Origin of the sequence: Streptomyces sp. G5(2025) (genome assembly GCF_049542075.1) — a bacterium.
GTDB lineage: Bacteria > Actinomycetota > Actinomycetes > Streptomycetales > Streptomycetaceae > Streptomyces.
In genome coordinates, this window is the sequence record NZ_JBMUZT010000002.1 from 1487242 (window position 1) to 1602584 (window position 115343).

General features: G+C 71.3%; 96 protein-coding genes and 4 pseudogenes (2 of these 100 only partly in view). 44 read left to right on the plus strand and 56 right to left on the minus strand.

What is annotated here, in order from left to right; translation table 11 throughout:
* Nucleotides 1-195 carry the end of an ATP-binding protein gene (locus ACOBQB_RS07025; RefSeq protein WP_423589638.1) on the plus strand. Its footprint begins 2004 nt before the window's first position, so only the last 195 of its 2199 coding nucleotides appear in the window; the start codon falls outside the window, past its left edge; it ends in the stop codon at nt 193-195.
* A gap of 345 nt (nt 196-540) precedes the next feature.
* Here the strand turns inward: ACOBQB_RS07025 and msrB are convergent, their stop codons facing one another.
* The 4 genes from msrB to ACOBQB_RS07045 all read right to left on the minus strand — a co-directional run bounded on the left by msrB (nt 541) and on the right by ACOBQB_RS07045 (nt 3996).
* Nucleotides 541-948 carry a peptide-methionine (R)-S-oxide reductase MsrB gene (gene msrB, locus ACOBQB_RS07030; RefSeq protein WP_423589640.1) on the minus strand — a complete coding sequence of 136 codons (408 nt, stop codon included), beginning with the start codon at nt 946-948 and terminating at the stop codon, nt 541-543.
* 13 nt (nt 949-961) lie between these two features.
* Nucleotides 962-2365, minus strand: coding sequence for a UDP-N-acetylmuramate--L-alanine ligase (gene murC, locus ACOBQB_RS07035; protein ID WP_423589642.1), 1404 nt, complete (start codon nt 2363-2365; stop codon nt 962-964).
* Nucleotides 2366-2549: 184 nt separating this feature from the next.
* On the minus strand, nt 2550-3023 hold the full coding sequence (locus ACOBQB_RS07040; RefSeq protein WP_423589643.1) for an indole-3-glycerol phosphate synthase: 474 nt from the start codon (nt 3021-3023) through the stop codon (nt 2550-2552).
* Between the two features lie 133 nt (nt 3024-3156).
* On the minus strand, nt 3157-3996 hold the full coding sequence (locus ACOBQB_RS07045) for a pyrimidine reductase family protein (protein ID WP_423589644.1): 840 nt from the start codon (nt 3994-3996) through the stop codon (nt 3157-3159).
* 36 nt (nt 3997-4032) lie between these two features.
* Between ACOBQB_RS07045 and zapE the strand changes: the two genes are divergently transcribed.
* Nucleotides 4033-5124: a cell division protein ZapE gene (gene zapE, locus ACOBQB_RS07050; protein WP_423589646.1), complete on the plus strand. Its 1092-nt coding sequence runs from the start codon at nt 4033-4035 to the stop codon at nt 5122-5124.
* A 124-nt stretch (nt 5125-5248) separates the two neighbouring features.
* Nucleotides 5249-6610 carry a PhoX family protein gene (locus ACOBQB_RS07055; RefSeq protein ID WP_423589648.1) on the plus strand — a complete coding sequence of 454 codons (1362 nt, stop codon included), beginning with the start codon at nt 5249-5251 and terminating at the stop codon, nt 6608-6610.
* A 53-nt stretch (nt 6611-6663) separates the two neighbouring features.
* Here ACOBQB_RS07055 and sph read toward each other — a convergent pair whose 3' ends face one another.
* Nucleotides 6664-7650: a sphingomyelin phosphodiesterase gene (gene sph, locus ACOBQB_RS07060; protein WP_423589650.1), complete on the minus strand. Its 987-nt coding sequence runs from the start codon at nt 7648-7650 to the stop codon at nt 6664-6666.
* Between the two features lie 262 nt (nt 7651-7912).
* On the opposite strand from sph, the gene ACOBQB_RS07065 reads away from it, so the two are divergent.
* Nucleotides 7913-8179: a hypothetical protein gene (locus ACOBQB_RS07065; protein WP_423589652.1), complete on the plus strand. Its 267-nt coding sequence runs from the start codon at nt 7913-7915 to the stop codon at nt 8177-8179.
* A 7-nt stretch (nt 8180-8186) separates the two neighbouring features.
* On the opposite strand, the gene ACOBQB_RS07070 is transcribed toward ACOBQB_RS07065, so the two are convergent.
* The 3 genes from ACOBQB_RS07070 to ACOBQB_RS07080 all read right to left on the minus strand — a co-directional run bounded on the left by ACOBQB_RS07070 (nt 8187) and on the right by ACOBQB_RS07080 (nt 10632).
* Nucleotides 8187-9320 (minus strand): IS630 family transposase, encoded by a 1134-nt coding sequence (locus tag ACOBQB_RS07070; protein WP_423589653.1) that lies wholly within the window; start codon nt 9318-9320, stop codon nt 8187-8189.
* A gap of 73 nt (nt 9321-9393) precedes the next feature.
* Nucleotides 9394-10122 (minus strand): dienelactone hydrolase family protein, encoded by a 729-nt coding sequence (locus tag ACOBQB_RS07075; protein ID WP_423589654.1) that lies wholly within the window; start codon nt 10120-10122, stop codon nt 9394-9396.
* Nucleotides 10123-10320: 198 nt separating this feature from the next.
* Nucleotides 10321-10632 carry a hypothetical protein gene (locus tag ACOBQB_RS07080; protein ID WP_423589656.1) on the minus strand — a complete coding sequence of 104 codons (312 nt, stop codon included), beginning with the start codon at nt 10630-10632 and terminating at the stop codon, nt 10321-10323.
* A gap of 123 nt (nt 10633-10755) precedes the next feature.
* Here ACOBQB_RS07080 and ACOBQB_RS07085 point away from each other — a divergent pair, with 123 nt between their 5' ends.
* Nucleotides 10756-11733 carry a GlxA family transcriptional regulator gene (locus ACOBQB_RS07085; RefSeq protein ID WP_423589657.1) on the plus strand — a complete coding sequence of 326 codons (978 nt, stop codon included), beginning with the start codon at nt 10756-10758 and terminating at the stop codon, nt 11731-11733.
* On the opposite strand, the gene ACOBQB_RS07090 is transcribed toward ACOBQB_RS07085, so the two are convergent.
* The 5 genes from ACOBQB_RS07090 to ACOBQB_RS07110 form a co-directional block, all read right to left on the minus strand.
* Nucleotides 11730-12797 carry a cytochrome P450 gene (locus ACOBQB_RS07090; RefSeq protein WP_423590460.1) on the minus strand — a complete coding sequence of 356 codons (1068 nt, stop codon included), beginning with the start codon at nt 12795-12797 and terminating at the stop codon, nt 11730-11732. The two genes, ACOBQB_RS07085 and ACOBQB_RS07090, sit on opposite strands and share 4 nt — an antisense overlap.
* Before the next feature lie 172 nt (nt 12798-12969).
* A complete protein-coding gene (locus ACOBQB_RS07095) occupies nt 12970-13056 on the minus strand; it encodes a tryptorubin family RiPP precursor (protein ID WP_423590462.1) in 87 nt (28 codons plus the stop codon).
* Nucleotides 13057-13224: 168 nt separating this feature from the next.
* Complete coding sequence (locus tag ACOBQB_RS07100; protein ID WP_423589658.1) at nt 13225-13803, minus strand: TetR/AcrR family transcriptional regulator; 579 nt, start codon at nt 13801-13803, stop codon at nt 13225-13227.
* Nucleotides 13804-13886: 83 nt separating this feature from the next.
* A complete protein-coding gene (locus ACOBQB_RS07105; protein WP_423589659.1) occupies nt 13887-14369 on the minus strand; it encodes a RidA family protein in 483 nt (160 codons plus the stop codon).
* 507 nt (nt 14370-14876) lie between these two features.
* Nucleotides 14877-16091: a Cmx/CmrA family chloramphenicol efflux MFS transporter gene (locus tag ACOBQB_RS07110; RefSeq protein WP_423589660.1), complete on the minus strand. Its 1215-nt coding sequence runs from the start codon at nt 16089-16091 to the stop codon at nt 14877-14879.
* A gap of 499 nt (nt 16092-16590) precedes the next feature.
* On the opposite strand from ACOBQB_RS07110, the gene ACOBQB_RS07115 reads away from it, so the two are divergent.
* Complete coding sequence (locus tag ACOBQB_RS07115; RefSeq protein WP_423589661.1) at nt 16591-16764, plus strand: hypothetical protein; 174 nt, start codon at nt 16591-16593, stop codon at nt 16762-16764.
* Between the two features lie 11 nt (nt 16765-16775).
* Here ACOBQB_RS07115 and ACOBQB_RS07120 read toward each other — a convergent pair whose 3' ends face one another.
* Nucleotides 16776-17939: a LacI family DNA-binding transcriptional regulator gene (locus tag ACOBQB_RS07120; protein WP_423589662.1), complete on the minus strand. Its 1164-nt coding sequence runs from the start codon at nt 17937-17939 to the stop codon at nt 16776-16778.
* Between the two features lie 409 nt (nt 17940-18348).
* On the opposite strand from ACOBQB_RS07120, the gene ACOBQB_RS07125 reads away from it, so the two are divergent.
* The 6 genes and pseudogenes from ACOBQB_RS07125 to ACOBQB_RS07150 all read left to right on the plus strand — a co-directional run bounded on the left by ACOBQB_RS07125 (nt 18349) and on the right by ACOBQB_RS07150 (nt 25438).
* Entirely contained in the window at nt 18349-19704 is a 1356-nt protein-coding gene (locus ACOBQB_RS07125) for an FG-GAP and VCBS repeat-containing protein (RefSeq protein WP_423589664.1), read from the plus strand.
* Between the two features lie 737 nt (nt 19705-20441).
* On the plus strand, nt 20442-21854 hold the full coding sequence (locus tag ACOBQB_RS07130; RefSeq protein ID WP_423589666.1) for an MFS transporter: 1413 nt from the start codon (nt 20442-20444) through the stop codon (nt 21852-21854).
* An 87-nt stretch (nt 21855-21941) separates the two neighbouring features.
* Nucleotides 21942-22641: pseudogene (locus ACOBQB_RS07135) on the plus strand (alpha/beta fold hydrolase).
* Nucleotides 22638-24230 carry a carboxylesterase/lipase family protein gene (locus ACOBQB_RS07140; RefSeq protein ID WP_423589668.1) on the plus strand — a complete coding sequence of 531 codons (1593 nt, stop codon included), beginning with the start codon at nt 22638-22640 and terminating at the stop codon, nt 24228-24230. The pseudogene ACOBQB_RS07135 and the gene ACOBQB_RS07140 overlap by 4 nt, the downstream one beginning before the upstream one ends.
* An 85-nt stretch (nt 24231-24315) precedes the next feature.
* Nucleotides 24316-25182, plus strand: a complete 867-nt coding sequence (locus tag ACOBQB_RS07145) for a polysaccharide deacetylase family protein (RefSeq protein WP_423589670.1) — start codon at nt 24316-24318, stop codon at nt 25180-25182.
* 10 nt (nt 25183-25192) lie between these two features.
* Nucleotides 25193-25438, plus strand: a complete 246-nt coding sequence (locus ACOBQB_RS07150) for a hypothetical protein (protein WP_423590511.1) — start codon at nt 25193-25195, stop codon at nt 25436-25438.
* A 46-nt stretch (nt 25439-25484) separates the two neighbouring features.
* Here ACOBQB_RS07150 and ACOBQB_RS07155 read toward each other — a convergent pair whose 3' ends face one another.
* On the minus strand, nt 25485-26153 hold the full coding sequence (locus tag ACOBQB_RS07155; protein WP_423589671.1) for an ABC transporter: 669 nt from the start codon (nt 26151-26153) through the stop codon (nt 25485-25487).
* Between the two features lie 395 nt (nt 26154-26548).
* Nucleotides 26549-27301: pseudogene (locus ACOBQB_RS07160) on the minus strand (ABC transporter ATP-binding protein); the annotation flags it as partial.
* Between the two features lie 84 nt (nt 27302-27385).
* Between ACOBQB_RS07160 and ACOBQB_RS07165 the strand changes: the two are divergent.
* The 9 genes from ACOBQB_RS07165 to ACOBQB_RS07205 all read left to right on the plus strand — a co-directional run bounded on the left by ACOBQB_RS07165 (nt 27386) and on the right by ACOBQB_RS07205 (nt 36368).
* The gene (locus tag ACOBQB_RS07165; RefSeq protein ID WP_423589672.1) at nt 27386-28120 is read left to right on the plus strand and encodes an aminoacyl-tRNA hydrolase; all 735 of its coding nucleotides are present in this window, start codon (nt 27386-27388) and stop codon (nt 28118-28120) included.
* Nucleotides 28117-28788: a TetR/AcrR family transcriptional regulator gene (locus ACOBQB_RS07170; protein ID WP_423589674.1), complete on the plus strand. Its 672-nt coding sequence runs from the start codon at nt 28117-28119 to the stop codon at nt 28786-28788. Before ACOBQB_RS07165 ends, ACOBQB_RS07170 begins: the two co-directional genes overlap by 4 nt.
* A 101-nt stretch (nt 28789-28889) precedes the next feature.
* Complete coding sequence (locus ACOBQB_RS07175; RefSeq protein WP_423589675.1) at nt 28890-29552, plus strand: TIGR03086 family metal-binding protein; 663 nt, start codon at nt 28890-28892, stop codon at nt 29550-29552.
* A 67-nt stretch (nt 29553-29619) separates the two neighbouring features.
* Entirely contained in the window at nt 29620-30387 is a 768-nt protein-coding gene (locus ACOBQB_RS07180) for a DUF4142 domain-containing protein (RefSeq protein ID WP_423589677.1), read from the plus strand.
* A 105-nt stretch (nt 30388-30492) separates the two neighbouring features.
* Nucleotides 30493-31785, plus strand: a complete 1293-nt coding sequence (locus tag ACOBQB_RS07185; RefSeq protein ID WP_423589679.1) for a DUF692 domain-containing protein — start codon at nt 30493-30495, stop codon at nt 31783-31785.
* Nucleotides 31786-31789: 4 nt separating this feature from the next.
* On the plus strand, nt 31790-32872 hold the full coding sequence (locus ACOBQB_RS07190; RefSeq protein WP_423589681.1) for a TIGR04222 domain-containing membrane protein: 1083 nt from the start codon (nt 31790-31792) through the stop codon (nt 32870-32872).
* A gap of 120 nt (nt 32873-32992) precedes the next feature.
* A complete protein-coding gene (locus ACOBQB_RS07195) occupies nt 32993-33832 on the plus strand; it encodes a DUF4142 domain-containing protein (protein ID WP_423589682.1) in 840 nt (279 codons plus the stop codon).
* A 9-nt stretch (nt 33833-33841) separates the two neighbouring features.
* Nucleotides 33842-34615 (plus strand): TIGR04222 domain-containing membrane protein, encoded by a 774-nt coding sequence (locus tag ACOBQB_RS07200; RefSeq protein ID WP_423589683.1) that lies wholly within the window; start codon nt 33842-33844, stop codon nt 34613-34615.
* Nucleotides 34616-34754: 139 nt separating this feature from the next.
* Nucleotides 34755-36368 carry an alpha/beta hydrolase gene (locus ACOBQB_RS07205; protein WP_423589685.1) on the plus strand — a complete coding sequence of 538 codons (1614 nt, stop codon included), beginning with the start codon at nt 34755-34757 and terminating at the stop codon, nt 36366-36368.
* 18 nt (nt 36369-36386) lie between these two features.
* On the opposite strand, the gene hemQ is transcribed toward ACOBQB_RS07205, so the two are convergent.
* Nucleotides 36387-37115, minus strand: coding sequence for a hydrogen peroxide-dependent heme synthase (gene hemQ / locus ACOBQB_RS07210; protein WP_423589687.1), 729 nt, complete (start codon nt 37113-37115; stop codon nt 36387-36389).
* Between the two features lie 4 nt (nt 37116-37119).
* Nucleotides 37120-38583 carry a protoporphyrinogen oxidase gene (gene hemG, locus ACOBQB_RS07215; protein WP_423589689.1) on the minus strand — a complete coding sequence of 488 codons (1464 nt, stop codon included), beginning with the start codon at nt 38581-38583 and terminating at the stop codon, nt 37120-37122.
* 154 nt (nt 38584-38737) lie between these two features.
* Between hemG and ACOBQB_RS07220 the strand changes: the two genes are divergently transcribed.
* Complete coding sequence (locus ACOBQB_RS07220; RefSeq protein ID WP_423589691.1) at nt 38738-39631, plus strand: DUF4349 domain-containing protein; 894 nt, start codon at nt 38738-38740, stop codon at nt 39629-39631.
* A gap of 196 nt (nt 39632-39827) precedes the next feature.
* Complete coding sequence (locus ACOBQB_RS07225) at nt 39828-41207, plus strand: FAD-dependent oxidoreductase (protein WP_423589693.1); 1380 nt, start codon at nt 39828-39830, stop codon at nt 41205-41207.
* Nucleotides 41208-41286: 79 nt separating this feature from the next.
* Here the strand turns inward: ACOBQB_RS07225 and hemE are convergent, their stop codons facing one another.
* A complete protein-coding gene (gene hemE / locus ACOBQB_RS07230) occupies nt 41287-42294 on the minus strand; it encodes a uroporphyrinogen decarboxylase (protein ID WP_423590464.1) in 1008 nt (335 codons plus the stop codon).
* A 151-nt stretch (nt 42295-42445) separates the two neighbouring features.
* Here hemE and ACOBQB_RS07235 point away from each other — a divergent pair, with 151 nt between their 5' ends.
* The 5 genes from ACOBQB_RS07235 to ACOBQB_RS07255 all read left to right on the plus strand — a co-directional run bounded on the left by ACOBQB_RS07235 (nt 42446) and on the right by ACOBQB_RS07255 (nt 49652).
* Nucleotides 42446-43117, plus strand: coding sequence for a DUF3000 domain-containing protein (locus ACOBQB_RS07235; RefSeq protein ID WP_423589694.1), 672 nt, complete (start codon nt 42446-42448; stop codon nt 43115-43117).
* Between the two features lie 377 nt (nt 43118-43494).
* Complete coding sequence (locus ACOBQB_RS07240; RefSeq protein WP_423589696.1) at nt 43495-44157, plus strand: LuxR C-terminal-related transcriptional regulator; 663 nt, start codon at nt 43495-43497, stop codon at nt 44155-44157.
* 78 nt (nt 44158-44235) lie between these two features.
* Complete coding sequence (locus ACOBQB_RS07245) at nt 44236-45510, plus strand: HRDC domain-containing protein (RefSeq protein WP_423589698.1); 1275 nt, start codon at nt 44236-44238, stop codon at nt 45508-45510.
* Between the two features lie 786 nt (nt 45511-46296).
* Nucleotides 46297-47523 carry a thiolase family protein gene (locus tag ACOBQB_RS07250; RefSeq protein ID WP_320589637.1) on the plus strand — a complete coding sequence of 409 codons (1227 nt, stop codon included), beginning with the start codon at nt 46297-46299 and terminating at the stop codon, nt 47521-47523.
* Complete coding sequence (locus ACOBQB_RS07255; protein WP_423589701.1) at nt 47520-49652, plus strand: 3-hydroxyacyl-CoA dehydrogenase NAD-binding domain-containing protein; 2133 nt, start codon at nt 47520-47522, stop codon at nt 49650-49652. The genes ACOBQB_RS07250 and ACOBQB_RS07255 overlap by 4 nt, the downstream gene beginning before the upstream one ends.
* Before the next feature lie 66 nt (nt 49653-49718).
* Here the strand turns inward: ACOBQB_RS07255 and ACOBQB_RS07260 are convergent, their stop codons facing one another.
* Nucleotides 49719-50795 carry a hypothetical protein gene (locus ACOBQB_RS07260; protein WP_423589703.1) on the minus strand — a complete coding sequence of 359 codons (1077 nt, stop codon included), beginning with the start codon at nt 50793-50795 and terminating at the stop codon, nt 49719-49721.
* A gap of 66 nt (nt 50796-50861) precedes the next feature.
* On the opposite strand from ACOBQB_RS07260, the gene ACOBQB_RS07265 reads away from it, so the two are divergent.
* On the plus strand, nt 50862-51230 hold the full coding sequence (locus ACOBQB_RS07265) for an NTP pyrophosphohydrolase (RefSeq protein ID WP_423589705.1): 369 nt from the start codon (nt 50862-50864) through the stop codon (nt 51228-51230).
* 306 nt (nt 51231-51536) lie between these two features.
* On the opposite strand, the gene ACOBQB_RS07270 is transcribed toward ACOBQB_RS07265, so the two are convergent.
* The 13 genes from ACOBQB_RS07270 to ngcE all read right to left on the minus strand — a co-directional run bounded on the left by ACOBQB_RS07270 (nt 51537) and on the right by ngcE (nt 68538).
* The gene (locus ACOBQB_RS07270; protein WP_423589707.1) at nt 51537-53033 is read right to left on the minus strand and encodes an ArnT family glycosyltransferase; all 1497 of its coding nucleotides are present in this window, start codon (nt 53031-53033) and stop codon (nt 51537-51539) included.
* Between the two features lie 94 nt (nt 53034-53127).
* Nucleotides 53128-54630 (minus strand): amino acid permease, encoded by a 1503-nt coding sequence (locus ACOBQB_RS07275; protein ID WP_423589709.1) that lies wholly within the window; start codon nt 54628-54630, stop codon nt 53128-53130.
* Between the two features lie 159 nt (nt 54631-54789).
* Nucleotides 54790-56721, minus strand: a complete 1932-nt coding sequence (gene dxs, locus ACOBQB_RS07280) for a 1-deoxy-D-xylulose-5-phosphate synthase (protein ID WP_423589711.1) — start codon at nt 56719-56721, stop codon at nt 54790-54792.
* Between the two features lie 249 nt (nt 56722-56970).
* A complete protein-coding gene (locus ACOBQB_RS07285; RefSeq protein WP_423589712.1) occupies nt 56971-58263 on the minus strand; it encodes a sugar ABC transporter permease in 1293 nt (430 codons plus the stop codon).
* The gene (locus ACOBQB_RS07290; protein WP_423589714.1) at nt 58260-59060 is read right to left on the minus strand and encodes an ATP-binding cassette domain-containing protein; all 801 of its coding nucleotides are present in this window, start codon (nt 59058-59060) and stop codon (nt 58260-58262) included. The genes ACOBQB_RS07285 and ACOBQB_RS07290 overlap by 4 nt, the downstream gene beginning before the upstream one ends.
* A gap of 124 nt (nt 59061-59184) precedes the next feature.
* The gene (locus tag ACOBQB_RS07295; protein WP_423589716.1) at nt 59185-60282 is read right to left on the minus strand and encodes a substrate-binding domain-containing protein; all 1098 of its coding nucleotides are present in this window, start codon (nt 60280-60282) and stop codon (nt 59185-59187) included.
* 122 nt (nt 60283-60404) lie between these two features.
* The gene (locus tag ACOBQB_RS07300; protein ID WP_423589718.1) at nt 60405-61604 is read right to left on the minus strand and encodes an ROK family transcriptional regulator; all 1200 of its coding nucleotides are present in this window, start codon (nt 61602-61604) and stop codon (nt 60405-60407) included.
* Nucleotides 61605-61800: 196 nt separating this feature from the next.
* Nucleotides 61801-62673, minus strand: a complete 873-nt coding sequence (locus ACOBQB_RS07305; protein ID WP_423589719.1) for a carbohydrate ABC transporter permease — start codon at nt 62671-62673, stop codon at nt 61801-61803.
* The gene (locus tag ACOBQB_RS07310; RefSeq protein WP_423589721.1) at nt 62673-63620 is read right to left on the minus strand and encodes a carbohydrate ABC transporter permease; all 948 of its coding nucleotides are present in this window, start codon (nt 63618-63620) and stop codon (nt 62673-62675) included. Before ACOBQB_RS07310 ends, ACOBQB_RS07305 begins: the two co-directional genes overlap by 1 nt.
* A gap of 44 nt (nt 63621-63664) precedes the next feature.
* Nucleotides 63665-64927, minus strand: a complete 1263-nt coding sequence (locus tag ACOBQB_RS07315) for an extracellular solute-binding protein (protein ID WP_423589722.1) — start codon at nt 64925-64927, stop codon at nt 63665-63667.
* Between the two features lie 147 nt (nt 64928-65074).
* Complete coding sequence (locus tag ACOBQB_RS07320; RefSeq protein WP_423589724.1) at nt 65075-65968, minus strand: carbohydrate ABC transporter permease; 894 nt, start codon at nt 65966-65968, stop codon at nt 65075-65077.
* A 22-nt stretch (nt 65969-65990) separates the two neighbouring features.
* Nucleotides 65991-66932, minus strand: coding sequence for a carbohydrate ABC transporter permease (locus ACOBQB_RS07325; RefSeq protein WP_423590466.1), 942 nt, complete (start codon nt 66930-66932; stop codon nt 65991-65993).
* Nucleotides 66933-67104: 172 nt separating this feature from the next.
* Nucleotides 67105-68538 (minus strand): N-acetylglucosamine/diacetylchitobiose ABC transporter substrate-binding protein, encoded by a 1434-nt coding sequence (gene ngcE, locus ACOBQB_RS07330; protein ID WP_423589726.1) that lies wholly within the window; start codon nt 68536-68538, stop codon nt 67105-67107.
* An 885-nt stretch (nt 68539-69423) separates the two neighbouring features.
* On the opposite strand from ngcE, the gene ACOBQB_RS07335 reads away from it, so the two are divergent.
* Nucleotides 69424-73242 carry a GH92 family glycosyl hydrolase gene (locus ACOBQB_RS07335; RefSeq protein ID WP_423590468.1) on the plus strand — a complete coding sequence of 1273 codons (3819 nt, stop codon included), beginning with the start codon at nt 69424-69426 and terminating at the stop codon, nt 73240-73242.
* A 174-nt stretch (nt 73243-73416) separates the two neighbouring features.
* Here the strand turns inward: ACOBQB_RS07335 and ACOBQB_RS07340 are convergent, their stop codons facing one another.
* Nucleotides 73417-73845 carry an ATP-binding protein gene (locus tag ACOBQB_RS07340; protein WP_423589728.1) on the minus strand — a complete coding sequence of 143 codons (429 nt, stop codon included), beginning with the start codon at nt 73843-73845 and terminating at the stop codon, nt 73417-73419.
* Between the two features lie 28 nt (nt 73846-73873).
* On the opposite strand from ACOBQB_RS07340, the gene ACOBQB_RS07345 reads away from it, so the two are divergent.
* Together ACOBQB_RS07345 and ACOBQB_RS07350 are read left to right on the plus strand one after the other, a co-directional pair.
* On the plus strand, nt 73874-74785 hold the full coding sequence (locus tag ACOBQB_RS07345; protein WP_423590470.1) for a helix-turn-helix domain-containing protein: 912 nt from the start codon (nt 73874-73876) through the stop codon (nt 74783-74785).
* Nucleotides 74782-75036 carry a DUF397 domain-containing protein gene (locus tag ACOBQB_RS07350; protein WP_423589730.1) on the plus strand — a complete coding sequence of 85 codons (255 nt, stop codon included), beginning with the start codon at nt 74782-74784 and terminating at the stop codon, nt 75034-75036. Before ACOBQB_RS07345 ends, ACOBQB_RS07350 begins: the two co-directional genes overlap by 4 nt.
* Nucleotides 75037-75060: 24 nt before the next feature.
* On the opposite strand, the gene ACOBQB_RS07355 is transcribed toward ACOBQB_RS07350, so the two are convergent.
* Nucleotides 75061-76218: a S1 family peptidase gene (locus ACOBQB_RS07355; protein ID WP_423589732.1), complete on the minus strand. Its 1158-nt coding sequence runs from the start codon at nt 76216-76218 to the stop codon at nt 75061-75063.
* A 307-nt stretch (nt 76219-76525) separates the two neighbouring features.
* On the opposite strand from ACOBQB_RS07355, the pseudogene ACOBQB_RS07360 reads away from it, so the two are divergent.
* Nucleotides 76526-77152, plus strand: a pseudogene (locus ACOBQB_RS07360) (NmrA family NAD(P)-binding protein); the annotation flags it as partial.
* Between the two features lie 244 nt (nt 77153-77396).
* On the opposite strand, the gene ACOBQB_RS07365 reads toward ACOBQB_RS07360, so the two are convergent.
* Nucleotides 77397-78821, minus strand: coding sequence for an MFS transporter (locus ACOBQB_RS07365; RefSeq protein ID WP_423589733.1), 1425 nt, complete (start codon nt 78819-78821; stop codon nt 77397-77399).
* A gap of 167 nt (nt 78822-78988) precedes the next feature.
* Between ACOBQB_RS07365 and ACOBQB_RS07370 the strand changes: the two genes are divergently transcribed.
* From ACOBQB_RS07370 to ACOBQB_RS07380, 3 genes are all read left to right on the plus strand, one after another.
* Complete coding sequence (locus ACOBQB_RS07370; RefSeq protein ID WP_423589734.1) at nt 78989-79297, plus strand: ArsR/SmtB family transcription factor; 309 nt, start codon at nt 78989-78991, stop codon at nt 79295-79297.
* A gap of 163 nt (nt 79298-79460) precedes the next feature.
* Nucleotides 79461-80834: an MFS transporter gene (locus ACOBQB_RS07375; RefSeq protein ID WP_423589735.1), complete on the plus strand. Its 1374-nt coding sequence runs from the start codon at nt 79461-79463 to the stop codon at nt 80832-80834.
* Between the two features lie 109 nt (nt 80835-80943).
* The gene (locus ACOBQB_RS07380; protein ID WP_423589737.1) at nt 80944-81336 is read left to right on the plus strand and encodes a VOC family protein; all 393 of its coding nucleotides are present in this window, start codon (nt 80944-80946) and stop codon (nt 81334-81336) included.
* A 94-nt stretch (nt 81337-81430) separates the two neighbouring features.
* On the opposite strand, the pseudogene acnA reads toward ACOBQB_RS07380, so the two are convergent.
* A pseudogene (gene acnA, locus ACOBQB_RS07385) lies at nt 81431-84144 on the minus strand (aconitate hydratase AcnA).
* A gap of 155 nt (nt 84145-84299) precedes the next feature.
* Here acnA and ACOBQB_RS07390 point away from each other — a divergent pair.
* Nucleotides 84300-85205 carry a hypothetical protein gene (locus tag ACOBQB_RS07390; protein ID WP_423589739.1) on the plus strand — a complete coding sequence of 302 codons (906 nt, stop codon included), beginning with the start codon at nt 84300-84302 and terminating at the stop codon, nt 85203-85205.
* A gap of 544 nt (nt 85206-85749) precedes the next feature.
* Nucleotides 85750-87279, plus strand: coding sequence for a helix-turn-helix domain-containing protein (locus ACOBQB_RS07395; RefSeq protein WP_423589741.1), 1530 nt, complete (start codon nt 85750-85752; stop codon nt 87277-87279).
* An 83-nt stretch (nt 87280-87362) separates the two neighbouring features.
* On the opposite strand, the gene ACOBQB_RS07400 is transcribed toward ACOBQB_RS07395, so the two are convergent.
* The 9 genes from ACOBQB_RS07400 to ACOBQB_RS07440 form a co-directional block, all read right to left on the minus strand.
* On the minus strand, nt 87363-88469 hold the full coding sequence (locus tag ACOBQB_RS07400) for a hypothetical protein (RefSeq protein ID WP_423589743.1): 1107 nt from the start codon (nt 88467-88469) through the stop codon (nt 87363-87365).
* Between the two features lie 24 nt (nt 88470-88493).
* The gene (locus tag ACOBQB_RS07405) at nt 88494-88766 is read right to left on the minus strand and encodes a DNA-binding protein (protein ID WP_423589744.1); all 273 of its coding nucleotides are present in this window, start codon (nt 88764-88766) and stop codon (nt 88494-88496) included.
* Nucleotides 88763-89491, minus strand: coding sequence for a hypothetical protein (locus tag ACOBQB_RS07410; RefSeq protein ID WP_423589745.1), 729 nt, complete (start codon nt 89489-89491; stop codon nt 88763-88765). The genes ACOBQB_RS07405 and ACOBQB_RS07410 overlap by 4 nt, the downstream gene beginning before the upstream one ends.
* A 12-nt stretch (nt 89492-89503) precedes the next feature.
* A complete protein-coding gene (locus ACOBQB_RS07415) occupies nt 89504-91543 on the minus strand; it encodes a hypothetical protein (protein ID WP_423589747.1) in 2040 nt (679 codons plus the stop codon).
* Nucleotides 91530-91772: an S-type pyocin domain-containing protein gene (locus ACOBQB_RS07420; protein WP_423589748.1), complete on the minus strand. Its 243-nt coding sequence runs from the start codon at nt 91770-91772 to the stop codon at nt 91530-91532. Before ACOBQB_RS07420 ends, ACOBQB_RS07415 begins: the two co-directional genes overlap by 14 nt.
* Nucleotides 91773-91990: 218 nt before the next feature.
* Nucleotides 91991-92875 carry a hypothetical protein gene (locus ACOBQB_RS07425; protein ID WP_423589750.1) on the minus strand — a complete coding sequence of 295 codons (885 nt, stop codon included), beginning with the start codon at nt 92873-92875 and terminating at the stop codon, nt 91991-91993.
* The gene (locus tag ACOBQB_RS07430; RefSeq protein ID WP_423589751.1) at nt 92872-95073 is read right to left on the minus strand and encodes a hypothetical protein; all 2202 of its coding nucleotides are present in this window, start codon (nt 95071-95073) and stop codon (nt 92872-92874) included. The genes ACOBQB_RS07425 and ACOBQB_RS07430 overlap by 4 nt, the downstream gene beginning before the upstream one ends.
* Nucleotides 95070-95996: a hypothetical protein gene (locus ACOBQB_RS07435; protein WP_423589752.1), complete on the minus strand. Its 927-nt coding sequence runs from the start codon at nt 95994-95996 to the stop codon at nt 95070-95072. The genes ACOBQB_RS07430 and ACOBQB_RS07435 overlap by 4 nt, the downstream gene beginning before the upstream one ends.
* A gap of 146 nt (nt 95997-96142) precedes the next feature.
* On the minus strand, nt 96143-96799 hold the full coding sequence (locus ACOBQB_RS07440) for a Crp/Fnr family transcriptional regulator (protein ID WP_423589754.1): 657 nt from the start codon (nt 96797-96799) through the stop codon (nt 96143-96145).
* Nucleotides 96800-97046: 247 nt separating this feature from the next.
* On the opposite strand from ACOBQB_RS07440, the gene ACOBQB_RS07445 reads away from it, so the two are divergent.
* Both ACOBQB_RS07445 and ACOBQB_RS07450 read left to right on the plus strand, forming a co-directional pair.
* Nucleotides 97047-97445 (plus strand): sporulation protein, encoded by a 399-nt coding sequence (locus ACOBQB_RS07445; protein WP_423589756.1) that lies wholly within the window; start codon nt 97047-97049, stop codon nt 97443-97445.
* 155 nt (nt 97446-97600) lie between these two features.
* On the plus strand, nt 97601-98146 hold the full coding sequence (locus ACOBQB_RS07450; protein ID WP_423589758.1) for a DUF1707 SHOCT-like domain-containing protein: 546 nt from the start codon (nt 97601-97603) through the stop codon (nt 98144-98146).
* A gap of 42 nt (nt 98147-98188) precedes the next feature.
* Here the strand turns inward: ACOBQB_RS07450 and ACOBQB_RS07455 are convergent, their stop codons facing one another.
* From ACOBQB_RS07455 to ACOBQB_RS07470, 4 genes are all read right to left on the minus strand, one after another.
* Entirely contained in the window at nt 98189-98410 is a 222-nt protein-coding gene (locus ACOBQB_RS07455; protein WP_423589760.1) for an alpha/beta fold hydrolase, read from the minus strand.
* 114 nt (nt 98411-98524) lie between these two features.
* Entirely contained in the window at nt 98525-98818 is a 294-nt protein-coding gene (locus ACOBQB_RS07460; RefSeq protein ID WP_423589762.1) for a hypothetical protein, read from the minus strand.
* Nucleotides 98819-98958: 140 nt separating this feature from the next.
* Nucleotides 98959-99357 (minus strand): RidA family protein, encoded by a 399-nt coding sequence (locus ACOBQB_RS07465; RefSeq protein ID WP_423589764.1) that lies wholly within the window; start codon nt 99355-99357, stop codon nt 98959-98961.
* A 685-nt stretch (nt 99358-100042) separates the two neighbouring features.
* Entirely contained in the window at nt 100043-101221 is a 1179-nt protein-coding gene (locus ACOBQB_RS07470; RefSeq protein WP_423589766.1) for an acyl-CoA dehydrogenase family protein, read from the minus strand.
* Between the two features lie 109 nt (nt 101222-101330).
* On the opposite strand from ACOBQB_RS07470, the gene ACOBQB_RS07475 reads away from it, so the two are divergent.
* Nucleotides 101331-102983 carry an AMP-binding protein gene (locus ACOBQB_RS07475; protein WP_423589767.1) on the plus strand — a complete coding sequence of 551 codons (1653 nt, stop codon included), beginning with the start codon at nt 101331-101333 and terminating at the stop codon, nt 102981-102983.
* A gap of 9 nt (nt 102984-102992) precedes the next feature.
* Nucleotides 102993-103820, plus strand: a complete 828-nt coding sequence (locus ACOBQB_RS07480) for a PaaX family transcriptional regulator C-terminal domain-containing protein (RefSeq protein WP_423589769.1) — start codon at nt 102993-102995, stop codon at nt 103818-103820.
* A gap of 7 nt (nt 103821-103827) precedes the next feature.
* Here ACOBQB_RS07480 and ACOBQB_RS07485 read toward each other — a convergent pair whose 3' ends face one another.
* Together ACOBQB_RS07485 and ACOBQB_RS07490 are read right to left on the minus strand one after the other, a co-directional pair.
* Nucleotides 103828-106179 (minus strand): bifunctional salicylyl-CoA 5-hydroxylase/oxidoreductase, encoded by a 2352-nt coding sequence (locus ACOBQB_RS07485; RefSeq protein ID WP_423590471.1) that lies wholly within the window; start codon nt 106177-106179, stop codon nt 103828-103830.
* Nucleotides 106179-107006: an enoyl-CoA hydratase family protein gene (locus ACOBQB_RS07490; RefSeq protein WP_423589771.1), complete on the minus strand. Its 828-nt coding sequence runs from the start codon at nt 107004-107006 to the stop codon at nt 106179-106181. Before ACOBQB_RS07490 ends, ACOBQB_RS07485 begins: the two co-directional genes overlap by 1 nt.
* Nucleotides 107007-107295: 289 nt before the next feature.
* Here ACOBQB_RS07490 and ACOBQB_RS07495 point away from each other — a divergent pair, with 289 nt between their 5' ends.
* Nucleotides 107296-107715 carry an ATP-binding protein gene (locus tag ACOBQB_RS07495; protein WP_423589773.1) on the plus strand — a complete coding sequence of 140 codons (420 nt, stop codon included), beginning with the start codon at nt 107296-107298 and terminating at the stop codon, nt 107713-107715.
* Here ACOBQB_RS07495 and ACOBQB_RS07500 read toward each other — a convergent pair.
* The 4 genes from ACOBQB_RS07500 to ACOBQB_RS07515 form a co-directional block, all read right to left on the minus strand.
* On the minus strand, nt 107712-109142 hold the full coding sequence (locus ACOBQB_RS07500; RefSeq protein WP_423589775.1) for an amino acid permease: 1431 nt from the start codon (nt 109140-109142) through the stop codon (nt 107712-107714). The two genes, ACOBQB_RS07495 and ACOBQB_RS07500, sit on opposite strands and share 4 nt — an antisense overlap.
* Nucleotides 109143-109148: 6 nt before the next feature.
* Complete coding sequence (locus tag ACOBQB_RS07505) at nt 109149-110381, minus strand: arginine deiminase (protein ID WP_423589777.1); 1233 nt, start codon at nt 110379-110381, stop codon at nt 109149-109151.
* Nucleotides 110382-110490: 109 nt separating this feature from the next.
* Nucleotides 110491-113115 (minus strand): polynucleotide kinase-phosphatase, encoded by a 2625-nt coding sequence (locus ACOBQB_RS07510; RefSeq protein ID WP_423589778.1) that lies wholly within the window; start codon nt 113113-113115, stop codon nt 110491-110493.
* Complete coding sequence (locus tag ACOBQB_RS07515) at nt 113112-114623, minus strand: 3' terminal RNA ribose 2'-O-methyltransferase Hen1 (protein WP_423589780.1); 1512 nt, start codon at nt 114621-114623, stop codon at nt 113112-113114. The genes ACOBQB_RS07510 and ACOBQB_RS07515 overlap by 4 nt, the downstream gene beginning before the upstream one ends.
* Before the next feature lie 365 nt (nt 114624-114988).
* On the opposite strand from ACOBQB_RS07515, the gene ACOBQB_RS07520 reads away from it, so the two are divergent.
* On the plus strand, nt 114989-115343 hold the 5' portion of the coding sequence (locus tag ACOBQB_RS07520; protein WP_423589781.1) for a flavodoxin family protein. 251 nt of this gene lie beyond the right edge of the window; only the first 355 of its 606 coding nucleotides appear in the window; its start codon is at nt 114989-114991; the stop codon falls past the right edge of the window.

Below are 115343 nucleotides of genomic sequence, written 5' to 3' on the forward strand. Positions count from 1 at the left end.
GAGCACCGCCTGGGCCGCACGGCGTCGGCGGCGGATCACCTCGCGGTGGCGGTGGCCGTGGCCGAGCGCACGGGGGCGGCGGACGAGGCGGCTCGGGCGCGGGCGGCGTTGGCGGAGGCAAGTGCGGCAAGTGCGGCAAGTGCGGCGAGGGCGGAATCAATCATTCCGGACCGATATCCCGAGCAGCGGGGATAAATTCTCGGTGATTTCCACTTTCCTGCACGAGCACCGCCCGGGGACGGTACCTTCAACCCCGTCAAGTGCTCGCAGTACCGAGAGTGGAGTTCATCCGCACATGCCACCGAAGAAATACACGGGAATCCCGAAGTACGTCCGACTGGCCCCCGCCATCATCGGGATTGCAGCAACCGTCGTGGGGGTACTGATTTGCATGCCTTCAGGGAACTCCACCACTGAAACGAACGCGGCGAAGAACCCCGCTCACACCGCCCCTCCCCACCCGGGAGGGCCCCGCGCCTGACCGCGCACGCCCGCACGGCGGCGGTGACCCCGCCGCCGTGCTCACGAGCCGCGCCTCGCTCAGCCCTCGTCCGGCGTGAGCCGCAGCGAGATCGAGTTGATGCAGTACCGCTGATCAGTCGGCGTGGGATACCCCTCGCCCTCGAAGACATGGCCGAGGTGCGACCCGCAGCGCGCGCACCGCACCTCCGTGCGCACCATGCCGTGCGAGGTGTCCTGGAGCAGTTCGACCGCGTCCGTGTCCTTCGGGTCGAAGAAGCTCGGCCAGCCGCAGTGCGACTCGAACTTCTCCCCGGAGGTGAACAGCTCCGCGCCGCACGCGCGACAGGAGTAGACACCCTTCGTCTTGGTGTCCGTGTACTCCCCCACGAAGGCGGGTTCCGTCCCGGCCTGGCGCAGCACCGCGTACTCCGAGGGGGTCAGCTCCGCGCGCCACTGCTCGTCCGGCTTCTCGACGTCGTACGACATGGTGGGGTCCCCTTTACTTCGACAGCTCGGCCAGGATCCGCGGGCCGAGGTCCGTGACGTCGCCCGCTCCCATGGTCAGAACGAGATCGCCGGGCTTCGCCATTCCCGCGACGGCCGCGACCGCCGCGTCCTTGTCCGGCGAGGCCGCCACCTCGGCGCCGGCCTCGCGGGCCGCGTCGATGATCAGGGCGCTGGTGATGCCGGGGATCGGGTCCTCGCGGGCCGGGTAGATGTCGAGGACGACGGAGGAGTCCGCGAGGGCCAGGGCCTGGCCCATCTCGGTGCCCAGTTCCTGGGTGCGCGAGAAGAGGTGGGGCTGGAAGAGGACGAGGATGCGGGAGTCGCCGGCGGCGGAGCGCATCGCCTCCAGGTCGGCCGTCATCTCCGTCGGGTGGTGCGCGTACGAGTCGATGACCTGCACGCCCGCCGCCTCGCCCTTGAGCTGGAGGCGGCGCTTGACGCCCGTGTAGGAGCCGAGCGCGGAGGCGAGGTCGCGCGCCGGGATGCCGAGGGCGATGCCCGCGGCGAGGGCGGCAACGGCGTTGTTCGCGTAGTGGCGGCCGGGCACCGAGACCGTGAAGGTCAGCGGCTTGCCGTCCAGGACGACTGTGACCTCGCTGGTCAGGCCGCGTGCGGTGATCTTGAGGATGCGCAGGTCGGCGGTGTCGGACTCGCCGTAGGTGACGATCTTCAGTTGCCCCAGGCCCCGGACGCGCTCGGTCAGCTCGACGGCGCCCGCCTGGTCCGCCGAGATCACCAGCGTGCCGCCGGGGACGATCTTGCCCGCGAACGTCTCGAAGGACTCGTAGATCTCGTCCATCGACGCGTAGTTGGCGTGGTGGTCGAGCTCCACGTTGAGGACGATGGCGACCTCGGGCGCGTACTTGTGGAAGCTGCGGTCGCTCTCGTCGGCCTCGGCGACGAAGATGTCGCCCTCGCCGTGCAGGGCGTTCGAACCCGGCACGTCCAGGTCGCCGCCGATCGCGTACGACGGGCCGAGGCCGAGGGTGGCGAGCGTGACGGCGAGCATCGACGTCGTCGTGGTCTTGCCGTGCGTGCCGGCCACGGCGATCGGGCGCAGACCGTTCATCAGGGACGCCAGGGCGTCCGAGCGGTGCACGACGGGGATACCGAGCTCGGCGGCGCGGGCCAGTTCGGGGTTGTCGGCGCGGATCGCGGAGGAGACGACGACGCAGGTCGCGTCGGACGCCAGGTGCGCGGCGTCGTGCCCGATGTGGACCGTGGCGCCGAGCGCGCGCAGCGCCTCGGCCGTGGCCGACTCCCGGGCGTCGCTGCCCGCGACCTCGGCGCCGCGCTGGGCCAGGATCTTCGCGATGCCCGACATGCCGGCGCCGCCGATGCCGATGAAGTGCGGTCGGCCCATGTCGGCCATGGACTGGGGCAGGCCGGGTGCCATGCGTGTGTCTCCCCTGGTGGTGCGACGAGAGTCGCATTCGTACGACGGTGAACGGCCCCAGCCTATTGCCTCCGAGGAGAGCGGCATCGCGCCCCGCCAGGGGGCGCCCCTGGGGGGCGCGAGGAACTGCGCGACCAGCCACGACGGACCCGCGGAACAGGAACCGCCCCCGCACAGCGAAGCGTCACGCCTCGCTGTGCGAGAACAGCTTCAGCACCGGTACGCCCACCTTGTGCCGCGCCCGCGAGGCCCAGTCCCGGTGGAAGAACTCCTCCACGTAGTGCGGGTCGGTCAGCACGATCACCTCGTCGGCGCCCACGTCGTCGACCAGCGCCTGTAGCGCGTCCAGCGGGTGGTCCTCGATGAGCCGCCCCTGCGCCTCGCAGCCCGCCGCGCGCAGCGCCGTCAGCGAGACCCGCAGCGCCTGCTCGCCGAGGGCCGCCGCGTCCTTCCCCTCGGGGGTCTCGCCCTCGCGTGCCGCTTCGTCGAGCTCGCCCAGGGCGACGTCGTCGATGGCCCGCAGCAGCCGGTCCGCCTGGTCGCCCCGGGGCTGGAGCAGCACGTGGAAGGTGACCGGCTCGTCACCGTGCAAAGTGGTGACGAATTCCACGTCGGCGGACGTCAGGGCCTTCTCGATCATCAATACGCTTGTGAACACGACAGGCGCCCTTCTCATCCGTGGGCCGTCCTGAGGCCCTTGCGGAAACCATCCTGCCCCGTGGCCGCACGGGGGTCTGCGAGATCTAGTGTGCCCGCCCGAAGCGAAACGGAACGGCCAATTCCGCTTATTGTCAGCTTCGACGGTATCGGGTGAAAAGGAACCCGTCCTCTTCCAGTACGGACGCCAGTACGAATTGGTCGGGCGTCGCCAGCGCGTGGCCGCCCGCGATCCGCTGCGCGTCCCCCGCGGTGAGCATCGGCGAGACCGTCAGACAGAGCTCGTCCAGCGCCCGCGCGGCCACGAACTGCCCGAGCAGACGCGGCCCGCCCTCGGTGAGCAGCCGGGTCAGCCCGCGCTCGGCCAGGGCGGGCGCCACGCGCGCCGGGTCCACGGTCGCGCCCTCGCCGGCGAGCACCACGACGGCACCCGCCTGCTCGGCGGCGGCGATCCTGTCGGCGGACGCGGCGGCGCCGGTCACCACGAGCGTGGGCGTCAGCGGCTCGGTGAAAAGCGGAAGGGAGAAATCCAGGTCGAGGCTCGCACTGACGACCGCGATGGCGGGCGCCGGGGTCTGCCCGGCCACCGCCCTGCGCTCCGCGAAGGCCTCACGCGCGCGTGCCGGGCGGTAGCCCTCAAGCCGTACCGTCTCGGCGCCCACGATCACGGCGTCGGCGAGCCCGCGCAGGGTGCCGAAAATGCGCATGTCGGTGTCGTTGGAGATGGGCTGGGAGCGGCCGTCGTGCTGCGCGGCGCCGTCGAGCGTGGACACCATGTTGGCGCGCAGCCAGGTGGCCTCCCCGTCGGCAACCCCCGGGGGGTAGGCGTACGCGTCGGCCAGCTCGTCGAGGCTCCAGTCCCGTGCGCCAGCGGTGCTCGTGTCGGCTGTATCGGCTGTATCGACTGTCTCCGCTTTATCGACTGTCTCGGCTGTATCGGCTGTCTGGTCGGTCACAGGGAACAGGCGTCGCATATCCGCAGTCTCGCACGCCCTTTAAGCTGGGGAACCGTGTCGTCCTCCCCCTCCGCCTCCGGGCCCAGCTCCCTCGCCGACGTGGCTCCGCTGTCCCTGTGCGCCCGCGAGCCCCACGTCCCCGCCGACCGTCTGGTCGCCGAGATGGTGCCGCCGCCGCGCTTCGACGCGGTCCGATTCGACACGTACATCCCGGACCCGAACCAGCCCAGCCAGACCGAGGCGGTCCGTGTCCTGAGCGGCTTCGCGGCCGGGCTCGGCGGGGCCCACGCCTCCGGGGCGGGCAAGAAGCGGTGGTTCCGGAAGAAGGCGCCGGCGCCCACCGGGCCCCGCGGTGTCTACCTCGACGGTGGCTACGGCGTCGGCAAGACCCACCTCCTCGCCTCCCTCTGGCACGCGACGCCCGCGGCGCCCGAGCAGAAGGCGTTCGGCACCTTCGTCGAGCTGACGAACCTGGTCGGGGCGCTCGGCTTCCAGCAGACGGTGCGCACGCTCAGCGATCACAGGCTGCTCTGCATCGACGAGTTCGAGCTCGACGACCCGGGCGACACGGTGCTCGTCTCCTCGCTGCTCTCCAAGCTGGTCGAACAGGGCGTGGCGCTGGCCGCGACCTCGAACACGCTGCCGGGCAAGCTCGGTGAGGGCCGGTTCGCCGCGACCGACTTCATGCGCGAGATCCAGGGCCTGTCCGCCCACTTCAAGGCGTTGCGCATCGACGGCGAGGACTACCGCCACCGCGGTCTGCCCGAGGCCCCCGCCCCGTACTCGCGGGAGCAGGTCACCAAGGCGGCGTACGCGACCGCGGGCGCCTCCCTCGACGACTTCCCGCACCTCCTCGCACACCTGGCCAAGGTCCACCCGAGCCGCTACGGCGCGCTGACCGACCAGCTCACGGCCGTCTGCCTCACGGAGGTGACGCCGGTCCCCGATCAGTCGACCGCGCTGCGCCTGGTGGTGCTCGCCGACCGGCTGTACGACCGGGAGGTGCCCGTGCTGGCCTCCGGTGTGCCCTTCGACCGGCTGTTCAGCGAGGAGATGCTGAACGGCGGCTACCGCAAGAAGTACTTCCGCGCCATATCGCGGCTCACGGCGCTCGCCCGGGACGCGAAGGGACTCGTACCCGCGTAAGGGCTCACGCGCTGGTGAGGGCGCCACACGCGAAGCAATGGCTACGCGTGTGGTTCCCGCACCCCAAGCCACGTGGTACACACATCCGGTCACATTCCTGTCCGCCAGCAGGAGGTTGCCCATCATGTCCGCCACTCGACGTCAGGTTCTCGCCCGCACCGGTGCCGTGGGCGCGGGAATCGCCTTCACCGGCGCCCTCTCCGAACTCTTCGCGGGCACCGCGGCCGCGCACGGGAAGGCCGGATACGGCCCCCTCGTCCCCGACCCCAAGGGCCTGCTCGACCTGCCCAGGGGGTTCCGCTACAAGGTCCTCTCCCGGGAGGGCGACGCCCTCCGGTCGGGCGAGGGCAAGGTGCCGAGCAACCACGACGGCATGGCCGCCTTCCCGGGCCGCAAGGGCGGCGTCCATCTCGTGCGCAACCACGAGAACCGCGTCACCGGCAAGATCGGCGTGCCGACGGTCAAGGGCCTCACGTATGACCCGGCGGCCAAGGGCGGCTGTACGGCGCTGGCCCTCGACCGGAGAAACGACGTCCTGGACGAACGCGTCGCGATCGCCGGGACGGCCGTGAACTGCGCGGGCGGGCCGACCCCTTGGGGCACCTGGCTCACCTGCGAGGAGACCGAGGACATGGCCGGTACGAACGGCTACACCAAGGACCACGGTTTCATCTTCGAGGTCGACCCGGTGGACCCGCGCCGCACCGGCGCCGTGCCGCTCACCGCGATGGGCCGCTTCCAGCACGAGGCGATCGCCGTCGACCCCCGGCGCGGCGTCGTCTACGAGACCGAGGACGCCTTCCTGAAGCCGTTCGGCCTCTTCTACCGCTTCCTGCCCAAGAAGCCCGAGGGCGGGCGCGGTTCGCTGCGCGCGGGCGGCAGGCTCCAGGCGATGCGGGTGCCGGGCGTGCCGGACCTGTCCTCCGTCCAGGAGACGGGCGCGAGCTTCGACGGCATCGAGTGGGTCGACGTCCCGGACCCGCTGGCCGCGCGGACACCCATCCGCCATCAGGACTTCGGCCCGAAGGGCATCACGCACGCGCAGAAACTGGAGGGCTGCTACTGGGGCGGCTCGTCCGTCTACTTCGTCTCGTCCTTCGCGCGCAGCTCTGAGGGCTCCGCGGGCGACCACTACGGTCAGGTCTGGCGGTACGACCCGGCCGGGCGCCGCCTCACCCTCGTCATCGTCTTCGGCCCGAGCACGGACATCCAGCTGCCGGGCGACTCCCCCGACAACATCTGCCTGGCGACCGGCGGCGGCCTGATGGTGTGCGAGGACGGCGACGGCGCGCAGCACGTCTACGGCCTCACGCGGCGCGGCGAGGTCTACGCGATGGCCCGCAACCGCCAGACCATCGGCACCCCCGACAAGCCCGAGTGGGGCGAGTTCGCGGGCGTCACGTTCTCCCCCGACCACGACACGATGTACGTCAACTGCTACTCCCCCGGCACGACGTTCGCCGTGACGGGGCCCTGGCACAGGTAGCGGCGCACTCGGCGGGGGCACGCGGTCACGTGCCCCCGCCGGGCGCCCGGTGATCAGTACGCCGTCACCGGGTAGTGGTCCGAGAGGTTCGTGTACGTGTACTGCTTGCCCCAGCTGGAGACGGTCCAGGGCGCGCTCTGTTCCTTGAGCACGTTGTTGTGCCAGGTGGCGGGGCGGGCGTGGCCCTTGCGGTGCAGGATGTGGTCCAGGTCCTCGCGGGGGTCGTCCGGGTAGCGCTCGGCGGCGATCGAGTTGTCCCGGGTGTCGAAGGAGTACGGGTGACCGGTGCGGGCGTCGGCCGGGACGAAACCGCCGTCCGCGAGCATCGAGGCGTACTCCGGGCTGTGCGTGTCGACGTTGAAGTCGCCCGCCACGATGACCTGTTCGTCCGCCGGGATGTTCTTGGCGTCCAGGAAGGCGTCCATCTCCTTGAACTGCTTGGCGCGCGTCGACGCCGCCTCGCCGCTGCCGCAGCCGGGGTCGGTGGACTGGGCGTGCGTGCCCACCACGTGCGCCTTGGTGCCGTTCACGTCCAATACCGCGTAGACGAAGCCCTTGTTGGAGTACGCGTCGGAGCCGCAGGCGTCCTTGTAGACGTACTGCTCCTTGCGCTGGATCGGCCACTTGCTGAGGACCGTCACGCCGCCGTCCTCGGGCGTCACCGAGGAGTAGGCGCCGCCGGTGGCGTCCCAGCCGGCCTTGCCGCGGCCCATGACCGGGGTCTGGTGCGGGTAGCGCTCCTTGGCGGCCGCCTGCAACGCGTCGGACGAGGAGTTGTCGAACGCCTCCTGAAGCACGACGACGTCCTGCCCCTTGAAGAAGCCGGCCGCCGGTATGGCCTTGGCCCGGTGGTCCTGGCCCCAGTTGGGGTACAGCGTCTTGCTGAACAGGAACGTGTTGTACGTGAGCACCTTGAGCGAGGGGGTCGCGGCGACCCCGTCGGCGGCACTCGCGGACGGGGTGACGGCGACGAGCGTGGCGGCGGCGAGCGCGGCGGCGACCGCCGAGGCGTGGGACCTGCGCAGCGCTGAGTGCGGCACGGAGAACTCCTGAGGGTGGGGGGTTGCTGTTGCTGTTCCGGGTGGTTGCCGGGGTTGCTGTTTCGGGTGACGCGGAAGGCGCGCGCCTTCGTTCGGGCGCTCGAACATCCAATCAGCCGCGGTTACTTCTGGGGATACTTCACGTGAACATGCCGTTCGTTTCCCTCGCCCCTTCGAAAGGCCGCTCCGGCGACGCCGGGAAGGGCGCTGTGCGGCCCTCCGGCGGGCGTGCGGGCGCCGGTCGAAGCCCACGATCGACGACGTGATGAAACTCGACGCCCTCACCCGCTTCGCGGCGGGCGAGGGCGGCATGGGTTCCCCCCTGCCCGACGCGGACTTCTACCGCGACGCGCGGCCGCACGGCGGCGGCGCCTACGAGGACAAGTCGCTGCGGCGGATCTTCCGCGACCTGACGGAGGTGGAATCGCGCCGCATGCGCGACGAGCCCGCGCGGTCCGCGCTCTTCGGCGAACCCTTCCTCTGGACGGGCCTGTTCCGCCGCGGCGCACCGGCTGCCGCGGGCCGCTAGTGCCCCATCAGGCAACGTTCGCCCTGTTTACGACGGCGCGGAGGCGTTCGTCGGCGGCGTGCTTGTTCCGCCAGATGATGTAGCGGCGGATCATGCTTCCCTGCTCCTTGTGGCTGGCATGGTCGGTGCCGTCGAGAGCGAAGTAGCGCAGGGCGGTGAACTGGGCCTCGATGCGGTTGAGCCACGAGCTGTTGGTCGGCGTGTAGGTGATCTCGACGTTGTTGGCCGTGGCCCAGTCGCCGACTCGGGTGTCCTTCTTCGTGGTCAGGTGTGGGGAGAAGTTGTCGAGCACGATCGCGATGCGGATCTTGGGCGGGTAGAGGCTGCGCAGGTAGCGGCAGAACTCCAGGAACCTCGTGCGGTTCTTCCTCGGCTTGATGTGGCCGTAAAGCTTGTCCTTGGCCAGGTCGTAGGCGGTGAACAGGTGGCGGACCCCGTGCGGGCGGGTGTAGGTCGCCCGCCTGCGGGGCCTGGGCTCCCGGTCGGGGCCCTTGTGCCGTCCGCCGCACTCGGCCCACTGCCGCCCGGGGCGGGGTTGGAGGTTGAGCGGCCCGAACTCGTCGAGGCATAAGACGACTTCGGGCTCGCCGCCCTCGGCTATGACCTCGCCGTCGGCGATCGCGTAGAGGTGCTCGACGCGGGCCTTCTTCACCGCGTAGTCGGGGTCGCGGGAGGTCTTCCAGGTCTTCACGCGTTGAAACGACACGCCCTCCTCGCGGAGCAGGGCCCGCAAGCCCTCGTGGCTGATGTCGTCGACCACCCCCTCGGCGACCAGGAAGTCAGCCAGCTTGGTCAGGCTCCAGGTCGAGAACGGCAGGCCGTGCTCGGCCGGCCGGGACTTGGCGAACTTCTTGATCTCACGGCGTTCCGGGAGGGTGAAGGTCTTGGGTCGGCCGCCCTTGTACTTCGGGTAGAGCGAGTCGAAGCCGTCGGCATTGAAGTTGTGGATCACGTCCCGGACCCGGTCCGCACTGGTGAACGTCACCTCGGCGATCTTCGCCACGGGCATGCCCTGCGCGGACAGCAGCACCATCTGAGCTCGCCGCCAGGTCACTACCGAACCGGTGCCGCGCCGCACGATCCGCAACAGCCGGACACCCTCGTCGTCATCGATCTCGCGCACCTGCACCCGCTCGGCCATGCCGGACAGCCTGGACCGAACGCGCTGGCCGGGAACGAGTTCCGGCCAGCGCAACGAGCACTGCGGTCTTGTGTCAGCTCAGATGCCGGGCGAAGAACCGCAGCGAGCTGTCCACTTCGAACGACGGCACATCCCCGTGCTTGCCGGGGTTGGCGTGCAGCGTCTTCTCAGCCGAGGCCAGGGCGTCGAACAAGGCCAGGCTCTGGTCCCGCGGAACCATCTGGTCGTCCCACTGGACGAGGAACTGCACCGGCACGGTGATCCGCGCGGCGTTCTCGGCCAGCCCGTGCACACCGAGCAGGCCCAGCACCGCGGCGCGTATCCGGGGCTCTGAGGCGATGAGCGGGATGCCGAGCCCGCAGCCCATCGACATCCCGCAATAACCCACTGGGCCGACGCCGACCTGGTCGAGACGCTGGACCGCAGTCAGGACCGCCTGCCAGTCCGCGACGGCCTGAGGGGCCAGATAGCTCTGCATGCTGGCGACCAGCGCGCCCGGATTCTCACCGGCGGCCATGCCGGCCCGCATCTCGGCCGCGATCCGGCCGAACTCCTCGTCCTTGGGCCGGTCACCGTGGTTGGGCGCGTCGATCGCGACAACCGCGAAACCCTCGGCGGCGTAGCGGCGCGCGCGGGACACGGTGCCTGGGGCCATCTTGTGCTGCCCGCCGCCATGGCCCAGCAGAATCAGGGGACGAGTACCGCAGGCGTCTTCCGGCGTCCACAGCATGCCGGGGATCTCGTCAAGGGTGAAGAACTGTTCGGTGACGCCGTCCGACGACGTCTGGGAGGTGAAGCGCATTAGCGTTTCAAGCCTTTCGGGATGCCTTGTGCGGGCGCTCCCTAGGCCATGCAAAGGAGGGAGCCCCGACCTGTGACAGTGTTGATCGGTCTCACCTCCTCGAATGTGCAGCGGTGCACGGCGGCGCCGAAGGTATCACAAAGATCATCACTCGCGCTTCGCTGGGGCGAACGTTGCCTGATGCGGCACTAGGGCCCGTCAGACGCTTCCGCGTCTTTCGACGACGAGGATGCGCGCCTGCGGCGCCGGGTGGGCGACATGGGCATCTCCTGGTTCGACGCAGCACACCCGGCCCGGCGTCAGGCGCTCGACCTGCTCGATGCCGTCCACGCGGTAGTGCATGTCCACCGCTCCGTCCAGGACGACGAACACTTCCGGGCCGTCGTTGACGTGCCACTCGTATGGCTGGTCGGTCCAGTGCAGCCGTACCGTCGCGTCGTCCACGGCGGCGAGATCGAGGGCACCCCAGGGGCGTTCGGCGGTGAATGAGGCGGCATCGAGGAAACGCATCAGAGTTCTCTCTGGTCAAAGGTGTAAGTGGGCCTCAGTGGCATCCGGCGGCCCGTCCCATCGTGCAAGAGGGGCGTGGGCACCGCGATAGGCAGGAATGACGCGGGCCGTAAGGTTCCTGCCATGCACCAGCCGCACCATGTCGTCGCCCTCGCGCTTCCCGGGGTCGTCGCTTTCGACCTCGCCATTCCCGCGCAGGTCTTCGGGGCCACAGAGTCCCCCGGTCGCTACCGGTTCAGCCTGTGCGCCGCCGAAGCCGGACCGGTGCCCACGTCCACCGGCTTCGATCTCGTCGCTCCCCGCGGGATCGATGCCCTGGCCGAGGCCGACACGATCATCGTGCCCGGCTATGAGCCGCACGATCCGCCCAAACCGCCTGTGGCCGAAGCCCTGCGAGCCGCCGGCGCCCGCGGCGCCCGCGTGGTCTCGGTGTGCACGGGCGCCTTCGCGCTGGCGGCGGCCGGCCTCCTCGACGGACGCCGCGCCACCACCCACTGGTTGGACGCCTCCGACCTCAGCCACCGCTATCCCGCGGTCGAGGTCGACCCCGCGCCCCTGTACATCGACGCCGACCCGGTCCTGACCAGCGCCGGTTTCACCGCGGGCATCGACCTGTGCCTGCACCTGGTCCGCGAGGACCTGGGCGCGGACACGGCAGCCGAACTCGCCCGCCTCCTCGTGGTGCCCGCCCACCGCGAGGGCAACCAGGCCCAGTACATCTCCCGGCCCCTGACCGCCGACGGCACCGGCATGGCCGACGTGTGCGCCTGGGCCCTCCAGCACCTCGACCATCCGCTGACGGTGGCCGACCTGGCCCGCCGCGCCTCGCTCTCTCCCCGCGGCTTCGCCCGCCGCTTCACCGCGGAAACCGGCACCACACCCTTGCGCTGGATCAACACGCAACGCCTCCAGCAGGCACGACGCCTCCTGGAAACCACCGATCTCAGCGTCGAGGAGATCGCCCACCGGGCCGGCCTGGGAACCGCGACGAACCTACGCCTCCACCTGGCCCGCGAAGCCCAGACCACCCCCACCGCCTACCGGCGCGCCTTCCGGCGCACCAAGAACGCCCATGAGACCCGGGCAGGCCATAGGCCCTAGGCCTGCCGTACCCGCCGTGCCCGCCGTACCAACCGCACCTTGTCGACGCCGAGCAGCCCCGCCAGCGGCACCTTCGCGGTGGTCTGCCGGGCGTCGACTGTCACTCCGTCGGCGCGCAGGACGTCGAGCAGCATCTCGGCCAGCGGCATCACCATGTGCCGCCCCCAGCAGCGTTCGGAGGCGTGCCCGAAGGGGAGGTAGCCGGCGTGGCCGTCGGGGTCGAGGGTGGCCCAGCGCTCGGGGCGGAACGTGTCGGGGTCGTCCCAGAGCGCCGGGTCCCGGTGGCTGAGCAGCGGCAGCAGCAGGACGTCGTCGCCCGCACCGATGCGGGCGTCGAGGGCGGGGTACTCAGGGGACGCGTTGCGCAGGATGTTCCAGGAGGGCGGCAGCAGCCGCATCGCCTCGTACAGGATGTGCTCGTTCGGGGTGTCGTCGTCGAAGGGCGCCCCGAGCCAGTACGCGCTCGCGACGAGCGTGGAGACGGTGAAGCACACGGGGGCCGCCGCCCGCCGGTACAGGCCCATCGCGTACCGCCGGTCGCTGTAGTTCGCGGCGTCGGCGGTCAGCCCGGCGATCGCGGTCACGGGCGCTCCGGGGCGCGGCCGCCCGGGCAGCGCCGCACCGGCCGCGATGACCGTCCAGGTCAGCTTGGGCGTCAGCTCCAGGGTGCGGTCCATGAGGATGCGCAGCCGGTAGGGGTCGGCGCCGAGGATCAGGTCGCGCAGGTAGACGTGGCCGACGTGCGGCCAGACGCCGGTGAGGTCGACACCGCCCGGCACGGGCGCCCGCAGCGCGGCACGTACGTCGCGGCCGATCGCCCGCATGACGCCCGACGCCTCGGTACGGGAGATGGAACGGCCGTGCAGGGGCTTGAAGGTCGGGCGTTCGTGTTCGGTGGCCGGCCTGGCGGCGAGGATACGGTCCGTCAGTTCCGGCCCGGCGACGCCCATGGTGTCGGCGTCCAGGCGGAACACGTCCTCACCGCGGTGGTCGCGCAGCAGGGCGTGGAGTCGTGGCGTGAAGACGGTGGTCCGGGTGAACCGGTCGGTACCGGAGAGGGGCATCGGGGTCTCCAGGGGCGGGAGGCCCGCGTCCGGCGGCCGGTCGGGCATGCCGGACGCGGGCCTCGACGGCTCATTGCGTCCCTATGGGACGCGCGCCCCGCCCGGTGCGCGATGCGCGATGCGCGATGCGCGCGGGGTGGACGGGACGCGCGGGATAAACGGTTCGCCAGGTTTAGTACCAGTGGTACCAGGCGTACGCCTTCAGGCTCTTCTCTCCGGTGATCTTCTTCTTGAGCGAGCGAACCATCTTCATGCTCATACCTCCGGTCGTTGCCGTTCGTTCCTGACGGACTGGACCAGCGGAGCATCCAAGGAGCTGATCAACAATCAGTGAACGCGCAGGTGATGAGGGTTACCGGGCCCGTTCGGAACCCCGGAAGCGGACCCGCGTGCGGGGCACGTGAGTGGGACGTCAGCGCGGCGCGCGTCAGAGGTCGGCGAGCGCCCCGTCCACCGTGGCGAGCAGGACCTCGCGATCGTCGTGCACGCGGCTGAGGACACGCAGCCCGTAGTAGGTGCTCTGCACCCGGCGGGCCACGGTCCGCGCGTCGCCGGTGGAGCGGAACTCGCCCGCGCGCCGCCCCTCCTCCACGACCGCGCACAGCTCCTCCTCGACCCGGTCGAAGCTGCGCCGCACCGCCCTTTTGACCTCCGGGTCGAGCCCGACGGCCTCGACGGCGGCGTTGATCGCGAAGCAGCCGCGCGGGTCCGCGTCGTCGAGGTCGGCGTCGACGGCGTGGAGCATCATGGCGCGCAGCCGCTCCTTCGCCGGGCCGGGGCCGCGCAGGATCTCGACCTGTTCGGCGGTGGCGGTGTCGTGGTAGCGCTCAAGGGCGCGGAGGTAGAGCTGCCGCTTGCCGCCGAAGGTGTTGTAGAGGCTCGAAGGCCCGAGGCCCGTGCTGTCGCACAGGTCACGCGTCGAGGTGCCCTCGTATCCGTGGCGCCAGAACGTCTCCATGGCCGCGGTGACGACGCGGTCCTCGTTGAACTCTCGTGGCCTGGCCATGAACCCCACAGTAGACGTTTTGGAACACACCGACAAAACTCACTCCTGCCCGGCCACCCCTGTCCGGCGCCGGGCGCCCGGCCTCATTCGACGGCGCCGACCGCCTCGATCTCGATCAGCCACTCGGGGTCGGCGAGCGCGGCGACCTGGACGAAGGACTCGGCGGGGAAGGGAGCGGTGTAGTGCTCCGCGCGGAGTTCGGCGAAGACGTCCTGGTGGGACATGTCGGTGACGAAGACCGTGAGCTTGACCAGCCGGTCGAGGCCGGAGCCCCCGTGGCCGAGGACGGTGCCGAGATTGGCGAGCGCCCGCCGGGCCTGCGCCTCGAAGTCCCCGGCGCCGACGGTGTCACCGTACTCGTCGATCGGCGCCTGCCCCGAGGTGAAGACGAGGTCACCGACGCGGATACCGAGTGAGATACCCGCCGACTCGTACCAGTCGGGGTCAGCGGTCACCCGGACGCGGGTGGCGGGGGTCTCCTGGAGGGGGGTGGCGGGGGCTTCTGAGGCGCGGGGCGCGTGGGCTTCCTGGAGGGTGGTCACGTGGGCTTCCTGGGCACGGGGCATGTGGGCTCCCTGGGTGTGGGGCATGTGAGCTTCCTGGGTGAGGGGCATGTGGGCCTCCTGGAGGGGGGTCACGTGGGCTCCCTGAGTGCGGGGCATGTGGGCCTCCTAGAGGGAGTCACATGGACTTCCTGGGCACGGGGTATGCGGGCTCCCTGGGTGTGGAGCATGTGAGCTTCCTAGGCGGGGGGCATGTGGGCCTCCTGGAGGGGGGTCACGTGGGCTCCCTGAGTGCGGGGCATGTGGGCCTCCTAGAGGGAGTCACATGGACTTCCTGGGCACGGGGCATGCGGGCTCCCTGGGTGTGGAGCATGTGAGCTTCCTGGGCGGGGGGCATGCGGGCCTCCTGAGTGCGGGGCACGCCGGCCTCTTGGGCGGGGGTCGCACCGGCTTCCCGGCCACGGTTCACGCTGACTTCCCGGACGGGAGTCACGCCGGCTTCCCCGCCACGGGCCGCACTGACTTCCCGGACGTGCACCGCGCGGGCCTCCCCGCGCGCCGCGCCCCCGCTCACGCCTCCGCCTTGGCGGTCTCGCGGGAGAGCACCGTCGTACGCGGCAGCGGCGCCTCCCGTTTCGGTCCCGAGCGCTGGAGGTACGCCGCCCACAGCACGCCGGCCACTCCCGCCACGGCCAGGCCCGAGCCGACCCAGGCCACCGACGCGTAGCCGTACCCGGCGTCGATGGCCAGGCCGCCGAGCAGCGGGGCCACGGTGTTGCCGACGTTGAACGCGGCCGTGTTGGTCGCGCCGACGAGCGTCGGGGCGTCCGGGGCGAGCGTGAACACCCGTGACTGGAGGGCCGGGTTGGTCACGTATCCGACGAGGCCGAGGAGGAAGACCAGCACGAGCACCACGGCCGTGACGTGCGCGGTGAGGGCGAGCAGCGCGGAGAACACGGCGAGCCCGCCGAGCCCGACGCCCAGCGTGCCGAGGGGCCGCGTCTCGCCGGTGCGTCCGCCGATCACGATGCCCGCGAGGCCGCCGACACCGAACAGGGCCAGGATCCCCGGCACCCACCCCTCCGGGACCCCGCTGACCTCGGTCAGGAGCGCCGCCAGGTAGCTGAAGGTGACGATGACCGCCCCGAAGGCGAAGGCCGTGACGGCGTACGAGAGCCACAGCTGCGGCCGGGCCATGCCGCGCAGCTCGGCCCTGACCGAGGGCCGCTCGCCCTCGCCGCGGCCGCCGGGGACCACGAGCAGGGTGCAGACGAGACTGACCACGGTGGCCGCGGCCACCGCCCAGAACGCGGCGCGCCAACTGGCGTACTGGCTCAGCACCGTGCCCGCGGGGACACCGACGATAGTGGCGAGCGTCAGCCCGCCCGCCACCACGGCGACCGCCCGCGCCTTCGCCGCGACCGGGACGAGCGCGACCGCCGTGGCCACGGCGACGCCCCAGTAACCGGCGTACGCGAGGGCGCTGACGACACGCGAGACGAACAGCACCGCGTAGCCGGGCGCGAGGGCACCGACCACGTGCGCCACGACGAACGCGGCCTGGAGCGACACGAGCGCCGTGCGGCGCGGCCAGCTGAGCGTGGCGACGGCGAGCAGCGGCGCGCCGACGACCATGCCGATCGCGAAGGCCGAGATGAGCAGGCCGGCATCCGGGATCGACACCCCCAAGTCGTCGGCCATGCCCGGCAGCAGGCCGGACAGCATGAACTCCGAGGTTCCTTGGGTGAAGATGCCGAGCCCCACTATGTACACCGCAGGTGGCATGGGAGGGGTCCTCCGATCGGACAAAAAGAAATGAGACGGATGAGACTGATGGGACGGGGAGAACGGGACGGAAGCCGCATCAGGCCGCGCGCGTCGCACCGCCTTTTGAAGCGACCGCTTCAGAACTCGACGAGTCAGGACGCTAACACATTTTGAAGCGAACGCTTCAGAACAGGGTTCCCCTGCTCACCCCTGAACCGGCGAGAACACCCCGGAGTGCGGATGGATCCGGCCGCCCAGCGCGGGCACCCGCATGCCTCACCCGCTACGCATACGTCAGAGGCAGCAGGAAACCCAGGAAGGAGGACCGGACGGTAAGGAGGATCCGGGCGGTTACGTCTCCCGTGTCGCAGCGCGCGAGGAGACGTCGCCGAGGACCATGCCCATCATCGTGATCGGAAACCGGCCGCACCCGCCGCCCTGACGGCAAGCACACGTCGGCAAGCACACGTCGGCAGCGCGCATCACCAAGCGGTGCAGAGCTGGAAGGAGAGAAGACGTGACTCCGGAACCATCGCCCGAATGGGCCGACACGTCCGTCGAGTTGGCCAAGCTGTGGACGTCCAGCGGAGGGGCGAAGACGTTCGTCGTCGTGTTCGTCATCTTCGCCCTGGTCCTCGTCGCTCTGCTGCTGCGGAGCAAGAACCGACCCCAGAACCGACGCCAGAACTGACGCTGCCCCCCTCAGTGCCGCGCCCCGCCGCTGGATTCCCTCGCCTCGATGTGCGCCGACGAACGCCGGTGCACCGCGGGCGGCGTCCACGGTTCCCGGACGAGCCGGTCCACGAGCGCGGCCACTTCGCCGGGCGTGGGCAGTTCGATCCGTACGCTCGTCAGGCGCGGCCGTAGCAGCCTGGCGATGAGGAGGTCGTCGGCGCCCACCACGGCGGTCTCGCCGGGTACGTCGACTCCGGCGTCCTGGAGCGCGCGCATCATCAGCATCGCGTACTCGTCGTTGTAGGCGAACACGCCATCGAGGTCCAACTCCCGCCAGGTCGCGGCGAGTCGGTCCGCCGATTCCTCGGTGCGGGCGAGCGGCAGGGGCAGGATCCGCGCCCCGGGGAACGCGGCGGCGGCCGTCCGCGCGCCCGTGAGGCGTGGTGCGCCGAACATCTCCAGACCGTGCTCGGCGGGGACCACGACACCGATGCGGCGGCGCCCGGCCGTGAGCAGGTGCCCGGCGGCCACGGCGCCGACCTCCTCCTGGTCCACGATGATGCCGTGCGCGCCGGGCGCCGGCGGTGGACCGTAGGAGACGACGGCGGAGGTGCCGGAGCGTTTCAGGAGCTCGACGGAGGGTCCGGTGAGGGAGCCGGCGTGAGTGGTCAGGACGGTGGCGGGCCGCAACTCGGCCCAGGCGCGGGCCGCCTCCAGCGGGGCGCCGCCCGTGCTCGCGCCGTGCAGGACCCCGGTATAGCCGTACTCCTGGAGCGCGGACTGGAAGCCCGCGACGAAGCCCGCGAAGAGGGGGCCGAAGGCGGGCGCGGTGTCGGCGGGCACGGCGATCAGGACGAGTCCGCTGGAGCCGGAGCGCAGGGAGCGGGCCGCCGCGTGCGGGACGTAGCCGAGTTCTTCGGCGGCCTCGCGGACCTTCTTCTGGGTGGCCTCGTTGACGCGGCCGGCCGCGAGGCCGTTGAGCACGTAGCTGACGGTCGCCCGCGAGACACCGGCGTGCCGGGCGACGGAAGTGCTGGTGGGCGGGGCATCGGGGGGCGTGGTCCCGGCTCGCCCCCGGGGCGCCGCGGCCGGGATCCCGGAAGGCGTGGCTTGGGCCGGCCCCGGGGACGTCGCGGCGCGGTCGGGCGGCGTGGCGGACCCGTCCTGCCCGGGGCGTGAGCTGTCGTTCATCCTGCCGCGCATCCTTTCACGGCGACCTCATACGTCCCCTTACCGCCTCGCACCACCCCTTACGTCCTCGTACGGCTCCTGACGACCTCTTACGGGCTCTTACAGCCTCTTACGGCCTTCTGTGCCCTTCTTCGACTCTTCGACGCGTTTGGTCCGGTGAACTCGGCAGCAGGACGGCCGGAACGCCCTCCGCGCGCGGAGCATCGCCCAGTACCGAGAACAAGGCGCCCCGTACAACCCTTTGGCCCCACCACCAGTCTCAGCTTCGCTGACATCCCCGCGCCACCCGGCCACGCACCCCGCTCCCGCATCCGCTTCCGGTTCCGGTTCGGCGCCCGCGTCGCCGACTGACCCCACCGCCTGCCCTCCCACTCGCTCCGCCTCTCGACTCACAAGGAACCCAACACCCATGCGCATCCGCACCACAGCCACGCTCACCACTCTCCTGGTGGCGGGCCTCACCCCCCTCACCCTGCCCGCCGCGGCAGCGAGCGCCGCGCCCGCCAAGCACGGCGACGACTTCAACGGCGACGGCTACCGCGACTACGCGTACTCAAGCTTCAGCGCCAGAGGGGGCGGCGGCGTCACCGTGGTCTTCGGCACCGCCACCGGGCCCGGCTCCGCAAAGCAGCGCCTCACCCAGGCGAGCCCCGGCGTGCCCGGCGCCGATGAGGCCGACGACATGTTCGGCGAGGTACGGGCCGCCGCGGACTTCGACGGCGACGGATACGGCGACCTCGCTGTGGCGGCCACCGGCGAGAACGGCTTCCAGGGTGCCGTGACGATCCTGTGGGGCTCCGCCTCCGGCCTGTCCAAGGGCACGACTCTCCCGAACAAGAACCCGGGCCGCTACAACTACATGGGCAAGGACCTGGCGACCGGCGACTTCAACGGGGACGGCAAGCAGGACCTGGCCGTCATCAACGAATCCATGACCTACGTCTACCGCGGCCCGCTCAAGCGCTCCGGCGCCACCGGCACCGTGACCAAGCTCGACAAGACGACGTCCTTCTACGCCTCGGCCCTGATCTCCGGCAAGGTGAACGGCGACAAGAAAACCGACCTCGCGATCATCGGAGACGTGGTCAACCCCGAAACCATCGCGTCCGACGCCTGGTTCATCAAGGGCGGCGCGAACTCGCTCACCCCGGGCGGGACCCTGCGCCTGGAATCCCAGGCCGGCAACGGCGGCAGCACCGAGCGCGGCGGCGACGGCGTCATCGCCGACTTCGACAAGGACGGCTACGGCGACATCGCCATCGGCACCTCCCTCTACTCGAAGCACAAGGGCCGCGTCAGCGTCTGGTACGGCTCGTCCGGCGGCCCGTCCCGAAGCGCCCGCCTCACCCAGTCGACGAGCGGTGTCGCCGGATCCCCGGAGAACTACGACGAGTTCGGCTCATCCGTCTCGGCGGGCGACGTCAACGGCGACGGCTACCCGGACCTCGCGGTCGGCGTGCGGGACGAGGAGATCGACGGCAAGGACCACGCGGGTGGCGTGCATGTCTTCAAGGGGCGGGCGAGTGGCCTGTCCGGTGCCGGCTCACAGTGGTTCGCCCGCAACACCCCCGGTGTCCCGGGCCCGTTGACGGCCGACGACCAGTTCGGTGGCCTGGTACGGCTGCGCGACACGGACGGTGACGGAACGGCCGACCTGTATGTGAGCGCCGTCGACGCTCTGCGGCTGCCCGGCTCACCCAGCGGCATCACCACGGCGGGCGCGACGGAATACGACGCGGCGCCCATCGACAGCTTCTTGCAGTAGCCCCTGGAGGAGGTCGAGCCAGCGCTGCCCCCGGAGATTTTCCTCCATCAACTGCCCGTCAACACCTGGCCCGTCCGGGGTACGCGGGGAATCGACACGACACCATCAGCCTGTCGATTCCAAGGAGGCACCGGCCGCGCACGGCTTAAAGCGCTGGCTCGACCGCAGCCTGTTCGCGCAGGCACTGCTGATCTTCCCGCTGGGTATGGGGATCGCCGCCCTTCTCCGGCAGGACGCACACCCGGTCCGATGGCTGATCCGAGGTGCGATCTGCACGGGGGCCGCCCTCGCCTGCCTCATCCTCGGAACAGCCACCGGCTCGCCGGCCCTTCCCGCCCTCTTCGCTGTGGGTGTGGGTGCCTTCTGCTACTGGGTCCTCTGGACGCGACGCCGCAACAAGGAGCGCTGCCGGTTCATGCGCTCGGCGCTGGAAGAGCGTGACGCTCACAGGCCACCGCCCGGCCCACCGCTGGCTCCGAGGCCTGTGCGGATCGGGCAGACAGGACGCTCAGTCACAGCCGTAGCGGCTTCTTCGGTCACAAAGCCGGTGCCAGTCACAGCCGTAGCGGCTTCTTCGGTCAGAAAGCTGGTGCCAGTCGCAGCCGTAGCGGCTTCTTCGGTCAGAAAGCTGGTGCAGCGGATCGTCCACTGCTAAACAATCCGTTACACGTGTCAGGTGACACGTGTCACGCATCGTTTTCGGTCACCGCGACCGACCGTCCGAGGAGGAGGGCACCGTGGCCCTTTCCGCTCGTCAGGACCAGAATCCTCAGCAGGGCCCCTCTTCCTCCTCGGCGCCGCCGGGGCAGGGTGGCGCCGAGGGGCCCGGGTCCGCCGGGCCCGACCGCGCACCGCGTGGCCTGATGCCGCTCCTCATGCTCGGCAACACCGCGATGTTCACGCTCTACGTCGGCGTCGGCGGCGTACTGCTCCCCCTCCAGATCGAGCAGATCGACAAGGCCGACAAGGTCGCGATGCTCGGCCTGGTCAGCGGCGTCAGCGCGGTCTTCGCCACCCTCTTCAACCCGGTCGCGGGCGCCCTCTCCGACCGCTCGGGGCGCCGCAACCCGTGGATCCTCGGCGGCGGTCTCGCCGCGGTCGGCGCGATGGGGCTGCTCGGCGGGGTGGGGACGGTGCTGCTCGTGACCATCGCGTGGTGCCTCGGGCAGGCCGTGATGAACGTCTACCAGGCCGCGATCACCTCGGTGGTCCCGGACCGGGTGCCGCTCTCCGCGCGCGGCAGGGCCTCGGCGGCCGTCGGCCTCGGCATGCCGGTCGGCTCGATCCTCGGCGCGCTGCTCGGCTCCGCCTTCGCCGACCGGATCGCCACCGGCTACCTCGTGCTGGGCGCCTTCGTGGCGCTCTCGGCCGTGCTGTTCACGTCGTTGGCCCGCGAGAAGCCGCTGCCCGAGGCGGCCGGGGCGGGGCCGGTGCCGCTGTACGCGCAGGCCGCAGCGGCCGACACCGAGCCCGCACCGCCACCCAACGAACAGGCCACAGCAGCCGACACCAAGCCCGCGCCGCCGCTCAACAAGCAATTCGCGGCGTTCCTCGGTGCCCTGCGTCACCACGATTTCCGGTGGGCCTTCATCGGGCGCGCGCTGCTCGTCCTCGGCTACTTCTGCGTCTTCGGCTACCAGCTGTACATCCTCCAGGACCACGTCGACCTGCCGTCCGGCATCGAGCCGCAGGACGCCGTCGCGATCCTGACGCCCGTCAACGCGGTCGCCATGGCCGCCTCCACCATCGTCGGCGGAGTGCTCTCCGACCGCCTGGACCGCCGCAAGCTCTTCGTCGCGCTCTCCGCGGTGATCTCCGCGGTCGCGCTGCTCGTCCCCGCGATCTCGCCGACCTGGCCCGCGATGCTCGTCTTCGCCGTCCTCAACGGCCTCGGCTTCGGCTGCTTCATGGCCGTCGACAACGCGCTCGTCTCGATGATCCTGCCGAGCGCCGAGGACGCGGCGCGCGACCTCGGCGTCCTGAACATGGCGCAGGCGGGGCCGCAGATCCTGGCGCCGTTCGCCGCCTCCGTGATCGTCTTGCTCTGCGGCGGCGGGCAAGGCGGCGGCTACACCGCCCTGTTCGTGGCCGGGGCCGTCCTCTCCGTGCTGGGCGCGCTCGCCGTGCGGCCGATCCGGGGGGTGCGCTGAACCGACGCGCGCCGACCGGCGGACGTGTAGAAGAACAAGCAGGACCAGCAGGTCAAGCAGGTCAAGCAGGTCAAGAAAGGTACCGTCATGAAGCTGCACACCCACGAATGGGGAACCGGTGACCGCGTCGCCCTCCTGGTCCACGGGATCATGTCGGACCACCGCACGTGGCGGCGCGTGGGGCCCGCGCTCGCCGAGCGGGGCTACCGCGTGATCGGTGTCGATCTGCGGGGTCACGGCGCGAGCGGGCGCGGCGCGTACGGCGCGGAGGTCTTCGCGGACGACCTCGTCGAGACGCTGCCAGGCCGGCGCGGAGCTCGCGATAGGGCACTCGCTCGGCGCGATAGCGCTGGCCCTCGCGGCCGAGCGTCTGGTGCCCGCGCGGGCCGTCTACTCCGACCCGGCGTGGGCGCTCGACGGCGCCGGCTTCGGCTCGCTCGATCCGGCGGCGTTCGCGGAGTTCCGTGGGGCCACGCGCGAGACGATCGCGCGCTTCAACCCGCGCTGGGACGAGGCCGACGTCGACATCGAACTCGCCACGCTGGCCGCCTGGGACGCGGACACCGCGCTCTCGCTCGGCGGCCCGCACGCCGTCGACCGCACGCCCGGCAAGCCGGTCGTCCCGTCGCTCGTGCAGGTCGCGGACCCCAGTCCGCTGGTCGACGAGGCGATGAAGGACGAGCTGAGGCGGCGCGGGTTCGAGGTGCGGACGGTCGCGGGCGCGGGACACACCATCCATCGCGACGACTTCGACGCGTTCATGGCATCGCTGGAGGGCTGGCTGTGAGCGCGACGGTTCCTCCGGCGGGCACGGATGCCGGGAGAGGGAGCGAGTTCCCCGGCCGTGCGCCGACCGTCGTCACCACGAGCGGCGCGGTGCGCGGTGAACACCTCGGCGACCGTGGCGTGCGGCGTTTCCTCGGCATTCCCTACGCCGCCGACCCGGTGGGCGAGCTGCGCTTCCGGCCGCCTGTCGGGCCCGCGCGCTGGAACGGCGTACGTGACTGTGTGACCGTCTCGCCCGCACCGCCGCAGGGCGGTGATCCGCTCCTGGAGAACGTCGTCGGCTACGAGCGGATCGCCACGGGTGAGGCGGGCTGTCTGACCGTCAACGTCTGGACGCCGTCGACGATGGGCCGCCGCCCCGTCATGGTGTGGGTGCACGGCGGCGGGTACGTCCAGGGCCGCGGATTGCAGGTGTGGACGGACGGCGCCCGCCTCGCCGAACGTCACGACCTGGTGGTCGTGTCGCTCAACTACCGCCTGGGCGCGCTGGGTTGGCTGTACGTCCCGCGCCTTCTCGGCCCGGAGTACGCGCAGTCGGCCAACCTCGGCCTCCAGGATCAGATCGCCGCGCTCGGCTGGGTGCGGGACAACATCGGGCGCTTCGGAGGTGATCCGGGGTCGGTGACGGTGTTCGGGGAGTCGGCGGGCGGCGGCAGTGTCGCGATGCTGCTCGGCGCCCCCGCCGCGCGGCCCCTGTTCCACCGGGCGATCCTCCAGAGCGCGCCCGCGCGGATGACGAGGACGGCCGAGGAGGCGGCGCGGGTCGCCGAGGCGTTCATGGTGGCGCTGCGCGGCAAGGCGGGCCGGGACGCGGACGTACGTACGGCTACGGCGGGCCAACTCCTGGCCGCGCAGAACGAGTTGCTGAGCCGCCACCCCTTCGACCGGCTGCCCTTCGTGCCCGTCGTGGACGGTGCGGTGCTGCCGGTGCCGCCGGTGCGGGCGCTGCGCAACGGCGCGTGCGCGCACATTCCCGTCCTCGCGGGGACCAACGAACACGAGGGCCGCCTCTTCGCGGGCCTCGGCCCCGCCGTGCGGCCCGAGGTCTTCGAGGCGGCGCTGAGCGCGGCGTTCCCCGCGCCGGAGCGGGCGGCGCGGGCCCGCGCGGTGTACGAGGCGCACGAGGGCCCGGCGGGCACGGCGCCCACCGAATCGATGGCGGCGCTCATCACCGATGTGCTGTTCCGCGCGCAGACGGACGCACTCCTCGACGCCCACGCGGCGGGCGGCGGTACTGCGTGGTCGTACCTCTTCCGGGAGACGACGCCCGCGCTCGGCGGCGGACTCGGCGCGGCGCACACGCTGGAGATCCCGTACGTGTTCGACGTCCTGGACGGCCCCGGCCTGCGCTCATGGGTCGGCGACGAGGCACCGCAGCCGCTGGCGGACGCGATGAGCGAGGCCTGGGCCCACTTCGCCCGCCACGGCACGCCCGCCTCGGCCCTCCTGCCGCCCTGGCCGCGCTTCGACCCCGCCCGGCGCCCGACGATGATCCTCGGCGGGCCGGAGGGGACTCACGTGGCCGACGACCCACTGCCGGACCGCCGGCGGCTGTGGCGGCAGGAGGGGGAGGCCACGCCGGGCGCCTGACCGGCCCGGCCCAGACGGGTGGTCGCGCGGCACCACCACAGACCGATAACCCCATTTGTCACATTTTCCCATATATCGTCACCGCGTGATCACTTTCGTACGGAGACGCGCCGCGCTCTGCGCCCTCAGCGCCCTCAGCGCCTTGACCACCGTTCTCGTCGGCTGCTCGGCAGGCGACCCCGCGACGCCCGGCCGATCGGGTAAGGCCGCGTCGTCCTCGCCGTCCGCCCCGCCCACGCTCGCCCCCGGCCCCTCCGGCCTCACCCCCGTCTTCGCCCACGGCCCCCGCACCGAGGGCCGTACGGTCGCGCTCACCTTCGACGCCGACATGACCGCCAACCAGGGGGCCCGCGCGGCGGCCGGTGAGCGGTTCGACCACCCCGAGCTGGTGGCGACGCTGCGCCGGCTGAAGGTGCCCGCGACCTTCTTCATGACGGGCCGCTGGGCCGAGGAGTATCCCGACCAGGCCAAGGGCATCGGCCGGGACCCGCTCTTCGAGGTGGCCAACCACTCGTACAGCCACCATGCCTTCACCGGAAACTGCTACGGCCTGCCGACCGTCCCGCCGACGCGGATGCGCGCCGACATCGACCGCGCCTTCGACGCCTTCCGCAAGGCGGGCGTCGAGCGTGCGATGCCGTACTTCCGCTTCCCCGGCGGCTGTTACGACGAGCAGTCCCTGCGCACGCTCGCATCCGCCGGCGTCACCGCCGTGCAGTGGGACGTGGTGAGCGGCGACGCCTTCGCGACGGACGCGGACGCGGTGGCCCGGCAGGTGCTCGACGGAGTGCGGCCGGGGTCGGTCGTCGTCATGCACTGCACGCGCAGCGCCGCCCCCACGACGGAGCGCGCACTGCGGACGATCATCCCGAAGCTGCGCGAGCGCGGCTTCCGGTTCGTGAAGGTGTCGGAGCAGATCGGGGCGAAGCGGACGTCCGGGCCGCGGAGCTAGGCTGGACCGTATGGCGGACGACGGTTACTGCGCGAGCACGAATACGAGTGCTGGTACGAGTACGGGTACGGGTACGGGTATGGAGCGCGGGGCGGCCGGGCCGGGGCCCGCGGCGCACGCGGCCCCGGCGGACGGCCCCTTCGCCGAGTGCGTGCTGTGCCAGGCCCCCACCGAGTACCCCGAGTCGCACAAGGGCATCACGCTCTGCCCGGTCTGTGAGTGGCAGGAGGCCCAGCGCACGACGTGCTCGGGCTGAGCGGCCGGCGGGCCCGACCGCACCGGCTCGGCGCCGCCTCCCCCCTTCAGACGCGCCGCGAGCTGAGCAGACAGGCCGCCCACACCGCCGCCACCGCCGTGGCCACCGCCGCCGCCAGCGCGCCCAGCGGCCATGGCACGACACCCTCTCGCGACCCCGTGGTCAGATCGGTCAGCACCGACTGCGCCGGGGAGCCGGTGGTGACCAGCAGGAACAGCGCGCCGAGCAGCATCGCCGGTACCGCCTTGCCCGCCGAGCGCAGCAGCGGCCATGTGGTGAGCGCCCCGAGGGCGGTGCCGAGCAGCGCGCTGACCAGCATCGCGATCAGCCCGGCGGCACCCGCGGGGACGCGGGCCACCGGCAGCCGCCCGTTGGTGCTCCCCGCGTCGCTGATGACCGTCACGACGAGCACGGCCAGGCCCCCGAGCGCGGCCGCGGCGAGAAAGGCGGCCAGCAGCGGGGCGAGGTGGGCCCGCGCGGGTCCGGCCGCGGCGGCGGAGCAGGTGCGCGCCGCGGGCGGTTCGTTGCTCGCGCAGACCCGCACCAGCCAGGCGGCCGCCGGCAGCAGCGCGGCGGCGGCGTAGGCGAGCGAGTCCAGGATGGGCTGCCCGCTCTGTACGCCGACGGCGAGGAAGACGGCGTAGAGGATCACCGGAGCCAGCCACCGCTGCGACCGTGCGAGGAGGGCGAGCTGGTAGTGGAGGAGGGCGCTCATCGGAGGGCCTGCCCTTCGGCCGCCGGGGCGGCAGCCGGGCCGGGAACCACCGGCGGCCGCTCCACCGTCACCACGTGCCAGGGCGGCCGGGCCGTGAGCAGTTCACGCAGAACGAGATCGGAGTGGCTCTCCGGGACCATGAGGGCGCGCGCAGCCGGAGCGCGCGAAACCGGAGCGCGCGACGTCACGCCGCCCATCTCCACGGCCACCGCGCCGCCCATCTCCACGGCCACCGCGCCGTCCGTCTCGTCCGTCTCGTCCGTCTCGGCCGTCTCGGCCGTCTCCGCCGTCTCCGCCGTCTCCGCCGTCTCCGCCGTCTCGGCCGTCTCGGCCGTCTCCAGAGTCTCTACCGCCGCAGTCTCCAACGTCTCTACCGCCACCGCATCGCCCGTCTCCACAGCCACCGCGGCGACCGGCCCCGGCAGTTCCGCGCCGTGCGGCCCGTGCGTGACGATGACGACCGTGGGCCCGCGCCGCATCGCGGACGCCCGGTCCTCGGCCGCCGGTGGCATCCCGCCGGGCGTACGTCGTTTCAGTGTCGTCCCGTCCACCGCGTACGCCTCGTCGGCCGCTCCCGCGAGGCGGCGCGGGTCGTGGTCGACGAAGACGACGCAGCCGCCCGCGGCCGTGCGCTCGGCCACCGCGCGGTCCAGTTCCGCGCGGGCGGCGGCGTCCAGTCCCGTCCACGCCTCGTCGAGGACCAGCAGGTCGGGCTCGGCCACCAGGGCCTGGGCGACGGCGACCTTCTGGCTGCTGCCCTTGGACAGGTGCGAGAGGGGCGTACGCGCGAGGCCACCGGCACCGAAGCGCTCCAGCCACCGCTCCGCACTCCGCTCCGCCGCGCCCCGCGCCAGGCCGTGCACGCGGGCCATGTGCGTGAGGTAGCCGAGCGCGGTGAACGGCATCGCGGCGGGGAAGCGTTCCGGGACGAACGCCGTGCGGGGACGCCCGGTCACCCGGCCCTCCGAGGGTGTGTCGATACCGGCGAGGAGCCTCAACAGGGTTGATTTGCCGCTGCCGTTGGCGCCCTCCACGCGTATCAGGGTGCCCGCGCCGACGCCGAGGTCGACGCCGCGCAGCACCCATGGGCCCCGCAGGCCATAGCGGCGGCCCACCCCGCCCAGCCGCACCACGAGATCACGTTCCATGCGGGCCATCCTCACGCACGGCGTCGCCGGTGCGTGCCCGGCGTCCCGGCCGGGCGGCGCTTTCCGGCCTGGCAGACTGGACGCGTGAGCACCTCCGACGCCTCCGACAGCCCCTTCCGTCAAGCGAGCACCGCGCGCGACGAGGCCCCGCAGTTCGTGCTGCCCCTCGTCGCCCGCATCGAGCGCGCCGCTCCCCCGGCCCGCACGGACGCCCTGGAGACCGCGGCCCGCGCGGTCCTGGTGCTGCTCGGCGACGAGCGCTCCACCGGCGACGGCGCGTGGGCGCAGGCGATGCGCGACTGGCAGGACGCCCGCATCCGCAAGGTCGTGCGCCGGGCGCGCGGCGCCGAGTGGCGCAGGGCCGAGGCCCTGCCCGGCATCACGGTCACCGGCAAGTCGGCGGAGGTCCGCGTCTTCCCGCCGGTCCCGCTGGACGGCTGGCCCAAGGACCTGGCCCGCCTCCAGGTCTCCGGCACCGACCTGGACGACCCGGAGCCCCCGGCCGGCGCCGACCCGACGCACCCGGTCCTGTGGATGAGCCCCGACGTCGCGATGTCGGCGGGCAAGGCCATGGCCCAGGCGGGGCACGGCGCCCAACTGGCCTGGTGGGAGCTGTCGGACGAGGACCGCACGGCCTGGCGCGAGGCCGGTTTCCCGCTCTCCGTGCGCACGCCCGACCCCGCCCACTGGCGCGAACTCACCGCCAGTGGCCTCCCGGTGGTCCGCGACGCGGGGTTCACGGAGATCGCGCCGGGTTCCTGCACGGTGGTCGCCGACCATCCGGCCCTGCGCCCGGCCCTGCGCCCGGCCCGGCCGTGACCGGCGGCGGCCCCCGGCTCGACGGACGGGTGGAGCGGGGCAACCAGACCCGGCGGCTCGTGCTGCGGCGCACCGTTGACATCGCCTCCGTCGAGGGGCTGGAGGCGCTGTCCCTGGGCCGTATCGCCACGGAGCTGAAGCTCAGCAAAAGTGGGGTGTTCGCCCTCTTCGGGTCCAAGGAGGAGTTGCAGCTCGCGACCGTCAGGGCCGCGGGGCGCATCTTCCTGGACGCGGTGGTGGTGCCGGTGGAGCAGGTCCCGCCCGGCCTCGGGCGCGTGGCACGGCTGTGCGCGCACTGGCTGGCGTACTCGGAGCGCCGCGTCTTCCCCGGCGGCTGCTTCTTCTACGGGGTGATCGCCGAGTTCGACGCCCGCGAGGGCGCGGTGCGCGACGCGCTGGTCCGCGCCGACCGCGACTGGACCGCGCGGGTGGAGCGCTGCCTCCGCGAGGCCGTCGACACCGGCGAACTGCGGCAGGACACGGACGTCGCCCAGCTGGCCTTCGAACTCCTCGCCGTCATGGAGATGGCCAACGCGCAGTCGTTGCTGCACGGCGCGGGGCAGGTGTACGGGCGGGCCGGCACGGCGATCACGACGCGGCTGCGCGCGGCGGCCACGGATGCCTCGCGGATCCCGGACCTCACCGCGCCCGTCACTCCGCCTGAGTGACACGGCCTCCTCTCCTCTCCTCTCCTCTCCTCTCCTCTCCTCTCCTCTCCTCTCCTCGCAAACTAACAGCACGATCGTTCGTTTAGTTTTATGCTCGTCTCATGACCGACCTCAGCGACCTCGTCGCCCTCGACCGCACCGCCGTCCGTACGTCGCTCGACGTCCTGTCCGCCGCCCGTGACACCTCGGACTGGGAACGCCCCACCCCGTGCGCGGGCTGGACGCTGCGCCGGCTCGTGACACACATGACCGCGCAGCACCACGGCTTCGCGGCGGCCGCGCGCGGGGCGGGCGAGGACCGGACGTACTGGATCGAACAGGACCTCGGCCGCGACCCGTTGCGGCGCCACGAGGAAGCCGTCCGCCATGTCCTGGCCGCTTTCGCCGAGTACGTGGACGAGTACGAACAACGCGGCGTGGAGCGGCACTTCGCCCTGCCCGAGATCGGCGGAAGCTTTCCCGGACGCGTCGCCGTCGGGTTCCACCTCCTCGACCACGTGGTGCACGCGTGGGACGTCGCGACCGCCCTCGGCGTCCGTGTCACGTTCCCCGACGACGTCGTCGCCGCCGCGCTCGCCGTCGCCCGGCGGGTGCCCGCGGACCCCGCGCGCCGGGGCCCGGGCGCCGCGTTCGCCCCACCCGTCCCTACGCCGAAGAACGCCTCGCCCCTGGACGAAATTCTGGCCCACCTGGGACGCACACCCACAACCGGCACGGCAGGCACCTCCGGCGCATCCGACGCGTACGACCTCTCGCGCTGTTGAACACCCCGCCCGTATCTTCCGTACTCCCCGGTATCACCGGCGACACGGGAGCACCACGGGAGGCACCTTGCGGCGCGTCAACGGCACGGCTCTGATCATCGCGGCACTCGTCGCCACGCTGGGCGCGATCGCGTTCCCTGTGTGGTCGTACGCGGACCGCTCCGGCACCGGACCCGCCAATCTGGCCGCCGGGACCGTGGCCACCCAGTGGGGTCCGCTCTCCGCCGCCGACCGGGACCTGCTGGTGAAGGTGCGGCTCGCCGGGCTCTGGGAGATACCCGCGGGGCAGCAGGCCATGGAGCGTGCGCCCACCGAGGCCATCAAGGAGGCGGGCGACCATCTCATCGTCGGCCACACCGACCTCGACCAGCGGGTGAGGGGCGTCGCCGCGCGGCTCGGCGTGGAGCTGCCCAACCAGCCGACGGAGCAACAACAGGGCTGGCTCAAGGAGTTGACGGAGGCGAGCGGCGAGACGTACCAGCGGAAGTTCGCGAACCTGCTGCGCGTCGCGCACGGCAAGGTCTTCAGCGTGATCGCCCAGGTGCGCGACACCACCCGCAACACCCTGATCCGGCAGCTCGCCACCGACGCCAACCAGACCGTCCTCGACCACATCACGATGCTGGAGGCCACCGGGCTCGTCGACTTCGACGGGATCGCGAACGGCGCCGCGTCGAACGCGACCGCCGTGCCCACCGGGCCTCCCCCGCCCTCGGGCACCACGCCCCGCGAGCCCGTCCCCGCCGGGCCCAGCGGCGAGGTGGCCACCACGTCCCGGCCCTCGCCCGCCCCGCCCGGCCAGGTGAACACCGGCAGGCCGGAACCTCAAATGTAGCTCTGAACGTCTCCCCTGGAGGGTTCGGCCGGTTCCGCCCGGGCGAAAGTGCTGGGGACGGGGGACCGGGGGACGGGCTCCAGGGGGACGACCGGGGGGAGCGACATGCAACGGCTGGGAACCGGAATCGGGTGGCGTCCGGAGATCGCGGACGCCGTGGAGGCCATGCCCGGCATCGACTGGGTGGAGACCGTCGCGGAGAACATCTGTCCGGGGCATCTGCCCGACTCGCTGGTGCGGCTGCGCGAGCGCGGCGTGAGCGTCGTGCCGCACGGCGTCTCGCTGGGGCTCGGCGGCGCGGACCGCCCCGACGAGCGGCGCCTGACCGCGCTCGCCGAGCGGGCGGTGGCGCTCGGTTCGCCGCTGGTCACCGAGCACATCGCGTTCGTACGCGCCGGGGGCGACCTGACCGCCACACAGCCCCTGGAGGCCGGGCACCTGCTGCCGGTGCCGCGCACCCGCGACGCGCTCGACGTGCTCTGCGAGAACGTCCGGATCGCGCAGGACGCGCTGCCCGTGCCGCTCGCCGTGGAGAACATCGCGGCGCTGATCTCCTGGCCGGGCGAGGAGATGACGGAGGGGCAGTTCCTGTACGAGCTGGTCGAGCGGACCGGCGTACGCCTCCTCATCGACGTCGCCAACCTCCACACCAACCACGTCAACCGCGGCGAGGACCCGGCCGAGGCGCTCGACGGGCTGCCGGTCGAGGCCATCGCGTATGTCCATGTGGCGGGCGGCTTCGAGCGGGACGGCGTCTGGCACGACAGTCACGCGCACCCGGTGCCGGAGCCGGTCCTCGCGATCCTGGCCGACCTCGCCTCGCGGATGACGCCGCCGGGCGTGCTCCTGGAGCGGGACGAGAACTTCCCAGGGCCGGCCGAGCTGGAGCGGGAGTTGGACGCGATACGGGCCACGGTGAAGGCCTCGGGCGAGCTGCCCGCGGAGCTGCCGGGCACGCAGGCACAGGTCCCGCCGGCGCCCGCCGCCGCCCGGCAGCGCACCGCCGTCGCCCAGGCGGCCCTGCTCTCCGCGCTCGTGGCGGGTACCCCGGCACCCCAGGGCTTCGACCACGTGCGGCTGAAGGTGCAGAGCCACGCGCTGGCCGCCAAGCGGGCCGACGTGGTCGCGAAGGTCGCGCCCGAGCTGCCGGACATCCTCGGCGCGGCGTACCGGGCCGCCTTCCTCGACTACGCCCGGACCCGGCCCATGACGGGCGGCTACCGCCACGACGCGCTGGCCTTCGCCGAGCATCTGCTGCTCGCGGACCGCCCCGAGGAGGCCGAGGCGCGGCGGCGGCTGAGCGACTGGTGGCTGGAGCGTTCGGGCCCGGCGCCGCGCTCCCGACGGCCCGCCGCGCGGCTGCTGCACGCCACCCGCCGCGTCCTGCTGGGGCGGTGACGTCATGAGCACCGCAGGCATCATCTACACGGTTCTCGTCGCACTCTCCTCCGTCGGGCTGATCCGGGCCGTGGTCACCGCCGGCCGCGCCCAGGACCCGGCCCGCGATGACCACGACGACGAGGGCGCCTTTGTCCGCGGCACGGCGGAGGCCGCGTTCCTCTCGGGCGGCCCCGCCCGGCTCACCGACGCGGTGCTCGCGGGGCTGCACGAGGACGGCCGCCTGGTGGTGGCCGGACCCGGCGTCGTCGGCATCCCGCGGCCCGCGGCCAGGAACGCCGTCGAGCAGGCGGTCCTCGACGCCCACGCGGCGGCTCCGAGCGGCGCGCTGCACTGGCTGCGGACGGCCGTGATGCGCAGCCGTCCGGTGCAGGAGACGGGCGACGCGCTCGCGGCGCGCGGCCTCGTCATGCGGCCGGAGCCGCGCCGCACCTGCCGCCGCTGGGCCGCGGCGCAGCTCTTCGGGACCCTTTTCGGGTTCCTGGCCGCCGCGATGCTGACGGTGGTGGAGTACGCCAACGCCCCCTTCGATGAAGCGGGTTACGACCGGCTCCCGGACAGCCTCCTGGCCCTCGTGCCCGCCGGGGTCGCCGGTTTCGCCGTCGCGCTGGCCTGTGCGTCGGCCGGTGCGAAGCAGCTCACCGGTGCCGGGCGCAGCGCCCTGGACGCGTACGTCGCGTCGGCGGGCCATCTCACGGGCGCGGCGCACCTCGTGGCGACCCGCGGCCTGGCCGCCGCCCACCCCGACCTGCGGGCCCAGCTGATCGCCGCCGCGCGCGTCGGGCGCCGCAGCAGGACGCCCGCCATGAGCCCGCCCTCCCTCCCGTATCAGAACCCGAACCTGTGGGGCGCGGCAGCGGTGGTCTGGTGCTCCTCGGGGGTCGGCGGCGGGGGCGGCGGCTTCGCGTGCTCGGGCTCCGGGGCCGGCGGCGACGCGGGCGGCTCGGCCTGTTCGAGCGGCGGAGGCGGGTCCTCCTGCTCCGCGGGTGGCGGGGGCGGGTCCTCCTGCTCCGGAGGCGGCGGGGGCGGGTCCTCCTGCTCCGGAGGCGGCGGGTCCAGTTGCGGCAGCTCGTCCTCCTCCGGCTGACGGGCGCACACCCCGGAGCCCAACTCAACGCCGTCGTACAGCAGTTGACGTAAAGAGAGGCGTAACACGCCCTCCCGTGCCCGAGGCGCACTAACGTGCGGTGCCGCAACAGGAGGCACCATGCGATCCCGCACCATCAACGGAACAGGCCTCATCGTCACGGGACTCGTCGCGACCCTGGCCGCACTGCTCTTCCCTCTCTGGTCCTACGCGGACCGCTCCGGCACCGGCCTCGACCGGCTGAACGCCGAGACGGTGGCGACCGACTACGGGCCGCTGTCCGCCCTGGACCGTGACTTCATCGCCAAGGTGCGTCTCGCGGGCCTGTGGGAGCTGCCCGCCGGGCAGCAGGCCGAGCAGCGCGGCACCACGGAGGCCGTGCGGACCGCGGGCGAGCACCTCGTCGAGGGCCACACCTTCCTGGACGCGCGCGTACGGGAAGTCGCGCCCCGGCTGGGCCTTGAGCTGCCCGGCCGGCCGAGCCCGCAGCAACGCCGATGGCTCGTGGAGCTGAGCCGCGCGCGCGGTGAGACGTACGACGAGAAGTTCGCGAACATCCTGCGCCGCGCGCACGGCACGGTCTTCTCCCTGGTGGCCGAGGTGCGCGCGAACACCCGTAACGCGCTGGTGCGGAGCCTCGCCGGCGACGCGAACACGACCGTCCTGGACCACATCACGGTCCTGGAGGAGACCGGCCTCGTCGACTTCGATGGCCTCGCGCGGGACGCGGCGACCACGGACCCCCCGCCCCTCACCCGCTCCTCCGCGCCGCCCGGCCCGACCACGTCACCGGCCCCGGCGGCACCGGTCACCCCGTCCCCGGCGTTCTCGCTGCCGCCCGCCGCGTCGCGCCCCAAGCCCGACGCGCCGGACCCCAGGGCCCAAGCGGATCGTTACCCTCCCGTCGCCCCGCGTCCGCATGGTGAAAAAGCCATGGCGCGCGGGGGCGGCTTCGCATAGAAAACCGCCATGTTCTGGGTCCCCCTGTTTCTCCTCGCCTGGGCCGTGGCCGGTCTCGCCTGCGGCCGGCTCTGCCTGACCGCGAGCCGCGCCGCCGGCCAGGAGGCGAACGCCGCATCCGGGCATGAACTCACGGTGTACGAAGCCGCGTTCCTCTCCGGCGGCCCCGCCCGGGTCACCGACGTGGCGCTCGTGGCGATGGCGCGGGCGCGACGGCTGCTGATCTCGCACACCGGCTGGGCGACCGTGGTCGATCCGGTGGGCCGCGACGCCATGGAGCGTTCGGTGCTCGGCGCGATCGGCCCGGCGGGCCAGTCCCTGATCGCCCCGATACGCCGGGGCGCGGCCACCGCCGACGCCGTGCGGGCGCTCGCGGACCGGCTGGTCGGCACGGGGCTCGCCGTGCCGGAGGGCGCCGCCTCCGGGGTCGCGGCGGCCGTGCGGCAGGTGCGGGCCGCGACGGCGGCGGTGCTCGCGCTCGGCGCCGCGGCGGTGCTGATGCCGGGTCAGGAGCGGGGCGGCGCGGGGCAGGTGCCGGTCGCCGTCTGGTTCGGGCTGCCGCTGCTCCTGTGCGTGGGCTGCCTGGCGATCGCCCGCGTCGAGATCCATCCGTACACGCGGTGGGCGTCCCCCGCGGGCCAGCGGCTGCTGGGCGCGCTGTCCACCCGTGACGACCACCTCACCGCGGTGGCCGTACGCGGGGTCCGCGCCGTCTCCGATCCAGACCTGCGGGCGGCCCTCTCCGCCCGACGACGCCCGGGGGCCGCGCACGGGGGGCATTGAGCCGACACCGGCGGCCGGTGCTTTACTTCTCCGATCATCGCACGAATCATCCCTTTTGTTCGAACGTCCTCTGGTTCGGACGTCATCCGGAGCGCATCGACTGGAGCGCCCGGCCGGACGAAAGAGGTGGAGAAGCGCGATGAGAGCAGCAGCCGCCCGCTACGGAACCGCCGGGTCCCTGGTCCTGACCGCACTCGTCGCCGCCCCCGCGGGAAGCGCGGGCGCCACCGCCCCGCCCGCCCCCGAGACCCGCGGCACCGCCGTCGCCGCGCAGCGCGCCGCGGCCACCGGTATCCGCTGGGGCGCCTGCGCCAAGGCCGAGGGCCTGCCCCCGTCCCTGAAGTGCGGCACGGTCTCCGTACCGCTGGACTACGCGCGCCCGTACGGCAAGCAGATCCGGCTGACCGTCAGCCGCGCCAAGGCGACGGGAGGCAAGGGCAAGTCCGCGAAGCGGGCCGTCGCCCGGCAGGGCGCCCTCGTCTTCAACCCCGGCGGCCCCGGCGGCTCCGGCATGTACTTCCCGCTGATGGGCCTCATGCCCGAGTGGAAGCGCCTCGGGGCGGCGTACGACCTCGTCGGGTACGCGCCGCGCGGTGTCGGGCGCTCGGCGCCGCTGTCCTGCCAGGACCCGAAGGAGTTCGCCAAGGCGCCCACGCAGTCGCAGAGCCACCCCGACCCCTCGTACAAGCGTCAGCGCATCGCCCAGGCGAAGGCGTACGCGCGCGGGTGCGCCGAACGCAACCCGGGACTGCGGCACTACACGTCACTGAACAACGCGCGCGACCTCGACGTGCTGCGGGCCGCGCTCGGCGAGAAGAAGCTGACGTTCATGGGCGCCTCGTACGGCACCTACTTCGGGGCGGTGTACGCGACGCTCTTCCCGACGCACGTGCGCCGCATGGTCTTCGACTCGGCGGTCAACCCGACCCCCTCGCAGATCTGGTACCGCAACAACCTCGACCAGTCGGCGGCCTTCGAGCGGCGCTGGGCGGACTTCCGCGCCTGGGTCGCCAAGCACGACAGGACGTACCACCTGGGCACGACGCCCGAGGAGGTCCTGCGCCACTACGAGAAGGTGCGCGCCGAGCTGGCCCACAAGCCCGCCGGCGGCACGGTCGGCCCGGGGCAGCTCCAGGCCGCCTACCTCACGGCCGGGTACTACGACGACTTCTGGCCGGCGCGCGCCGAGGCGCTCTCCGCGTATGTGAAGGGCGACGCGCGGCCGCTGATCCAGCAGGCCGCGCCCGAGCCGCGGGCGGCGGCCGAGGAGGAGAACGGCAACGCCGTCTACACGGCCGTCGAGTGCAACGACGCGCCCTGGCCGACGGACTTCGCCACCTGGGACCGCGACAACTCGGAGCTGGCCCGCGTGGCGCCCTTCGAGACGTGGGACAACGCCTGGATGAACCTGCCGTGCGCCTACTGGTCCGCGCCGCGGCAGCAGCCGGTCGACGTGCGGGCGGCGGCGGGCGAACTGGCCCCCACGCTGATCCTGGCCGCCGAGCGCGACGCGGCGACCCCGTACGACGGCGCGCTGGAGCTGCACCGCAGGCTGGCCGGTTCGGTCCTGGTCACCGAGCGGGACGCGGGCACGCACGGCATCGGCGGCGGCCCCAACCGCTGTGTCAACGGGCACCTGGAGGCGTACCTCCTGAAGGGCCGCCTTCCGGTGCGGCGCGCCGCGTGCGCGCCGCACAAGGAGCCGCAGCCGCGGTCCGGCGAGCGGGCGGTGCAGCGTCCCAGGGCCCTGTGAGCCGGGGCCCGGGGGGGGTTACGCGAGACCCGCCACCAGCTCCGCCACGGACTTGCGGCGGCCGGTGTAGAACGGCACCTCTTCGCGTACGTGCATGCGGGCCTCGGAGGCGCGCAGGTGACGCATGAGGTCGACGATGCGGTACAGCTCGTCGGCCTCGAAGGCCAGCAGCCACTCGTAGTCGCCGAGGGAGAAGGAGGCGACGGTGTTGGCGCGCACGTCGGGGTAGCCGCGGGCCATCTTGCCGTGGTCGGCGAGCATGCGGCGGCGGTCCTCGTCGGGCAGGAGGTACCAGTCGTAGGAGCGCACGAAGGGGTAGACCGAGACGTAGTTGCGGGGCGTCTCGTCGGCCAGGAAGGCCGGGATGTGCGACTTGTTGAACTCGGCGGGGCGGTGCAGCGCCATGTTCGACCAGACCGGCTCCAGCGCGCGGCCCAGCCTGGTGCGGCGGAAAAGGTTGTAGGCCTCCTGGAGCTCGTCGGAGGTCTCGGCGTGCCACCAGATCATGACGTCGGCGTCGGCGCGCAGGCCGGAGACGTCGTAGGTGCCGCGGATCGTGATGTCCTTGGCGGCGAGCTGGTCGAACAGCTCCTGGACCTCGTCGGCGTAGCCGCTGCGGACCGCTCCGTCATCGGGTAGCACGTCACGCAGCTTGAAGACCGACCACAGGGTGTAGCGGATGACCTCGTTGAGGTCCTTGGCCTTCTTGCCGGCGTTGGGGGTCTTGGCGGGGGCGTCGTCACTCATGGGGCTATTCTCCTCCGCCGCCGTGCAGGCTCTGCACCGGGTTGCGGGTGAGCTCCTCCACACCCGTGAGGTCCCCCGCCAGCTGGTCGACGGCCGCGTTGGCGCTCGCGACACACGCGGGGATGCCGACACCGTCGTACGCCGCTCCGCAGACCGCGAGGCCCGGCAGCGCGGCGACGTGGGCGCGGACGCGGGCCACGCGCGCGTGGTGGCCGACGGGGTACTGCGGCAGGCCGTCGTCCCAGCGGGTGACGCGGGAGGCGACGGGCGTGGCGCTCAGCCCGGTGGCCTCGCGCAGGTCGTGGCGGGAGATGCCGACGAGGTCGGCGTCGTCCTTCTCCAGGACCGCCACGTCGCCGTACCGCCCGACGGAGGTGCGCAGGACCAGCAGGTCCGGGTCCTGCCGGTCGACCCAGCCCCACTTGCGGCTGGCGAAGGTGGACGCCTTGATGGTGTGCCCGTCTACGGGCGGCACGAGGAAGCCGCTGCCTTCGGGGAGGTCGGCCTCGGCGCGCTTGTACGCGAGGGTGATCAGCGCCATGGAGGCGTACTCGACGGTGCGCAGCTCGGCGGCCGCGGCGGGCGACTCGGCGGCCAGGAGCTTCGCGGCGGCGGGCGCGGGCAGGGCGAGGACGACGGCGTCGGCCTCGTGGACGCCACTGTCGGTGACCACGCGCCAGCCCTCCCCGGTGCGGCGCAGTCCGGTGACCGGTGTACCGGTGAGGATGCGTGCGCCACGCGCGCGTACCGACTCGGCGACGGCGAGCGGCAGCTGTCCGATGCCGCCGTCGATGCCCATGAAGACGGGCCCGGTCCGCTGGTTGTTCGCGGCGCGCGCCTGGATGTCGCGGACGCCCTCGGTGAGGGAGGTGTGGGTGCGGGCGGCCTCGAAGAGCTGCGGGACGGCCGAGCGCATCGAGATGCGGTACGCGTCGCCCGCGTACACCCCGCCGAGCAGGGGCTCCACGAGGCGGTCGACGACCTCGCGGCCGAGGCGGGCGGCGACGTACTCACCGACGGCGACGTCGTCGCCGACCTCGGTGGGCGCCAGCTCGCGGTCCCGCTCGATGCGGCGCAGGCCCTCTTCGGAGAGGACCCCGGCCAGGGCGGAGGCGTCGCCGGGTACGCCCATGACGTGGCCCTTGGGCATGGGGCGCAGGGCGCCGCGGGTCCAGAGCGAGGCGGTCGCGGTGGCGGGCGGCTGGAGGCGGCCGTCGAGACCCACCTCGCGGGCAAGGGCGACGGCCTCCGGGCGGCGGGCGAGCATCGACTCGGCGCCGAGGTCGACGCCGACCCCGGCGATCTCCCCGGCGCGCAGCTTGCCGCCGAGCCGGTCGGAGGCCTCCAGGACGGTCACGCGGCTCGTCGGGGCGGTGGCGAGGAGCCGGTGTGCGGCGGCGAGGCCGGCGATCCCGCCGCCGATGACGACGGCGTGGCCGGTGCCCGTACGTGTGTCCGTTTCGCGCATGCCCCCACTCTCTCAGACCACCGAGTCCCGACCGTGACCGCATCGGGACCGCTCGGCAACCACCATCGCGGCCCCTCGCGGCGTCGTAGGAGCATCACCGGCCACGTCTCTCGGGGGTACGTCGATGCACACGTCCAGCAGGTCACGTCACCGCATGTCCAGGGGGCGCGCGGCCCGGGCCCTCTCCGGGGTGTTGCTGGCGGCCGCGCTCGCGCTCACGGGGTGCACCGCGAGCGGCGGCGACAGCGGGGACGACCACAAGGCGGCGGGCGCGGGCGACCGGGCCGCCGGCCTGGAGGGCGCCAAGGACGCCGCCGGCGCGCAGGCCGACAAGGCGGGCGAGCAAAAGCCCCCGAAGCTCACCGGCACGCACGTCATCCGCACCGCGACGCTCACCGTCCGCGTCAAGGACGTCCCCAAGGCGCTGGACGAGGCCCGGGCGGCGGCCGAGGACGTGGGCGGCATGGTGGGGAACGAGAGCACGTCGCGCGACGACGAGGGCCGCGAGCGCTCCCGCGTTGTCCTGCGGGTCCCGCAGGACAAGTACGAGGACGTCCTGAACGCCCTCGAAGGAACCGGCAAGTCGCTCGACCGCGAGGCCAAGGCGCAGGACGTCACCGACCGGGTCGTCGACGTCGAGAGCCGCGTGAAGTCCCAGCGGGCGAGCGTGGCGCGCGTGCGGGAGCTGATGGACAAGGCGACGAAGCTGAGCGATGTGGTGACGCTGGAGGGGGAGTTGAGCACCCGTCAGGCGGACCTGGAGTCGCTGCTCGCGCAGCGGGCAGCGCTGAAGGACCGCACGAGCATGGCGACGATCACCCTGTCGCTGACGGAGGGTGCGCGCGAGGCCGCCGGCGGGGACGACGACACGACGTTCGGTGACGCACTCACGGGCGGCTGGGACGCGTTCGTCACGGTCCTGCGCTGGATCGTCATCGCCCTGGCCGCGGTCCTCCCGTTCGCAGCGGCCGCCACGCTGCTGCTCCTGCTATGGCTACGGGTGGCACGCCGCCGAGCGAGCCGCCCCAGCCCAGACAGCACCCCGTAGCGCGCCAGGGCGATGCGCCCCGCAAGGGGTACGGGGAACGGCACGCCCAGCCCCCACAAACCGCCGGATAAACCCCCAGACCGGCCGACACGCCCCATAAGGGGCGCGGGGAACTGCGCGACCGGCCACCACCGACCGGCAGATGAATCACCGCACCCACCAACACGACGCTGCCACCCCCCCGTAGCGTGTCCGCATGAGTAGTACACGAGAGCGACTGGTGGTCATCGGAGGCGACGCGGCCGGCATGTCCGCCGCGTCGCAGGCACGCAGGCTCAAGGACCCGGACGAGCTGGAGATCGTCGCGTTCGAGCGCGGCGACTTCGCCTCGTACTCCGCCTGCGGCATCCCCTACTGGGTGGGCGGCGCCGTCGAGGACCGGGACGATCTGATCGCGCGTGCGCCCGAGGAGCACCGGGAGCGCGCGATCGACCTGCGGATGCGCACCGAGGCGCGGCGGATCGACGTGGCGGGCCGGCGTGTCCTCGCCCGCGACCTGGAGTCGGGCGAGGAGTACTGGACGGCGTACGACAAACTCGTCATCGCCACCGGCGCCCGGCCGCTGCGCCCGCCGCTGCCCGGCGTCGACGCGCCCGGCGTGCACGGCGTGCAGACCCTCGGCGACGGGCAGGCCCTGATCGACGCCCTGACCCGCACCGAGGGCCGCCGGGCGGTGGTCGTCGGGGCCGGGTACATCGGCGTGGAGATGGCGGAGGCGCTGATCAAGCGCGGCTATGACGTGACGGTCGTCAACCGCGGCAAGGAGCCGATGTCCACGCTCGACCCGGACATGGGCCGCCTGGTCCACGAGGCGATGACCGGGATGGGCATCGAGATGGTGAACGACGCCGAGGTCACCAAGATCCGCACGGGCGAGGACGGCCGGGTCTCCGCGGTGGCCACGGAGAGCGCAGAGTACCCGGCGGACGTGGTGATCCTCGGGGTCGGCGTACGCCCCGAGACGGAGCTGGCGCGCGAGGCGGGGCTGCCGGTGGGCGAGTACGGCGGCCTGCTGACGGACCTCGCGATGCGGGTGCGCGGCCACGACGACATCTGGGCGGGCGGGGACTGCGTGGAGGTCCTCGACCTGATGTCGGGGCGCGAGCGGCACATCGCCCTCGGCACGCACGCGAACAAGCACGGTCAGGTCATCGGCTCGAACGTGGGCGGGGGTTACGCGACGTTCCCCGGCGTCGTCGGCACGGCCGTCAGCAAGGTGTGCGACCTGGAGATCGCGCGTACGGGTCTGCGCGAGAAGGACGCGCTGGCGGCCGGGCTGCGGTTCGTGGCCGTGACCATCGAGTCGACCAGCCGGGCCGGTTACTACCCGGGCGCGGCCCTGATGACGGTGAAGATGCTGGCCGAGCGCCGCACGGGCCGGCTCCTCGGCGTGCAGATCGTCGGGCGCGAGGGCGCCGGCAAGCGCGTCGACGTCGCGGCGGTCGCGCTGACGGCGGGCATGACGGTGGAGCAGATGACGGCGCTCGACCTGGGGTACGCGCCGCCGTTCTCCCCCGTGTGGGACCCGGTCCTGGTGGCGGCGCGCAAGGCCGCGGCGGCGGTGCGGGCCGCCTGAGGGAGAGCGCCCCCGAAAACGTTCCCGTACGCGAAAAAGGTCCCCGTCCAGTCGGACAGGGACCGTTTTCGGACTTTTTTCAGGCGGCCGTGCGCGTGTGGACGTACTCCACGAGCCTGGTCAGCGCCTCGGGGTCCGTGGTCGGCAGGACGCCGTGGCCGAGGTTGAAGATGTGGCCCTCCAGCCCGCTCGCGGCGGCGAGCACCTCGTCCGTCTTCGCCTTGACGGCCTCGCGCGTGGAGAAGAGGACGGCCGGGTCGAGATTGCCCTGGAGCGCCTTGCCGGGGCCGACGCGCCGCGCCGCCTCGTCCATCGGCACCCGCCAGTCGACGCCGACGACGTCCGCGCCGGCCTCGCCCATGGCCCCGAGCAGCTCGCCCGTGCCGACGCCGAAGTGGATCCGGGGCACGCCGTACGAGGCGACCGCGTCGAAGACCTTCGCCGACGCGGGCATCACCGCGCGCCGGTAGTCGGCGGGCGAGAGCGCGCCCACCCACGAGTCGAACAGCTGCACGGCGCTCGCGCCCGCCTCGATCTGCACCTTCAGGAAGGCCGCGGTGATCTCGGCGAGCCGGTCGAGGAGGTCGGCCCAGAGCTGCGGGTCGCCGTACATGAGTGCCTTGGTGTGCTCGTGGTTGCGGCTCGGGCCGCCCTCCACGAGGTAACTCGCGAGAGTGAAAGGCGCGCCCGCGAAGCCGATCAGCGGCGTCGAGCCGAGCTCGCCCGTCAGCATCCCGATCGCCTCGGTGACGTAGTGGACGTCCTCGGGGGTGAGGTCCCGCAACTGCGCGAGGTCGGCGCGCGAGCGGATGGGGTTCTCGACGACGGGGCCGATGCCGGGCTTGATGTCGAGGTCGACACCGATCGCCTTCAGCGGGACGACGATGTCGCTGAAGTAGATCGCCGCGTCCACGTTGTGGCGGCGCACCGGCTGGAGCGTGATCTCAGTGACGAGGTCGGGCCGCATGCAGGACTCCAGCATCGCGGTGCCCTCGCGGACCTTGCGGTACTCGGGCAGTGAGCGCCCCGCCTGCCGCATGAACCAGACCGGCGTGTGCGGCACGGCCTCGCGCCGGCACGCCTTCATGAAGGGGGAGTCGTACGTCGCTGCGTTCTGCCGGCCCGCGGGGCTCTGGCTGCTGTTGGCACTCACGCGGAAAGTCTCGCACGTTGACCGGGGACCCCCGCACGGGTGTCTCTCCCTGCGCGAAGGCGCCGTTCCCCTTAACCTTCCCCGCATGGCTGCGGCTCAGGGACAACGGTCGGACGGCGCTGGAGAGATGGACGGTTCGGAGGGGAAGGTGGCGGATTCGGCTCCGCGGGCCTTCCGCGCGGCGGTCGAGGCGCTGCGGGGGGCACGGCTGCGGCCGGAGATCGAGATCGACGCGACGCGGGCGCCGCAGCGGCTCGCGCCGTACGCGTACGCGCTGGAGGCGGCGGTCGTGGACGGCGAGGAGGACCTCGCGGACGGGCGGCTCGTCCTGCTCCACGATCCGGCGGGGCACGACGCCTGGCAGGGCACCTTCCGGCTCGTCACGCTGGTGCGGGCGGAACTGGAGCCGGAGATGGCGGCGGACCCGCTGCTTCCGGAGGTGTGCTGGTCGTGGCTGACCGGGGCGTTGCGCTCGCGCGGGCTCCCCGTGAGTGAGGCGAGCGGCACGGTGACACGTGCGGGGTCGTACTACTTCGGGGGGCTGGCGGAGCGGCCACCCGCCTCGCAGATCGAGATCCGGGCGTCGTGGACCCCCCGGGAGGGGAGCGGCGGGGTGCCGGACACCGGGGCGCATCTCGCCGCGTGGTGCGAACTGCTCTGCCAGGTCGCCGGACTGCCCCCGGCCGGCCCCGGGAACGGGACCGGGGACGGCTCCGTCGTCTCCCTTCCGCAGCGGCGGGGGCCGCTCGCTCCCTGACGGCGGTGGAACCGGTCCTCTCGGCCCCGCGGCGCACCGCCGCGGGGCCGATGTGCGTGGGGCCCCGAGCGCCTTGGCACGGGCCGCCCGGACGCCTTGGCACGGGTCCGCCCAACGGCTTGGCACGGGTCGCCCGGACGGGTGCGCAAAGGTCGCCCGGACGGCTTCGCAGAAGTCGCCCGGACGGCGGCTTGTTCGGGCCGATGTCCGGATGATCGAGCGTGCGTCCGATTTACCCCGATTGGCTCTCACCAAATCGTGATCATTCCCTAAAGGCGGGCGGGTTTGCTGCCGAAGAGGTTTGTGACCTTGAAAAGCACGGTTCGTCCCGGCTTCATCCCCGAGCCGGCCCCGTCCCGCCCCCACCAGGAGGCCTGGTGTCCGTTCTCCTCGAGCAGCCCGCAAGCCTGGTCGCCTACCGCCCGAACAAGCCGACCGCCATGGTCGTCGTGGCCGACCCCCGCGTCCGTTCCACCGTCACCCGCCACCTGTGGGCCCTCGGTGTACGCGACGTCATCGAGGCCTCGTCCATCGCTGAGGCTCGTCCCCGCATCGGCAACCCCCGTGACATCTGCGTCGCAGACGTCCACCTCCCCGACGGCTCCGGCCTGACGCTCCTGTCCGAGACCCGCGCCGCGGGCTGGCCCAACGGCCTCGCCCTCTCCGCCGCCGACGACATCGGTGCCGTGCGCAACGCCCTCGCGGGCGGCGTCAAGGGCTATGTCGTCACCGGCACGCGTACGAACGTCGGACTACCCACCCGCCCCGGCGCCGCTCCGATCGGTTCGGCCGCCGCCCGAATGCACCGCCGCCCGCCGGGCGCCCAGAGCCACCCCGGCGGCTACCGCGAGCTGTCCGGCCGGGAGGTCGAGGTGCTCCGGCTCGTCGCCGAGGGCCAGTCCAACAAGGCCATCGGCGTTTCCATGGGCCTGTCCGCCCTGACCGTGAAGAGCCACCTCGCCCGGATCGCGCGCAAGCTCGGCACGGGTGACCGGGCCGGGATGGTGGCGGTCGCGCTGCGTACCGGAATCATCCACTGACTGATTTACCACCCTCGCGCGCCCGTCGACGGAACGTTCCGTCGACGGGCGCCGTGCATACACAGATACCCTTGACAGGTGACCGACGCCCAAGAGACCGCAGCAGACAGCTCACTGCGAACCACCGGGGGCGCCCCTCCGGACGACGGCCTCGCTTCCGAAGGGCTGCCGACCCCCCTGCTGGAGCCCCGTGACGGCATCCCGCCGGTGATCGCCGACGAGGAGTCCCTCGCCGCGATGATCGCCGAGTACGCCCGTGGCACCGGCCCCGTGGCCGTGGACGCCGAACGCGCGTCGGGCTACCGGTACGGCCAGCGCGCCTACCTCGTGCAGCTCCGCCGCGAGGGCGCGGGCTCCGCGCTCATCGACCCCGTCGCCTGCCCCGACCTCTCGGGCCTCGGCGCGGCCATCGGCGACGCCGAGTGGGTCCTGCACGCCGCCACCCAGGACCTGCCGTGCTTGCGCGAGATAGGCATGGTCCCGTCGCAGATCTTCGACACGGAGCTCGCGGGGCGGCTCGCCGGGTTCCCGCGCGTGGGGCTCGGCGCGATGGTCGAGGGCGTACTCGGCTTCGTGCTGGAGAAGGGGCACTCCGCCGTCGACTGGTCGACCCGGCCGCTGCCCGAGCCCTGGCTGCGGTACGCCGCGCTCGACGTCGAACTCCTCGTCGACCTGCGCGACGCCCTGGAGAAGGAGCTGGACCGGCAGGGCAAGCTGGAGTGGGCCCGCGAGGAGTTCGACGCCATCGCCTCGGCGCCGCCCGCGCCGCCCCGCAAGGACCCCTGGCGCCGGACGTCCGGCATGCACAAGGTGCGCCGACGCCGGCAGATGGCGGTCGTACGGGAACTGTGGACCGCGCGGGACCGCATCGCGCAGCGGCGTGACGTCTCGCCGGGCAAGGTGCTCAGCGACGGCGCGATCGTCGAGGCGGCGCTGGCCCTGCCGCCCAACGTGCACGCGCTCGCCGGGCTGCCCGGCTTCGGGCACCGCATGGGCCGCCGTCAGCTGGAGCAGTGGCAGGCCGCGGTGGACCGCGCCAAGGCGCTGCCGGACGCGGAGCTGCCGCAGCCGGGGCAGACGGTGAGCGGGCCGCCGCCGCCGCGGTCCTGGGCGGACCGGGACCCGGCCGCCGCGGCGCGGCTCTCCGCCGCGCGGGCCGCGGTCTCCGCGCTCGCCGAGCAGCTGAACATGCCGCAGGAGAACCTGATCACTCCGGACACGGTCCGGCGCGTCTGCTGGGAGCCGCCGGCCCAGGTGGACACGGACTCCGTGACGTCGGCGCTGGCCGCGTATGGCGCGCGGCGGTGGCAGATCGAGCAGGTCACCCCGGCGCTGGTCGCTGCGCTGGCCTGACGGCTGGTTTCCATGCCGCCGCTGCGCGGCGATGCTCTCCCACCCACCCACCCGTCACCCCGCATCGAGAAGCGGACGAGGCGGGTGGGTGGTTCCGCGACCACTTCCGGTGCGGGGGGCGGGCGGCATTCGCCCTCCGGGCGAGGCGGGCAGGCGCCGCGCAGCCCGACTCCCTACCGCGCCCGCTGACGCGGAGGGCGCCCAGGCGGGTGGGAAACAGGCACCGCGGGCAAGACCGACGGGCGGAGCGCGTTCCGGGCGCCTTCCGTGCGGCCCTTGCCCTCCACGGCGCCCGCTGACGCCGAGTGCCAGGCGCATGGGCGGGCGCCGCGCAACCCGGCCTCCCTACGGCACCCGCTGATGCCGAGTGCCGGGCGGGCGGGTGGGTGGGGCAAGCATCCGCCGCGCAGCGGCGGGGCAGGGCACCGCTGACCGCCCCCGGTGCCGCGCAGCCGGGCCCCCTACGGCGCCCGCTGACGCCGAGTGCCGGGCGGGTGGGTGGGGCAGCATCCGCCGCGCAGCGGCGGGGCAGGGCACCGCTGACCGCCCCCGGTGCCGCGCAGCCCGGCCCCCTACGGCGCCCGCTGACGCCGAGTGCCGGGTGGGTGGGTGGGGAAGCATCCGCCGCGCAGCGGCGGTCCAGGGAGCCCGCTCACACACCCCCGTGGGCAAGTGTGACCTTCGCCTCCCGCAGGCCTCCCTTGGCCACATAGTTACCGACAAGTAGCATGGCCCCAGGAAGCGCGCCGCAGGCGTGGCGCAACCGCACCCTGGAGGAGAGCCATCGTGCCTCGTACCGTCAGGGACGTCGTCTTCGTGGACGGCGTCCGCACCCCGTTCGGCAAGGCGGGTCCGAAGGGCATCTACCACGAGACCCGTGCCGATGACCTCGTCGTGAAGGCCATCCGGGAGCTGCTGCGCCGCAACCCGGACCTCGACCCCGCCAAGATCGACGAGGTCGCCATCGCGGCGACCACGCAGATCGGCGACCAGGGTCTGACGATCGGCCGCACCGCCGGCATCCTCGCCGGGCTGCCGCAGTCCGTGCCCGGCTACTCCATCGACCGCATGTGCGCCGGTGCCCTCACCGCCGTGACCTCGGTCGCCGGCAGCGTGGCCTTCGGCGCGTACGACATCGCCGTCGCCGGTGGTGTCGAGCACATGGGCCGCCACCCCATGGGCGAGGGCGTCGACCCGAACCCCCGCTTCGTGAGCGAGAAGCTGGTCGACGAGTCCGCCCTGTTCATGGGCATGACCGCCGAGAACCTGCACGACCGCTACCCGAGCATCACCAAGCTGCGCGCCGACGAGTACGCGGTGCGTTCGCAGGAGAAGGCCGCCAAGGCGTACGCCGACGGCAAGATCCAGGCGGACCTCGTGCCGATCTCCGTACGCCGTACCAACGCGGAGGCGGGTGAGACCGGCTGGGGCCTCGCCACCGCCGACGAGCCGATGCGCCCGGGGACGACGCTGGAGAACCTCGCGGGCCTCAAGACGCCGTTCCGTACGCACGGCCGTGTCACGGCCGGCAACGCCGCGGGCCTCAACGACGGCGCCACCGCCTCCCTCATCGCCTCCGAGGAGTTCGCGCGGGAGAACAACCTCCCCGTGAAGATGCGCCTCGTCTCGTACGCCTTCGCGGGCGTCGAGCCGGAGGTCATGGGCTACGGCCCGATCCCGGCCACGGAGAAGGCGCTCGCCAAGGCGGGGCTCAGCATCTCCGACATGGGTCTCTTCGAGATCAACGAGGCCTTCGCCGTGCAGGTGCTCGCCTTCCTGGAGCACTACGGCATCGCGGACGACGACGCGCGCGTCAACCAGTACGGCGGCGCCATCGCGTTCGGCCACCCGCTCGCCTCCTCCGGCGTACGCCTGATGACGCAGCTGGCGCGGCAGTTCGAGGAGCAGCCCGAGGTGCGGTACGGCCTCACGACCATGTGCGTCGGCTTCGGCATGGGCGCGACGGTCATCTGGGAGAACCCGAACCACAAGGACGCCGGAGGCGACAAGTGAGCACCACGACCGCTGAGCTTCTGAAGGGTGCGGCCGAGCTGTTCCCGGACGAGGTCGTCACCCAGGCGCACGTACGCCACCTCGACCTCCCCCAGGGCGCCGGGCGCTTCGCGCTCGTCACGCTGGACAACGGCTTCGACCACACCAAGCCGACCACCTTCGGCCCGGCGTCGCTGGCGAACCTCAACGCCGCGATCGACCAGGTCGAGAAGGAGGCCGCCGAGGGCTCCATCGTCGGCGTCGGCATCACCGGCAAGCCGTTCATCTTCGCCGTCGGCGCCGACCTCAAGGGCGTGGAGCTGCTCAAGCACCACGAGGACGCGCTCGCCATCGGCAAGGGCGGCCACGAGGTCTTCAAGCGGCTCTCGGGCCTCGCCGTGCCGACCTTCGCGTACTACAACGGCGCCGCGATGGGCGGTGGCGTCGAGGTCGGTCTGCACTGCTCCTACCGCACCGTCTCCAAGGCGCTGCCCGCCTTCTCGCTGCCCGAGGTCTTCCTCGGCCTGGTGCCCGGCTGGGGCGGCTGCGCGCTGCTGCCGAACCTGATCGGCGCCGACCGCGCGGTCACGGTCATCATCGAGAACTCGCTCAACCAGAACCGCCAGCTCAAGGGCAAGCAGGTCTTCGAGCTGGGCATCGCGGACGCGATGTTCGAGGGCGCCGACTTCCTGGAGCAGTCGCTGCTCTGGACGGCCTCCGTCCTCAACGGCTCGGTCGAGGTCACCCGCCCCGAGATCGACCGCGGCGAGGGCTGGGACGCCGCCGTGGCACGTGGCCGTGCCATCGCGGACTCCAAGGTGCACGGCGCCGCTCCGGCCGCCTACCGCGCCCTGGAGATCATCGCGGCCGCCAAGGACGGCGACCTCCAGCAGGGCTTCGACGCCGAGGACGTCGCGCTCGCCGACCTCATCATGGGCGGTGAACTGCGCGCGGGCATCTACTCGTTCAACCTCGTGCAGAAGCGCGCCAAGCGCCCCGCGGGCGCCCCGGACAAGAACCTGGCGCGTCCGGTCACCAAGGTCGGCGTCGTCGGCGCCGGTCTGATGGCCTCGCAGCTTGCGCTGCTCTTCCTGCGCCGCCTTGAGGTGCCGGTCGTGCTGACCGACATCGACCAGGAGCGCGTCGACAAGGGCGTCTCGTACGTCCAGGAGGAGATCGACAAGCTGCTCCTCAAGGGCCGCGTCAACCAGGACAAGGCCAACCGCCTCAAGGCGCTCGTCTCCGGTGTCCTGGACAAGGCCGAGGGCTTCTCCGACGCCGACTTCATCATCGAGGCCGTCTTCGAGGAGATCGGCGTCAAGCAGCAGGTGTTCGCCGAGGTCGAGGCGGTCGCCCCGGCGCACGCGATCCTCGCCACGAACACCTCCTCGCTGTCGGTGACCGAGATGGCGTCGAAGCTGAAGCACCCCGAGCGGGTCGTCGGCTTCCACTTCTTCAACCCGGTCGCGATCCTGCCGCTCCTGGAGATCGTGCGTGGCGAGCAGACGGACGACGCGTCGCTGGCCACGGCCTTCGGTGTCGCCAAGAAGCTGAAGAAGACCGCGGTGCTCGTGAAGGACGCCCCGGCGTTCGTCGTGAACCGCATCCTGACCCGCTTCATGGGCGAGATCCAGAATGTCATCGACGAGGGCACCCCGGTCGCCGTCGCCGAGAAGGCCGTCGAGCCGCTCGGTCTGCCGATGTCGCCGCTGGTCCTGCTTGAGCTGGTCGGCCCGGCCATCGGTCTGCACGTCTCCGAGACCCTCAACCGCGCCTTCCCGGAGCGCTTCAAGGTCTCCCCGAACCTCGCGGCCGTCGTCAAGGCGGGCAAGCGCGGCTTCTACGTCTACGACTCCGGGAAGCCGGAGCTGGACCCCGAGGTCGCCGCTCTCCTCAAGCAGGGCGACTCCGTCCTGACCGAGGAGCAGGTGCGGGACCGGGTGCTCGACGCGGTGGCGCAGGAGATCGGGCTCATGCTCGACGAGGGCGTCGTCGCCGAGGCCCAGGATATCGACCTGTGCCTGATCACCGGTGCTGGCTGGCCCTTCCACCTGGGCGGCATCACGCCGTACCTGGACCGTGAGGGTGTCAGCGAGCGCGTGAACGGCAAGCGGTTCCTGGCGCAGGGCGTGGCGAGCGTCCCGGCGTAGCAGGTACCACAACGACGGTGGGCCGTACGGGAGTCGTCCCGTACGGCCCACCGTCGTCTGTTCGCTTCACACCCGGGTCCACGCCTCCAGCGCGAGGCCCGGTTCCGCCTTCTGCCGGGCGAGGCGCAGGGTGCCGTCGAGGCCGATCGCCGCCATGACGACGCGGCCCCGCGCGTCCAGTGCCAACGCCGGGGCGCCCAGGCACGGTTCGCCGGTCGCGGCCCACCACAGGCCCGCTTCCTCGTCCTCGGTGGGGAACGCGGCGAGTTCGGGGCGGCCGGCGGCCGTGCGGTGCGCGAGGACCGTGCAGTCGTGGCCGTCTATGGTCGTGCGCAGGGCCGCGACGGGGCCGGTGCCCGGGGCCCCGCCGAGGGGGATCGCGGGACCGCCGAGGGCGGGGCGGTGGGCGAGGATGCCGCTGCCGAGCGCGTCGGCCGCGTAGTACGTGAGGCGGTCGGGGGCGGTCTCCAGGGCGGCACCGGAGCCGGGGACCGGGGCGAGCGGGATGTCGTCGGCGCGGGCGAGTTCGCCGCCCTGCTCCTCCTGTGCCCAGCGCAGGGTGGCCTTGGTGCCGGGCGCGAGGACTTCGACGCGGCCGGTGGACGTGGCGCGGGCGGCGATGCCGTCCAGGGCCTCGCGGACCTTGAAGTCCTTCCAGCCCTCCCACTTGCCGCCCTTGCCCTCACGGCGCATCCGTACGCTGTGCACGGCGTCCCGCACGAAGACGTGCACCGTGCCCGCGGCGTCCACGGCGGCGGCGGGCGCGCCGAGGCGCGGAGCGCGTTCGACAAGCTTGGTGTGCGGGTTGCCGAGCGAGCGCCAGTCCATGAGCGGGCGCCCCGTCTGGTACTGGATGGAGTGCACGAGGTCGACGACGGCCTCGCCCTTGTCGTCGCGCCGCTCCCTGCGGCCCACGAAGTGCACGTACCCGTCAGCGCCCTGGGCCAGGGTGAGGTACGTCAGGCCGGGCGCCTCGAAGAAGTCGGGGCCGTCCCACTCGGGGCCGCCGGGCCTCGCCTCGGTCCAGCGCAGCAGACCGCCCTCGGCGCGGGCGTACGCGGTGAGGCGGCCGTCCTTGCCGCGCAGCAGCCAGCGGGCGGTGTCCGGGGCACCGGTGCTGAGGTTCTCCATCCTCGACGGCATGACTCGGCGGCACCCTTCCACGTCCACATACGCACGGCGTTTTGCCGATTAGTTTACGTTTGCCGCATGAGAACTCTTGTCGTCGTCGACGCCGCCAACGTCGTGGGCTCCGTGCCCGACGGCTGGTGGCACGACCGCCGCGGCGCCGCCGAGCGGCTGCGGGACCGGCTCGTCCCGTACGCCGAGGAAGGCATCGCGGGGCATCCGGGCCCGCTGGAGGTCGTCCTCGTCGTCGAAGGGGCGGCGCGCGGCGTCGAGTCGGTACCCGGAGTACGCGTCGACAGCGCGCCCGGCAGCGGTGACGACCGCATCGTGGAGGTGGCCGCCGAGGCGGCGGGCCGACCCTGCGTGGTGATCACGGCCGACCGCGAACTGCGCCGCAGGGTCGAGGAGTCCGGGGCGCGGTGCGTGGGGCCGCGGACGGTGCGGCCGTAGCGCGCGGCAGCCCCGCGGGTCCGCCCCCGCCGCCAGGGGCGCGAGGAACTGCGCGCGCAACCCAGAACCGGCCCGCAGCCGCCAGACAGTCCGCACCCCTGGTCCGTGCGACTCGTCGCGGGCCGGGCGCGCAGTTCCCCGCGCCCCTAACGGAAGCTGCTGCCGTGGCGGCGACTTCGCGCCCCCCTCAGGGGCGCGGGGAACTGCGCGAGCAACCCGGAGTCGGCCCGCAGCCGCCACACAGCCGTCGCGGGCAGACGCGTCCGCGAGGCCCTGGTCGTTGGCCGACGCGCAGCGCCCCGCGCCTCACCGCGTCTCCCCGCCCACGCGCGCGTACACCACCGCCCCCTCCACCCACAGCACCGGCTCGTACCCCACCGCCAAGGCCCTCCGCAGGGACGGCACCCTGGAGGGGGCGTACGGCTTGCCGCGGGAGTCGTCGACCACCAGCGTCGGCGGGCGTTGGCGCCACTCCTCGCGGAACGTCGGCCAGGCGCCGTCGATCGCGTACTTCTCCCCCACCTGCGGGCCGTTGCGGCCGCCGCTGTAGTTGGTGAGCAGCCCGGCCGTGAGGTAGCGGCTCGTGGGGGTGCGGTCGGCGAGCCAGTAGCCTTCCGGGTGCATGCCCCAGAACAGCACCCGGGCGTCGGGCGCGGTGTGTGCCCTGACCGCCTCGGCCAGGCGTGTGGCGTGTGTCAGTTCGGGGCGCGGCGCGGTCAGGCCCCAGGCCAGGAACACCGCGCAGGCGCAGCCCGACGTGACGATCGCCCTGACCGTCCGTTCGCGCGGCAGGATCTGGAGTGCGGCCGTGCCCAACAGCGCGAGTGGCGGCATGAGTTGCAGGTAGTAGTGGCCGAAGAAGTGGAAGCCGAGCAGCACCGCGGCCACCGACGAGGCGAGCCACAGCCACAGCTCCCCCGCCCCGGTGCGGGCGACGCGCAGGACGCGTACGACCGGTGGGGCGAGGCCCGCGCAGGCCGCGGCGAGGATCGCGGCGTTCACCAACCCCCGCCCCAGTACGTGGAGTTCGGAGCCGGTGAAGGAGGCGTAGGCACCCGATCCCGTCACCGTCCAGAACAGGAAGCCGGAGGGCGAGGTCAGCAGGGCGGCGGCCAGGACGGGCCCGCACAGGCCGACCGCCAGGCGTGGGGCATCGCGCCGGGGCGCCCCGCCCCGCCACAGCAGCCAGAGCGCCGGCAGGAGCACCGCGCCGCCGGTCTGCTTGGCGAGGAAGGCGCTGGCGACGGCCGCGCCCGCGGCGCCCCACCGGCGGCGGTCCGCGCACCACATGGCGGCGGCCGTGCACGGCAGCATGAAGACCTCGAAGGTGGCCGCCTGGGCGTCCTCCGGGTTCAGGCCGATCGAGATCAGGAGGTACAGCACGCCCGCCGTGCGGCCGCCGGTGTCCCCCCAGCGGCGCCGGGCCAGGGAGGCGAGGAGCAGCGCCGTCAGGAGCTGCGCGGCGACGGCGAGGACCTTCAGCGGCAGGAGCGAGGAGTCGCCGAAGAGCGCGAAGGCCCCGGCGTAGAGCCAGGGGACGAGCGGCGGCTTGCGGTCGACCACCGTCTCGTAGAGCTCACCGCCGTCGGCCAATATCCGTGCCTGGACGGCGAGATAGCCCTCGTCGGGGTTCCACAGCGGCAGCCGGAAGGAGGGCAGGCGGGTCGCGCACGCCAGGGCCACGAGCAGGGGAAGCAGGCGCCTCCAGTAGCCGGTCCGCGGGGCGGGCGCGGACTCCTTGCGCGGCCCCGGCACCCGGAGGCCGCGTACGGAGCGTAGTGAGGTGGCGGGCGCGGCGAGCATACGGTGCACGCTATCCGGCCCCGCAGTTCCGATCGGATCGGGACATACGGGGCCGGGAAGAAATGCCTGCCGAACACCTGCCGAACGGCGGCGACTACCGTGCGTCGTCGGTGTAGAGCTGCTTCCCGCGCCGGCCCAACTGGCTGTGCGAACGCCCGTACGCGAAGTAGACGAGGAAGCCGAGCGCCATCCAGACGCCGAACCGCAGCCAGGTCTCGGCGGGCAGGTTCAGCATCAGCCATACCGAGGCCGCCACCGAAAGGATGGGCACCAGGGGCACCATCGGGGTGCGGAAGGCGCGGGGCAGGTCGGGGCGGGTGCGGCGCAGGATGATGACGCTCAGGGCGACGACGACGAAGGCGAAGAGCGTACCGATGTTCACCAGTTCGGCGAGTTCGTTGAGGCTGGTGAAGCCCGCGAGGATGGCGATGAGCACGCCGAGCAGGATGGTCGGCCGGTGCGGCGTCTTGTACTTCGGGTGGACGTGGGAGAAGAACCGGGGCAGCAGCCCGTCCCTGCTCATCGCGAAGAAGACGCGGGTCTGGCCGAGCAGCAGGATCATGCAGACGGTGGTGAGGCCCACGGCGGCGCCGAAGCTGATGATGCCCGCGTAGGCGGGGTGCCCGGTGGCCTTGAAGGCGTCGGCCAGTGGGGCGTCCACGGACAGTTCGCTGTAGTGCTGCATGCCGGTGACGACGATCGACACGGCGACGTACAGGACCGTGCAGATGAGGAGGGAGCCGAGGATGCCGCGCGGCATGTCGCGCTGCGGCAGCCGGGTCTCCTCGGCGGCGGTGGCCACGATGTCGAAGCCGATGAAGGCGAAGAAGACGACGGAGGCGGCCGTGAAGATGCCGAGGACGCCGAAGTTGGTGGGCGCGTACCCGAACATCAGCTGGATCAGCGGCGACTGGATGCTGTCGCCCGGCGGCACCTCCTGCGCCTTGGGGATGAACGGCTTGTAGTTGTCGGCCTTGATGAAGAAGGCGCCCGCGACGATGACGATCAGGACGACGGCCACCTTGATCGCCACGACGACCGTGGTGACGCGCGCGGAGAGCTTCATGCCGAGGACGAGGATGACGGTGAGGACGAGCACCAGCGCGAAGGCGAGGATGTCGAAGCCGAAGCCCTCGGCGGCGTCGGGCCCGGTGAGCGTCTCCGGCAGATGCCAGCCCGCGTTGTCCATCAGCGAGCGGACGTAGCCCGACCAGCCGACGGCGACCACGGCGGTGCCGAGCGCGAATTCGAGCACCAGGTCCCAGCCGATGATCCAGGCGGGCAGCTCGCCCAGCGAGGCGTAGGAGAAGGTGTACGCCGATCCGGCCACCGGCACGGTCGAGGCGAACTCCGCGTAACAGAGGGCCGCGAGCGCGCAGACGACGCCCGCGGCGACGAAGGCGAGCGCGGTGGCGGGCCCCGCGGTCTCCTTGGCCACCTTGCCGGTCAGGACGAAGATGCCGGTGCCGATGATGACACCGACGCCGAAGACCGTGAGGTCGAGGGCGGAGAGCGACTTCTTGAGCGCGTGCTCCGGCTCCTCGGTGTCCTGGATGGACTGCTCGACGCTCTTTGTTCGGAACAGGGTGTTTGTCACGGGCGAACCTCCACGCTTGCCTCCACGCTTGTCGTCCCCGACATGATCGAGAGGCCGGGTACCCCGCACCGCCCGGCACGGCCCTATTCACGCGAATGGGCCGGTCCCACCACCCGTACAGGGTGCCGGAACCGGCCCATCGGCCGTGTCGGGACGACGTCAGTCGCGGGCGGGCTCCACGGACTCCACGGCCGCGGCCGTGTCGCGCTCGAACCTGCCGTCCAGCTTGGCGACCAGACCCGTGACCTGGCGAGCGATGTCCGGGGCGGTCAGGCCGATCTCGGCCATGATCTCCTTGCGGGAGGCGTGGTCGAGGAAGCGCGGCGGGATGCCGAAGTCGCGCAGCGGCACGTCGACGCCCGCGTCGCGCAGGGCCTGGGCGATCGCCGAACCGACGCCGCCCGCGCGGGAGTTGTCCTCGACGGTGACGACGACGCGGTGCTTCTCGGCGAGCGGCGCCATGGCCTCGTCGACCGGCTTGACCCAGCGCGGGTCGACGACGGTCGTGGTGATGCCCTGCCTGTCGAGCAGGCCCGCGATCTCCAGGCACATGGGCGCGAGCGCGCCGACGGAGACCAGCAGCACGTCGGGCCGCTCGCTGCCCGCCTCGCGCAGCACGTCCATGCCGCCGACCGTGCCGACGGCGTTGACGGCCGGGCCGACCGCGCCCTTGGAGTAGCGCACGACGGTCGGCGCGTCGTCGACCTCGACGGCCTCGCGCAGCTGGAGGCGGACCTGGTCGGCGTCGCGCGGGGCGGCGATTCGCACGGTCGGCACGCACTGGAGGATCGACATGTCCCACATGCCGTTGTGAGAGGCGCCGTCGGTGCCGGTGACGCCGGCCCGGTCCAGGACGAAGGTGACGCCGCACTTGTGCAGGGCCACGTCCATCAGGAGCTGGTCGAAGGCGCGGTTGAGGAAGGTGGCGTAGACCGCGAAGACGGGGTGCAGGCCGCCGGTGGCGAGGCCCGCCGCGGAGACGGCCGCGTGCTGCTCGGCGATGCCGACGTCGTATACCCGATCGGGGAACGCCTTGGCGAATTTGGCCAGGCCGACGGGCTGGAGCATGGCCGCCGTGATGGCGACGATGTCCTCGCGCTCGTGGCCGAGCTTGACCATCTCCTCGCCGAAGACGGACGTCCAGTCCATGCCGCCCGCGGCGATCGGCAGGCCGGTGTCGGGGTGGATCGGGCCGATGCCGTGGAAGTGGTCGGCCTCGTCCTCCTCGGCGGGCTTGTAGCCGCGGCCCTTCTCGGTGAGGCAGTGCACGATGACCGGGCCGCCGAAGCGCTTGGCGCGCTGGAGCGCGGACTCCAGGGCCTCGATGTCGTGGCCGTCGATCGGGCCGACGTACTTCAGGCCGAGGTCCTCGAACATGCCCTGCGGGGCGATGAAGTCCTTGAGGCCCTTCTTGGCGCCGTGCAGCGTCTCGTAGAGCGGCCTGCCGACGACCGGCGTGCGCTCCAGGATGTCCTTGCCGCGGGCCAGGAAACGCTCGTAGCCGTCGGTCGTGCGCAGCGTCGCCAGGTGGTTGGCCAGGCCGCCGATCGTGGGGGCGTAGGAACGCTCGTTGTCGTTGACGACGATCACCAGCGGGCGGTCCTTGGCGGCCGCGATGTTGTTCAGCGCCTCCCAGGCCATACCGCCGGTGAGCGCGCCGTCACCGATGACGGCGACGACGTGGTCGTCCTTCTTCAGGACCTCGTTGGCCTTGGCGAGGCCGTCGGCCCAGCCGAGGACCGTGGAGGCGTGGCTGTTCTCGATCACGTCGTGGTCGGACTCGGCCCGCGAGGGGTAGCCGGAGATGCCGCCCTTGGCACGCAGCTTCTCGAAGTCCTGGCGGCCGGTGAGCAGCTTGTGCACATAGCTCTGGTGGCCCGTGTCGAAGAGGACCTTGTCCTTGGGGGACTCGAAGACGCGGTGCAGGGCGATCGTCAGCTCGACGACGCCGAGGTTGGGGCCGAGGTGGCCGCCGGTCTTGGAGACTGCGTCGACGAGGAAGCCGCGGATCTCTCCGGCCAGCTCGTCCAGCTCCTCGGGGCTGAGCCGGTCCAGATCGCGCGGTCCCGTGATGCGGGTCAGCAGCGGCACCCGTGCCTCCTTGCAGTAGAGCTGAGATGTGCTGTTCGAGCGTTGCCGGGTCTGTCGAGTCTAATGTTCCGCCGCCGGGGGCTGCGCCCGGGAGGCGGGTATACCGGACACAGGGAACCCCGCGCCCCTCATCAGGGACGCGGGGAGAGCCCCGGTAGGGGCGCGGCGAGAGCCCCGATAGGGGCGCGGGGAACTGCGCGACCAGCCACGACGCACCCGCAGCCGAAACCGGCCCGACCAGCGGAGCGCCTACGCGCGCCCCGCCGACTTCTGCGTACGCCGCGAAACGGAGTCGATGACCACCGCGGCCAGCAGCACCGCCCCCGTGATCATGTACTGGATCTCACTCGCCATGCCGAGCAGGTTCAGCCCTTGCTGGATGGACTGGATCACCAGCATGCCGAGGAGCGCGGACCACACCTTGCCGCGCCCGCCGAAGAGACTCGTACCGCCGATGACCGCTGCCGCGATCACCATCATCAGCGTGTTGCCGCCGCCCAGGCTCTTCGTCGCGCCACCGGAGAGGCTCGCGATGAACAGTCCGCCGAAGGCCGCCAGCATGCCGGAGATCGCGAAGACGGTGATCCGGACCCGGTCGACGTTGATGCCGGCGCGCCGCGCCGCCTCCGCGTTGCCGCCGACCGCGAAGACCTGCCGGCCGAAGGTGGTGCGCCGCGCCACGAAGTCCGCGATCACCAGGACGGCCAGGAAGAGCACCAGGGCCAGCGGCAGGCCGCGGGCGCCGGCGGGCTCGTTCAGGACGTACGCCGCGCCGCCCGCGAGGACGGCGACGACGACCGTGCGCAGCACGATCTCGCTGACCGGGCGCGAGGGCAGCCCGGCCGACTTGCGGCGCTTGCTGTCGAGCAGCAGGGAGGCGGCGTACGCGATGATCGCGACGGCGGCGAGACCGTAGGCCGCGGCCTTGTCCGCGAAGAAGTGGCCGGTGAGGTCCTCGACGACACTGCCCTCGGGCGTGTTGATGCTGCCCTCGCCGCCCATTAGCCAGATCTGGAGGCCGCTCCAGCCGAGGAAGCCCGCGAGGGTGACCACGAAGGCGGGCACACCGATCTTGGCGAAAAACGCTCCGTGCACGGCGCCGATGACGAGGCCGGTGAGGACGGCGAGGAGGACCGCGAGCCAGTCGTTCAGGCCGTGGGTGACGCTCAGCACGGCCCAGACGGCCGCGCCCATGCCGGCCACCGAGCCGACCGAGAGGTCGATCTCGCCGAGCAGCAGGACGAAGACAATGCCGACGGCCATGATGCCGAGGCCGGAAGTGAAGACCGCGATGTTCGCGAGGCTGCTCGCGTCCAGGAAGTGGTCGTTCTTCAGCTGGAAGACGACCGCGATGACGATCAGGCCGATGACGACGGGCAGCGAGCCCAGCTCGCCGCCGCGCATCTTGCGCTTGAACTCGGTCCAGTAGCCGGCCAGGCCCTCCTCGCGGACGAGGAGGCGCGGGTCGACGGCGGGCACCGGGGCGGCCGGGGCCGGGGTGTCGGAGTCCGTGCTCGTCGGGGTCTTGGCGAGGTCGCTCACTTCGCTCCCTCCTTCGGTGCCGTGGCCGTGCGCGCCTTGCGGCGGGTCACGGCGTTGTCCGTGGCGCCGGTGATCGCGGCGATGATCTCTTCGTTGGTGGTGTCGGCGACGGAGAACGTGCCGTTGTTGCGGCCGAGCCGCAGTACCGCCACCCGGTCCGCGACGGCCTTCACGTCGGCCATGTTGTGGCTGATGAGGATCACGCCGTGGCCGCGCTCGCGCAGCCGCTCCACCAGGTCGAGGACCTGCGCGGTCTGCTCGACGCCGAGGGCGGCGGTGGGCTCGTCGAGGATGACGACCTTGGGGTCGCCGACCAGCGCGCGGGCGATGGCGACGACCTGGCGCTGACCACCGGAGAGCGCCGCGACGGGGATGCGGACGCTGGGGATGCGGATGGAGAGGGTGTCCAGGAGTTCCCTGGCCCGCTTCTCCATCTTGATCTCGTCGAGGACGGAGGCGCTCTTCAGCTCGCTGCCGAGGAAGAGGTTGGCGACGACGTCGAGGTTGTCGCAGAGCGCGAGGTCCTGGTAGACGGTGGCCACGCCGAGGTTCTGGGCGTCGTGCGGCCGGCCGATGCGGGCCGGGCGGCCCTCCCACTCGATGGTGCCGTCGTCGATCGGGTGGACGCCCGAGATCGTCTTGACGAGGGTGGACTTGCCGGCGCCGTTGTCGCCTACGAGGGCGACCACCTCACCGGTGTGGATTTCGAGGTCTACGTCCGTGAGCGCCTGGACGGCGCCGAACCGCTTGGAGACCCCGCGCAACGCCAGCACGGGCGTAGCGGACACGTGAATCATCTCCTTCGCCGCCTGACCGGCGGGGATGGGTGGTGCAGCGAGAGCAGAGCAGCGGCCCGTGGAGCGCTCTCACGAACGCCCCACGGAACCCGTTTCTTACGAACTGCCTTACTGGGAGCGGGGGTTACTTGATGCCCGCGGTGTCGCACGCCTTCTTGTACTGGGCGGTGCAGATCTCGCTGACCTTGTAGACCTTGTCCTTGATGATCGTGTCGGCGACCTCGTTCCTGGTGATCGCCTGGGCGTCGAACAGCTTGGCCGGGATGCCCTTGAAGTCGCCGCTGAGCGAGTCGACCTTGCGGTCGGTGAGGGTGTCGACGGCCTTGCCCTTGAGGAGCGCCACAGCGATCTCGGCGGTGGTCTCGGCCTCCGGCTTGATCTCCTTGTAGATCGTGTAGTCCTGGTCGCCGCTCAGCAGGCGCTGCACACCCGCGAGCTCGGCGTCCTGGCCGCCGACCGGGACCTTGATGCCACGCTGCTTGAGGGCGGTGATCACGCCACCCGCCATGCCGTCGTTGGCGGCGTAGACGCCCTGGATGCCGTCCTTGCCGAGCTTGTCGATCGCGGAGGACATCTTCTTGTTCGCCTCGTCGGGCGACCAGTCCGGGATGTCCTGCTCGTACGCGATCTTCTTGACCTTCTTGTCGAGCACCGAGTGGGCGCCCTTCTTGAAGAAGGGGGCGTTCGGGTCGGTCGGCGAGCCGTTGATCATGACGACGTTGGCGTCCTTGGCCTCGGCGCCGAGCGCCTTGACCATGGCCCCGCCCTGGAGGCGGCCGATCTTCTCGTTGTCGTAGGACACGTAGGCGGCGAGCGGGCCCTCGGCGAGGCGGTCGTACGCCACGACCTTCACGCCCTGCTTGTCGGCCTGCTTGACCCACGACTTGGTCGACTTGTAGTCGACCGCGTCCAGGATGATCACCTTGACGCCCTGGGTGACGAGGGCGTCGAACTGCTTCTTCTGGTTCTCGATGTCCTGAGCGGCGTTGTTGTACTTGACCTTGCAGTCCGAGCAGAGTTCCTTGATCTTCGCCTCCATGATGGGGCGGTCGAAGGTCTCGTACCGGGTGGTCTTGTTCTCGGGGAGCAGCAGACCGATGGTCTTGTCGTCGCCGCCGCTGCCCTTGTCTTCGCCGTCGCCGGCCTTGCCGCACGCGGTCATGGCCAGTGCCATCGAAACCGCGGCCGCGCCTATGACGACGCGACGCGTCATTGCGTTCATGGTGGGGTGCCTCCCTGACGAGGCCGCGTCGTTGCGGCCGAGGTGGCTCGAAGTCAACTCGGCCGCCACACCAGCGTCAAGGAGTAAATCCTTAACGAGATGACAACGGTGCCATGCGTTATCTAAGTGAAGACAGGCGTCCCGGCGGGCAGCGTTCCGTCCAAAAGGGTTGAATCGCCCATCTCGCTGAGCGCGAGGGCGAGGGCGCCCAGCACCTCGGCCCGTCCGCCCAGCGCCCCGGGAAGCACGGTCAGTTGGCGCGCCGCGCTCGGGATGGCGTACCGCCCGACGGACTCCCGGATGGGGCCGAGGACCAGCTCACCGGCCTCCGCGAGGTCCCCGCCGAGCACCACACGGGAGGGATTGAGCAGGTTGCAGAGGTTCGCGACGCCGCTCCCGATGTGCCGCCCGACGTCGGCGATCACCCGTCGGCACCCCGGGTCGCCGTCCCGCGCGAGACCCACCACGCGCTCCATGGTCAGGTCGGTGCCGTGGCTGGACTGGAGCAACGGCAGGACATAACGGGCGGCGGTGAAGGTCTCCAGGCAGCCGCGGTTGCCGCAGCGGCAGACCGGGCCCGACTCGTCGAGTGTGATGTGCCCGATCTCGCCCGCGGTGCCGCCGGGCCCGCGGTAGATCCGCCCGCTGATCACGAGCCCGGCGCCGACACCGCTCGCCACCTTGATGTACGCGAGGTCCTTGACCCCGCGGCCGCTCCCCCACACCAGCTCGCCGAGGGCGCCGAGGTTGGCGTCGTTGTCCACGTGCACCGGCACGCCGAGCCGGGCGCCCAGCTCCTCGGCGGGTTTCGTCCCGGTCCAGCCCGGCAGGATCGACGTCGAGCCGAGCGTCCCGGACTCCACGTCGATGGGCCCCGGCACGCCGAGCCCGACGCCCGCGATCTTCGTACGGTCGACACCCGTGGCCGCGAGCAACCGGCTGACCAGCTGTTCCGCCCGGTCGAAGCCCTGCGCGGCGGAGGCGTCCACGTCCAGCGGCTCGGCCTCCTCGGCGAGCACCTGGTGGGCGAGGTTGCCGACGGCCACGCGCAGGTGCGTGTGGCCGAAGTCGACGCCGATGACGATGCCCGCGTCCCCGCTGAGGGAGACGCTGCGGGCCCGTCGGCCGCCCGCCGAGGTGGGCGTGACCTCGACGGTCCCGCCGTCCTTCAGCTCCCGCACGATGTTGGAGACCGTCGCCGCCGACAGGCCCGTCGTCCGCGCGATCTCCGCCTGCGTGAGCGACCCGGCGAGGCGTACGGCGCGTACGACCCGCTCCAGATTGGCCCGGTGCAGAGAGGACTGCGACCCCGGAGTCTCCATTGACTCATCCACCTTTTGCCGTATGACGTACGGCACCGTGGCCGCCCGTACAAGTTGTGAACTCCAAGCTCCGATGAAGGGGTTGGCGCAGTCAAGTCCTTGACGGAAAAACAGTGGATCGAGCGCCGCAAGGGCAGGGGCCCGGGAGGAGACATTCCGCCTCCTGCCGGGCCCCGAGCACGTGTCGTGCGGGCCGCTACTTCACCGACCCCGCCGTCAGCCCCGACACCACATGCCGCTCGATGAAGGCGAACAGCACGATGACCGGGATGATCGCGACCACCGACGCGGCGAAGAGGTAGTTCCACTGCACCGTGTAGTTGCCGATGAAGTTGCTAATGCCGACCGTCAGCGGTTGTTTGTCCGGTTCCGTGGTGAGGGTCAGGCCCATCACGAACTCGTTCCAGGACGTGATGAAGGTGAAGATCACCGCCGTGACCACGCCCGGCAGCGCCAACGGCAGCGTCACCTTGATCATCGCGCCGAAGCGGCTGGTGCCGTCCACCATGGCGGCCTCCTCCAGCTCCGGGGGGATGGAGGAGATGTACGCCGTCAGGATCCAGACCGCGAAGGCGAGGTTGAACGCCGCGTTGGTGAGGATCAGGGTCCAGATCGAGTTCAACATGTCCAGCTGGTGGAACTCGCGGTAGAGGCCGACCAGCAGGGCCGTCGGCTGGAACATCTGGGTGATCAGGACCAGGAGCAGGAAGAGCTTGCGGCCGCGGTAGCGCATGCGCGCCGTGTAGTACGCGGCGGGCAGCGAGACCAGCAGGACCAGCAGCGTCGCGCCGCCCGCCACCAACAGGGTGACCTGAAGGTTCTGGCCGAGCTCGGACTCCTTCCATACGTCGATGAAGTTCGCCCACTCCAGGTTCTGGGGCAGGTAGGTGCGGTCCCGCAGCTCCTCCTTGGGGCGCAGGGCGGTGACGATCATCTCCAGGTACGGCGCGAGGAAGACCGCCGCGAGGAGCCAGGCGCAGGCCGTGATGACCAGGGTGCGGGGCCGGAAGGCGCGCTTGCGTGCGCGGCCCTTCCCGGGCGCGGGAAACTTCGCCGTCGCGGTGGCCATCAGTCCTCCTCGTTCCACCGGCTGACCTTCAGGAAGATCAGCACGAGCACCACGACCATCAGGAAGTTGACGACCGACATCGCCGCGGACTCACCGATGTCGGTCTCCTTCAGCTTGTACATGAACACCATCGACGTGGACGTGTCGTAACCCGGGCCGCCCTGGGTCATGGCCCAGATGATCGGGAAGGAGTTGAAGACGTTGATGAGGTTGATCACGACGCCGACGAGGAAGGCGGGCCGCAGCATCGGCAGCGTGATGTGGCGGTACGTCTGCCAGGACCCCGCCCCGTCGATGCGCGAGGCCTCGTAGACCTCCTGCGGGATGGTCTGGAGCCCGGCGAGCAGCGTGTACGTGGTGAAGGGGAGGGAGACGAAGACGGCCACGGCCATCATCCAGGGCCAGGCGGTCTCCGGTCTGCCCAGCCAGTCCTTGGAGCTGTCGATGAGGCCGAGGTCGAGCATGAGGGTGTTGAGGACGCCGGCGGTCTGGTTGAGCATCCACTTGAAGCCGATGGCGGTCATCAGGACGGAGGCGGCCCAAGGGGCGATGAGCGCCCAGCGGGTGACGCGGCGCCCGGGGAACCTCTGGTTGAAGAGCTGGGCGAGGGCCAGCGAGAGCAGCATCGTGACGCTGACGACGACGAGCGTCCACACGACGGTCCAGAGCAGGACGGCCCCGAAGTCGCTCTCCTCGAAGAGCTTCGTGAACTTGTCGGTCCCGGCGCTGCCGCGCACCTTGCCGGCGATGGAGATGTCGAGGAACGAGGTGCGGATCAGCTCGATGACGGGCCAGACGACCACGGCGAGGATCAGCAGGATGACGGGCGCTATCCAGGGCAGCGGGCCGAGCCGGGCGATTCCGCCGCGGCGGCTCACCGGCCGGGGTGCGCGCCCGCTCCGTCCCCGGCTGGAACCGGCCGGGGACGGAGGGGCCTTCAGTGACACAAGGTCTCCTTGCGGACGGGGGGCGAACTAAGGGGAGGTAACGGCTACTTGGCTTCGGCCGCCGCCGTCTCCGCCTTCTTCTGGAGGTCGCCGAGGACCTGCTTCGGGTCGTCGACGACGGCCTTGCCGCCGGTCTTCTTGATCTCGGCGGAGACGAGGTCCCAGGTGGTGTCGCCCAGCGGGTAGAACCTGGCGCTCGGCAGCACCTCGAAGAACGGCTCCAGGTCCTTGTGCTTGCCGCTGGTCTGCATGGTCTTCAGGGCGTCCTGGGTGACCGGCATGAGCTTGTACATCTCGTCGAACGCCAGCATCTTCTTGGAGTAGGTGAAGTCCAGGAACTTCTTCACGCCCTCCTTCTCCGCGCCGCCGTCCTTGAACGCCATCATCCAGTCGGCCACGCCGAGGGTGCTCTCCAGCGGGCCTTCCTTGCCGGGGATGGGGGCGACGCCGTAGTCGACCTTGCCGCCCTTGGCCATCTGGATGAGGCTCGGGTGGCCGTTGAGCATGCCGACCTTGCCCGCCGCGAAGTCGGCGAAGGCCGTCTTGCGGTCGGTGGAGGCGGGGTTGGCGTAGGTGAGGCCCGGCTTGACCAGGTTGGTCTTGAGCCACTCGAACGTCTCGACGTTCTGCGGGCTGTCGATGGTGTATTTGCCGTCGGCGTCGGTGTAGCCGCCGCCGTTGCCCAGCTCCCACATCATCGTCTCGCCCTGGGTCTCCTCGGGGCCGAGCGGCAGGGCGTACGGGGTCTCGGCGGCCTTCTTGTCCTTGATCTTCTTCGCGGCGGCGGCGAGTTCGTCCCAGGTCTTCGGCGGGGTCTTCACGCCGGCCTTCTTGAAGACGTCCTTGTTGTAGAACATCACGCGGCTTGAGGAGACCCAGGGGATGCCGTACTGCGTGCCGTCGACCTCGCCGGCCTTGGCGAAGGTGGGGATGAGGTTGTCGCGGGTCTTGGCGGACATCACCTCGTCCGCCTTGTAGAGGAGGTCGTCGGCGACCTTGTCCGCGTAACCGCCGGTCTGGAGCAGGTCGGGTTCGTTGCCCGCCTGGATCATGTTCTTGACGGACTTGTCGATCTCGTTCCAGTTGATGACCTGAACGTCGACCGTGTAGCCCTTGTTGGCCTTCTCGAATTCCTTCTTGACCTGGTTCCAGTACACCTTGGAGGCGTTGGAGGCCTTGTCGCCGTAGTCGGCGGCGACGAGCTTGATGGTCTTGCCGTCACCGCTGTCGCCGCCCCCGCCGCAGGCGGTAAGTCCCAGCGCCATGCAGAGCGTTGCCGCACCGGTGGCGACCATTCGATTCCTCATGCTGTCCAACCCTTCGACGTCGGTGTCGACTTGGCGCGTACAGTCGCCCCCCGCGGCGCCGTCGCGCCGACACTACTCACGTCCGGTTTTGCCTCGACAGGCCTAGACCACTTTCGTGGCCAAGCTGAAATCACCCGCCTCACCAGGTCACTTGAGCGCACCTGCGGTCAGACCGGCCTGTACCTGTCGCTGGAAGACGGCGTACACGACGAGCACCGGGAGCATGGCGATCGTCAGGCCCGCGAAGAGCGCGCCCCAGTCGCCGCGGTAGCCCTGGGAGACCGCGAGGGAGGCGAGTCCCTGCGGCAGCACGTAGTTCCTCTCCTCCTCGTTGTTGAGCAGCAGCGGAAGCAGGTACTGGTTCCACTGGCCGAGGAAGTTGAAGATGCCGATGCTGACCAGGCCCGGCTTGGCCATCGGGAGCATGATCTGGAAGAAGGTGCGGGTGTGCGAGGCCCCGTCGACCATCGCCGCCTCCTGTACGCCGGTCGGCAGCGTGCGGAAGAAGGACGTCAGGAAGAAGGTGGTGAAGGGCAGTGAGTAGGCGATGTACGCGATCATCAGGCCCGGCCGGGTGTCGAGGAGCCCGAAGTTCTCCATGACGGCGAAGAGCGGGACGAGCGCGAGGATGACCGGGAACATCATGCCGCCCGCGAACAGCATGAAGATGACGCGGTTGCCGGGGAAGGTGAAGCGGGCGATGACGTAGGCCGCCATGGAGCCGAGCAGCATGGTGCCGGTCAGTGAACCGCACAGGATCACCAGCGAGTTAATGGTGTACCGGCCGATGTCGGCCTTGTTCCAGGCGTTGGTGAAGTTCTCCCAGTGGAACGCGGCAGGCCAGGCCGTCGGGTCGCTGAGGATGTCGGCCGAGGGGCGGAACGCGGTGAGCGCGACCCAGATGAGGGGCCCGGCGGCCAGGACGACCCACAGGACGAGGAAGGCGTGCGAGAAGACGTTGAGAGTGGCGCCCGGCTCCTTCTCGCGGCGGGGCGCCCCGGCGGTGTCGGGGCGGGGCGCGGCGGTGGCGGTCGTGGTCATGATGCTGTGGCTCCCGCGGTCTTCAGTATTCGATCCGGTCGCGATTCCCGACCCGCATGACGATCAGGGAGAACGCCACGCTCAGGACGAGCAGGACGACGCCGATGGAGGTGGCGTAGCCGTACTGGCCGTCGCGGAAGCGTTCGTAGAGGAAGACCGGCGTGACCTTCAGGACGTGCGCCGGGACCATCACGAGGCAGATCGCGAAGGTGTCGAGCGCCTGGATGCCCATGTAGATCCAGCCGGTGCGCACGGTGTCCCAGATCAGCGGGAGCGTGACGCCGAAGAAGGTGCGGGCGCGGCCCGCGCCGTCCAGGAGCGCGGCCTCGTGGATGTCCTTGGGGATGGCTCCCATCGCCGCGGAGAACAGCACGACGTAGAAGCCGACGAAGCTCCAGCTGATGACGGTGAGCAGCGCGAACAGGGCGAGGGTCTCGTCGCCGCCCAGCCAGGCGGGTCCGTCGACGCCGGCCTTGTCCAGGCCGCCGTTGATCAGGCCGCTGTTGGTGTTGAAGACGCGTCCCCACACCACGGCGACGATGGAGACGGACAGCACCTGCGGGAAGAAGTAGACGACCTTGTAGAAGGACGACCCGGCGACGCCCGCGATGGCCTGACCCCGGCGGTGCCGGCCGCCCGCGGTGATCATGTAGGCGAAGAACATGCCGAGGACGAGCGTCACGGCGGGCGCGATGACCAGCAGGAGCGCACTGACCTGGAGCGAGTCCCAGAAGCGGACGTCGTCCCACATCTTGCGGTAGTTGTCGAATCCGATGAAGTTCGCGACCGGGCCGCCGGACCAGTCCGTGAACGAGTAGTAGATCGCCTGGAGGAACGGCGAGACGACGAACAGCGTGTAGAAGGCGAGTGGCACGGCCAGGAAGCCGAGGATGAAGCGGTACTTGTCGAGCGTGCGGTAGCGCCGGTCGTAGCGGACGCGTCTGGGGGTGAGGCCGGGCGGCAGCAGCACCGCCGGCCACAGCAACAGGCCGGGGAGCGGGCCCGGCGGTGGCTTGCGCTCGCCCTGCGTCTTCTGCGAGTTCTTCGAGGGTGGCGGTTCGCCCACCCGGGTCTCGGTCTTCACGCTGTTCAGCCCGCCCGCTCCTGTGCCTCGTCGGCTTCGGTGTGTCGTCCGCTCAGGCCTTCTTGACCTTGGTGATGTCGGGGTCCTTCAGGATGCGTTCGGAGGCCTTCTGCATGGTGTCCATCGCCTGCTTCGGGCCGATCTGGCCCTGCATGAACTTGTGGATCATGTTGTTGAAGTCCTCGCGGAACAGCTCGTTGTACCAGTCCATGAACTGAGGGATGACGATGTTCTCGCCGGCCGCCTTGATCGCCGCCTGGGCGCTCGCCGTGCCCGGGGGCAGCTTCACGCCGTCGATGGCGCCCTTGACGACGGGCATCGAGCCGACCTCCTTGAAGAGGTTGAGGGCGGCTTCCTTGCTGTACATCATCCGCAGCCACTCCAGGCCGCCCTGCCGGTTCGTGGCCTTGGCGGGGACGATGAAGGGCTCACCGGCCGGGGCGTAGAGCGTGCCGAACGGCATCTTGTCGCCGGAGTCCAGCGACGGGGTCGCGCCGACCGTCATCCGGAAGTCCTTGGGCGTGGTGTCCTTCGCCTCGTTCTCCACCCAGGAGCCGTTGGGCACGAAGAGGCACTTACCCTCCTTCGTCCACGCGGTCTGCATCTCGGTGTGGGCCTGCTGGCCGTCGAAGCCGGTCAGGACGTACTTCTTGGCGACCAGTTCCTCCCAGGCCTCGAAGACATCCTTGACGGCGTCGTGCCGCCAGGCGTCCGGCTCCAGGTAGTCCATCGCCTCGATGACGTCGCGGCCGCCGCGCTGGGCGAACATCGCGTACATGCTGAAGAACATGTAGCGCGGGTGGCCGCCGGGGTAGCTCCAGCCGTGGATGCCCTTGGCCTTGGCCTTCTTGCAGACGGCGAGCATCTCGTCCCAGGTCTTCGGGTACGCGGCGTCGAGCCCGTCTTCGAGCAGCTTGCGGGAGTACCAGTTGCCGTACACCGTCAGCGCGATGTTGAGCTGGTAGCACTCCTGGCCGCCGAAGCGGCCCATCTGCTCGACGACCGGCACCAGGGTCTCGCGCACGGTGACGTCCGGGTCGTCCCAGGAGGGTGCGTCAAGCACTTCGACGAGGTCGGCGACCTGCTTGTTGTGCACCAGTTTGCCGATGTTCATCTGCTCGGCGCCGGAGTTGTTGACGACGTCCGCCGTGGGCTTGCCACGGACGATCTTCGGCTGGACCTGGGTGGCGATCTTCTCGGTCGCCTTCTGCTCCGGCTCGGCCTTGGGGTACTTCTCGGCGTACATGTCCGTGACGAACCGGGCGTACTTGTCGCCGTAGCCGCCGTTGAAGATGTAGACCGTGAGCCCCGCGTCCTCCTTCACGCCGAGCGGGTTCTTCTTGCTCTTCTCCCCCTTCTCGGCCTTGTTCTCCTCGCCGCCTCCGCTGGCGCAGGAGCTCAGCGCCCCGACGGCCGGCACCGCGAGCAGGCCGGCGGCCGCCGCCCTCTTCATGACATCACGACGGTTGACGCTGGTGGATCCCATGCTCAAGTCCTCGCCTTCTCACAGGACTCAGGCGGTGAACCGGACCCTCCCCGGCACCGCGGTGGTGTGAAGCTGGGGTCGTGCGATAGTGCCGAACGCTGGGCGAATGCCGACAGGTATAGTCCACTCCCGGTTGACTGGGCAAGATCGAATACAGGTTTGCTCCGCAGGTTTTCCGAGTTGAGACCTGCGGAGTTCTTCGAAGATCTTCGGTCAAAACCTCTCGCACAACGCCTTGTGAACGCGTGGACTTTCGTGGGGTTTCGCATGGACTTTCCGGTGGGGCGGGGAGGCGGGGCCCGCGGGTGGCGTGGCGGTGCGGGCGGGTGGCGTGGCGGTGCGGGCGGGTGGCGTGGCGGTGCGGGTGGCGTGGCGGTGCGGTGCGGGCGGAGGTGGGCGCACTCCTCCGCGTGACGCGCCCGTAGCTTCGGGCGCCCACGTTCCCCGCGCCCCTTCAGGGCGCTGCCCGCCGGGGGGTGTGGGCGAGTGCGGGTCCGACGTGGTTGCTCGCGCCGTTCCCCGCGCCCCTTCAGGACGCCTGCCCGCCGGAGCGGTGTGGGCGAGTGCGGGTCCGACGTGGTTGCTCGCGCCGTTCCCCGCGCCCCTTCAGGACGCCTGCCCGCCGGAGCGGTGTGGGCGAGAGCGGGTCCGACGTGGTTGCTCGCGCCGTTCCCCGCGCCCCTTCAGGACGCCTGCCCGCCGCGGCCAATGGGCCGTCCCACGAAACGCGTCAACAGCCTTGACACCTTTTGACACTTGGCTCCCTACTAGACCTTGCGCAGCGATCGTGACAACGTTGTCCAACTCGCAAGGAGGGGCTCGGGGATGCCGCACACGGCACGTAGATCTCGTCATAGACACCACCGTCCGCCCGTGGCCGTCGGCATGCTGGCGCTCGCGCTCGTCGTGGCCGCGCAGGGGGCCGCCGTCGCGGGGCCCGAGAAACGGCCCTACGGTGACCGGGAGTTCGTATCCTCGTTCGAGGAGGGCGAGGCGCAGCCCGACTGGGTGAGCACCGTCGAGACCGGCCCCGGGGGCGAGAAGAAGGCCTCGGGCGTCAACGGCGCGTTCAGTTCCGGCCTGCCCGGCAGCGTGATGGACCACGTCACCGAGGTGCGGGCGAGCGGGGAGAACGCGGATTCGGGGGAAGTCGCCGAGAACCTCGTTGACGGCGAGGCCACCAGCAAGTGGCTGACGTTCGCGAAGGACGGCTGGGTCGAGTTCGACCTGAAAGAGCCCGCCAAGGTGGTGACGTACGCGCTCACCGCCGCCAACGACCACGCCCCGCGCGACCCCAAGGACTGGACCCTGAAGGGCTCCGCCGACGGCAAGGAGTGGAAGGTCCTCGACGAGCGCAAGGGTGAGGCCTTCGAGGGCCGGCACAAGACGAAGAAGTACGACTTCGCCAACGCCACGGCGTACCGGCACTACCGCCTGGACATCACGGCGAACAACGGCGCCCCGGACATACTCCAACTGGCCGATGTCCAGCTCTCGGTCGGCGGCGCCGAGGCCCCCGCCCCCGAGGACATGCTGAGCCTGGTCGACCGGGGCCCCAGCGGTTCACCCACCGCCAAGTCACGTGCCGGGTTCACGGGCAGACACGCGCTGCGCTATGCGGGCACCCACAAGGCCGACGGCCGCGGTTACTCGTACAACAAGGTCTTCGACGTGAACGTGCCGGTGCGGCGGAACACCGAGCTCGGTTACCGCGTCTTCCCCTCGATGGCCGAGGGCGACCTCGACTACGCGGCGACGAACGTCTCCGTGGACCTGGCGTTCACCGACGGCACGTATCTGAGCGACCTCAAGGCCACGGACCAGCACGGTTTCCCGCTGGACCCGCGCGGCCAGGGCGCCGCCAAGGTGCTCTACGTCAACCAGTGGAACAACGTCGCCTCGCGCGTCGGCGAGGTCGCACGCGGCAAGACGGTCGACCGGATCCTGGTCGCGTACGACGCCCCGAAGGGCCCGGCGAAGTTCCGCGGCTGGCTGGACGACGTGTCGTTGAAGGAGAAGGCCCCGCCGAAGCCGAAGGCACACCCTTCCGACTACGCGGACACCACGCGCGGTACGAACTCCAGCGGCGGCTTCTCGCGCGGCAACGCCTTTCCGGCGACCGCCGTCCCGCACGGCTTCAACTTCTGGACGCCGGCGACGAACGCCGGGTCGCTCAGCTGGCTGTACGACTACGCGCGCGGCAACAACGACGACAACCTTCCGACGATCCAGGCGTTCAGCGCGAGCCACGAGCCGAGCCCGTGGATGGGCGACCGGCAGACATTCCAGCTGATGCCGTCCGTCGACAAGGACACCCCGAGCGCCTCGCGGACCCAGCGGGCGCTGCCCTTCCGGCACGAGAAGGAGACGGCGCGCCCGCACTACTACGGCGTGACGTTCGAGAACGGCCTCAAGGCGGAGATGGCGCCCACCGACCACGCCGCGATGATGCGGTTCACGTATCCCGGTGACGACGCGAGCGTGATCTTCGACAACGTCTCGGAGAAGGGCGGTCTCACCCTCGACGAGGAGAAGGGGATCGTCTCCGGTTTCTCGGACGTGAAGTCCGGGCTGTCCACGGGCGCCACACGCCTGTTCGTGTACGGGACCTTCGACGCGCCGGTCACCGCGGGCGGCAAGCTGGACGGCGGCGGTCGCGGTGACGTCACCGGCTACCTGCGTTTCGCCCCCGGCAAGGACCGCGCGGTCACCCTCCGGCTGGCCACCTCCCTCATCGGCGTCGACCAGGCCAAGGCCAACCTCGCCCAGGAGATCCCGGCGGGCACCTCCTTCGGACGCGTCAAGGACCGCGCCCAGAAGCAGTGGGACGCGATTCTCGGCAAGGTGGAGGTGGAGGGCGCGAGCCAGGGTCAGCTGACGACGCTGTACTCGTCGCTGTACCGGCTGTATCTGTACCCCAACTCGGGCTTCGAGAGGGTCGCTTCGAGGGGCGGCCATGCGACGTACAAGTACGCCTCACCCTTCTCGCCGCAGACCGGGCCGGACACCCCGACCCACACCGGCGCGAAGATCGTCGAGGGCAAGCCGTACGTCAACAACGGCTTCTGGGACACCTACCGGACGACGTGGCCCGCGTACTCGCTCCTCACGCCGAAGAAGGCGGGCGAGCTGGTCGACGGGTTCGTGCAGCAGTACAAGGACGGTGGCTGGACCTCGCGTTGGTCCTCGCCGGGCTACGCGGACCTGATGACGGGCACCTCGTCGGACGTCGCGTTCGCCGACGCGTACGTCAAGGACGTGAAGTTCGACGCGAAGGCCGCGTACGAGGCCGCACTGAAGAACGCCACGGTTGTACCGCCGAGTTCGGGTGTCGGTCGCAAGGGCATGCAGACGTCGCCGTTCCTCGGTTACACGAGCAGCGAGACGCACGAGGGCCTGTCGTGGGCGCTGGAGGGCTACCTCAACGACTACGGCATCTCCCGTATGGGCGCGGCCCTTTACAAGAAGACGGGTGTCAAGCGCTACAAGGAGGAGTCGGAGTACTTCCTCAACCGCGCGCGGGAATACGTGAACCTCTTCGACGAGAAGGCGGCGGGGGCCGGTACGGCTCCCGGCTTCTTCCAGGGCAAGGACGCCAAGGGCAAGTGGCGTGCCCCCTCCGACAAGTTCGACCCGCGCGTGTGGGGTCACGACTACACGGAGACCAACGCCTGGGGGTACGCCTTCACCGCCCCCCAGGACTCGCGCGGCCTCGCCAACCTCTACGGCGGCCGCAAGAAGCTGGCCGAGAAGCTCGACACGTATTTCGCGACGCCCGAGACCGGCTCCGCCGAGTTCGCGGGTTCGTACGGAGGTGTCATCCACGAGATGACGGAGGCGCGTGACGTCCGCATGGGCATGTACGGCCACTCCAACCAGGTCGCCCACCACGTGGCGTACATGTACGACGCCGCCGGGCAGCCGTCGAAGACGCAGGAGAAGGTCCGCGAGGTCCTCGCCCGCCTCTACACCGGCAGCGAGATCGGCCAGGGTTACCACGGCGACGAGGACAACGGCGAGCAGTCCGCCTGGTATCTCTTCTCCTCGCTCGGCTTCTACCCGCTGGTGATGGGCAGTGGTGAATACGCTGTCGGCTCACCGCAGTTCAAGAAGATGACCGTGCACCTGGACAACGGCCGAGACCTGGTCGTCAAGGCGCCGAGGAACAGCGCGCGGAACGTGTACGTGCAGGGCCTCAAGGTCAACGGCAAGGCGTGGACGTCGACCGCGCTCCCCCACAAGCTGATCGCGCGCGGCGGGGTCCTGGAGTTCGACATGGGCCCGAAGCCGTCCGCGTGGGGCTCCGGCAAGAACGCCCAGCCGACGTCCATCACACGGGACGACAAGGTGCCGTCCCCGAAGAAGGACGCGCTGGTGGGCGAGGGCGCCCTCTTCGACAACTCCTCGGCCACGGCGACCACTTCGGAGTCGGGGGCGGTGGAGCTGCCGGTCGGCAAGAAGACCAGGGCGGCGCAGTACACGCTGACATCGTCCACCGACAGGGCGAAGGCGCCGCGCGGCTGGGTCCTGGAAGGCTCGGCCGACGGGCGGAGGTGGAAGCAGCTGGACAAGCGCTCCGGCGAGTCCTTCGCCTGGGACCAGCAGACGCGGGTGTTCACGGTCGGCCGTCCGGGAACGTACCGGCACTACCGGCTCGTCCCGGACGGCGCCGCGACCCTGGCGGAGGTGGAACTGCTCAGCTGATCCCCCCGGCGGAGCGCTCGAAAAGACCCTGTCGTTCGGATCGTCGGTACAACCGAACAGCGCGGCGGCGGTGGCGGCGAGAGCGAGAGTGGCGGTGCCGACGGCACACCGGCACGCATGTGACGATCCCGCTACCTGACCGCCCTGGGCGCGTACTTCGGCGTGGCCACATGATCAGCAAGAAGCGGCCGAACCAGTACTGATCTCGAACCACACGACCTTGCCCGGGTCGCGCTCCATCACGCCCCACTTGTCCGCGAGGGCGGCCACGAGCAGCAGGCCGCGCCCCGATTCGTCGGTGTCCTCCGCGAGGACGCCGCATCGGGGCCAGCCACCGCCGCTGTCGTGCACCTCGACGCGGACCACGTCGGCGTCGCGGCGCAACAGGAGCAGGAAACCGCGTCCGGGCGGGACGCCGTGCAGCAGCGCGTTGGTCGCCACCTCGCTGACGCAGAGCGTGATGTCGTCCGCGCGTTCCCGGATGTCCCAGCCGGTTAGGGCGGCGCGGACGAAGGCGCGAGCTTTGGGGATGGACTGGCGTTCGCGCCGGTAGAAGCGTTCACGGGGCTCCCGCCGGGACGGGAGGGGAGTTTTCTCATTCACGTGACGAGAGTCACAGTGCGTGGCCATCATGAAGCAGTGCGTGAACTCGTACATCCGCGTTGTACGGGTTCTCAGGGTGAAGCGCACGGCCTTCGATGGGGAGTTGTACCGCATGAGCAACCCAAAGCGACGATCACACAGGAACGCCTCGGCGAGGAAGATGGTGGGCGCGCTGCTCGCCCTCCACCGGGAGGCCGCCGGGTACACACAGAAATCACTGGCCGAGCATTTCGTCATCGCTGAGGAGACGATCGCCTCCATCGAACAGGGGCGGCGGGCCCTGAAGATGGACCTCGCGGTGCGGTTGGACGCGCTGCTGGGGACGAACGGGACGCTGGCAACCGCCGTCGAGAACATGCCGGAAGTGGATCTGATCCCTCTGTGGGCGGAGGAATATCTGGACCGGGAGCGGGAGGCGATCGCGATCTCCGTCTACGACAGCCTTGCCGTACCAGGCCAGTTGCAGACCGAGGCTTACGCGCGAGCCGTCTTCCGCAGTCGCGTTCCGGTGTACGACGAGGACGAGATCGAGCAGCACGTCACAGCCCGAATGGAACGACAGGCGATCCTGCGTCGCAAGGTGCCGCCGACCACCAGCTTCGTGCTCTGGGAAGCGGCGCTGCGGGACCGACTCGGCGGCACAAGGGTCTACGTCGAGCAGCTCCGTGCCCTGCGCACGCACTCCGAACTCCCTGGCCTGACCTTGCAGATCCTGCCTCTCGGACGCACTACCCATGCGGGGCTTGACGGGCCGTTCGTGCTTCTGGAAACCCCTGAGCACCAGCGGCTCGCGTACACCGAAACGCAGCGCGGCAGCCAGCTGATCGCAGATCCGGACGAGGTGGCGATCCTGACCCAGAAATATGCGATGCTGCGGACACAGGCCCTGAACTCGGAGGACACCAGGGACCTTCTGGACCGTCTGCTAGGAGAGCAATGAGCGGCACCGCGCTTACGTGGTTCAAGTCGACCTACAGTGGCAGCGAGGGTGGCCAGTGTCTCGAAGTGGCCTACGCCTGGCGCAAGTCGAGCTACAGCGGCAGCGACGGCGGCAACTGCGTCGAGGTCGCCGCCCACCCCGCCGCCGTACACATCCGCGACTCCAAGAACCCGGGCGACGGCCCGCAGCTCACCGTCGCGCCGGGCGCCTGGACCGCCTTCCTGAACCTCCCTCAGGAGCCCCGCGGCTGACGGCGGCGGGTCGGGCCGTCGGTGTCAGGCCGTGTGCAGCCGCAGCCCGTACCGCTGAAGGATCTCGTTCACCGGCTGGTACCACGTCTCGCCCCCGCTGCCGCAGTTGCCCCAGCCGCCGGACGTCACGCCCTGGGCCTGGTCGCCGCTGAGGAACGAGCCGCCCGAGTCGCCGCCCTCGGCGCAGACGCTGGTCTTGGTCAGCTGGTGGACGACCGTGCCGTCGGAGTAGTTGACGGTCTCGTTCTTGGCGAGGAGCCGGCCGCAGTGCCACTTCGTGGTGGAACCGGAGCGGCAGATCGACGCCCCGACCGGCGCCTCCGCCGAGCCGCGCACCAGCTGGTCGGGGACGGTGCCCCAGCCGAGTACGACCGGCACGGTCCACCAGCCGTTGCCGACGGAGACCCAGGCGTAGTCGTTGTCGGGGAACGAGGAGCCCTGGAAGGTGCCGATGGCGGAGCCGTCCCAGCCGCGCACCGCCGCGCCCGCCCGCCCGCAGTGCCCGGCCGTGACGAAGCCGCCGTGGACGGAGAAGCCGATGGAGCAGCGGACGTTGCCGGTGTAGTACGGGTCGCCGCCGACGGTTCCGGCGGCGTAGGTGCTCGGCGCCTCGGGGACCGTGTCCACCCGTACGGGCGCGGTGGCGTGTGCGCGGCGCAGGAACGCCGAGACGTCGTTGTCGCCCCGGTGCCCGGCGACGACATCGACGACGACGCGATTGGCCCGCGGGTCGACCCGCCAACTCGCCACGCTCTTTGGGGCCTTGAACTTGTCGATGCGGTTCTTCGCCGCGTCCAGGGCGGCGGCGCTGTGCTTCACGAGCCGCACGTCCACGCCGCCGCCGCTGTCGCGTACGTCCGGCACGGCCCGCCGCTCGGTCACGGCGACGGTGAGCCGACCGCGCCCGGCGTCGAACCAGGCGCCGCCGAACGCCGCGCCGGCCGCCTTCCGTGCCGCGCGCTCGGCCGTGACGGCCCGCCGCTCGTCGGCGAGGCGCTCGCGCGCGGCGGCGGGGGTGAGGCCGAGGTCGCGCCGCATGGCGTCGAGGAGCGCGGCGGAGGCGGGCGGACGGTCGGCGGGGCGGGAGTCGGCGGCGGTGGCGGGGGCGAGGCCGGTGGCGGCGCAGGTGGCCGTCACGAGCAGGGCGGACAGGGCGAGGCGTGCTCCGGTTACGCGTCTCACTGGGGGACCTCTCGTCGTTCCAACGGGGTGGGGATGGAACAGAGTTACGTTGCTGAGAGCGCTCTCATTCGGTGCCCGGGAGAGCGTAGGGAGAGGGCGCGGGCAAGTCCATGGCCTGGGCCGCGGCCATTGATCCGGAATCGCGATCGGTGGCGTGAAAAACATGTGTTGGACTCATCGATCCGCGCGCGGCGAGACGCCGAGGCATGACAAGTCCAGCGATATCAGGGGGTGTTGGTGGGGCGGGCAGCGGTGTTCCCCGTGGTGACCTGCCCCTGCCGCGCACTTGGAACTGGCCATGCCGCACATGAAGACCGTCCTGGTGACGGGCGCGACCGGCGGCCAGGGCGGCGCCGTCGCCCGCAGGCTGCTCGACGACGGGTGGGCGGTGCGCGCCCTCGTCCGTGCCCCGGGGCGGCAGGGGGCCAAGGACCTCCAGGCGCGCGGTGCGGAACTGGCCGTCGGCGACTTGGACGACCCCGCGTCGCTGCTCGCGGCGGCGCGGGGCGTGCACGGCGTCTTCAGCGTGCAGCCCGCCGACCTGACCCGCCCGGCCCCCGAGGCCGAGGTGCGGCGCGGCAAGAACGTCGCCGACGCGGCCGTGGCCGTGGGCGCCGCGCACCTGGTGTACAGCTCCGTCGGCGCGGCCGGGCGCGCGTCCGGCGTCGCGCACTTCGAGGCCAAGACGGTGATCGAGGCGTACCTCGATGCGGTCGGTGTGCCCGCGACAGTGCTGCGGCCGGTGTTCTTCATGGAGAACTGGCCGTACTTGCTGCCGCGGGCGGAGCACGGTGAGCGGGTGGGGTCGGTTCCTCTGGACGCGGACACGTCGCTCCAGATGATCGCGCTGAGCGACATCGGCCGGATCGCCGCCGAAGTCTTCGGCCACCCGGGCGAGTTCATGGGCGGGACGTTCGATATCGCCGGTGACGAGTTGAGCGTACGGCAGATCGCCAAGGTGTTCACCCGGGTCGACGGCGTCCCGACCCGCTTCGAGCGGCATCCCATCGAGGAGGTGCGGGGGGAGGTGCGGGGGGGAGGTGCGGGCCGGGTCCGCCGACCTGGCGAACATGTTCGCCTGGCTCGACGAGGTGGGGTACGAGGCCGATGTTCCCGCCCTGCGCGAGCGGCACCCGGGGCTGCTGACTCTGGAGGCGTGGCGGCGCGGGAATCGGTGACTATCGACGGTCGCGGCCGCCGTCCAGCAGCGCGAAGACGATCGCCCCCAGCACCGCGCAGACCCCGGCCAGCCCCCAGAGCACCAGGTGGAACGCGTCGTCGTACGACCGTGACGCCGTGAGTGTGGTGAGTACCGAGCCGTACAGCGCCACCGCGACCGCCTCGCTGCCGAGCCGTAGCGTGTTGAGGAAGCCCGCGGCCATGCCCGCTTTGGCGGGGTCGACGAGCGCGAGGGCCTGGCCGTCGACGAGGCCAGCGGCCAGGGCCATGCCCGCGCCGGTGACGATCATCGGCAGGGCGACGACGGCGACGGACACGTCCGGCCCGAAGAGCGTCAGGGCGGCGTCGCCGACGGCCAGGGCGCCCAGGCTGACGTAGATGATGGTGAGTGCCGGGACGCCGCGGGCCACCAACTTGGCGGCGAGCAGCGGGAAGACGAGCATCGGCGCGGTGAGCGGCACCATCAGGAGCCCGGCGGCGCCCGTGCCGCGGCCGGTCACCTCCGTCAGATAGCTCGGCAGGTACGTGAGCATCGTGACGAAACCGAAGGAGCCGGCGACCGGCACCAGGCACAGGCCCAGGAAGCGGCGGTTCCGCAGCAGGCCCAGGTCCAGCATGGGGTGGGCGCGGCGCTTCTCGACGGTGGTGAAGGCGGCCAGCGCGACGGCGGACCCGGCGAAGAGCCCGAGCACGCCCGCGCTGCCCCAGCCCCACTGGGAGCCCTGCACGATGGCCGTGGTCAGCAGCACCATGGCGACGACGAAGACCGCGCTGCCGGGTACGTCGACACGTGCGCCGCCCGGACGGGGTGCGGCCGGGAGCGAGCGGGCGATGGCCGGTACCGCGATCAGGACGAAGGCGAGCGCCACCGCGTGCACGGCGAAGACCCAGCGCCAGCTGAACGCCTGGAGCAGCGCCCCGGAGAGCGAGGGGCCGACCGCGACCCCCACGCCCGCGACGGTGCCGAAGAGCGCGAACGCCTTGGCGCGCGCGGGGCCTTCGTACACCGTGGACAGGATCGCCGAACCGCAGGAGAAGATGGCCGCGCCGCCGATGCCCGCGAGGGCGCGGGCCGCGTCCAGGAGGAGGACGTCGGAGGCGAGGGCGCTCGCGAGCGAGGCGACGGCGTAGACGGCGGCACCGACGGCGAAGGCCCTGACACGGCCGACGATGTCGGCGACCGAGCCCCAGACGAGGGTGAAGCAGGCGAAGGCGACGTTGAAGGCGTTGACGACCCATTGCAGCGGGGCCGCCCCGGCGTCCGTGTCCGTGCCGATGCCGGGCAGGGCGACGGCGGTTCCGGAGATGGACATCGGGACGACGAAGACGGCGAGGAGGATCGCGACGAGCGGGAGGACGGGCGTCCGTTGCGGCTCAACTCGCGTCGCTGCGGGGGTGGTTGGCGCTGCTTGCGCACGTGACACGGAAAGGACTCCAGGACAGATCGGAGAAGGAAGAAGGTTCGAAAATGATCGAACCTTATCCTGACACGCCCTGAGGTACGATGCAAGGCGAACCTCAAAGGACCTAGCGGAACCTAGCGGAACCTAGTGGAACCTGGTCGAACCGAACCCATCGAGGAGGCGCCCCCATGCCGGACGACGAGGGACACCCCCTCCCCGAAGAGATGGACCTGCGCGCGGTCCTGCACGCACTCGCCGACCCCTTGCGCTTCGGAGTGATCGCCCGGTTCCTGCACGAGCCGGCGGGGACCGAACGCACCTGCGCCTACTTCCAGTTGCCCGTGTCGAAGTCCACCACCTCGCACCACTTCAAGGTGATGCGCGAGGCGGGCCTGCTGCGCATGGTCGACCGCGGGAACAGCAGGACGGCCATGCTACGCAGGGAGGAACTGGACGAGCGGTTCCCGGGTCTCCTGGCCCTAGTGGCAGCCGGATAACCAGGTGCGCCCCGGCACGCGACCGACTATCGTGCCGCCCATGTCCGTGACCAAGTAACTCCAGGTGCCCCACCCGCCCCCGCGGGTCCGTGGCACGGAAGCGCCCTGTCTTCCTCAGCCCCCGCCGCTCACCGGCCCGGGGCCGATCTGGAGTGCCCTTCACGTGAACGCCTTCACCGTACGTTTCTCCGAGCGCGCCTCCGCGCGGCGCGCGCCCGTCCTCGCACTGCTCTCCCTCCTGCAGTTCCTCATCGCCATCGACGTGACCGTCGTCAACGTCGCCCTCCCCGCCATCGGCGCCCGCTTCCACGCGAACGCGGCCGCACTGTCCTGGGTCGTCACCGGCTACACACTCGTCGGCGGCGGCCTTCTGCTGCTCGGCGGGCGGCTCACCGATCTGCTCGGCCGGCGGCGGATGTTCCTGCTCGGCGCCGCGCTCTTCGCTCTCGCCTCGCTCGTGGCCGGGCTGGCGCCGAACCTGGAGACCCTGGTCGCCGCCCGCTTCGCGCAGGGCGCGGGTGAGGCCCTCGCCTCCCCCGCCGCGATGTCACTGATCGCCCTGCTCTACCCCTCCCCCGAGGAACGCGCCAAGGCGCTCGGCATCTGGGGCGCGATCTCCGCGAGCGGCCTCGTCGTGGGGGTCCTGCTGTCCGGCGCGCTCGTCCAACTCCTCGACTGGCGCTGGATCTTCGGCGTCAACGTGCCGCTCACCGCGGCGGTACTCGTCCTGACCCCGATGCTCGTACGCGCCGACGGCCCGCGCCCCGAGCGGCCCGGCCGCCTCGACCTGCCCGGCGCCGCTCTCCTGACGGCGGGGCCGCTCGGCCTGGTCCACGGCGTGCTGCGCGGCTCCCTGGCCACGCTGCTCACCGGCGCCGTGCTCCTCGCCGCCTTCGTCGCCGTCGAGGCGCGGTCCAAGAACCCCTTGGTGCCGCTCTCGTTCTTCGCGCACCGCCTCCGGGCGCTCGGGAACGCGGCGACGGTGCCGCTCAGCGCGGCGCTCTCGGGCACCTTCTTCCTGGCCACGCTGTACCTCCAGGAGGTCATCGAACTCTCCCCGCTCCAGGCCGGGCTGGCCTACCTCCCGTTCTGCGCCGCGCTCCTGCTCGCGATCTCCCAGGTGGCCCGGCTGATCGGCGCGCTCGGCGTCACGTACACCGCGCTGCTCGGGCTGCTGCTGACCGCGGCGGGGCTCGGACTGCTCGCCCGGGTGCCCGACCACGGCAGCCTGTGGACGGACGTCGTGCCCGGCATGCTCGGCGTCGCGGCCGGCATGGGCATCGGCCTGGTGGCGCTGCAGAACGCGGCCCTCTCCGACGTGACCGAGGACGACGCGGGCACGGCGTCCGGCGTGCAGCGCTCCGTCGACCAACTCGGCGGCTCGCTCGGCCTCGCCGTCCTGGTGGGCGCGGCGCTCGGCGGCGGTCAGGCCCAAGGGGCCGAATTCCGGACGGCGTTCGGGTGGGCGGCGATCGGTGTGCTCGGCGCAGCCGTGGCCGTGGCCGGGGCCGGGGCGCTGACGGGCCGCAGGAGATAGCTCTCGACAGCGCGACGTCGCCGTGTCTAAGATCCACGGCGACATCGCGTGTCGGTCACCGGCCGGGTGAGGCATGGAGGTGTCAGGAGATGCCTGTTGGAGGCATTCCTTGTCAGTCGAGCTGAACCACACGATCGTCCACGCCCGGGACAACCGAGAGTCCGCCGAGTTCTTCGCGGACCTCCTGGGACTCCAGATCGCCTCGGAATGGGGCCCGTTCATCGCGGTGGCCCTGAGCAACGGAGTCACGCTGGACTTCGCCACCGTCCCCGCCGAGCACATCACCCCGCAGCACTACGCCTTCCTCGTCTCCGAGGCGGAGTTCGAAGCGGCGTACGACAAGATCCGGGCGCGCGGCATCCAGCACTGGGCGGACCCGCACCAGAAGCAGCCGGGCGAGATCAATCACAACGACGGCGGCCGGGGCGTGTACTTCCCGGACCCCTCGGACCACGCCATGGAACTGATCACGGTCCCGTACGGCGGCCGGCCTCAGAAGTAGGAGCGCGCCCGGCCCCACGGCCGCGGACGAAAAGACGAGGGCCGCACCCCGTACGAACACCGGGGTGCGGCCCTCAACTGCCGTCGGCTACCGCTTACTTGCGGATCAGGCTGCGCAGCACGTACTGCATGATGCCGCCGTTGCGGTAGTAGTCCGCCTCACCGGGCGTGTCGATGCGGACGACCGCGTCGAACTCGACACCGGTGTCGGTGGTGACCTTCACCGTGCGCGGCGTGGAGCCGTTGTTCAGCTCCGTCACGCCGGAGAAGGAGAACGTCTCCTCGCCGGTCAGGCCGAGGGAGGACGCCGACATGCCCTCCGGGTACTGGAGCGGCAGGACGCCCATGCCGATGAGGTTCGAGCGGTGGATGCGCTCGTACGACTCGGCGATGACGGCCTTGACGCCGAGGAGCGCGGTGCCCTTGGCGGCCCAGTCGCGGGACGAGCCGGAGCCGTACTCCTTGCCCGCGAGGACGACGAGCGGGATGCCCTGCTCGATGTAGTTGCGCGAGGCGTCGTAGATGAACGAGACCGGCGCGTCCTCCCGCGTGAAGTCACGCGTGAAGCCGCCCTCGGTGCCCGGCGCGATCTGGTTGCGCAGGCGGATGTTGGCGAACGTACCGCGGATCATGACCTCGTGGTTTCCTCGGCGCGAGCCGTAGGAGTTGAAGTCGCGGCGCTGCACGCCGTGCTCCGTGAGGTACTTGCCGGCCGGAGTGTCGGCCTTGATCGCGCCGGCCGGGGAGATGTGGTCGGTGGTGACCGAGTCGCCCAGCTTCGCCAGGACGCGGGCGCCCTGGATGTCCTCGACCGGGGACGGCTCGTGTGCCATGCCCTCGAAGTAGGGGGGCTTGCGGACGTACGTCGACTCCGCGTCCCACTCGAAGGTGTCGCCGGTCGGGATGGACAGCGCCTGCCACTGGGCGTCGCCCGCGAAGACGTCCTGGTAGGACTTGTTGAACATGTCCTCGCCGATGGCGTTCGCCACGACGTCGTTGACCTCGGCCTCGGAGGGCCAGATGTCCTTGAGGTGGACCGGGTTGCCGTCCTGGTCGACGCCGAGGGCCTCGGTGGTGATGTCGATCTTCATCGAGCCCGCGAGGGCGTACGCGACGACCAGCGGCGGGGACGCCAGGTAGTTCATCTTGACGTCGGGGTTGATGCGGCCCTCGAAGTTCCGGTTGCCGGAGAGGACAGACGTCACGGCCAGGTCGTGGTCGTTGACGGCCTTCGAGACCTCCTCGGGCAGCGGGCCCGAGTTGCCGATGCAGGTGGTGCAGCCGTAGCCGACGAGGTTGAAGCCGACCTTGTCGAGGTAGGGGGTCAGGCCCGCCTTGTCGAAGTAGTCGGTGACGACCTTCGAGCCCGGGGCGAGGGTGGTCTTGACCCACGGCTTGCGGGTCAGGCCCTTCTCGACGGCCTTCTTCGCGACGAGCGCGGCGGCGACCATCACGTACGGGTTCGAGGTGTTGGTGCAGGAGGTGATGGCCGCGACCGTCACCGCGCCGTGGTCCAGCTCGTACGTCGAGCCGTCGGGGGCGGTCACGAGGACCGGGTTCGACGGGACGCCGTTCGTGGTGGCCGGGGCGTCGGAGGCCGGGAAGGACTCCTTGCCCGCCTCGTCCACGGAGTCGACGTAGTTGCGTACGTCGATCTTGAACTGCTCCGAGGCGTTGGCGAGGACGATGCGGTCCTGCGGGCGCTTCGGCCGGCGATGGAGGGGACGACCGTGGAGAGGTCGAGCTCCAGCTTCTCGGAGAAGTCCGGCTCGGCGGCCGGGTCCAGCCACAGGCCCTGCTCCTTGGCGTACGCCTCGACGAGCGCGACCTGCTGCTCGGAGCGGCCGGTGAGCTTGAGGTACTTCAGCGTCTCGTCATCGATCGGGAAGATCGCGGCGGTGGAGCCGAACTCCGGCGACATGTTGCCGATGGTGGCGCGGTTGGCCAGCGACGTGGCGGCGACGCCCTCGCCGTAGAACTCGACGAACTTGCCGACGACGCCGTGCTTGCGCAGCATCTCGGTGATCGTGAGGACGAGGTCCGTGGCGGTGGTGCCCGGCTTCAGCTCGCCGGTCAGCTTGAAGCCGACGACGCGCGGGATGAGCATGGAGACCGGCTGGCCGAGCATCGCGGCCTCGGCCTCGATGCCGCCGACGCCCCAGCCGAGGACGCCCAGGCCGTTGACCATCGTGGTGTGCGAGTCGGTGCCGACGAGGGTGTCGGGGTACGCCTGGCCGTTACGGACCATGACCGTGCGGGCCAGGTGCTCGATGTTGACCTGGTGGACGATGCCGGTGCCCGGGGGGACGACCTTGAACTCGTCGAAGGCGGTCTGACCCCAGCGCAGGAACTGGTAGCGCTCCTTGTTGCGGCCGTACTCCAGCTCCACGTTCTGGCCGAAGGCCTCCGCGGTGCCGAACTTGTCGGCGATCACGGAGTGGTCGATGACCAGCTCGGCCGGGGCCAGCGGGTTGATCTTCGCCGGGTCGCCGCCGAGCTCCTTCACGGCCTCACGCATGGTGGCGAGGTCCACGACACAGGGCACGCCGGTGAAGTCCTGCATGATCACGCGGGCGGGCGTGAACTGGATCTCCTGCGACGGCTGCGCCTGGGAGTCCCAGCCGCCGAGCGCGCGGATGTGGTCGGCGGTGATGTTCGCGCCGTCCTCGGTGCGGAGCAGGTTCTCAAGGAGGACCTTCAGGCTGTAAGGGAGCCGTGCGGAACCCTCGACCTTGTCCAGCTTGAAGATCTCGTACGACTCGTCGCCCACGCGCAGCGTGCTGCGGGCGTCGAAGCTGTTCGCCGACACGACAGTCTCCTTCATTTTTGTGCGCGTTCCAGCACATCCTGCCGCCACGACTCTTCGTCGATCCGCTAAGGTAAGGCTTAGTTAGGTAACCCTTACCGAGGGGCGGCTCCTGGTGCGCCTCGGCAGATATCTCGATGTCGAGATAACTCTAGTACATGACCCGGCGTGACGACGAGGCACGTCGCTCTGTGCTGTCCCCGGACGCGGGCGCCGCCCCCGGACACCGCCCCGCCCCCGGATGCCTCGCCGTCCTCGGTCGGCGGGAGCAGCGTCAGGTTCAGCGCGCGCAGCCGCCGCCGGTCCACCCCGACCACCTCGGCGGCGACCTGCCCGCCGGGCCCTCGGCGGTCGACCCGTGCGAGAGGTCCTTCACGGCGTACGGCTTCAAGGAGACGGTCACGCCCCGCGCGATGACCCTCGCGGATATCGAGGAGACCGTCGAGGAGTACCGCGTGGCCTCCGAGAACGCCCGGCGCGCCGGGTTCGACGGCGTCGAGATCGGTGCCCTCGGCGTCTTCCTGTTCGCCCAGTTCCTCAACCCGAGGCTCAACCGCCGTACGGACGCCTACGGCGGTGACCGCGCGCGGCGGCGGCGCCTGCTGCTGGACGTCGTCGACGCGGCGGCGGGCGCGTGGGGCCGCCGGGGCGTGGGCGTGCGGCTCTCGCCGTGGTGGACCGGCGGGCGCTTCACCGCCGACGCGGCGACGCTCGCCGACTACGACGAACTCGTGACCGCGCTCAACGACCACCCGGTGGCCTATCTGCACCTGCGCGGCCCGGACCTCGCGCATCCCTCGGACGTCGCGGACCCCGCGGTGTTCGCCCGCCACCGGCGGCGGTTCGGCGGCCCGCTCATCGTCAACAACGGCTTCGACCAGGCGAGCGCCAACACGGCCGTACGGGAGGGAGTCGCCGACGCGGTGTCGTTCGCCCGGCACTTCGTCGCCAACCCGGACCTCGTCAGCCGGTTCGCGCTGGGGCGCGCGTTGGCCGCCGGTGACCCCGCGGCGTACTACGAGGGCGGGGCGCGGGGGTACGCGGACTACCCGGCGGCGGGCTGAGGGCGGCAGCGTGACGAGACGGCGCACGGTTTCCCGCAGCGGCGCGCGGTGCTCGCGGGTGGCTCGGAGTGGCCGGTCGTCCCCCTGTCGGCCGGGGACCGGCCAAGGGCCTCGGCCGGCGGACGGGCCGCCGCGAGGAAGGACGCTCCCAGCCGCGCACCGCAGAGTTTCAGCCGGGTGTCTTCCCTGCTCACGGGGGCCTTGGGCGCTTGGGCGGTGCGTGGCGATACGCCGCCCACGCCGCCTTCGGCACCGGCGTGCAGCCGATCTCGCGCTGCCGGGCGGCGATGACGTGCCGTCCGGTGGCCGATATCGCTCCGTCGAGGTGCGCCGTACGCCTGGCGGAGGCAGAGTGGGGCCCGACGCGCAGTCGTCGGCAGGACGCGCGGCCGCCGCCCGAGTGACGCGGGCGGCGGCGGGGCCCCGGCCTGCCCTGCGTCGCGCGTCGGCAACTCCCTTGCCGGGAGCGGCCTCCGGAGGACCACTCCCCGAACGGCCCACCCCAGCGCGCGCGTCATCTCATATGTGAGATAACCTGCGGCACATGGCAGACGACTACCTCGTACGCATCGGCAAGCTCATTCGCGACGCCCGACAGCACCGGGGCTGGACGCAGACGCAGCTCGCCGAAGCGCTCAGCACCAGCCAGAGCGCCGTGAACCGCATCGAGCGCGGCAACCAGAACATCAGCCTTGAGATGATCGCCCGTATCGGTGAGGCGCTCGACAGCGAGATCGTGTCGCTCGGCTACGCCGGGCCGATGCACCTGCGGGTGGTCGGCGGCCGCCGGCTCTCCGGCTCCATCGACGTCAAGACGAGCAAGAACGCGTGCGTGGCGCTGCTCTGCGCGTCGCTGCTCAACAAGGGCCGTACGGTGCTGCGCCGGGTGGCTCGCATCGAGGAGGTGTACCGCCTCCTGGAGGTACTCAACTCCATCGGCGTACGCACCCGTTGGATCAACGACGGCGTCGACCTGGAGATCGTGCCGCCCGCCAGGCTGGAGATGGACGCCATCGACGCGGAGGCCGCGCGCCGCACCCGCTCGATCATCATGTTCCTCGGCCCGCTGCTGCACCGCATGGACCGCTTCAAGCTGCCGTACGCAGGCGGCTGCGACCTGGGCACCCGCACGATCGAACCGCACATGATCGCGCTGCGCCGGTTCGGCCTGGACATCGCGGCGACCGAAGGGCTGTACCACGCCGAGGTCGCGCGGGACGTGGCTCCCGACCGGCCCATCGTCCTCACCGAACGCGGGGACACCGTCACGGAGAACGCGCTGCTCGCCGCCGCCCGCAGCGCCGGCACGACGGTCATCCGCAACGCCTCCTCGAACTACATGGTCCAGGACCTGTGCTTCTTCCTGGAGGCGCTCGGCGTCAAGGTCGAGGGCATCGGCACGACCACGCTGACCGTGCACGGCGTGCCGACCATCGACGTCGACGTCGACTACTCCCCCTCCGAGGACCCGGTCGAGGCGATGAGCCTGCTCGCCGCCGCCGTCGTCACGGAGTCCAAGCTGACGGTGCGCCGGGTGCCGATCGAGTTCCTGGAGATCGAGCTGGCGGTCCTGGAGGAGATGGGCCTCGACCACGACCGCTCGCCGGAGTACCCGGCGGACAACGGCCGCACCCGCCTCATCGACCTCACCGTGCGCCCCTCCAAGCTGGAGGCGCCCATCGACAAGATCCACCCGATGCCGTTCCCCGGCCTGAACATCGACAACGTCCCGTTCTTCGCGGCCATCGCGGCGGCGGCGCAGGGCAAGACGCTGATCCACGACTGGGTCTACGACAACCGCGCGATCTACCTGACGGACCTCAACCGCCTGGGCGGCCGCCTCCAACTCCTCGACCCGCACCGGGTCCTGGTCGAGGGCCCGACCCGCTGGCGCGCCGCCGAGATGATGTGCCCGCCCGCGCTGCGCCCCGCCGTCGTCGTCCTGCTCGCCATGATGGCGGCCGAGGGCACGTCGGTGCTGCGCAACGTGTACGTGATCAACCGTGGGTACGAGGATCTGGCGGAGCGGCTGAACTCCGTGGGGGCGCAGATCGAGACGTTCCGGGATATCTGAGCAGGACGCCGCCCCCGCTCCTGGCCTGTGTCGGCGCAGGCCAGAAGCGGGGTTGGCGACGACAGCTCTGGGCCTCGGCCCGGTTACTCCTTGAGGGCCACAGCCAAGCTCTGTAGCTCTTCGAGCACACACACGCTCTGGAAGATGGCCTGGAGAGCCGTGGTGATCCGCCTGGCGGGTCGCCGCAGTTGACGGCTGGACGCCCCAAACATGCTGATCAGCGCCATCACCTCGTGGAAGGGCTCCGCTGCGGCCTGCATCTCCCAGGGAGCCGTGACAACCTGCTCCAGCACCCCGTCCGCGCCCTCCGGCCATTCTGCGCGTGGCGTGCTGCGCGCCCATTCCAGGAACATCCGCAACGCGTCGACGCTGGCCCCCATGCGCTCCGCGAAGCGCCCGGCCGCCGCCTCCAGGTCTTCGGTCGGCCCGTCCAGGGCCTTTGCCAGGCGGTTGACCACGGCCATCTTCATGCCCATCGAAGCGCCGGGATGCCCGACCCGGGCCATGTCCTCGCCGATGAGAGCCATCATCTCCCCGAGGTCCACCAAGGCTGACTCCACATCGGCCATGTCACCGGAGAGGGCTTCCATCTGTGCCTCGGCTTCGACGACGAGATCGAAGAGGCCGGGCCCGTCCTCGTCGTCCTCGTCATCCTTGTCGTCCTCGGTGGCAGGCCCCTGACCTGACGCGGGTGTGACGTCCACGGGATGAGCCGGAGGCCCGCACAGTGCCTCTGTCGCCAGCAGCCCGATCAGCTGCCGACGGGTGGTGGCGATGTCGTCGGGCTGCTTGGGGAACGGGATGCTCGGCGCCGTTCCGAAAGCCGGTAACCGCCCGGGTTCATCCGCAACATGGATGGTGCAGCGTCCGAGGGCGTGTCGCATTCCGAACCCGAAGGACAGCTCCGCGTCGAAACCGCTGAGGTCCGCGACGACGACGTCCACTTCCGTGAGCATGCGCAGCAGCTGGTCCGCGGGCAAGCCCGCCTCGGTGAGGCTGTCGGCTCGCAGAAACGTGAGACCGAGCTGTTCACACGCGGGCCGCACGATGTCCTCGTAAAGGACGGTGGACCGGGGCCGTTCCCCCGAAAGGCCCGGTTCGGAGGGCTTGGTGGTCGTTCTGTGGATCGCGAGACAGGTGGGCATGGCAGGCTCCTTCAGAAAAGGTCGGGTGGCCCTGTCGGCGGCCAAACGGCCGACAGGGCAGAGGCGAGGTCAGTCGAAGAGGGTGAGCGCCACACCGTCGGCGACTTCGTCGGCGAAGACCGGACGCTCCTCGATTCCCAGAGCGTGCAGAAGGTCCACGGTGAGCACCCGGTGACACCGGCCGACCCGGACTGTGCGGCAGGGAAAGGCATCTCGGGCGACAAGCCGGTAGGCGGTGCCCAGGCACATCCCGAACGCCCGGGCGGCTGTCCGCAGATTGACGCTGACCGGAAGGTTGAAGATCTCTCGGAAAGTGAGGGGCGACTCGACACGGTCGGTCATGTGCTCCTCCCCATGCGCCGAAGAGAGATCTTGGCGACTTGGCGGCCCCGGCCGGAGTACCCGACGCCCGCCGTTGCGTCGGCCGCACCCCAGGCCTGCGCCAGCGCACCGAGCCGTACTCCTTCGACACGGTGAGCGGGAACCGTGATGCGCACCGGGGCCGAGAGCCCGGTCCGACTCGTGATCGGCTCGTAGTCTGCCTGCCAGTACCCCCGCGCGCCGGGCTCGTCGCGGGGACCGCCGGCGCTCTCCACATCGTCCACGGCGATTTCGAGGCGAGCCTTGCGCCACACGCTCCACGTTCGCGAACAGGCTGCACGCAGCACTGCTCCGCCAGGGTCGGGGTGGGGTGCTTCGACCTTCGTCAGCTCTTCGAGGTAGCAGGTGACGAGTTCGGCCTCGACGTCGCTTCGTTCCGCACGGCAACGCGAGGCGATGTTGAAAGCGGTCTTGCGAAGCCCCGGGAGCCCAAGCCACACGACCGCCGTCGGCCAGTCGGACCCGTCACCGACGAAGCGGGCACGCTCCGCGACCTGGCGCCAGAGGTCCATGCGTGTCGCGGAGCACACCGTACGGTCGTACAGCAGTTGGCGGGCCCGTACCAGGCTCAGCGGCACGCCGCCCCGGTCCGATCCGTCAAAGAGGCGTAACGGGGGCGTCGGCTCGCTGTCGGCGCACTGACGCTCGACGGCGGTGAAGATTCCGGGGTGAGAGGGAAGTGGCATCGGATCTCCAGGTCAATCGCTGGTCAGGACAGGGGTGTTACTGCGCCACGCGGCCAGCGCTCGAGCTGCTGGCTCCTTGCCGGGCATCGCCTCCGGGCCCCTGTCGACGGCCAGGAGCCAGCGGAGAAATCCGGGTTGCCGGGCAGCCACCAAGCCGTCCAGGAGGAGGTTCAGTGCCCAAGCCGGGTGCTCGGTGCCGTCCGCCTCGGAGCACCAGGTGAGGAGGACGTCTCGCATGGCCGCGAATGTGGACGACTCGTTCAAGGCATGCCCTGCCAGCTGAACCGAGTTCACTGCCGACTCGGCCCTTGCGAGTAACTCGTCGCTCCACCACACGCGGTCTGTGCCTGCGATCACGGGAAAAGCGAAGGCCGTCAGCAGACCGGGGACGGTCTCGGGGTCCGCCCAGTCACGCATGCGGCACAGGAGGGTCGCCCTGGCCCGGGAGTCGCCGGCTTCGAAGCGCTGCACCAGCGTCGCGATGATGACAGGGACGAGGGACAGGCCGTCCGAGTCGTCATCCAGCGTCTCCATAAGCTGGTGCAGCAGACGCAGGGCTTGTTCTTCCGGGATCTGCCCGCGATCCGGGTGGCAGGCGTACGCCACAGCCTTACGCAGTGGCGGCTCGGGCGCGATACTCCATTGTTCGAGCAGGTCGGTCGCTGTCCGTGCCGTTGCCGGCTTCTGAACGGCCGCCACCAAACAGCATGCGATCACCTCTGGGGCCGGGGGTGACGAGGACGTCGCCACATCACGCAGAAGGTCCAGGGACCGGCCACCAGTCGCCACCGCGACGGCTGCGAGCGCTCGGCCGGCCCGTTCGATCTCTTCTCCTTCAGGGCCGGAACCGGCGAGCCAGGTGTGCAGGAGAGGCAGGAGATCAGAGCGATCACGACAGAGGACCTCCCACACCACCTCACTCACAGCAGGCCAGAAAAGGGACACCGTGTCCGTGACCTTCTCCGCGACACTCTGCACACGGTGCGCGCCGAGGAGCCGCAAGGTCTCGGACAAGGACCGCTGAGGGTTACCGCCGACCGAGTGACCGGGCGGACCCTGCGCGACGGAGCCCGATTCCCCCACTGGATTCGCCAGTCGCAGCAGGTCACCGGCCCGCTCCGTCACCACGCTGTGATGCAAGCCTCCGTAGACGCCGATGGAGAGCAGATGAGCGAGGAGAGCAGGGTCCGACTGCGCCCGAGCGACAACTTCGGGGCCCTCTGCCTGTGCCAGGTGACGCACGACCTCGGCACCGGAGGCTCCGCCCGCAAGACCTGGCCGCAGTATGGCTTCTGCCGCCTGTGCCGCGTGGCGGGGCGGAAGACCCTCGGGCAACAGCTCGTCGAGCCGGCCCGATTCCAGCGCCAACAGCCACTGGGCACGTCGCGGCTCCTCCGAGCAGCCGTCCGAGAGGTGTGCGGCAAAAACCTTCCGCGGGTCCGGTGAACGGTGGCGCACGACCGGGACACCCAGGTGATCCTTCAGAGCGCCCGCCAGGCCCGGGGCGTCCGTCAGTACGATGACCAGATGCGCTCCTGCCTCGGCCAAAGGCGCCTCCAGGCGGGACAGGTCCCATGCCCGGAGCTCGAGCGGGTCCGGGGGTTCCATCACCAGGTAGCCGTGCACGCCCTGGGCCCGCGGCCCCCACCGGGAGAGGTTGACGGCCCCGTCCACCTGGACGAGGACGGGTTCCTCTCTGCCGTGCGCCAGCAGATTGAGGGCATGTGTCTCACGCCCGGTCCCCGGCTCCCCGAGAAGTACTGCGACGCCGGAATCGATAGCGGCGAGCGCCTCCGTGAAGCATGGCGGCGGCACGAAACGCCGTCTCGCTGTCCTCAGGTACTTGGCCCGTACGGGACCTTGCCGCATCGGCGTTGTGGTGGTGCCGCCCTCAGTCGGGGCGGGCATCGAATGCCGTTGACCGCCCGTCACGAAGCCGGTGTTGACGGTGCCGTGCGGGGCCACGACCACCAGGTCCCGGGCCGTCACGGCCCCCAGAGCTGCCATGACGGCGTCGAGGTCACCGGTCTTGGGAGTTTCAGACGGCACCATCGGCTCCACCGTCAGCGTGGTCGGAGAACTCGATGGCGGTGACGTACTGACCACCGTGGACGATGCCGGTGTTGATGATGCCGCGTTCGGCATTCAGAACCATCGCAGGCGGGGTTTCCACTTCGCTGTCGGCATCGGTCACCGCGCGGCGGGCGTCTGCTGCCTCGGCGTCCTCCCGCGGCCGGCCGAACGCAATTACGTTGTCTGTGCGCGCCTTTTCTGCTCGCATGCCACTCTCCCCTGCTTCAACGCCCCGAAGATCGATCGGGCTCTCTCCTTTTGACTCATTGAGAATCCCGCATGCCTTTCCCTGCGTCCGTTCCGGAGGCCCAGAAAAGAAGTGACTGCGGTCACATCGGCGGGTTGCCTCAAGGGCGACAAAAAAGAGCGAGCACGCTACCCGGGGGCACCGCACTCGCTCTCTTATTCGATTGTCTGCCGTTTGGGTCAGATGGCTCCGCCAGGTACCCGGCGCCCAAGCGCGGACAGTCGATCGCGCAGAAGACAGGAAATCTCTTTGCGCTCCTGACCGGTCAGCGTACCGAGCAGCACGGCCAGTTCCTCCTGCCAGTCACTGCGCGGAGGGCTCAGCAGGTTCTGGTGATCGACCGCCCACTCCAGGACCTCGCGCACCTGATCCGGGTGCCTGAGCAGCCAGAGCGCCGCCAGTGACACGGGCCCCGCGTGAAGCGCCTGGAGGCAGAACTCGTACTCGCCGCGTCGACTGGTCGTCCAGGAATAGCGGACTCCCTCACTCTCGTCCTTGCCGAGGAGCAGCTCTTCACCGGTTTCCCGGAGGCGTACGTCGAACACCCGGTAACTCAGACCCGTGTCCTCCAGGCGCTGCGGTACCCCGAGGTGTTGCATGATCTCCGGAGCTCCCAGCCCACTGCCGGCCGCTGCCTGCGCCTCGGCCAAATGATGCAGTGCGCTTGTGAGGCGGGTCCGTACCACTTGCCAGCCGTGCAGGGTCCTTGTGCGTACGACACGCACGGGATCGTGGACCCACCACGTCACCCACAGGTCGACCGATTCCGTTCCGTACACCGTGGGAAGGCCGACCGCCCGCGTGTCCACGTGTTCGGTGGCGTCCACCCGGAAGGCATCGGTGTAGCCCCCGCCCAGGCCGGGGGCCGCCGCTTCGTCCGGCACGGGCATGTACGCCCCGGTGTCCTCCGGGTCCCCACGACGGCCGAGAAAGAAGTAATCCCCGGTCGAGTTCCTGAGTACCAGCGACCAGTCCCCCACTGCGGACCAGCGGTGCCGGAGGATTTCCCGCCAGGACGGCTTAGCGGTGCGGAAATAGAGACGCTCGGGTGAATCGTCGCTCATGCTGTCTCCCACTGTTCGCCGGCCCGCCACGCATTCAGTGAAGCTCGCGCCGCGCTCAGACCGGGCCAGTCGTCCGCGCCTCTCTCATCCATTTCCACGAACAAACGGAACTCTCCGAATCGCATGGAATCGGACAAGGCGGCAAACAGGTTCTCGACCGCCCGGAACAGCGTTTCATCCGAGCGCCCCCACTCGGCCCAGCGCAGCAATTCCAGACATGTCGCGTCGTACGAGCTTTCCGTATTCAAGGCGTGGCGAATGGTTTCAACGATAGACTCGGATTCCGGGGCCTCATTGCCGAGTTTCTGTATGAACCACTGCGGAGACTGCAGCAACTGGCCGAACACTGACAGCAGTCGCTCCGTGTCACCCCGTTCCGCTCCCAGCCACTGGACCAGGCGGCCGAACACCTTCTCTTCGTGGCCGGCCTGGAAGAGGCTCAAGATCGCCACCCTCACGGCCAGCAGGGCTCTGGCATCGTCCTCGCGGGCCTGGTCGACGTAATGGCCCCGCGCGCCGAGAAGGAGAGTGTGCAGGAGACGCAGGGCCAAATCCGGACGGGAAAGCCCGAACTCCGCACCGCAGGCGTACGCCACGGTCGTCCGCAGACGGACATCGGCGGCCGTACTCCACCGTTGGAGGCGATAACGCACCTCCGCGACAAGTACGGGGTCCTCGGCGGCGACGCCCAGCGCGGTCGCCGCGATGAGACGGCTGGTCGTACGCTCCGACGTGGCGAGAGCCTGGATGTGCCGCAAAGCGCGCCGTCCGCCTCCCCACATCGCCGCCTTGCCCATGAGCCGGCCCACCGGCCGGGTGAGTTCGCTGGAGCGGTCCACTTCCCGCAGCCACTCGACCAGAAGCTCCGACAGTTGTCCGTACTCCCGCCACACATGCCTCAGTACCGCCTCGGCCTGCCGGTGTCTGACGAACACGACTCCTTCCACACTGTGCGCGTACGCTCCCTCTGTGCGAATCTCGCGCTCTCGCCGCACAGCGCGAATGGCGTGCAGAAGTTCCGTCAGGGAACGCCGGAAGACGAAGTCCGGGTTGGGCCGATCAGCCTTCTCGGCTCTCTGCGGGTCCGCCCCTGACACCACGGCCGTCAGACGGCCGTCAGCCAGTTTCAACAACCGATCGGCTTCCTCCCTGACGAGACGGTGGTCCAAACCCTCGTACACGCAGGCAGCCAGCAGGAAGGCCAGAGCATCGGGGTCGTCGCACAACCCCGCGATGAGTTCGGGGACTTGCTGCTCCACCCGGTGGCTCAGCCGGGCCCCGAGATCGGTCAGCGCATTCGGGTCGCCGTCGGCCGCCACGATGGCCGTCACCAACTCCACCACTTCGGTCGGCACCAGCTCGGGGACCAGCAGGTCACCCAGATCGTGTGACCGGCTCAGCGCCGACAGCAGACGCTCGCGCTCCCGCTGCTCCGGCACCATCGCTTCGAGGCAACTGCCGAACACCAGGGCGGGAGGTGGGGGCACGCACATGGTGGGCCTGACGTGGAGGTCCTCTTCGAGGCGACGCAGCAGGGTCGCGTCGTCGGGCAACACGATGATCATGCGGGCCCCGGCCTTCTCCAGCAGCGAGCGCACATGCCCGAGCACCCCCGGACCGAGGGACCGGGACGGGAACAGGCCGTCCATCAGGTAGCCACGTGCCGACGCGTCAGTGGGCTCCCAGCGGTCCAGTTCAGTGACGCTGTCGAGCGCCCGCAGCGATGCCCCTTCCCCACAGCTCTCGTGCAGCAGGTTGAGCGCCACGGTGCGACGACCTGACCCCGGCCTTCCCGCCAGGAAGAGCGGCCCCTGATCCAAAGCCTTCTTGGCGGTGTCGAACCAGTCGGGTCGCGCGAACCCGAAGGCGGCGGCCAGGACTTCCGCCTCCGGGACAGGTCCTTCGCGGACTCTGCCCTGTCGCTGCCTTCGCCCCTCTTTCCCGGACGCGTTGTGGACGCGTTGACCGCCGTGCACAGAGCCGGTGTTGACGTTTCCGTGCGGGGCGTACACGAACGGGCCCGCACCGCCGGCGGCACCGCCGATGACTTCAATCAGTTCGGAGACGTCGAGCTCGCCCTCTGGGCGGAGCGGCGAGCCCTTGGACACCGGCTCCGGATCGGCTGGTGATGAGGGTTTGGGCGCGGCTGATGTCGGGCCGGGTGGTTCCCCCGGCCGCACCCCGTCGTCCACGGTCACTGCCGCCCCTGGTACTTGTTGCCGCGTACTTGGTCCCCCTGGAAACCGCGGACACGGCCCGCCTTGTTGCCTTGGACGTGATCACCGGCGACATGGTGGTTTCCCACGCTCTGCCCGCCATGGACGGTGCCGGTGTTGACGTTGCCGTGGGGTGCGCTGTTCCGCACACGAGGAGTCCGCACGTCGTCGCGTTCGAGCGAGTTGGCCGTCTCCTGCGCGGGCTCCGGCGGAGGAGCGGCACCAGAGGGCTCTTCGTACAGGGGACCGGAAGGTTGGGGCACGTAGATCCAGGCCCGCTGGGAGAACGGCTTGCCGTCGACCGTCGCAGCCACCTCCACGAAGTGGTCCGGGTGACGCCCGGTGTACCTACTGGCGACAGCGTCTTCATAGCAGCGGTCGGAGAGGATGGCCGCTACGTGCGTGATGCTCTCCTTGTGGGAAGCGAGCACGGCCTTGACGGGGCGCGAGTCGAGCAGACGGTGCGTGTCGTTGCGCGCTGTCCCGTTCCCGCCGAACTCGTCGCCCGTATCGGGCAACGGGCCGACATGCAGGCTCACTCGGAGCCTGATGGGCACTGCACCGTGGGACAGGACATTGAAGTCGGTCAGTACGTCCTGCAGCGACAGCAAGAACGGATGGATCACGAAGGGCATGCGAGTGGGGTCGAATCCGAAGACGTAACCGTCACCGGTCGAAGCCGGGAATTTGCGGTCGCACCAGAGATCTTGCAGCTCCGCCTTGGAGAGCGCGGTCTTGAGCAGTTCCGGTACGGCGCGGCTGACGGCTTCGTGCTCGATCGCCGGGCGGCCGGTGAAGTCCTTGGCATCCACGGCCAGGACACCCCGATAGGGAGGCAGCGGACGGCTTCGGGTGTACTGGCCGTGGATCGGCCGGGGCAATGCGCTGTGGTCGGACTCGTGCATGTCGCTCCTCCATGAAGCCCGCCCGTTCCCTGAGGATCCGACGGGGCACTGGTGCGCGCTGTGTCACGCACTCCGAGCTTCACGGCGGGCGCGGGAATGTTCTGTGCCGCAGGTCCAGACGGCGAGTGAGGTACGACACACCAGGGCTATGCCTCGACACGAGGGGTGATCACCTCGCGCAACCCCTCCACGCTGACCACGTCGATGCGGCTCTTGCCTGCCTTCACCCGGCCGGGACCGAGCAGTTTCAGCGCCTGACTCACAGCCCTGCGGCCCACATCGATGTGCTGGGCCAGGTCTTCCCTGGTGAGAGAGAAGGAGTCCTCTCCCCCCGAGACCTCGACCAGGCGGAGGAGTGCCATGGCGAGACGCTCGTGTACGGCTCCGTCGTGAGCCTCGGTGTGTTCCCGGAGCCGATCGGACGCCATCACGGCTAACGGAAGGGCGAGCCGGTGCTCGCGTACGAAGCGCTGGAACTCCTCCGCAGGAACGACGGACGCTTTGCATTTGCTCATGGCCCACACGTGCGCCAGCCTGACAGCCCCGCACTGAAGTGCCATCTCGCCCAAGATCTCACCCGGCCCACGGAAGGCGAGCAACCGCCGCCGCCCGTCACGGTCGGTCCGCACGACCTTGACCAATCCACTGACCAGCACAAGTACGTGGGTTGCTGCTTCACCCTGTCGCAACAGCGCTCGACCCGCCAGGTAGGTCTGCGCCCGGTAACACACCAGCCCTTCCCATTCCTTGTGCGGGACCAGAGCACGGAGAGGGGACGCCGGGAGAGAGTGATCTTCGCTCATGCGATCAAGTTAAGGGAGGAACTCTCGCAGCAAGTAGGGAATTCCACTTTCTGCGCCTTGAGGCGCGCAAAGAGGCCGGAACTTTTCCATGCGGCGACTTTTCGTGCACGCCGGCCCACGGTGCTTCGGCTACGCTCGGGCATAGGGCGCTGCGCTCTCAAAGCCCCGTCCAGGTCGGCTCCCCGCACTCGCGCCGAGAGGCGCCCTTGGCCTTGGCACCTTCATACACACCGCCCAGGAGGCACCGTTGCCCGCCGCCCCCGACGAGACGGACGGAAGCGCCCCGGCGGCTCAAGCGGCCGTCGACGAGATCGGCGCCACCCAACTGGAGCGACTGGTCGAGGAGGCCGGGAAGCGGGCCGCGGGGGCCGTCGTCCACGGGGAGGCCGTCACCCGCGCCGGCGTCACCGTCATTCCCGTCGCCGAGGTCGGCTACGGATTCAGCTTCGGCGGGGCCGGTGACGCGCCGGGGGGCGGAGGCGTCAGGGCGCGGCCCCGTGGCTTCATCGAGATCAGGGACGGCGCCGTCACGTACAAGCCGCTCCGGAACCCGTGGGCGGCCGTCGCCGTGCCGCTCGCCGCCTTCCTGGCGGGTGCCGTCGCTCCCTGCCTCGTACGCCTCCTCGCCCGGCGCCGCCTCGGGTGAACGGGCGGCCGCCAACGTACCGTCGAGTGTGCGTGGTTGAGGGCGGCGCACGCGACGGGACCGTGCCCCACGGTTACGATCCTGAGTCGGCGCCAGGCAGGCCGGGTGTGCCCTTGCACGGCGCAGGCCCGTCGGCATGACACGAGGATGGAACGATGACCGCTGCGCCGGAAGACCCGTCGTCACCGATCGGCGAGGACGACCGTGAAGCGGCCGTGCAGCGCCTGAAGGACGCGTACGCCGGAGAGCACCTGTCCCTGGAGGAGATGGACGCATGCCTCCACCGGGCCCTCACCGCGAGGACCCGCGGCGAACTCTCGGCGGCCCTGATCTCGCTCCCGCCGGAGACCCCGGGCACCACGTCCACCATCGCCGCCGCCGGCGGGCGGATCCGGCGGCGCGGCGCGTGGCGGGTGCCGCGGGTCCTGAAGGTCGAGTCCGCGTTCGGCAAGGTGCGTCTGGACCTGTCCCGGGCGGTCATCGAGCACCGGGTCGTCGACATCGAGCTGCGACTCGGTACGGGCGGGGCCCGGATCACCGTCCCGCGCGACGCGACCGTCGAGCTGGAGGGGCTGAACACCGGGTGGAAGGACGTGCTCTACAAGCCGCGGCGGCGCTCCGACCCCGGCCGGGGGCCGAGGATCCGTGTCTCCGGAACCATGGGGTTCGGCCGGCTGAGGATCCGCCACGCTCGGCGTTGAGGCCCCGTTTGCTGCCTGTCGGCGCGTGTTCCTGGTGGGCCCTCAGCCGGTCTCGCGCACGAAGGCGCGGATCGCCGCGGCGAGTCCTTCGGGGCGGTCCAGCGGGATCAAGGTGCGGCAGTCGTCCGGTTCGACGAGCCGCCCGCGGGGCAGCAGGTCGGCCGGTCTGCGGCCGCGCTCGGGCGGCATCACGCGGTCCTGCCTGCCCCACACCACGAGCGCCGGGCGGTCGTACGCACGCAGCGCCTCGGCCGCCTCCATCATCTCCGAGGGATTGCGCCGCCCGCAGGTGGCGGACCAGGACGCGGCGGGCCGGGCGGAACGTGAGGCCGTGCGCCGTCGCCGCGATGCCGCCGGGGATCCTGGCGGCCGCCGTCATCATCTTGCCGCCGGCGCGCGGCGGGTAGTGGTCGCAGGCCTCGCAGCCCGCGAACACCAACGGCGCACGCGCTGCGGCCCTTCGGCGACCAGCTGCTGGAGGCGGAGGCGGCCGCCGTCGTTCGCCACGAACACCGTCTCGTCGCCCAGCTTCAAGGCGTCCGCGAACTCCCCGACGAGCAGGGCGATCGTGCGCGGCGTGAGCAGGGCGCCGGGCCGCAGCGGGACGCGGTGGCTGCCGTGGGACGGGGGCGGTACGACGCAGCGGAACGCCGCGCCGAGTGCGTCGACCACATGACGCCAGACCGTTCCGTCCTGGGCGGGACCGTGGGGCAGGACGAGGAGGATGCCGTCATCGCTCGCCCGTGTCCTCGTACGCGAAGCTTCCGACGCCCGTCTCGGTCTGCGGCACGCGCCTCGCCCCTCCGCGGCCCTCAGTCGAGGACCGCCACCCCGTCGAGCTCGACCAGCGCTTGCTCGTCCCACAGCCGGACGGCGCCCACCACCGCCATCGCGGGGTAGTCGCGTCCCGCCAACCGCCGCCAGATGCGGCCCAGTTCGGGAGCGTGCTCGCGGTAATCGGCGACGTCCGTGGCGTAGACGGTGACGCGCGCGAGGTCGGCGGGGGTGCCGCCCGCGTGGCGCAGGGCGGTCAGGAGGTTGGTGAGCGCCCGCTCGAACTGCGCGGGCAGGCCGACTCCGACGACCTTGCCTTCGCCGTCCAGCGAGGTCTGCCCGGCGAGAAAGACGAGACGGGAACCGGTCGCGGTGACGGCGTGCGAGAAGCCGGTGGGCGGGGAGAGTTCGGCGGGGTTCACACGGTGCAGGGGCATGGGGCGGCTCCTCGGGGGCTGGGGGGCGGCGTGAGTCGTAGGGTCGTGGGGTTGGAGGGTCGGGGGCGGGGATCGTGGGGGTGCGGGTCGTCCGGCCGCGGGTCGTGGGGGCGCGAGTTGCGCGGTCGTGCGGTCACGGGGTCGTGGGTCGTGGGGTCAATGGGTCGTGGAGGCGCGGGGTCGAGGGTCGCGGGGTCGAGGGTCGCGGGATCGCAGGTCACGGGTCACAGGTCACAGGATCGCAAGTCGCGGTTCGGGGGTCGCGGGGGACGCAGGATCGCAGGTCACGGCTCGCAGATTCGCGGGTCGCGGGTCGCGGGTCGCGGGTCGCGGGTCGCGGGTCGCGGGTCGCGGGTCGCGGGTCGCGGGTCGCGGGATCGTAGGCCGCAGGCACGTAGGCCGCAGGCCGCAGGCACGTAGGCCGCAGGCCACAGGCACGTAGGCCACAGGCCACAGACGCGCAGGCACGCAGGCACGCAGGCACGCAGGCCGCGGCCACAGGCCGCAGGCACGCAGGCACGCAGGCCGCGGGGCCGCAGGTCATGGGTACGTGGGTCACGGGGCCGCAGGTCATGGGTTCGTGGGTCACGGGGCCGCAGGTCATGGGTTCGTGGGTCACGGGGCCGCAGGTCACGGGTCACGACGTCGTGGGGCGCCGCGGGCGCCGCCGGGTTGGGCTTGGCCGTTATTGGTCGTACAGCTCCTTGGCGATGATGGTTCGCTGCACCTCACTCGCCCCCTCGTAGATTCGGGGTGCCCGCACCTCACGGTAGAGGTGCTCCAGGAGGTGGCCGCGCTGGAGCGCGCGGGCGCCGTGCAGTTGGACCGCCGTGTCGACGACGTACTGCGCGGTCTCCGTGGCGAGCAGCTTCGCCATGGCGGCGCGCCGTGCGGTGCCGGGCCCCCGGGGCTCGGCCGCCCCCTCGGCGTCGTATGCCGCCGCTGCCGCGTAGACCATCAGGCGGGCCGCCTCCGTGCGCGTGGCCATCTCGGCGACCTGGTGCGCGACGGACTGGAGGTCCTTCAACTTGCCGCCGAACGCGTCCCGTTCGGCGGTGTGGGCGAGGCTCGCGTCCAGCGCGGCGGCGGCCATGCCGACCGCGAACGCGCCGACGCTCGGGCGGAACCGGTTCAGCGTGGTCATCGCGACCCGGAAGCCCCGGTCGGTCTCGCCCAGGACGTCGTCGCGGCCGACCCGTACGCCGTCGAAGGCGAGCGCGCCGATCGGGTGCGGGGAGAGCATGTCGAGGGCCGTGCCCGTCAGGCCCGCGCGGTCGGCGGGGACCAGGAAGGCGGTGACGCCGCGGGCCCCGGCGTCCGGGGACGTACGGGCGAAGACGGTGTAGAGGTCGGCTTCGGGGGCGTTGGAGATCCAGCGTTTCTCGCCCGTGAGGCGCCAGCCGGCGGAGCCGTCCGGCTCCGCCGCCAGGGACAGGGCCGCCGCGTCGGAGCCCGCGCCCGGTTCGGAGAGCGCGAAGGCGGCGATCGCGCGCCCGGCGCGGACCGCGGGCAGCCAGCGTTCGCGCTGCGCCGCGGAGCCGTACGCGTGCACGGGGTGGGCGCCCAGGCCCTGGAGCGCGAGGGCGGTCTCGGCCTCCGTACAGGCGTAGGCGAGGGACTCGCGCATCAGGCAGAGGCCGAGGGCGCCGGACGCCGCACGCCCCGGTCCTCCCCCGCTTCCCTGGCCGCGGATCTCCTCGAACAGGCGGTCAAGCAGGCCGAGTTCACCCAGCGCCTCCACCAGCGGCCGGTTCACATGGCCCGGCTCGCCCTTCTCCGCCAGGGGACGCAGCCGCTCGGCGGCGAGTGTACGCAGCTCCGCGCACCAGGCGGTTTGTTCGGGATCGAGGGAGAATGTCGTCATCGCGAGCCCCTCCTTTATCGCGCACCGTTGACTGTCGTCACCATCACGATACGCTCGTGAGGCGAGCCCACCACAGCGCCCGACCGGCAGGCAAGGGGGCAGAGCCGCCATGGGACCCAACGGCAATCCAGGGCTGACACCATCCGGCCACACGGACACCTTCGCCCGGGACCATCTCCCCCCGCGCGAGCAGTGGCCCGCGCTCGTCCACGACCGTCCCGAGCTGCGCTACCCCGCCCGCCTCAACTGCGGCACGGAACTGCTGGACCGGACGGCGGACCGGCTGGGCTCCGAGCGGCCCGCCTTCCACGCCGCGTCCGGCGAGAGCTGGACGTACGGCCGGCTGCGCGGCCACGTCGACCGCGTCGCGCACGCGCTGACCTCCGAACTCGGCGTGCGGCCCGGTGAGCGCGTGCTGCTGCGCGGGCCCACCACGCCGTGGCTCGCGGCCTGTTGGCTGGCGGTGATGAAGGCGGGCGCGGTCGCCGTGACCGTGCTCGCCGAGCAGCGCGCGCCGGAGCTCGCCACCATGTGCGAGATCGCCGAGGTGCGGCACGCGCTGTGCGACATCCGTTCGGTGGACGACCTGATCAAGGCCGGTGTGCCGGGCCTGGAGGTCACCACGTACGGCGGCGAGGGCTCCGACGACCTGCTGGCGCGCGCCGCCCGGCAGCCCGAGCGGTACGAAGCGGTGGACACGGCGGCCGACGACGTCGCGCTCATCGCCTTCACGTCCGGCACGACGGGCCGCCCCAAGGGCTGCATGCACTTCCACCGCGATGTGCTCGCCATCGCCGACACCTTCGCCCGGCACGTCCTCAAGCCGGTCCCCGACGACGTGTTCGCGGGCAGCCCGCCGCTCGGCTTCACCTTCGGGCTGGGCGGCCTCGTCATCTTCCCGCTGCGCTTCGGCGCCTCGTCGGTGCTGCTCGAACAGGCCGCGCCCAAGCGGCTGTTGCCCGCGATCGGGCGGCACGGGATCTCCGTCCTGTTCACCGCGCCGACCGCCTACCGCACGATGCTCGACCAGCTCGACGGGCACGACATCTCCTCGCTGCGCCGCTGCGTCTCGGCGGGCGAGAATCTGCCGGCGGCCACCTGGCGGGCGTGGCACGAGCGCACCGGGCTCCGCGTCATCAACGGCATAGGCGCCACCGAACTCCTGCACATCTTCATCTCCGCCGCCGACGACGCGATCCGGCCGGGCACGACGGGGCTGCCCGTGCCGGGCTGGCAGGCGCGCGTGGTGGACGGCTCCGGCGCGCCGGTGCCGGACGGCGAGCCGGGGCTCCTCGCGGTGCGCGGTCCGGTCGGCTGCCGCTATCTCGCCGACGAGCGCCAGCTCCAGTACGTGCGTCATGGCTGGAACGTCACCGGCGACACCTATGTCCGTGACGCCGACGGCTACTTCCGCTATGTCGCGCGCGCCGACGACCTGATCATCTCGGCCGGGTACAACATCGCGGGCCCCGAGGTGGAGGAGGCGTTGCTGCGCCACCCCGACGTCGCGGAGACGGCCGTCGTGGGGCGCCCCGACGAGCTGCGCGGGCAGGTGGTCGTGGCGTACGTGGTGCCGCGCGGGGGCGCGCCACGGGACGCGGAGCGGCTGCGCGCGTTCGTGCGGGCGGAGCTCGTCCCCTACAAGTGTCCGCGCGAGATCGTCTTCCTGGAGGCGCTGCCGAGGACGGCGACGGGCAAGCTTCAGCGGTTCCGGCTGCGTACGCCGTCCGCCGCCGACGCCCCGGCGGAGCCGGGCCCGTAGAGTGATCACGTGTCCGAGCAGCACACTCCACGGTCCCTGATCGTCACCTTCTACGGCGCCTACGGCCGGGCGGCGCCCGGCCCGGTGCCCGTCGCCGAGCTGGTGCGCCTCCTCGCGCCCGTCGGTGTCGACGCGCCGTCGGTGCGTTCGTCGGTGTCCCGGCTCAAGCGGCGCGGCCTCCTCGTGCCGGCGCGTACGGAGTCGGGTGCGGCGGGGTACGCGCTGTCGCCGGACGCCCGTCAGCTCCTGGAGGACGGTGACCGGCGCATCTACGGCCCGGCGGTGTCGCGGGAGGGCGCGGGCTGGGTCATCGCCGTGTTCTCCGTGCCCGAGGCGGAGCGCCAGAAGCGGCATGTGCTGCGTTCCCGCCTGGCGGGGCTCGGCTTCGGGACGGCGGCGCCGGGCGTGTGGATCGCTCCCGCGCACCTCTACGAGGAGACCCGGCACACCCTGGAGCGGCTCCACCTCGCCGCATATGTTGACCTGTTCCGGGGTGAGCACCTCGGGTTCGCGGCGACGGCGGAGGCGGTGGGCCGCTGGTGGGATCTCGCCGCGCTGGCCAAGCAGCACGAGGCGTTCCTGGACCGCCATGAGCCGGTGCTGCGCGCCTGGGAGGCCCGGGGGCAGGCGGACCCGCCTCCCGAGGAGGAGGCCTACCGCGACTATCTCCTGGCCCTCGACTCGTGGCGCCGGCTGCCTTACGCCGATCCCGGGCTGCCCGCCGGCCTGCTGCCGGCGGGCTGGCCGGGGGCGCGGTCGGCCGAGGTGTTCGCGGGGCTCGACGGGTTGTTGCGGGAGGCCGGGGCGCGCTTCGTGTCGGCCGGGGCCGGGGCCTGACCACGCATCAACTACCCAGTGACAGGCGCGGCTTCGGGGCGTCCGTGCGGCCCGTCTGAGGGCGGCGGCTGCCCGCGCGGTACTGGAGCGGCCAGACGGCGCCCGGACCCGCGTAACCCTGCTCGGCCGCCGCGTGCAGGGTCCAGTGGGGGTCGTAGAGGTGGGGGCGGGCCAGGGCGCAGAGGTCCGCGCGGCCCGCCAGGAGCAGGGAGTTGACGTCGTCCCAGGAGGAGATGGCGCCGACGGTGATGACGGGGATGCCGGTGCGGTTGCGGATGAGGTCGGCGTACGGCGTCTGGTAGGAGCGGCCGTACGCGGGCTGCTCGTCCGCGACCACCTGGCCCGTGGAGACGTCGATCGCGTCGGCGCCGTGGGCCGCGAAGGCGCGGGCGATCTCCACGGCGTCCTCGGCCGTGGTGCCGCCGTCGGCCCAGTCGGTGGCCGATATGCGGACGGTCATGGGCCTGCCGTCGGGCCACACCTCTCGTACCGCGTCGAAGACCTCCAGGGGGAAGCGGAGCCTGGCGGAGAGGGGGCCGCCGTACGCGTCCGTGCGGTGGTTCGTCAGCGGGGAGAGGAAGCCGGAGAGCAAGTAGCCGTGGGCGCAGTGGAGTTCGAGGAGGTCGAAGCCGGCGTGGGCGGCGCGGCGGGCCGCCGCGGCGAACTGTTCGCGGATCTCGGTGAGTCCGGCACGGGAGAGTTCGCGCGGGGTCTGGCTGCCGGTTTTGTACGGGAGCGGAGAGGCGGCGGAGAGCGGCCAGTTGCCGTCGGGCAGGGGGTCGTCGATGCCTTCCCACATCAGTTTCGTGGAGCCTTTGCGGCCGGAGTGGCCGAGCTGCACGCCGATCGCCGTGCCGGGGGCCCGGTCGTGCGCGAAGTCGGTGATCCGGCGCCAGGCCTCGGCCTGTTCGGCGGTGTAGAGGCCTGTGCAGCCCGGGGTGATGCGGCCGTGTTCGCTGACGCAGACCATCTCGGTCATGACCAGGCCGGCGCTGCCCAAGGCCCGTGCGCCGAGGTGGACGAGGTGGAAGTCGCCGGGGACGCCGTCCACGGCGGAGTACATGTCCATCGGGGAGACGACGACGCGGTTGCGCAGGGTGAGTTCGCGGAGGGTGAAGGGGGTGAACATGGGGGGCGTGCCGTCGGGGCAGCCGAACTCGCGCTCCACGGAGCGGGTGAAGCGGGCGTCGCGCAGGCGGAGGTTGTCGTGGGTGACGCGGCGGCTGCGGGTCAGGAGGTTGAACGCGAACTGCCGGGGAGGCTGGTCGAGGTGGTCGGGCAGGCGCTCGAACCACTCCAGGCTGGCGCGGGCGGCGCGTTGGGTGGACTCGACGACGGGGCGGCGTTCCGTCTCGTACGCCTGGAGGGCGCTCGGGATGTCGGGCTGTTCCTGGAGGCAGGCGGCGAGTGCGAGGGCGTCCTCGACGGCGAGCTTGGTGCCGGAGCCGATGGAGAAGTGGGCGGTGTGGGCGGCGTCGCCGAGCAGGACCGTGTTGCCGTGGGACCAGCGGGCGTTGACGACGGTGCGGAAGGTGGTCCAGGCGGATTTGTTCCCGCGCAGGGGGCGGCCGCCGAGGGCCTCGGTGAAGATCTTGGCGCAGCGGTCGGTGGACTCGTGTTCGTCGAGGACGTCGAAGCCGGCGGCCTCCCAGACCTCCTCGCGCATCTCGACGATGACGGTGGACGCGCCGGAACCGGTGGCGGAGAAGGGATAGCCGTGGAGCTGCATCACGCCGTGCTCGGTCTCGGCGATCTCGAAGCGGAACGCGTCGAAGGCGAAGTCGGCGGCGAGCCAGATGTAGCGGCAGCGGTGGGTGGTGACGGCCGGTCGGAAGGCTTCGGCGTGCGCCTCGCGGGTGAGGCTGTGCACGCCGTCGGCCGCGACGACGAGGTCGTACGCCGTGGCGAGCCGGGCGGCGGGCGGCGCCTCGGTACGGAAGCGCAGCTCGACGCCGAGGTCGCGGCACCGGGCGTGCAGGATCTCCAGGAGCCGCCGCCGCCCGAGCGCGGCGAAACCGTGGCCGCCGGAGGTGTGCCGCCGGTCGCGGTGCACGATGTCGATGTCGTCCCAGCGTACGAAGTCGGCCTGGAGGGCGGCGTAGACGGCGGGGTCGGCGTGTTCGATGCCGCCGAGCGTCTCATCGGAGAGAACGACCCCGAACCCGAAGGTGTCCTCCGGGGCGTTGCGCTCCCAGACGGTCACGTCGCGCCCGGGGTCGAGCCGCTTGAGCAGCGCGGCGGCGTAGAGCCCGCCGGGGCCGCCGCCGATGACGGCGATGCGGTGGGGGGTGTCTTCGGGGGGTGCGTGGGGGTCGTGGCGGGCGGTGGGACCGGGGGCTTGGCGCCGCTCCCCCGCCATCACCGGCCCCGCCACTTCGGCGGGCGCTTCTCCGTGAAGGAGGCGTGGAACTCGGCGTAGTCCTCGCCGTTCATCAGCAGTGCCTGGGTCGCCGCGTCCAGTTCCACGGATGCGGCCAGGGGCATGTCCAGTTCGGCGGTGAGCAGTGCCTTCGTCTGGGCGTGGGCGAGGGCCGGGCCGTCGGCCAAGCGGCGGGCCAGGGACCGGGCGGCCTCCGGGGCCTTGCCTTCCTCCGTCAACTCGCTGATCAGGCCGATCCGTTCGGCCTCGGGGGCCCGCACCGCGTCGCCCAGCATCAGCAGCCGCGTGGCGTGGCCGAGGCCGACGACGCGGGGCAGGAGGTAGGCGGCGCCCATGTCGCCGCCGGAGAGGCCGACGCGGGTGAAGAGGAAGGAGAAACGTGCGCTCGGGTCCGCGACGCGGAAGTCCGCGGCGAGGGCGAGCACCGCGCCGGCGCCCGCGGCGACCCCGTGCACGGCGGCGATCACCGGGAACGGGCACTCCCTGATGGCCCGCACGACCTGGCCCGTCATGCGGTTGAAGTCGAGGAGCTGGGCGGTGTCCATGGCGAGGGTCGCCCCGATGATCTCGTCCACGTCGCCGCCCGAGCAGAAGCCGCGCCCCTCACCGCCGAGCACGAGCGCGCGTACGGACTTGGCGCGGGAGAGCTCGGCGAGGAGGTCGCGCAGGTCGGCGTAGGCACCGAAGGTGAGCGCGTTGAGCTTGTCGGGGCGGGCGAGGGTGACCGTGGCGACCCCGTCGTCGACGGCGAGGCGCAGGTGCCGCCACTCGGGGGTGGGGGATGCGGAGCCGGTGAAGGGACTCATCAGGTGCGGCCTCCTCGGCATGAGGGCTGAGCTCGCTGTGCTCACTCCCTTTGACGTTATCACCGGTCTATGACTGTCGTCATGAGTACGCGATACGCGATTCGGTGCCGCGTGTCACACCACCAGGGCAGGCGTACGCGGGCCGAAAGTCCCGGGACGCACGTCTTGCCGCACGGAGCACCGCAGGGTCGGATGTCCCGCACATGGCCGACCGCCGCCCCTGTCGACACAGCGTTTAAGATTCGTACTGTTGAAAGCAGGATCGCCTGCTGCCCTGAACGGACCCGCCTTGCACGAGCCCCCCTTCCCCGCCTCCTGGCGCATCGCACTGCCGCACACCGCGGCAGCCGTGCCCGTCGCGCGCGCCCTGGTCCGTACCGCCCTCACCGACATCGAGGCGTCCCCCGACACCGACACCGCCGAACTGCTCACCGCGGAGCTGGTCGCCAACGCCGTCGAGCACACCGTCGGGCAGGACCCCATAGAGCTGGTGATCGAGCTGCTGCCGACCGGCTGCCAGGTCGAGGTGCACGATTCCAGCCCGCTGCCGCCGGGCGACCTCACCGCCCCCGAACCGCCCTGCGAACCGGACCCCTGGCAGGAGCACGGCCGCGGCCTTCTCCTGATCCGCACCCTCAGCTCGTCCTGCGGCCACCGCCCCACCGCATCCGGCAAGGCGGTCTGGTTCACGCTTCCGACGCGGCCCTAGCGGGCGGCGGCGTCGCCCCGGCCGAGCCGCGAGTGACCGCGGCCGTAGAGCGCGTAGACGAGGGCGCCCACCACGAGGAACACCGCGAACTGCGCCCACGTCGACCAGCCCGTGCCCCAGATCAGATAGAGGCAGAAGCCCACGCCGAGGACCGGGCTCAGCGGGTACAACGGCACCCGGAAGGTGCGGCGGAGGCCGGGGTGCGAGCGGCGCAGGACGAGCACCGCGATGTTCACGACCACCATGATCGCGAGCGTGCCGATGGTGGTGAGGCCGACGACCACGTCGAGGGAGGAGAACGCGGCGGGGGCAGCGACGACGGCCGCGACGATCCAGGTGCCCGCGGCCGGGGTCGCGGTGCGCGGCGAGACGCGTTCGAAGACACGCGGCATGAGACCGTCGCGGGACATCGACATCAGGACGCGGGTCTGGCCGTACATGACGGTGAGGACGACGGACGCGATGGCGACGACCGCGCCGAAGGCGATGATCCCGCCGCCCACGGTGGAGCCGGTGACCTGGTCGACGACGAGGGAGAGCGCGGCGGGCCTGTCGGCGACGGCGTCGGCGCCGAGCGCGCCGATGGCCGCCAGCGCCACGGCGGCGTAGAGCAGCGTGACCACACCGATGCAGATCAAGATCGCGAGCGGGATGTCGCGCCGGGGGTTCTTGACCTCTTCGCCCGCCGTGGTGACCGCGTCGAAGCCGATGAAGGAGAAGAAGGCGAGCGAGGCGCCCGCGGTGATGCCGGAGAGCCCGGCGCCCGCGAAGGGCGTGAGGTTGCCGTCCTCGAACGCGGTGAACGCGATGGCCAGGAACAGCAGCAGGATGCCGATCTTCAGTACGGCCATGGCCGCCGTGGCCCCGGCGCTCTCCCGGATGCCGCGCACCAGCAGCGCGGCGGCGAGCAGCACCACGACGACGGCGGGCAGGTTCACCGCGCCGCCCTCCCCGGGCCCGGCGGACAGGGCGGCGGGCAGCTGCCAGCCGGTGAGGCTGTTCAGGAGCTGGTTGAGGTACTGGCTCCAGCCCACGGCGACCGCCGAGACGGAGACGCCGTACTCCAGGAGCAGGCACCAGCCCACGAGGAAGGCGACGCGCTCGCCGAGCGTGGCGTACGCGAAGGAGTACGAGCTGCCCGAGACCGGGATCGCGCCGCCCAGCTCCGCGAACGAGAACGCGGTGAAGACGCAGGTCACGGCGGCGAGGACGTAGGAGACGGCGACGGCGGGGCCCGCCTTCGCGACGGAGTCGGACAGGCCGACGAAGATGCCGGTGCCGACGATGGCGCCGACTCCGAAGCACACGAGCTGGAAGAGCCCCATGGTGCGCTTGAGGCCGTGCCCTTCGAGGTCCGCGCCCGACTCGGCGAGCAGCCGTTCGGGGGGTTTGACGCGCAGGCCGTGGGGCGTCGTCGTACGAGTCATGGGTCGCTACGTTCCCGGCACCGGGTCCCTCGTCACCGGGCAGCTCATGCACCGCGGCCCGCCCCGGCCGCGCCCCAGCTCGCTGCCCAGGATCTCGATGACCTCGATGCCCTGTTTACGCAGATATGTGTTGGTCGTCGCGTTCCGCTCGTACGCCACCACGACGCCCGGCTCGACCGCGAGGACGTTGCAGCCGTCGTCCCACTGCTCCCGCTCCGCCGCGTGCACGTCCTGGGTGGCGGTGAGTACCCGGATCGCGTCCAGTCCGAGCGCGGCGGCGATCGCCCGGTGCATGTTCTCGGGCGGGTGGTCGGTGACCTTCAACTCCCGGTCGCCGACGCCCGGTTCGATGGTGTAGGAGCGGAGCATGCCGAGGCCCGCGTACTGCGTGAAGGTGTCACCGTCGACCATCGTCATGACCGTGTCGAGATGCATGAACGCGCGCCGCTTCGGCATGTCGAGCGCCACGATGGTCTGCGCGGAGCCCGCCGCGAACAGCTTGTGGGCGAGCATCTCGACGGCCTGCGGCGTGGTGCGTTCGCTCATGCCGATGAGCACCGCGCCCTTGCCGATGACCAGGACGTCGCCGCCCTCGATGGTCGAGGGGTAGTCCGCCTGGCCCTGTGACCAGACGTGGAAATCCTCGCCGCGGAAGAGCGGGTGATGCCGGTAGATCGCCTCGAAGTGCACGGTCTCGCGCTGCCGGGCGGGCCAGCGCATGGCGTTGATGGAGACGCCGTCGTAGATCCAGGCCGACGTGTCACGGGTGAAGAGGTGGTTGGGCAGCGGGCCGAGCAGGAAGTCGTCCAGGTCCATACAGTGGAAGCGCACGGAGGTCGGCTCGGGGTGGGCCTCCAGGAACTCCCGTTTGGTCATGCCGCCCACCAGCGCCTCGGCCAGCTCCACCGACGGCAGCGTCTCGAACGCGATCCGCAGGTGGTCGGTGGCCAGGGGGCCGTACTCCTTCTCGTCGAAGACCCGGTCCAGGATGAGCAGGCGGGCCTCGGGCACGTCCAGGGTCTCTTTCAGCAGGTCACCGAAGAGGTGGACCGCCACGCCCCGGTCGCGCAGTACGTCCGCGAAGCCGTCGTGCTCCTGGCGGGCCCTGCGCACCCACAGGACGTCATCGAAGAGCAGGGCGTCCTTGTTGCTCGGAGTCAGCCGCTTGAGCTCCAGATCGGGGCGGTGCAGTATGACGCGGCGCAGCCGCCCGGCCTCGGAGTCGACATGGAATCCCATGGGTCCATCTTTCCCCGGCCGGGCGGCTCACGCGCGGTCAACACGGCAACGGCACCTGATGACTGTTCAGGCGCCGTGCGCCGGAGTTCAGAGCCGCGGGCCCACCGGCTCAGAGCCGCGGGTCCACCGGCTCCGACTCCAGGGCGAGCACCGCGAACACCGCCTCGTGGACGCGCCACAGCGGCTCGCCGTCCGCCAGCCGGTCCAGGGCCTCCAGGCCGAGCGCGTACTCGCGCAGGGCGAGCGAACGCTTGTGGCCGAGGGTGCGGCTCCGCAGCTTCTCCAGGTTCTCCGGCCGCGTGTACTCCGGGCCGTAGATGATCCGCAGGTACTCGCGGCCCCGGCACTTGACGCCGGGCTGCACAAGCCGCCCCTGCCCGTCCCTGGCCAGGGCCTCGACCGGCTTGACGACCATGCCCTCGCCGCCACGTCCGGTCATCTCCAGCCACCAGTCGACGCCCGCCCGCACCGACGCCTCGTCGCCGGTGTCGACGTACAGGCGGCGGGTGGTCTGGAGCAGGTCGGAGCCCTGGCCGCCGTCGTGCTCCACCATGCGGTCGATCAGCGCCAGTTGCCGGTCGTGCCGCAGCCCGGCGAGGCTGCGGCCCTGGACGGCCAGGATCTGGAACGGCGCGAGACGTACGCCCTCCAGGCCGTCGGTCGGCCAGCAGTAGCGGCGGTACGCGTCGGTGAACGCGGCGGCGTCCGCGGCGCGTTCACGCTGCCTGGCGAGCAGCGAGCCCGCGTCGACGCCGCGTGCCGTCGCGGCCTCCAGGGTGGCCAGCGCGCCGGGGAAGGCGGCCCCGGCGGCGGCGCCCACGGCCGCGTACTGCGTGCGGAGCAGACCGGACGCCTTCAACGACCACGGCATCAGCTCGGCGTCGAGCAGCAGCCAGTCGCTCTCCAGCTCTTCCCACAGGCCCGCCTCGGTGACGGCGGCGCGCACGCGGCCGAGCATCTCCTCCGTGAGGGACGGGTCGGTGAAGAAGGGGCGGCCCGTGCGGGTGCAGAGGGAGCCGCTCGGGCCGTCCACGCCGAAGCGTTCCCGGGCCGCGTCCGCGTCACGGCAGACCAGGGCGACCGCGCGCGAGCCCATGTGCTTCTCCTCGCACACGACGCGGCCGACCCCGTCCCGCGCGTACGAGGCGAAGGCCTCGGCCGGGTGTTCCAGGTAGCCGTCACGCCGTGACGTGGCGGTGGGCGCCATCGTCGGCGGCAGGTACGGCAGCAGGCGCGGGTCGATCGCGAAGCGGCTCATGACTTCGAGGGCCGCCGCCGCGTTCTCCTCGCGCACCGCGACACGGCCGGCGTACCGGGTGTCCACCACGCGGCGGCCCTGCACGTCGGTCAGGTCGAGGGGGCGCCCGTCGTGGCTGCCGGGTGCCTCGGTGCGCAGCGGCTTGGCGGGCTCGTACCAGACGCGCTCCGCGGGGACGTCGACGAGCTCGCGCTCCGGCCAGCGCAGCGCGGTCAGCTTGCCGCCGAAGACGGCGCCGGTGTCCAGGCAGATGGTGTTGTTCAGCCAGGTCGCGGTGGACACCGGGGTGTGGCCGTAGACGACCGCGGCCTTGCCGCGGTACTCCTCCGCCCACGGATAGCGCACCGGCAGCCCGAACTCGTCGGTCTCGCCGGTGGTGTCGCCGTACAGCGCGTGCGAGCGCACCCGCCCCGACGTGCGCCCGTGGTACTTCTCGGGAAGACCGGCGTGACAGACGACCAGCTTGCCGCCGTCGAGGACGTAGTGGGACACGAGCCCGTCCACGAACTCCCGTATCCGCGCACGGAATTCCTCGCTCTCCCCCGCCAGCTGCTCGACGGTCTCGGCCAGGCCGTGCGTGTGCTGGACGCTGCGGCCCCTGAGGTGGCGGCCGAGCTTGTTCTCGTGGTTGCCGGGCACGCAGAGGGCGTCGCCGGAGCCGACCATGGACATCACGCGCCGCAGGACACCGGGAGTGTCGGGGCCGCGGTCGACGAGGTCGCCGACGAAGACGGCGGTACGCCCTTCGGGGTGCGTGCCGTCGACGTAACCCAGCTCGCGGAGGAGGGTCTCCAGCTCGGAGGCGCAGCCGTGGATGTCGCCGATGATGTCGAAGGGGCCGGTGAGGTGGGAGAGGTCGTTGTAGCGCTTCTCGGTGACGAGACGGGCGCCGTCGATCTCCTCGACGCCGCGCAGGACGTGCACCTTGCGGAAGCCCTCGCGCTCCAAGTGCCGCAGGGAGCGGCGCAGTTCGCGCTGGTGGCGCTGGATGACGCGGCGGGGCAGGGCGGCCCGGTCCGCGCGCGTGGCGTTGCGCGCGGCGCAGACGTCCTCGGGCACGTCGAGCACGATGGCGATGGGCAGCACGTCGTACTGCCGGGCCAGCTCGATCAGCTGCTTGCGGCTGTCGCTCTGCACGTTGGTGGCGTCGACGACGGTGCGCCGGCCCGCGGCCAGCCGCTTGCCCGCGATGTAGTGCAGCACGTCGAAGGCGTCACCGCTGGCGCTCTGGTCGTTCTCGTCGTCGGCGACGAGCCCCCGGCAGAAGTCGCTGCTGATCACCTCGGTGGCCTTGAAGTGGCGCCGGGCGAAGGTGGACTTGCCGGAGCCGGTGGCGCCGATGAGGACGACGAGGGAGAGGTCGGTGACGGGGAGCACGCGGCCCGTGGCGTCGGTACCAGTACTGGTAACGGCGCTATTGGCACCGGCGCTGTTGCCGTTGTCGTTGTCGTTGTCGTTGTCGTTGTCGTTGGTCATGCTGCCCGCACCTCCTTCGCGGTCCTGTCCGTCTTCGGGGCCTTGTCCGTCCGGTGGAAGACCGCCATCTGCGTCGGCGGGCCCACCTCGGGGTCCTCGTCGCCGATCGGGGCGAGATCCACGTCGTACGCGTGCCGTTCGGCCACCCGGTGGGCCCACGCGCGGAACTCCTCGCGGGTCCACTCGAAGCGGTGGTCGCCGTGGCGCGCGTGTCCCGCCGGGAGGGTCTCCCAGCGGACGTTGTACTCGACGTTCGGCGTCGTCACCAGGACGGTGCGGGGCCGCGCCGAGCCGAACACCGCGTACTCCAGGGCGGGCAGCCGCTCCACGTCGACGTGTTCGATCACCTCGCTGAGCACGGCCGCGTCGTACCCCTTGAGCCGCTTGTCGGTGTACGCCAGCGAGCCCTGGAGGAGCGTGACGCGCTCCGCCCTGCGGTCACCCATGCGGTCGAGCTTGAGCCGCCGCGAGGCGACGGTCAGCGCGCGCGTGGACACGTCGACCCCGACGATCTCGGTGAACCGCGCGTCCTTGAGCAGCGCCTGCACCAGCTGGCCCTGGCCGCACCCCAGATCGAGCACGCGCCCGGCCCCCGCGGCGGTCAGCGCCGCGAGGATCGCCTCGCGTCGCCGCACGGCGAGCGGCACCGGCTTCTGCGGCCCCTCCTCGGAGTCGGGGTCGGCGCTCTCCTCGTCGACGGCGTTGTCGATCTCGGCGACGTCCGTGTCGTCCGCGTCGGCGAGCCGCGCCAGTTCGAGGCGCTCCTGCGCCTCGCGGGTCAGGGATCTACGCCGCGACAGATAGCGGCTGGTGATGAGTTGCTGCTCGGGGTGGTCCGCGAGCCAGCCCTCACCGGCCCGCAACAGCTTGTCGACCTCGTCCGCCGAGACCCAGTAGTGCTTGGCGTCGTCGAGGACGGGGAGCAGGACGTACAGGTGGCGCAGTGCCTCGCCGAGGGTCAGCCGCCCCTCGGGCGCGTCGAGCAGGAGACGCACGTACCGCGAGTCGCCCCACTGCGGGAACCGCTCGTCCAGCGGCACCGGCGTCGCCGTCACCGTCCAGCCGAGCGGCGCGAAGAGCGCCCGCACCAGCTCGGCGCCGCCGCGCGCGGGCAGCGCGGGCACCTCGACGCGCAGCGGCAGCGGCTGCGCGGCCCGCTCGGGGCGTGCGGCGCACAGCCCGCGCATCGCGCTGGAGAACACCGCGCCGATCGCGACGGCGAGCAGCGACGACGCGGCGTAGGGCCGGTCGTTCACGTACTGCGCGAGTGCCGCGTCAGGCGCGCCGCCCCGCCCCTTGCCCTGCCCGCGCCGCACGAGCGCCACGGGATCGACCTCCAGGAGCAGCGCGGCCGTGCAGCGCTCGGCGGTCGCCTCGGGGTAGAGGACATGCGCGGTGCCGTAGGAGGTGGAGAAGGCCTGCGCCTTGCCGGGATGCTTGTGCAGCAGGAATCCGAGGTCGGTCGCGGGGCGTTCAGGGGTGCCGGTGGTGCTGATCGTCAGGAACACGGTGGGTAGGCCTCGAAACGGGGTCTGAGCCACGGGGGTCCGGCCGGCCGCGGCACGCCGCGCGCACGCGCGCACGCCCCGGACGCGGACGTCACCCCCACAGCGACGGAAGTACGCGCGCGGTACGCGCCGTGCCGCGGTCGCCCGCCCGCACGGCGCCTTCGTCCCCCGGCGCGCCTTCACAACGTACAGCGGTGATCGCGGGCGCACCCGGGAATTTCGGCCGGTCCGCCGCCGGCGTACGGGACCGACACGCGCGGCCGACACGCGGGGCCGACGTACGAGGCCGACGCGCGGGGCCGTGTTTTGTGCGTGGTGATCCGGGGGACTGGAGGTGTCCGACCCGTCTGAAGCAAGGAGTTCCCGTGCGCGCCGTCGCCCTCGTCTGTTCGCTCTCCCCCTCTCCGTCCGCCTCCAGCAGTGAGTTGCTGGCGGGCCAGGTGCTGGCCGAGTGGGAGAAGCTGGGGGTGGAGGTGGAGTCCGTACGGGTCGCCGACCATGACGTGAAGCCCGGTGTCGCGATCGACATGGGCGAGGGGGACGCGTGGCCCGCGCTGCGCGAGAAGGTCCTGGCGGCCGACATCCTGCTCCTGGCCACGCCGATCTGGCTCGGCCACCCGTCGAGCATCTGCCAGCGTGTCCTTGAGCGCCTGAACGCCGAGTCGTCCGAGTCCGACGACCAGGGGCGGCCCCTGACCTACGGCAAGGTGGCGGCCGTGG

Excerpts from the sequence above, each read along its gene's own strand:
- msrB (WP_423589640.1), bottom strand. The coding sequence starts at position 948 with ATGTCGTACGACGTCGAGAAGCCGGACGAGCAGTGGCGCGCGGAGCTG.
- murC (WP_423589642.1), bottom strand. The coding sequence starts at position 2,365 with ATGGCACCCGGCCTGCCCCAGTCCATGGCCGACATGGGCCGACCGCAC.
- ACOBQB_RS07045 (WP_423589644.1), bottom strand. The coding sequence starts at position 3,996 with ATGCGACGCCTGTTCCCTGTGACCGACCAGACAGCCGATACAGCCGAG.
- ACOBQB_RS07055 (WP_423589648.1), top strand. The coding sequence starts at position 5,249 with ATGTCCGCCACTCGACGTCAGGTTCTCGCCCGCACCGGTGCCGTGGGC.
- ACOBQB_RS07070 (WP_423589653.1), bottom strand. The coding sequence starts at position 9,320 with ATGGCCGAGCGGGTGCAGGTGCGCGAGATCGATGACGACGAGGGTGTC.
- ACOBQB_RS07075 (WP_423589654.1), bottom strand. The coding sequence starts at position 10,122 with ATGCGCTTCACCTCCCAGACGTCGTCGGACGGCGTCACCGAACAGTTC.
- ACOBQB_RS07080 (WP_423589656.1), bottom strand. The coding sequence starts at position 10,632 with ATGCGTTTCCTCGATGCCGCCTCATTCACCGCCGAACGCCCCTGGGGT.
- ACOBQB_RS07085 (WP_423589657.1), top strand. The coding sequence starts at position 10,756 with ATGCACCAGCCGCACCATGTCGTCGCCCTCGCGCTTCCCGGGGTCGTC.
- ACOBQB_RS07090 (WP_423590460.1), bottom strand. The coding sequence starts at position 12,797 with ATGCCCCTCTCCGGTACCGACCGGTTCACCCGGACCACCGTCTTCACG.
- ACOBQB_RS07095 (WP_423590462.1), bottom strand. The coding sequence starts at position 13,056 with ATGAGCATGAAGATGGTTCGCTCGCTCAAGAAGAAGATCACCGGAGAG.
- ACOBQB_RS07100 (WP_423589658.1), bottom strand. The coding sequence starts at position 13,803 with ATGGCCAGGCCACGAGAGTTCAACGAGGACCGCGTCGTCACCGCGGCC.
- ACOBQB_RS07105 (WP_423589659.1), bottom strand. The coding sequence starts at position 14,369 with ATGCCCCGTGCCCAGGAAGCCCACGTGACCACCCTCCAGGAAGCCCAC.
- ACOBQB_RS07110 (WP_423589660.1), bottom strand. The coding sequence starts at position 16,091 with ATGCCACCTGCGGTGTACATAGTGGGGCTCGGCATCTTCACCCAAGGA.
- ACOBQB_RS07120 (WP_423589662.1), bottom strand. The coding sequence starts at position 17,939 with ATGAACGACAGCTCACGCCCCGGGCAGGACGGGTCCGCCACGCCGCCC.
- ACOBQB_RS07125 (WP_423589664.1), top strand. The coding sequence starts at position 18,349 with ATGCGCATCCGCACCACAGCCACGCTCACCACTCTCCTGGTGGCGGGC.
- ACOBQB_RS07150 (WP_423590511.1), top strand. The coding sequence starts at position 25,193 with ATGGCGGACGACGGTTACTGCGCGAGCACGAATACGAGTGCTGGTACG.
- ACOBQB_RS07155 (WP_423589671.1), bottom strand. The coding sequence starts at position 26,153 with ATGAGCGCCCTCCTCCACTACCAGCTCGCCCTCCTCGCACGGTCGCAG.
- ACOBQB_RS07175 (WP_423589675.1), top strand. The coding sequence starts at position 28,890 with ATGACCGACCTCAGCGACCTCGTCGCCCTCGACCGCACCGCCGTCCGT.
- ACOBQB_RS07185 (WP_423589679.1), top strand. The coding sequence starts at position 30,493 with ATGCAACGGCTGGGAACCGGAATCGGGTGGCGTCCGGAGATCGCGGAC.
- ACOBQB_RS07190 (WP_423589681.1), top strand. The coding sequence starts at position 31,790 with ATGAGCACCGCAGGCATCATCTACACGGTTCTCGTCGCACTCTCCTCC.
- ACOBQB_RS07195 (WP_423589682.1), top strand. The coding sequence starts at position 32,993 with ATGCGATCCCGCACCATCAACGGAACAGGCCTCATCGTCACGGGACTC.
- ACOBQB_RS07200 (WP_423589683.1), top strand. The coding sequence starts at position 33,842 with ATGTTCTGGGTCCCCCTGTTTCTCCTCGCCTGGGCCGTGGCCGGTCTC.
- ACOBQB_RS07205 (WP_423589685.1), top strand. The coding sequence starts at position 34,755 with ATGAGAGCAGCAGCCGCCCGCTACGGAACCGCCGGGTCCCTGGTCCTG.
- hemQ (WP_423589687.1), bottom strand. The coding sequence starts at position 37,115 with ATGAGTGACGACGCCCCCGCCAAGACCCCCAACGCCGGCAAGAAGGCC.
- hemG (WP_423589689.1), bottom strand. The coding sequence starts at position 38,583 with ATGCGCGAAACGGACACACGTACGGGCACCGGCCACGCCGTCGTCATC.
- ACOBQB_RS07220 (WP_423589691.1), top strand. The coding sequence starts at position 38,738 with ATGTCCAGGGGGCGCGCGGCCCGGGCCCTCTCCGGGGTGTTGCTGGCG.
- ACOBQB_RS07225 (WP_423589693.1), top strand. The coding sequence starts at position 39,828 with ATGAGTAGTACACGAGAGCGACTGGTGGTCATCGGAGGCGACGCGGCC.
- hemE (WP_423590464.1), bottom strand. The coding sequence starts at position 42,294 with ATGAAGGCGTGCCGGCGCGAGGCCGTGCCGCACACGCCGGTCTGGTTC.
- ACOBQB_RS07235 (WP_423589694.1), top strand. The coding sequence starts at position 42,446 with ATGGCTGCGGCTCAGGGACAACGGTCGGACGGCGCTGGAGAGATGGAC.
- ACOBQB_RS07260 (WP_423589703.1), bottom strand. The coding sequence starts at position 50,795 with ATGCCGTCGAGGATGGAGAACCTCAGCACCGGTGCCCCGGACACCGCC.
- ACOBQB_RS07265 (WP_423589705.1), top strand. The coding sequence starts at position 50,862 with ATGAGAACTCTTGTCGTCGTCGACGCCGCCAACGTCGTGGGCTCCGTG.
- ACOBQB_RS07270 (WP_423589707.1), bottom strand. The coding sequence starts at position 53,033 with ATGCTCGCCGCGCCCGCCACCTCACTACGCTCCGTACGCGGCCTCCGG.
- ACOBQB_RS07290 (WP_423589714.1), bottom strand. The coding sequence starts at position 59,060 with ATGATTCACGTGTCCGCTACGCCCGTGCTGGCGTTGCGCGGGGTCTCC.
- ACOBQB_RS07295 (WP_423589716.1), bottom strand. The coding sequence starts at position 60,282 with ATGAACGCAATGACGCGTCGCGTCGTCATAGGCGCGGCCGCGGTTTCG.
- ACOBQB_RS07300 (WP_423589718.1), bottom strand. The coding sequence starts at position 61,604 with ATGGAGACTCCGGGGTCGCAGTCCTCTCTGCACCGGGCCAATCTGGAG.
- ACOBQB_RS07305 (WP_423589719.1), bottom strand. The coding sequence starts at position 62,673 with ATGGCCACCGCGACGGCGAAGTTTCCCGCGCCCGGGAAGGGCCGCGCA.
- ACOBQB_RS07315 (WP_423589722.1), bottom strand. The coding sequence starts at position 64,927 with ATGAGGAATCGAATGGTCGCCACCGGTGCGGCAACGCTCTGCATGGCG.
- ACOBQB_RS07320 (WP_423589724.1), bottom strand. The coding sequence starts at position 65,968 with ATGACCACGACCGCCACCGCCGCGCCCCGCCCCGACACCGCCGGGGCG.
- ngcE (WP_423589726.1), bottom strand. The coding sequence starts at position 68,538 with ATGGGATCCACCAGCGTCAACCGTCGTGATGTCATGAAGAGGGCGGCG.
- ACOBQB_RS07335 (WP_423590468.1), top strand. The coding sequence starts at position 69,424 with ATGCTGGCGCTCGCGCTCGTCGTGGCCGCGCAGGGGGCCGCCGTCGCG.
- ACOBQB_RS07345 (WP_423590470.1), top strand. The coding sequence starts at position 73,874 with ATGAAGCAGTGCGTGAACTCGTACATCCGCGTTGTACGGGTTCTCAGG.
- ACOBQB_RS07350 (WP_423589730.1), top strand. The coding sequence starts at position 74,782 with ATGAGCGGCACCGCGCTTACGTGGTTCAAGTCGACCTACAGTGGCAGC.
- ACOBQB_RS07370 (WP_423589734.1), top strand. The coding sequence starts at position 78,989 with ATGCCGGACGACGAGGGACACCCCCTCCCCGAAGAGATGGACCTGCGC.
- ACOBQB_RS07390 (WP_423589739.1), top strand. The coding sequence starts at position 84,300 with ATGACCCGGCGTGACGACGAGGCACGTCGCTCTGTGCTGTCCCCGGAC.
- ACOBQB_RS07395 (WP_423589741.1), top strand. The coding sequence starts at position 85,750 with ATGGCAGACGACTACCTCGTACGCATCGGCAAGCTCATTCGCGACGCC.
- ACOBQB_RS07405 (WP_423589744.1), bottom strand. The coding sequence starts at position 88,766 with ATGACCGACCGTGTCGAGTCGCCCCTCACTTTCCGAGAGATCTTCAAC.
- ACOBQB_RS07410 (WP_423589745.1), bottom strand. The coding sequence starts at position 89,491 with ATGCCACTTCCCTCTCACCCCGGAATCTTCACCGCCGTCGAGCGTCAG.
- ACOBQB_RS07415 (WP_423589747.1), bottom strand. The coding sequence starts at position 91,543 with ATGGTGCCGTCTGAAACTCCCAAGACCGGTGACCTCGACGCCGTCATG.
- ACOBQB_RS07420 (WP_423589748.1), bottom strand. The coding sequence starts at position 91,772 with ATGCGAGCAGAAAAGGCGCGCACAGACAACGTAATTGCGTTCGGCCGG.
- ACOBQB_RS07425 (WP_423589750.1), bottom strand. The coding sequence starts at position 92,875 with ATGAGCGACGATTCACCCGAGCGTCTCTATTTCCGCACCGCTAAGCCG.
- ACOBQB_RS07435 (WP_423589752.1), bottom strand. The coding sequence starts at position 95,996 with ATGCACGAGTCCGACCACAGCGCATTGCCCCGGCCGATCCACGGCCAG.
- ACOBQB_RS07440 (WP_423589754.1), bottom strand. The coding sequence starts at position 96,799 with ATGAGCGAAGATCACTCTCTCCCGGCGTCCCCTCTCCGTGCTCTGGTC.
- ACOBQB_RS07450 (WP_423589758.1), top strand. The coding sequence starts at position 97,601 with ATGACCGCTGCGCCGGAAGACCCGTCGTCACCGATCGGCGAGGACGAC.
- ACOBQB_RS07455 (WP_423589760.1), bottom strand. The coding sequence starts at position 98,410 with ATGATGGAGGCGGCCGAGGCGCTGCGTGCGTACGACCGCCCGGCGCTC.
- ACOBQB_RS07465 (WP_423589764.1), bottom strand. The coding sequence starts at position 99,357 with ATGCCCCTGCACCGTGTGAACCCCGCCGAACTCTCCCCGCCCACCGGC.
- ACOBQB_RS07470 (WP_423589766.1), bottom strand. The coding sequence starts at position 101,221 with ATGACGACATTCTCCCTCGATCCCGAACAAACCGCCTGGTGCGCGGAG.
- ACOBQB_RS07475 (WP_423589767.1), top strand. The coding sequence starts at position 101,331 with ATGGGACCCAACGGCAATCCAGGGCTGACACCATCCGGCCACACGGAC.
- ACOBQB_RS07485 (WP_423590471.1), bottom strand. The coding sequence starts at position 106,179 with ATGGCGGGGGAGCGGCGCCAAGCCCCCGGTCCCACCGCCCGCCACGAC.
- ACOBQB_RS07490 (WP_423589771.1), bottom strand. The coding sequence starts at position 107,006 with ATGAGTCCCTTCACCGGCTCCGCATCCCCCACCCCCGAGTGGCGGCAC.
- ACOBQB_RS07500 (WP_423589775.1), bottom strand. The coding sequence starts at position 109,142 with ATGACTCGTACGACGACGCCCCACGGCCTGCGCGTCAAACCCCCCGAA.
- ACOBQB_RS07505 (WP_423589777.1), bottom strand. The coding sequence starts at position 110,381 with ATGGGATTCCATGTCGACTCCGAGGCCGGGCGGCTGCGCCGCGTCATA.
- ACOBQB_RS07510 (WP_423589778.1), bottom strand. The coding sequence starts at position 113,115 with ATGACCAACGACAACGACAACGACAACGACAACGACAACGGCAACAGC.